Below are 105,988 nucleotides of genomic sequence, written 5' to 3'. Positions count from 1 at the left end.
ACGTCGCAAAGAGGGCGCCCACAGTGACATTGCCAATCTCCCCCCTTGTGGGGGAGATGTCCGGCAGGACAGAGGGGGGCGCCTCCCTCCGCCATCAACGGTTCTGCACCGTCGTGACGCTCTGAGGTAACGGCATGGATCCTAGGGTCTGCGCCGCGTCGCTTCGCTCCTTGCTTCGCCCTAGCTAGGACGACGAAGGCGCGCCGATCGACGGCGCAGCCTGGATATTGAAGACTCAGGTGAGGCTTCTGGACCAGTCGTCTACCTGGCGCTCTGCCTCTTCCTTGGCGATTCCATACCGCTCCTGAATGCGTCCTGCGAGTTGGTCACGATTGCCCTCGATGCGATCAAGGTCATCGTCGGTAAGGTCGCCCCATTGCTCCTTGGCCTGGCCTTTGAACTGCATCCATTTTCCCTTGATTTGATCCCAGTTCATGAATTCCTCCTTTGTTGTCTAGAGGAAATGCAACTGGACACCACATGTTCCCAAACAGCGGATCGCCATGACGATTATTGCCGATGACGATTGTCATTGGCGACGCGGCAAACACGCCGCCGGCCGGAGCCAGCGGGGCGAATTGGAGCAGGACGGGAACGATCCGCGTCTTGAAAATCACACTCGCCGGAAAGGTCCCTCAGCCGGATCAGCTGGCGCGCGCCAAGGCTATGACGTTGTCTGCATCCGCCCCCGGCAGATCGAACAGCATCGGAAGTTGGCGGGTCATGGCCATTTCAACGATCAACTCTTCGATGGAAGCTGTCGGCAGATCGGTCTCGAGACTATTCGAGATCATCGAGGCAAGCTTGTGGACTGGCACTGGTGCCGACTTCGCACGGTCGTCGAGCAACCTGCTGATTTCGATGACAACGTCTGCGTCAATGCTCTTTGGCAATTCGCGCATGGCTTTTCCTCCCTGCCCCTATCATGCGCGTGCCTGAGGGCTGAGTCTCGACAAATCAACGTATGGACTTAACCAGATACGTGCTTCGACCCGATTGCTTTGGCCGGGCGCTCGGGCCTGCGGCGAAAAAGCGAACTGCATTGGTGTCGCATGCGGCAACGAATTCGCCCGTTTTGCGTTGGCCAATCGTACATCGTGAGCAAACGTGACCAAAGGAGAGTAAGCATGACAGCCGACGCGGCGAAGCTCTATCCCCGCCACCGGGATCGGATCTCCGGCAGCGAAGCTTATATGGTAAGGCATTTTGCCCGACAGAACGGCATCACCCCAGAGCAAGTCCATCAGTTGATCAAGAGATATGGAAGCAACCGCGCCAGGCTGGTGGCTGCGGCGAAGGAGCTTCGCGCGTCGCTCCGACCGGATGTCCCCAAGGCCATGCTCGCCTCGGGGCGCCGCGCCGGGCGTCTCAGCGCCAGTGTTGATGCTGGAAATGGCTTAGGGACGCAGTGAGCGGACTGCGGAAAACAATCTAGCCGACGACTTCGTTTTAGACTTTTCGATCCTGGCCGCCGTCGCCGGCTTCTGTTTGCGATTTACTTGCTTCAATGGTCGCCTCCAGGTCGGACCGGCTGCCATATCGAACCGAGTAGGCTCGTGTAAATTCGGCGCCCAACAGAAAGATCTCGGACGAATAGAAGACCCACAGCAGCACGACGAGCAGTGCACCGGCTGCCCCGTATGACGAAGCGATGGCGCTGGTCCCGATATACCAGCCGATCAGTGACTTGCCGATCGTGAAGAGAAACGCCGTCGCTACGGCGCCGACGCCTACGTCGCGCCATTGCAGCGCGCGGTCGGGCAGTATCTTGTAGATTGCCGCAAACAACAGGGCGATCATGGCAAACGACACGATCCCGTTGATTGCGCTCAGGATGAGGGTGCCAAAGGGCAGATATGCGTTGATGATATCGCCAAGCGCCGAAATTGCAGCGCTCACGACGAGGGATACCAGCAGCAGAAAGCCAAGCGCCGCGACGAGACCCAGGCTGGCAGCGCGCGCCCGGACGAGCCGTGAAATCGATGTGCCAACCGGTTTGACTTTCCAGATCTCGTTCAGGGCAACCTGCATTTCGCCGAAGACGCCGGATGCGGCAACCAACAGCGTGACGAGCCCCAAAATGCTGGCAAGAGTTCCCGCCTCTTTTTGTGACGCGTTCTCGATTGTCGCTTGCAAAAGCTCGGCGCTCTGCGGACCCATCAGGCCCGCCAGCTGGGCCGAAAGCGCCAGTTGTGCGGCATCGTTTCCGAAGGCCATGCCTGCGATGGCGACAACGATGAGCAGGATCGGCGCAAGCGAGGTCGTGGCATAAAACGCCATCGCTGCGCCGTGGCTCAAGGCATTGTCATTGATGAAGCCGACAATGCTCTCCTTAAGGAGCGTCCAGCCCTCTTTCGCCACATCCCACATGTTTGCCTCGCCTGCTTCTCAAGCAAATAGAGGCAGTGCCGCGGCGGACCAGACCGTGGCAGGTCGCAAACCTCTATAGGATTGGGAGCTGGAGGTCGCTCGGCAGCGACCGCTCACAGTCCCTTTCAGGCTCAGTCGAAGAACCAAATCCTCTGTGCAGAGCAATCAGGTGACGGATCCCGGCTTGTTTGGCGCGACCTGCCCCGCGGCTCTTCTTGTGAGACCATCCTGCGTCGGGAAGGCCGCGAATGCCGCGATGGCCAGATAGACCGGAATCCCCAATTCGAGGATTTCCTCGAACACTGTCGAGGTATCGTTCCGGGCAAGATGGATGCCGAGAAATGTGAGATTTGACGGCGCCCCGTCGATGACCTTCGAAAGGATGGCGCAACCGATAGCGGCGGCAATGGCAACGGCAGTCGCTTCGCCGTGGCGGAGCCCGTGCACAAAGCTACGGAGGCCGTCTTTGAGGAGAAAATAGAAGGCAACGGCGAGGGCGATAACGACCGTCGCGCCGATCAGCTTTTCCAACAGCGGAACGTCAGGCGAAATGTAGAGGGTGGTCTTGGTGATGTTGTGGGTGGTAAAATGCGCATGGAAATCCAGCTCGCGCAGGCACATCGCGATCGAGATGGCAACGAGATACCAGCGCTTGAGCAGCTCCCGATAGGACATTTCCCGCACAAGCGTCGCCACGACGATCAGGTAACCGGCGGCCGAGAAGACTTCGATGGGACCGCCCTCGCTGAGGTAGAACTTCCTGATATCTTCGGGAAGAAAGGCGAGCGGCAGGGCGATCAGAAAGACGAGCACCAGCAGCGCAAGGCCCATTTGAATGAAATAGTGGCCCTTGCCGTAACCGATCTTTCTTTCATCCCATGCCATATGTGTCTCGCCCATCTGTCTTGTGCCGGTTCTCTATTAATCGTGATTTCACTCAATTTGAAAGACTGGACCGTTGTCGAGTTGCCGCTTCGTAATGCCCGGCCACCTGCCGGTGCCCTGACGGCGTAAGCGCGGCGAACCTGACGGGGCAAAGTCCGGCGTTGGCTGTACTGTCCAGACGTGTCTTTGCAGCCATCAGCGAGACGACCCGTTCGCTCACGCCACTGACCAGCCGCCATCCCGCGGCCGCGGTGTTAACGAATCAATCGGCGCCCCACCGCCTGTTGCGTAAAGGCGCTGTTGGACGCTCTCACGATCCGACCAACGGAACTGTGACAGTTGTCGCATAATTGATCGGATATTGGTCGAAGTACGGGAACTCGATCACGAAAGCATATCTGGCCGTGAGATGCGCCATGCGGAAGCCGCCGCTGGGAGGGTCGATTGCTATCGTCACATCGACATCTTTCAATCCCAAACCCAGCAATTTTTCTGTGGCTATGGCCTCTATTTCGGCCTCGGTCAGCGAGTTCTTCATCTGCAGCGCCCGCGAGGACGTTTCCAGCGTATAGCGAACGCTGGACATGGCATTCAGAGCCCAGCCGAATGCGAAGATACCGAACAAAAGTATTATTAGAAAAGGTGCGATCAGCGCGAATTCCAACGCAGCTCCGCCTGATCCATTACGCGAGAATGCTCTCCATTTAGCGGACACGAATCACCTGTTGATGACTGAGTTCGCGCGAGAAGGAAAACACGCCAAAACTGAAGGGCGGGAACCAGGTGGCCGTCGCTTGTATTTCAACGAAGACGGAGGGAACTTTCAAATCGTCGCACAGCATCGATGGATCGGCCACGGTGCTCCCACACATGTATTTGCGCGCCAATATAACCTGCGCGTCCTCGGGGCGGTTTTCCCAGCTCGAAAGGCCAACGGCTTGGGTGGCCGCGTCGTTGGCTGCTCCTTGCATCACAAGATTTGCTGCCGTTTTGACGCCTGCACGCATCGACAACGAGCTTGATACGAAAGACCAGCCGTTGATGACGCCAAGAAGTACCAGGCAAAGGATCGGCACAACCAGTGCAAACTCCACCGCAGCAACACCCGAATCGCTCCGGAAAATTCGGACTGGTCGCCGTTTCACGAAGATTACTCGACAAGCCGAACGGACTGCGTCGCCGGAATCTCTCGCATCCCGAGGCTCGTGCAATCCTGGTTGATGCTTGTGTTCCCAGACCACTGCACGGTCCTGGCGACGACCTGTGTGCAACCACTTTTGCCCGAGAAATTGCCGAGGTAATCGACCTCCTGTGTTGGAAAATACAGGGCGCCTGTCAAAAGCGAATCCGCCGTGCCATTAAACGTGTTCGATCCCGCCAGGTTTGCTCTGTCGCCGTAAAACAGCACACCCGAATAGGTGCCTGACGTCGGTGCGCTAAGCTTGACAGTGGCCGTGCCGTTCATGCTGACGCCGGAGGTGCCGGCCAGATAGATGATAACTCCTTCGCCGGAAATATTTGCATTCGAGCTCGCTTTGAAATCGCCTCCCTGAATGACGTATACCCCGGGCGAGAGCGTTACATTGCCGCTCAAGGTCAGTCCCTTGCAGTATGTTCCAGGTTGCAAGGTCGACTGATTGCTGTTTTGACAGGGGTTCGTGGCCGGTGGCGCCGGCAGGTCGGCAAAAGGATCGGCAGCGGGCAACGCCTGGGTTATCGGGCTGGCGCAAACGGTCGTCACCACGTTGCTCAACGAAACACCGCCTGCCGATATTAGGCAATCGGTATCAAGGCTGGCCGATCCCTGAAGTTTGATGGCATCCGAAGCCATCGAATTCGACATTACGGAGCAGCCAATCAGTTTTGTGGTCGAACTGCCGGAAAAGAGTGCCGCTTTCGAAGCGGAAGGACTGAGCGCCAAAATGCAGGCTTTTGAAGCATCCGTGATAAGAGCCACCGCCCTTGACTGCGCGACAACCGCATTTTGCGTGAATATCGATGTAAAAAATCGATCGAGGTTCTGATGAACGATGACCTCGACCGCTTTTTTTGCGACATTCGGTCCGGACGATGGAGGCGTGAAGACCTCGATTGTGCCGGTCGATGGTCCCCAGCCGTTCGTGGTCGCTGACAGCGACGCGGCCGAGACAATCGTTGGCTTGTCGGATCCCCGAACTTTCTCCAAAGCGCCGGCATAGGCTGCCGCATCCGCCACCGCCTGTAGCTTCAGGCTGCTATAATACCAATAGGAAGTTTCGACACCGAGGCCCGCTCCGCCGACAACAATCGGCAAAGATAGGGCAAAAATAGTAGCAACGTTGCCGCTCTCGCCGATTCGTCGCAGACAGCTGAAAGAACGCCTGAAGGTACCGCCACTCAATCCCATTTTCTTATTCAAGCAAAGATGCATAAAGGAATGACTAAGAATTTCACTCGATTTGTTAGCTGCGCTCCTCGCCATCCGCCGACACTGAGCCAGCTTCTTCCTTTTCCCGGGGTCATGCGCAACAAATTGCCGACGGCTGCCGGTTTCGTTGGCAAAAGGTTACCGTTCCCTGCTATTCCCCCTCAAATCAAAAGCAGTGGACTTGCGCATGACCAATGTCGCCCTGACCGGGCTTGCCAGCGATCTCGCCAAGCGCGCCGCGGAAGGCCGTCCGGTGCGCATCGGCGTCATCGGCTCCGGCGAGATGGGCACCGACCTGGTGACGCAAGGCATGCTGATGCAGGGCATTTCGGTGTGCGCCGTCTCGACCCGCCGCCCGCACACGGCGCGTGATGCCGTCCGCATCGCCTATGGCGACGAGGCGAGGGCACGGGAGGCCGATACGCCGTCGAAAGTCAGCGAGGCGATCGAGAGCGGAAAAATCGCCATCACCTCGAACGAGATGCTGGTCACCAATCCGCTCATCGACGTCGTTATCGACGCCACCGGCAAACCCGGCGTCGCCGCCGATTTCGACCTGATGGCGATGGAGCACGGCAAGCATCTGGTGATGATGAACGTCGAGGCCGACGTCACCATCGGCTGCTATCTGAAGCAGCAGGCCGACCGGCTCGGCGTCGTCTATTCGGTCGGCGCCGGCGACGAGCCGTCAAGCTGCATGGAACTGATCGAGTTCGCCGCAGCACTCGGCTACACCATCGTCTCGGCCGGTAAGGGCAAGAACAACCCGCTCAACCACGACGCGGTGCCCGACGACTATCGCGCGGAAGCGCTGCGCCGCAACATGAACCCGCGCATGCTGGTCGAGTTCGTCGACGGCTCGAAGACCATGGTCGAGATGTGCGCCATCGCCAACGCCACCGGGCTGGTGCCCGACATTGCCGGCATGCACGGTCCCAAGGCCGACCGCGATGAATTGGCCAAGGTGCTCATCCCGCGCGCCGACGGCGGCATCCTGTCGAGGAAGGGCGTCGTCGACTACACCATCGGCAAAGGCGTGGCGCCCGGCGTGTTCGTCATCGTCGAGGCGACGCATCCGCGCATCATCGAGCGCATGGACGATCTGCATATCGGCCATGGACCCTATTACAGCTTCTTCCGGCCCTATCATCTGACCTCGCTGGAAGTGCCGCTCACCGCCGCGCGCATCGCGCTCTATGGCAAGCCGGACATGGTGCCGCTGCCGAGGCCAGTTGCCGAGGTCTGCGCCGTGGCCAAGCGCGATCTGGCGGCGGGAGAGAAATTCGACGCCATCGGCGAGACCTGCTACCGCTCCTGGACGATGACTGTCGAGGAGGCCCGCGCCAACCGCGCCGTGCCGGTCGGCCTGCTCGAAGGCGGCAGGGCGCTGAGGCCGGTCAGCAAGGGCGAGCTGCTGACATCAGCCAATGCCGCGCCCGACCCGACCACCAGGCTGTTCGCCTTGCGCCGGCTGCAGGACGAGATGCTGTACGGGGCGGGGTAATGCGCAGAATTTTGATGCCGGCGGGACAGCGCGCCCCTCTGTCCTGCCCTCTTTGCCAAAACTTGGGATCTCCCCCACTTGGGGGGAGATTGGCAGCTTCTGGCGGCCACTCACCACTGCGATGTTGGAGATAGGCGAAAGCCGGCGTGACGTCCGATCTCCCCCCAAGTGGGGGAGATGTCCGGCAGGACAGAGGGGGGCGCGAAGGATCGTTACGGAACGTTTGTTATTGCAACTGATCGTCGACCTTCGCCGCCGGCGACTCGCAAAGCCGCCGCTACTTCCCCAACTCGATCGACCGCAGCCGCGCCGCCTCCACCGCTTCGGTGAGCAGTTTTGTCAGCCGGTCCTCGCCCATCAGCACGGCAAGCGCGGCCGCCGTTGTGCCGTTGGGGCTGGTCACCTGCTGGCGCAACACGCCCGGATCTTCGCCGCTTTCGGCGGCGAGCGAGGCGGCGCCATAGACCGTCTGCACGGCCAGCAGCCTGGCGGTTTTGGCTCGCAACCCGGCCGTCTCGGCAGCCACCGCCAGTGCTTCGATGAAATGGAAGACATAGGCCGGGCCAGACCCTGACACCGCCGTCACCGCGTCCATCAGGCCCTCGTCGTCGACATCGGTCACTTCACCGCTCGCCGAAAGCAGATCAGCAACGAAACGTTTCGTATCGATGGAGACCAGCCGGTTGGAAAACACCACCATCATGCCCTTGCCGATCGCCGCCGCCGTGTTGGGCATGCAGCGCACGACCGGCGCGCGATCGCCCAGAATAGCCTCGAAAGTGGCGACCGGCGTTCCGGCGGCGATGCTGAGGAAGGTGGTGCGGCCATCATTGAAGCGCTTGTAGGCGGCGGTCACGTCGCGGATCACTTGCGGCTTCACCGCAATGACGGCGAGGGCCGGCACCGCTTCTGCCGGAATGCCGCCGGCATCCGCGGCAGCACTGCAGCCCAGCGCTTCGGCGCGCTTGCGCAAATCGGCATTGGGCTCGACCACGAAAACCGCCGCCGCGGCGAGCTTGCCCGATTTCAGCCAGCCGGAAAGCATGGCGTAGCCCATATTGCCGCAACCGGCGAGGACAAGCTTGATCGTCATTGGAGCCTCCGCAGAGCATCGGACCCAAAAGTGGGTACCGGTTTTGGCAAAATCCGATGCTCAAACCAAAAGATGGCTTCCCATAGACGTTCGTGGCGGGGCGGGGAAGCCCTGTTGGGACGGAGGATCAGGACGGACCACGAACCGCCATCGGCCGCAGCGACACTTGCCTCAGTCCGAACATGCCGAACACGAAGAACAGCCAGACCGGGTCGGCGCGATGGAAGAAGAAGCTTTCAAGGAAGGCGTTCAGCGCTGCGAACAGTACCACCATCATGAAGAAGTCCCCCAGATAGATGTTCTCCTTGCGCAAGGGAATGCGCATGTAATCGCGCAGCGGCGCGACAAGGAACGAGTAGACCGCCACGCACAAAGCCGGGATGCCCATCAGCACCGCGATGTCGAGATAGCCGTTATGGCCGTGCACGATGGTTCTGATGTCCCAGGCGCGGTCGAAAGGCTGGTCCTGGTTCAACAGCAGCGGCGTGCCCCAGAAGCTCTCGAAGCCATAGCCGGTCCACGGCCGCTTCGCCAGCATCTCGCCGGCGAACTCCCAAAGAGTCGTGCGCCCGGTGTAGGTCAGGTCGGGGAAATAGAGTGCAGCCAGATGCTTCACCGGCGGCAGGAAGACGATGCCCAGCGTGCCGATCGCCGCGGCGATGATGGCCAGCGCGAACAGGATCGGCGTGCCAAGCCGCATGCCGATCAGGCTTGGCAGCACAACGATCAGGATCGAAAACGGCACCAGTCCGGCCGTCGTCTTGGAACCGGTGTGCAGCATGAAGATCATCGCTGCGCAAAAGATCGATGCGCCCCAGAGCCGCTGTCCGCGCCGGTAGAGGTACAGCCCGGCGAAGCTGAAGCAGGCCGTGACGGGCCCGGCGATGTTCTTGTGGGTGAACACGCCGCGCCACAGGCCGGCATGTTCCGGCTCCAGCGACGCGGCGGTGTGCAGCGCCTCGTTTGGAAAGACGATGAGCCCGATATAGGACAGGCCCATGATGACGACGATGGTGAAGATGATGACTTTCGAGAAAGCTTCGGCGTCGCGCGGCAGCGCCAGGATCGTCACCATTGTCAAAATGCCGATCAGCGTGAAGAAGGCGGCGCGCATGGCCGACGGCGGATCGGTTGCCATCACCACAGAGAACATCAGGAAAGCCAGCATCAGCAGCCAGGACGGGCTGAGCAGCGAACGCACCACGCGCGGGTCGGCGAAAGCTACGAGCGAGAAGACCGAGATGGCGCCAAGCGAGCCGAAGCCGAGCTGGTTGACGATGTCGCCGCCATCGCCGGTCGTTGCGGCGCCGGCCGGCTGGAACGGACGGAACGACACCAGGATGACGGTGAACAGCAGCGCGGCGACCGCGGTCGCGACACCGTCGCGTGTGAAGGCCGCGCTAAGCGGCGCGCGTTCAGTTCTTCTCAGGCTGCCGGTATTGCTCATTGGCGTATCCGAATTCGGCAAGCACGCGCCCGACAGCGACATGGATTGGGTATAAGGCCGTCGCCAACGACCCCGTCCGCGCCAGCCTGGCCGCGCCGCGAAACGGCGAGACGGCAAGCAGCGCCAGGCTCTTCAAGAAAACCCTGGTGCCGGCGAACGGCGTGCCGGCCCGCTTCTTCTTCTCGACCAGTGTCGAGATGACGCCGTTGCGCAGGCTGCGGGCACGGATCCAGTCGGCCTCGATGCGCCGGGCCGGAACTGTTTCATGCACTTGCGCTTCGGCGCACCAGCCAAGCACAAAACCTGTTTGTGCCGCCCGGCTCAGGAAATCGGAATCGCCGCCGCCCATGAAGTTGAATTTCAGGTCGAGGAAGGGCGGCCCCATGGCGGTGAGCACGTTGCGGCCGACCAGCAAATTGCCGGAGGAATACAGCGCGGGTACCCGCCCGGTCTGCCGATAAGGTGGCGCAAAGACCGGGTGCTCGGCCCATTTGGCATGGGCCGCGTTGGGAAACACAGGCATTTGCGGACCACCGACAATGTCGGCACCGATCGTCTCGGCCGCCTGGCACATGCGCTCGAGCCACTGGGGATCGGCGATCTCGTCGTCGTCGATGACCAGCAGGTGGCTGAAGTCAGGAAAGTGAAGGATCGCCGTCTGCCAGCCGGCATTGTAGGCGCTGCAATTGCCGCGCTCATGCGCGACGATCACCATGCCCGGAATGGCGCCGCGCTCGAACAGCGGCAGCGCCGCCTTGGCGCCGGCGCGCGCCTCGGCTTCGTTCTCGATGACGATGATTGCGAAGCGTCTGTCGGTTTCCTGGGCCTGGAGCGAAGCAAGCGTCGCCAGCAGTTGCTCGGGCCGTTTGAAGGTCGGCAGCGTAACGACCGCCTCGACGGCAGCGGCGACAAGTCCCGGCGACCGCCCTGCGATCGATACCGATCCGTCCGATGGCAAAGGGATCATCCGTGTCCAGCCCGGGATGGTGAGTTTGGCTCTCGATAGCATCGCGGTGATAACGTTTCGTTAATCACCTTCGCGGACAAGCCGGCAAATCGGCAACGCCGGGCCACCAGATAGCTTCACTTAATCAAGGCTTCACCGCGCCTTGCTAACCAATCAGCGCTGGAAGGTGAGATGCATCTGCTGTTCGCCACATCGATCGTGCCCGACGGGGCCCTTGCCTCGGGCTACGAGATCGCCAATGCCGCGATCATCGCCGCGTTGCGGCGCGCCGGCGCGCGGGTCACGGTGATCGGCTTCACCTGGCCGGGCAAGCCTGCGAGCGATCCGCAAAACACCATCGTACTCGGCGCCGTCGATGTGCGCACGGAAACCGCCTCATCGCTGCAAAAGCTCGCCTGGGTTGCAAGGGCGATGCTCTCCGGCCTCACTTTCGCGTCGGTCAAGCTGCGCGTGGTCAACGACAGCGAGGTCCGCGCCGCCGTCAAACGCGCCGGCCCTTTCGACGGCTACGTCTTGAATTCCGTGCAGTTCGCCGGCGCCTTCGAAAGGCTTTTCGGCGACCGGCGGTCGATCTTCGTCGCCCACAATGTCGAGCATCGTTCGGCGCGTGAGAACGCCGCTGCCGCCGGCGGCCTTTTCCAGCGCCTGCTGTTTCGCCGTGAGGCAAGGCTGCTCAAGACTGTGGAAGAACGGCTCTGCCGCCGGGCACGCTTCGTCTTCACGCTGGCCGAGGAAGATCGCTCAGCGCTCGGCGTCGCCTCCGACGACCGTTCGGCGGTGCTGCCGCTGGTGACCTGCGCCGAGCCGCCGGTGCAAAAAACCCCGCGCCGCATCGACTGCGACGCGGCGCTGATCGGCACCTGGACCTGGCAGCCGAACCGCATCGGCCTCGACTGGTTCCTGGAAAAGGTAGTGCCGCATCTCAGGCCCGATTTCCGGGTCAGGATTGCCGGCGGCATGCCGTCCGGCCTCGCGTCCGCGCATCCCGGCGTCGAATTCGTCGGCCGCGTGCCGGACGCGCAGGCTTTCGTGCGCAGCGCCGCCGTCATCCCGCTGATCAGCACCTCCGGCAGCGGCGTGCAGCTCAAGACCATCGAAACCTTCGAGCTCGGCCTGCCTTCCGTCGCCACCAGCCATTCGCTGCGCGGCATCGACCATCGCCCGGTCAATTGCGTGGTGACCGATGATCCGGTCGCCTTCGCCGGCGCCCTTGAAGCAGCAGTGGCCGATGTCGGGGACGTCGACGGCAGCGCTTTCCACCGCCGGCAGCTGAAGGCGCTCGATGCCGCAATCAGGCTCGGCCTGGAAAAGCTCGGGCCTGTCGGCCAGGAGATGTTTGCATGAATGTGCACAACGCCCGCGCCGTTTTCGGGGCCGACAGCTTGAAATCGATCCTGGGCATCCCGGTCCTTGCCATCCGCTGGGACGATGCGGTCGCGCACCTGACCCGGTTGATTGCAGAGCGGCGCTTCACCAAGGTCACCTTTCTCAACGCGCACAACGCCAATGTCGCCTATACGGACCCGGTCGTTGCCGAGGCGCTCGACGATTTTCTCATCCTGCCGGACGGCGTCGGCGTCGATCTGGCGGCGAAACTGCTTTACGGAGCATCGTTTCCGGACAATCTCAACGGCACCGATTTCATCCCTGCCTTCCTGCAGGCGTCCGCCAGGCCGCTGACCGTGGGGCTGCTCGGCGCGACCCGTGTCAACGCCGAGGCGGCGTCGAAGAAGCTGGCAGCGCTCGCGTTGCAGCACCGGTTCGTCGTCATCCATGACGGTTATTTCTCTCCCGCCGAGGAGCCGGCAATCGTCGATCGCATCGCCAGATTGCGGCCGGACGTGCTGCTTGTCGCCATGGGCGTGCCGCGCCAGGAATTATGGATCGCGCGCCACATCGACGCGCGCCACTGCACGCTGCCGATCGCCGTCGGCGCGCTGCTCGATTTCCTGAGCGGCACGGTGCCGCGGGCGCCGCTGTGGATGCGTCGGCTCAGGCTCGAATGGCTGTTTCGGTTGTGCATCGAACCGGGCCGTCTCTGGCGCCGCTATGTGGTCGGCAATCCCCTGTTCCTGTCGCGCGTCATCGGCCAGAAATTCTTGCGCAGGCCCGCTGCTGCCAAAACTCGCCCCAGAGCAAGCCCCGGAGCAGATCATTGAACAACCGGTTCGTGCCGCGCCCTGACACCGAGGCCGATTTCCTCCGCCGGACGCCGACGGCGGCGGTCGTGACGGCAAGCTATGCGCCGGATTTGGAGCGCTGCCGCCTGCTGTGCGACACAATCGACCGCTACGTTTCCGGCGTGGCGCACCACTATATTCTTGTCGAGCATCGTGACGTGGCGCTGTTTCGTCAGTTGGAGAACAATCGCCGCACCATCGTCGACGAGCGGGACCTGTTGCCGCGCTGGCTGCATGCCTTCGACGATCCGCTCAGCCTGTTCCGCCGGCGCATCTGGCTCAGCCTGAAGACCAAACCGCTGCGCGGCTGGCATGTGCAGCAGCTTCGCCGCATCGCGATATCGGCGCATACCGGCGAAGACGTGCTGGTCTTCTGCGATTCCGACGTGGCGTTCCTAAAACCTTTCGACTGCAGCGGCTTCTGGCGCGATGGCAAGGTGCGGCTGTTCCGCCGCGACGGCGTGCTGTCCGGTGACGGTCATGAGGAGCATCGCATCTGGTCGCGCAATGCCGGTTCGGCGCTTGGCATCGAGCCATCGGAGGTTTCGACCCACGACTACATTTCGACGCTGATTGCCTGGCGCCGCGAAACCGTGACGGCGCTGTGCGCGCGGATCGAGAAGATCCATGGCCGCAACTGGGTCGAAGTCATCGGTGCGGCGCGCAAATTCTCCGAATGCATGATCTACGGCCGCTATGTCGACGACGTGCTCGATGGCGCCGGCCATTTCCATGACTCGGAGGCGTTCTGCCGCGTCCACTGGACGGGCGAGGCGCTGTCGGATGACGAGTTCCGCCGTTTCGTCGCCGCCATGGCGCCGCAACAGGTGGCCATCGGCATGCAGTCCTTCATCGGCACCGATGTCGGCCGCATCCGCCGCCTGATCGGGCTCGATTAGTGCTGGGTAAAAGCGCGATTACCTCGACCCGGTTCTGCATGACAATGCCGGGACCGAACCCCAAAGTATTTAAGCATCACGGCTGCTCATGGCTCTTCGAGAACCTTGACCGAGACTAGCAATTGCCGCCGCCCTTACACATCCGCTTAAAGTCCAGAGTCTACGCTGATCGTTCCATTCCTTGTGTTTCATTGTCAGGGCGATCGGGCGTGAAAGACTTACGGGCGATTTCGGGACAGGCGGCCAAGGCTTTGGATTCTGCGCTCATGACTCCTCACAGTAGAGGACTAAGCTCAAAGCCCGTTTGATCTGAGTATTGCCGGGGGGACGCGCTGCGCGGGTCCTGCAGAGAGGAAGGCCGAGATGCCCAACGCGAATGCGGTTCCAAAAACCGCAATGCAAAGATTTCTCGACGCAGTCGAAAGAGTGGGGAACATGGTTCCTCATCCGGTCGTCATTTTCCTGATCCTGATTGCAATCGTCATCGTCTTGTCGGCGCTCCTGAGCGCCTTCGGCGCCGCGGTGACGTTCGAACGCATCAATGCGGATACGCATGAGATTGAAACGGCGACCACCGAGATCCGTAGCCTGCTGAGCATTGAAGGCATACGCTTTCTGTATGCCTCGCTCATTCCCAACTTCATGAGCTTCACTGCGGTCGGGCTGATGATCGCAGCAATGGTCGGCGCCGGCGTGGCGGAGGAATCCGGCCTCGTTACCGCGCTGATCCGAAAGCTCGTGGTCGTGTCACCGGCCTGGGCCCTGACCTATATCCTCGCCTTCGTCGGCATCATCGCCAGCGTTGCCGCCGACGCGGGTTATCTGGTCCTGATTCCACTGGCCGGTATCGCTTATCTCGCAGTCGGGCGTCACCCGCTTGCCGGTCTCGCTTTGGGTTTCGCCGCGGTGGCAGGTGCCTTTACAGTCAATATGCTTATCAAGCCGCTTGATGCAGTGCTGGTCGAATTCACGAACGATGCGGCGCATCTCGTCGACCCCAACAGATCGATCGGCTTGGCCTCGAATGTCTGGTTCTCCATAGCATCCGTGCTATTTCTGACGGTGATCATCGCATTCATCTCCGACCGCATGATCGAACCGCGGCTCGGGGTTTATAAGCCCGAGAAGTCCGGGGATGGAACGGTTCCCGATCAGAGTGCAGGACTGTCCGAAAGAGAATCCCGCGGATTGCGCTATGCCTTATACGGGCTGATCGGCCTGATCCTCGTCTTTTGTTTCTTGACACTGCCGTCTTGGGCGCCGCTACGAAACCCCGAAACCGGCGAGCTGATCGGCAACTCGCCCTTCATGAACGGCCTGATCGCGCTGATCATGCTGATCTTCCTGGTGACTGGCTGGTCGTATGGCATCGGCGCCGGCACGCTGCGCACCCTGACCGAGGTCATCGGCGCGATTGAAAAGTCGATCAAGAACCTAGGCGGGACGATCTTTCTGTTCTTCGTGCTCAGCCAGTTCGTCGCTTACTTTACCTACACCAACATGGGAACGGTGATGGCGTTGAGCCTGTCGGGTGCGCTGCAAGCTGCAAACATAGGCGCATTGCCCCTTCTGCTCGGCTTCATCCTCGTGGTCGCGATCATCGATCTGCTGTTGACTGGAGCAATCGCGAAATGGGCGATCTTCGCTCCGGTCTTCGTACCTTTGCTGATGAAACTGGGCGTCGAGCCGGAAGCTGTTTTGGCGGCTTATCGTGTCGGTGACTCACCGATGAACGCGATTACCCCGCTCAATGCCTATTTTGCTCTCGTAGTTGGATTTGCCCAAAAATACGACAAATCCGCAGGCGTTGGCACGATCGTATCGCTGATGCTTCCCTACGTCCTGTGGATGTACGTCCTGTGGACGGCACTCTTCGCGGGCTGGCAGGCGTTTGGCCTCCCATGGGGCCTGTAATGGCTGATCCAGCACGATGCGAAACAGCACTCAAACCGTGGAGGAGGTAAGATGAGCGAAGTTCCGATTCCCCTCGATGTCGCTGCCGCCGAAGAGCACCTGATGCGGTTCCTTTCGATCGAAGGTGTGACCGGATACGAGGCCAATATCGCGGCGGCTGTCAGTGACGCACTGAAGGCCGTTGGCGTGTCAGCTTCGGCAATCCGCTTCGATGACGCCAATACCCGCATTGCGTTGCCAACCGAAACTGGCAATCTGATCGTAGATCTGCCTGGAACGCGCAGCGCACCAAGGCTGCTTTTCTCCACCCATCTTGACACAGTTCCGCTGTGCGCCGGGGCGAAGCCCCGAAGGGAAGGCGATCGCATCGTCTCCGACGGCACAACAGCACTCGGAGGCGACGCTCGTACCGGTGTGGCGCTTCTGGTTGTGCTTGCCGAAACGCTCATCAGGCACAAGCTGCCGCATCCGCCGATCACGCTGCTTTTCACGGTACGGGAAGAGAGCGGGCTTCACGGGGCGCGCGAGTTGAACCCCGCCGATCTCGGTGGCCCGGTCATGTGCATCAATGTCGATGGGCAGCTCGCCTCCGATCTGATCATCGGCGCGGTCGGACAGGAAAACTGGGAAGTCGAGATCAAGGGCCGCGCGTCCCACGCTGGCGTGGCGCCCGAAAAGGGCATATCGGCGACGCTGGTAGGAGCGATCGCCTTGACTGAGGCGCGGCAGGCAGGCTGGTTCGGCAAGGTTGTGAAACCCGACGGCCGGGGAACCAGCAATGTCGGCATTTTCGGCGGGAGGGATGGAAAGCCTGCGGGCGATGCAACCAATGTCGTCACCGACTACGCATCCATCAAGGGAGAGGCTCGCAGCCCCGAGGCAGCTTTCGCAACGAAGATCGCCAAGGGTTACGCAGATGCCTTCGGCAAGGCGAAGGGGCAGGTCAGAGATCATGAGGGCCAGACGGCAGAAGTAACGTTCAGCCACCAGACCTCCTACCCTCCTTTCAAACTCGCAGAGAACAGCCCGGTCGTGACGCGCGCCATCAAGGCGTTGAAGATGCTGGGTATCGAGGCCAGCTGTCTCTTCTCCAATGGCGGGCTGGATGCAAATTGGCTCGACAAACATGGCATCCCTACCATCACCATCGGTGCGGGCCAGGCCGAGATCCATACCATCAAGGAATACGTGAACCTTGCCGAATACGAGAAGGGCTGCCGCCTGGGCGTACTTATGGCGACACTGGAAGAGTAGCAGTCATGCCGCGGGTCGGCCGTAGGGCCGGCGAGGAACCAAGCGATTGAGCCCCATAGCGTACACTGCCACCATCATCGCAGCCGTCGTCGTCCTGTTCGTCTGGAACCGGCTGCCAGTCGTCGTTGTCGCGATGGCGACGGCCACCGCGTTGTGGGCAACCGGCGTCCTGACGATTGATCAGGCGCTCGGCGGCTTCGGTGATCCCGCGGTGATCTTCATAGCCTCCCTCTTCATCGTCAGCGCCGGCCTCGACGTGACGGGCGTCACCGCATGGGCCGGGCAACTTCTGATCCGTGGCGCAGGCGAAGAGAGCCGCGCCCGCCTGCTGCTGCTGACGATGAGTATGGTCGCGCTCCTTACGGCGCTGATCAGTGTCAATGGCGCCGTGGCTGCACTCCTGCCAGTGGTGGTCGTCATCGCCGTCCGCCTGAAGCGAAGTTCGGCCCAGCTGCTCCTGCCTCTCGTTTTTTCCGCGCATGCCGGCTCAAAGTTGGCTCTGACGGGATCGCCAGTGAACGTGTTGGTGTCGAACGCGGGCAGCGACGCCGGCGTGGGCAGCTTCGGTTTCTTCGAATTCGCGCTTGTAGGCTTGCCGCTGCTGGCAGGAACGATGGCCATCATCATAGTGTTCGGAAAACGGCTGTTGCCCGAACGCAACGGCGCGACCATGCCTGCCGACTTCAGCCGCCATGCGAAGACGCTCGTCGAGCAATACGGCCTTGCCAGCGGCGTCTACCAAATGCGCGTGCGCGCAAGTTCGCCGTTTATCGGCATGCCCGCGTCTGCGATCGAGTTGGGCACCTATCCCGACCTGCAAGTCGTCGCCGTTCAGGAGGGTGAAACGGCCAGCCCGCTTCGCAGACCTGTTATCGCCGAGGGGGATCACCTGCTGCTGCGGGGCGACGCCGAGTCGGCCGCTGCGTTCGCTGCCGACAAACACCTCGCATTTAGCGAGTCGGCGGCGCCAGGGCAGGGAGAGGAGACGCTGTTCAACCGCAGCTCGGGCCTCGCCGAGGTGGTTATCCCGCCACGCTCCGGCCTTATTGGCCAGAACGTTTTCCCGGGCATGGTCACCGAGAGCGGCGACCTGATCGTCCTTGCCGTGCAGCGCGCCGGCGCAGAGGTGGTCGCAACCAACGCAACACGAGATGCAGGAGGTATCGTGCTGCAGGCCGGGGACACGATGCTCCTGCAGGGAACGTGGAAAGCTCTCGATCACCGCCTCAAGGATCCGGATGTCCTGGTCGTCAATTCGCCCGAACTGGTGCGTCGTCAGGCGGTGCCGATGGGGCCGGGTGCCCGCCAGGCCGTTGCCATTCTGATCGCGATGGTCGTGCTCCTCGCCACGGGCATCACCCCGCCAGCGGTAGCCGGCCTGCTCGCCGCCGGAGCGATCGTCCTGTCGGGGATCATGAGTGTCGATCAGTCCTACCGAGCCATCGATTGGACGACCGTGATCCTTGTCGGCGCGATGATGCCGCTGTCCACCGCCATGGTCGAGACAGGCGCCGCGAAACTGATGGCAGAGCATCTGGTGTCGCTGGTCGGCGACGCCGGTCCCATTGCCCTGCTCGCCGGCCTGTTCGTGCTGACTGCCATAATGGGGCAGCTCATCAGCAACACCGCGACTGCTCTCATCGTCATCCCGATCGGGGTCGCAGCCGCGCTAACCATGGGTATTTCGCCCCGTCCCGTGCTCATGAGCACCGCCGTGGCGGCGGCCGCAGCATTCCTGACGCCGATCGCAACCCCCACGAACCTGATGGTCATGGGTCCCGGCGGTTACGCTTTCGGTGACTACTGGAAGCTTGGTCTACCGCTCATGCTCTGGTTCTTTGTCGTGGCCGTGCTCATAGTGCCGATGATCTGGAGCTTCTGAATTGCCATGAATGCCCGCTGGGTTCCGGTTCTGCTGGGCATCATCTGCGCAATTCTCTTGCTGGCCGCGCTCTATTTCGCCGACGCGATCATTGCGCCGGTCGCCTGCGCCCTCTTTATCATCGCGATCGTCTGGCCGGTTCAGAAACGGCTGCAGGCACGCCTGCCGCAGCTTCTGGCGCTCGCCATTGTTGTAACGCTCGTCATGCTGGTCTTCATCGTGTTCGCGTCCGTCGTGGCCTGGGGTTTCGGTCGGATCGGCAGATCCGTCATCGCCGAGACGCCGCGGCTTCAAGCGCTCTACGAACAGGCGACAGCCTGGCTGGAGACGCACGGGATCGCCGTTGCCGGCCTATGGGCGGAGCATTTCAATGTGCGCTGGGCTGTGGCGGCGATGCAGGGCCTGTCAGCACGGCTGAACACGACGATCTCGTTCTGGATCGTGGTACTGATCTACGTGCTGCTCGGCCTGCTCGAGGTCGGCCCGCTGGCGCGTAAAATCCCCAGCATCTTCAGCGGCGAGGCTGCGCGCATCCTGATCGTCGGCGGCGAACGCACAGCAGCCAAGCTGCGCCGGTACCTGGTGATCCGAACGATCATGAGCATTGCAACGGGTGGCATGATCTACGTGTTTACCCTGGCGCTTGGCCTGCAGCTTGCCACGGAGTGGGGCGTCATCGCCTTCACTTTGAATTTCATCCCCTTCGTCGGCCCGTTCGTCGCAACGCTGCTGCCGACCTTCTACGCGCTGGCCCAGTTCGAATCCCTGTATTCCGCACTTTTCGTCTTTGCCTGCCTCAATCTCATCCAGTTTGCGATCGGCAGTTATGTAGAGCCGCGTTTGGCCGGCAAGGCGTTGGCGCTGTCGCCCTTTCTCGTGCTGTTTTCTGTCTTCCTTTGGATGTTCCTCTGGGGCCTGTTCGGCGCCTTCATCGGGGTCCCGATAGCAATTGCAGTGCTGACCTTCTGCGCCCAGTCTCCGTCGGCTAGGTGGCTCGCCCAGTTGTTAGGCGCCCCTGACGATGAGGTGGGAAGCGCCCAAGGTAGATAGGGACGATAAGAGCAGCCAGCCCCGGAAATTAACGTTTCACGCGGGCTCGGATTAGACCGAGAACAGTCATCAGAACGACGCCACCGAGCAGGCCCGATACGCCGACCCCGATCAGGACGGCAGGGGTAAGCCCGCCCAGCCCGCGCATGACGGAATCGGCGGCGTTTTCAGCGTGCCCAACCAAGTGGCCAATGCCGGGAGTCTGCGCAGCTACGAAAGTCAACGCAAAACCTCCGGCCATGCCGGCCAGAACGGCTGCGATCTTGGTAAGTTCAACGCTGGGCCACCACCACCGCACAGCGAGTGCCCCCGCCGCGCCGCAGAGCATCTCGATGGCGATGGCTATGACAGTTTCGGTCGGGGACAACAGTCACTTTCTCCAGCACGAACGGGAGCGGCGATGCCGCCTACGCCGACGGCGCCGAACCGGCTTCTGCGGAATGGCGCTTGAGGGCGTCGCGCAGAACCTGCTCCTTGGTCTCGTCGAGCGAGGTCTTGAGGACGATTCCACCGAAGCCCTGGATCTGCTTCAGAACCTTGTCTTCGGTCATCTCCTGAATCAGCAGGAAGAGCGCGGCATTGCCTGGCACGATGCTTGCCGACAGATCTTTCATGAAGGCATCATTGATGCCGACATCGGTCAACGCGCCCCCAAGCGCACCCGAAGCCGTGCCAACCGCCACGCCTATAAGCGGATTGAGGAATAAAATCCCGATGAGCAATCCCCAGAAGCTGCCGGAAACGGCGCCGGTAGCCGTGGTGTTCATAAGCTGGTTCAGCTTGACCTTTCCCGCCTCGGTCTTGGTGGCGATGACAGCGTCGCCAAGCTTGATCACATATTCCTTCTGTAGACCGAGCAGGGTTTGGCGGACTTCTTCAGCCTTCGCCTCGGTGGGATAAACAATGACGATGAGGGTTGACATGGAGGCTCCTGTCGACGGCAGCCATTAGGGCTGCGTAGGGGGTGCCGTATTTTAGGGCGTCCAGCACCTGAAGAAATCGGCATGGAGTCCTGCTTATGTGCCCCATGTCTCTTTTTCGCAGCGCCGGGGAATCGATTGACTGATGTCAAATCCGTTTCCAGTCTTGCCACAGCCTGAGGCAACTAACTTGGCCTCACGCTTCATCATGCCGGCGTCGCTGGCGAAATCGGGCGATAGGCCGAGGGAACAGGAGCGCTTTGGAGAATATCGTCCGATGTAGGACGAGAGGCACAGTTTTGGAATTCTGGGCCAATGGCAAGGCGGCCAGAAGACGCTATCGTCAACAACGGAAGCGGAAGCATCCTAAGCTGTGGTCACGGTCCATCTGATGATCTCCGAGCGTTCCTTTCTCCATCAATGACCGCTCAAGCCGAAGCGACCTTGATACACAAAAGGACTTGATCATGTCGGACCTATCCAAAAAAGGCCTCGACCGTCGCGATCTGATAATAGCATCCATCGCGACGGTTGGCGCGGCGGCCGCCTTCGCGGCCAACGCTGGTTCTGCAACCGCCCAGGACGTAGCGGCTCCCTCTGCCGACGCCGCATCCGGTGGGTCTCAGGGTACGGTCTATACCGGCGAAGTGATCCAAGGGAAGAAGGTCGTCAGTGCGCTCGACGTCAGCGACCTGGAAGCCGGGCAGAAGCACCTCTTGTACTTTCAGGGCGTGCAGATGCCCACCGGACAGTATTGGTATGTGTCCGTGGCGGTCGCCAAGGGGGCAAAGCCGGGCAAGCGCGTCGTTCTGACCAGCGGTGTGCACGGCGACGAGATGAGTTCCGTGCATACGGTCCTGACCGTGATGAACCAGCTCGATCCAGCGGAAATGTCGGGCACGGTGATGGCGGTCACGGAACATCGCCCGATGGAGGGCATGCAGCGCAGATGGCCCAATTCGGGCAGGGGCGCCGGCCTGATCGACATGAACCGGGAATGGCCCGGGAACGAGAACGGCTTCACCGCGCCCAGCCGGCACGCCGGGCTGCTGTTCAACCGGCTGCTGCGGCCGAACGCCGACGCGGCGATCGACTTCCATACTGGGACAAGCGGATTCGAAGTCACCGCATTCAATATTGCAAGCATGGATGTGCCCGAGATACGGTCGATGGTGGAACTCTACCCGGTCGGCCAGATCTTCGACAATCATACATATCCCGGTGTCCTGCATAACGCGTTTGTCGACGCGGGTATCCCGTCTTTTTGCCCGGAGGTCGGCGCTGCGCGCGTCCTCGATCTCGAGATGATCCCCCTGTTCGTGGAGGGCACGATGAATGTCCTCAAGCATCACGGCATCCTGGCCGGCCCAATGGGACGGACAGGCAAGGACGTGGGTGTTTTCTTAGGCAACAGCGCGGTTCCGGTCGTGGCAACCCAGGGCGGGTTTATCGAGCATCTGGTCAAGCTCAACGACAAGGTCGAAGCCGGACAAAAGGTGGCCATCCAGCGCAACAGCTTCGGCGAAGTGGTCGCGGAATATACAAGCAGCGTTAATGGAGAGATTGCGGGCCAGCGCAGCGAAGTACCGTCCGAGCCTGGCGACCCCTTGGCATTCATCCTTTTCAACAAGGCGGGGCCGGATGGCGGTGAACTTACCCAGAGTGAGTACGCCGCGACAGCGCCGAGAAAGGCGCCAGCTCCGACTCCGGCTCCTGCGTCCGGTTCCTGCCCCCTTTTCGGTGGCGCCAAGGACGGCAACACGCGGACAGGAGGCAAGTTTTGTTTTCTACTCATCTCGATCTTAGCTTCGATGGAGAGAGGTCATGAGCACAGAGTCCTGAGTTTTGTCTGGTTGTCCCTAAATTATGGACCGGCACCGTCTTTGCCTTGACAAGGCAGCCGACGACGAATTGTTCTCGAAGAGCCCGTCGATATGGAGGAAGTCTTATGCGTCGTCTTTTGTTCGCTTGCTTTGGTGTAGCTCTCAGCTTCGTTCTCCCTGTAGTTTCGTCAACGCCCGCCCATGCAGTCACGATAAACATGAATATCGGCACCAGCCTCAATAATGGCCGTGCCATCACTTGTCGTGACGGCGAGCGAATCTTGCGCAATCGCGGCTTCAGAGACATTCGACGTGTCGATTGCCGCGGGCGGTTCTTCGTCTATCGCGGCAGGCGCGGCGCAGGCCGTTTCGAAATTGCGGTGAGCGCGAACAATGGCCGCGTCGTCGATCTGCGTCGCCTTAGAAGATAATGGTTTGGGCTAACTTTCCAGGGTCTGGATTCCGTTAGACTCAGCCTGAGGACTCGATCGTTGCGCCGTCCCTACGAGTTTGTTGTCCGTTAAACGCTGAGGACCAATGGGTTGCGCGTCCTGACCAAGCTCGTACATTCATTCCCCGCGACAGGGATACTGGTAGCGACCCTTGCGTTCGCGGTCTCGCTTACGCCCAGCCTTATACCACGATCCTATCTGGTCCAGGGTGTGCTTTCGGGACTTTCAGCTGCACTCGGATACGGCATCGGCTTCGTCGCTTATTCGCTGTGGACCTATCTCGAATTGCCGCAGCTACGGGACCGAACCCTGAAGGCGATGAGAATTGCAGTCGCCGGCACGTGCGTTGTGATTGCCGCTGTCTTCCTTTGGAGAACTCTGGAATGGCAGAATTCGATCCGCGTTTTGATGGATCTCGCTCCGCTGGACACCGCGAGTCCGCTCAAGACAGGGATTGTCGCTGTCGTCGTATTTGCGACACTCATGTTGTTGGCACACCTTTTCAGGCACACCTTCCTGGTGTTCTCCGGCTGGCTTGGGCGCTTCGTCCCGAGGCGGGTCTCCCATCTTGTCGGCGGCCTGCTGGCGGTCGCGCTGTTCTGGTCGGTCGTCGAGGGACTGGTCTTCAGCCTGACGCTTCGAATCCTGGATTCTTCGTTCCAGGAGATGGATGCTCTCATTGAAGATGACCTCAGCAGGCCCGCGCAATCGATCAAGACGGGAAGCGCGGCTTCTTTGCTGTCATGGGAAGAACTCGGCAGGCAGGGCCGCAGGTTTGTCAGTTCCGGTCCAACAGCGGCAGAGATAACCACTTTCTTCGGGGAAGGGGCTGTGGACCCTATTCGGGTGTATGTCGGAATGAGTTCGGCCGACACTGCGGATGAACGCGCGAAGCTGGCCTTGCAGGAATTGAAACGTACCGGCGCGTTCGAGAGATCCATACTGATCATCATCGTGCCGACTGGTACCGGCATGATTGATCCGGCTGCGCTGGACCCGGTTGAATATCTTCACAGGGGCAATGTCGCGAGCGTCGCAATGCAATACTCTTACCTCGCCAGCTGGTTATCCCTCCTGGTCGAGCCGGACTACGGTGCGGAGGCCGGCGACGCGCTGTTCCAAGAGGTCTACACCTACTGGTCTTCGCTTCCACGCGACGCCCGCCCGAAACTCTACTTGCACGGCCTAAGCCTCGGGGCGATGAACTCTGAACAGTCGGCGAACCTTTACGATGTCGTCGCAGATCCGTTTCAAGGCGCCTTGTGGAGCGGGCCACCTTTCGCAAGCCGCACCTGGCGATCCGTTACCGACGCCCGCAATTCCGGATCGCCCGAATGGCTCCCCCGCTTTCGCAACAGCTCGATCTTCCGGTTCACCAATCAGAACGATGCCTTGGACATTCCAGACGCGGAGTGGGGACCGATCCGGATAGTCTACCTTCAATACGCCAGCGATCCGATAACCTTCTTCGACGTCGCCACGCTTTATCGAGAACCCGATTGGATGAAAGAGCCGCGCGGACCCGACGTATCGGAAGAGGTTCGCTGGTATCCGCTTATCACGATGCTGCAACTGACGGTCGATATGGCAATAGCGACGACGTCTCCAATGGGCTACGGCCATGTCTTTGCACCGCAGCACTATATCGATGCGTGGCTGGCCGTAACCGATCCGCCGAGCATTACACCTGAAGACGTTGCTCGGCTGAAGGTCCTTTTCATCACGCGCGGGACGACGCCTGTCAGCGGATAAATCAGTTTTGTCATTGTTACAAAAGTAGGAGAAACGCCGTGAAGCTGCTGTCAGCCCTTGTTGCCGCAGCCATATGCTGCCTAGCGTCGCACGGCGCGTATGCTACGGATGTGAAACTGTCCGGCAGCGCCTTCTACCGGGAGCGGATTGCGCTACCCTCAGATGCCACTCTCCTTGTGGAATTCATAGATCTGGCCAAGCCAAAAACCGCCCTGGCCGCAACTGCGGTGGCGCCGGCCGGACAAGTTCCCATTGCCTTTGGCCTGGTTGTCGATTCAAGCAAACTCTCGAACGGAGAGGCCTATGCGATACAGGCCCGCATTGAGGTCGGCGGCTCCGCCTGGTTCGCCAGTGCCGAGCCGACCCCGGTCGATCTGGCGAGAGCGGGAGAATTGTTTTCAATCCTCCTCGTTCAGGCAGGCAGTAAGGACGCAGAGGAGGCTTCCGGCGTCTCGCTGGCAGGTACCGAATGGAGGGTTTTAGAGCTGGACGGCAAGAGCGCCGATACGAACGTGACGTCGACGCTTATTTTTGATGCTGATGGCGCGGTGAGCGGCAATGGTGGCTGCAACGCTTTTCGCGGCGACGTCGACATGGAAGGTACGACAATGAAATTTGGCCAGCTGGCATCGACAATGATGGCCTGCGAAGATGCCAAGTCCGTTCAAGAGGCGGTCTTCCACGCAGCGCTTTCGCAAACTGCGGCGTATTTTGTACAGGATGGAAATCTGATGCTCGTCGATGCTGCTGGTAAGACCATCGCTCGCCTGGGAGCGCCGTGAGGCGGCTAAGCTGACGTTAGCGCGGACTCGTGCTCAGTCCGGTCAGGTTCCATCTACAGTGCGGAGTAGCTGGTAAAGCGTTTGCGGCCCTTCGTGTCGTGCCTGGCATTGCTGCGCCACGACTAAGCCATCGCTCGCCCAACCTATATCCCGTGCTTCCTTCGGTGAAATGCCGAATTCGTGCCTGAACGTTCGACTGTAGCTGGAAGCATCGACGAAGCCCCATTGCTCGGCGATCCGGGATATGGACCGCGTATCGCCAATGTCGGAGAGCGCGTCCCGCGTTCGCAGTAGCCGCTGCCTCCGAATGTAAGAAGCTACTCCCCCGAGCGGCTCGAAAATTCTGTATAGCCGGGAGCGGGACACGCCAAGTTCCGCGCACAGCGTTTGGGATGTCAGTTGGTGATCCACAAGTCTGCCGTCAATCATCCGTCGCGCTCGGCCTAGAAATGTCGCGTCGATTGGGGTTTGTGCTTCTCTCAAGCGATCCTGGGAGGGCGCGAGACATACGGCCACAAGGCTTCGTGTTGCCTCGACGACGTATGGTATCTCCGGCGACTGCAAATCCGCCAGCGACCGGTTGAGAAGAAGCAGGTAGTCTGCCAGCAGCTTACCGAGCCCTCCTTCGAACTTGGCATCCAACATTCGATGGAGCCCGGCAGTCGAGGTAAACAGATCGTTTGGGATGAAGAGCGTAAGGACCCCGTCGTGATTGATTTGTCTATCGAACGGGCTGGCCAGGCAGTGCAGTTCAGGCACAGCTTTCTCGCCTTTATGCCACTCACCCGGCAAGCAAAACGGCAGGGTGACATACCAATGGTCAAGAACGGCATTTTTCAGATGCTTCTGGCGATGAGCATGATTTTCGCCTGGAAGCTCAGTTCGCATAAAAGCGAGTCTATCCAGGTTCCACACCGTTTGGCGGGCCGGAAAGGATTGAGGACAATCCCGCACGGCTGACAAGTCCATCACGCCTCGATTGGCGAAACGGAAAGCCGGAAATTGCTCGTGAGGTTGAAAGCTAAAGGTTGAAAAATCAAGAGAATGCGTAAATTTCGCATTCTTACTTTTGTGCTCTTCGAGCGATTGGAGCGCGGAGTCTTGATACATTAGATGACTCTAAATTACCGTTGCTCCGCGTAATTCCCAAACAAACATCGCCTTTTTGTACCATATCGTACCACGCACAAGCCTCAAAGACAAAATTGACAGAGCGTGTCAGCAATTGTCCTTGAATTGGGCCTGATGGCTCGATGCTTGCGAAACGGCCAATCTTCTGAAAAGAACCAATCTAGCAGTATCGGCGTTGGAAAATGCTTCTTCATCCGTGAATGATAAAGTAATGGAGAATGCGGCGGGTTGGAATTGGCCCATCCCGTATCTCGATCATTGACAGCCAGTCCCGATGTTTGCCCTAGACCGGCTTCGCCGGCCTGAGCATCGCCGAGTAGGTGAGCAGCGCCGAGGCGAGATAGAGCAGCAGGAAGACGACGTTGAGCGACAGCACCAGATCGGGCGTGTCCAGGATATGGGTCAGCACATAGGTCAGCAGCACCGCCTTCATCCCGGCAAGCAGCGCCAGGTTGATCGCCCGCACCAGCGTCTGGCCGCGCGCGAACAGAAGCTCGGCCTGGTATTCGACGAGATTGCGCAGGCCCGGCACGCAGATCGCCAGCGCCACCAAAGGGGCGGCCTCCGCAACATTCCTGCCGAGCGCGTTGGGGAAGAAATGCAGCACGATGGCGAGTGTCGCCAGCGCCAGCGTCGAGACCGCGAACACGCCGCCTTCGATGCCACTCCTGACCGAAAGGCGAGACAAAAGTTCCGGCGCCCGCATCATGCGCTGAACCAGCATCATCGAGAAGGTGCGGATCGGGATCGCCGTCAGGTCGACCAGCCGCATGATGATGGCATAGATGCCGGCGAGGTGCGGACCGCCGATCGCCAGCACCAGCAGCTTGTCGAATTCCATCTGCAGGTAGAACAGCACCTCTGCGCCGGCAACGTAGATGGAATCGGCGAGCCGCCGCAGATAGAGCGCCAGCCGCAGCCGCAGCCGCTGTCGCGGATAGAAAAATCCGAAGGCGATGAGCAGCGAGGCGGCGTTGGCGCCGATGTAATACCAGGACCAGGCTCCTATGGTCGGCTGCGCCGCGAACATGAACAGCACGGCGCCGAGCGCCCGCAAGGCCGTCGCCAGGATCGTCAGCAGGGCGGCGCGGCCGAATTTGCCGAGGCCGTTGTTGACGATCAGCGCCACCTCGACCGGCCGCCACAGCAACGCCTCGGCAAACACGATCGCCGCAAAGACCGACAGCGGCACGGTGCCGGCAAAGAAGACCAGGTAGACGCCGTAGGAGGCGGCAGCCAGCAACGGCAGCGATATCGCGCCAAGCAGCAGGAAGCCGGCCGTGAAGGTGCCGATCAGATTGGGGCGGATGGTGGCGGTTCGGTAAAGCGCCGAGATGAAGCCGAAGGCCAGGATGCGCGACAGCATCACGCCGGCCGCTGAAGCGGTGGCGAACATGCCGAATTCGGCGATCGACAGCGTGTTGGCCAGCGCGATGAAATAGGCGAGCGAAAACACCAGCCGCCCGCCCGCGCCGCTGATCGCCGAAAGATAGTCGCGTACCAGCCGCCGTCGCTCGGCGACGAAAACGCGGATCCGGGCGAGAAGCCGTTTTTGCGGGATGTTGCCAGCCTGAGTCATGTGTCGAGACAGCATAGGCCGGAAAGTTTAACGCGCGGTTCTGGGCGCTTTCGATGCTTTCAGGAAGGGCAGAACCCTAGAGGGAAACCGTGTCTTCAAGGCTGGGAAATTAACCTTTTGTTTCCTATACTTGTTTAGCGTGGTTTAACGAATGGCTGACCGCGCGTCCAAGCCGCAAAGGGCAAGCTCCACGACAATGGTCGACAGGCAAAACCGTGAAGATTGGAAGCGCGAGCGCTCGTTGCTGGCGCTCGGCCAGGCGTTGCGCGGCGAAGAAGAACCATCGCTGGTTGCGATCGGGGACCGGGCAGACCCGTCATGGCGCGACGATGCCGCAACGCGCCATCGTCTCGCGCGCTTACGCCGCGAGGGGCGAGCGCATCCGGACCTCTCGGCAACCCCGGAGCCCACGGCGACCCCGGAACGCTGGGTGACTCCGGAGTTACCGGCAAACGATGAAACAAGCCGGTTTCAAGCCGAGGATGCATCGGCTTCGGCCGCGCAGATGCCACCTGAGAGTGACGAGCCCGTTGAAGCGGACCATGCGGAAGCCGCGTTCGAACCTCGATACGCCATGCCGCGGGAGGAGCCGGTTGCTGCCGCTGTTTCCGAGGACCGCCGCTCCGATGCCGACCCCCGATACGCCGCGTTCGAACCTCGATACGCCGCGTTCGAGCCTCGACACGCCGCACCCGAACCTCGATATGCCGCATCCGAACCCGGATATGCAGATGACGGGCGGCGGTCTTCCCATCAGGATGACGACAGACAAGAATGGAAGCCGTTGATCGATCCGATGCAGGTCGTCCGCGGCATTGCCCGCTCGAAGCTGCTGATCGTCGCCATGACGATACTGGGCGCCACGCTTGGCGTCGCCATCGCGCTGTCGACGCCGAAGAAATACGAAGCCACCGCAGAGCTGATCGTCGACCCGCGCGACCTGAAGCTCACCGACCGCGACCTCACGCAATCCGTGGTTGCGTCCGACGCGACGCTGGCCATCGTCGAGAACCAGGTTCGCGTGCTCACCTCCGGCACCGTTCTCAACAAGGTCGTGGACAAGCTCAATCTCGTCAATGATCCGGAGTTCAACGGGCAAGGTTCCGATGGGCTGGGGATGATGACGGTCATCCGGTCGGTCCTGTCGCGCAATGACGGGCCGGCTGCCGGTGAAGGTCGCCGCCGTGCGCTGGCCGTCGCCAATCTGGCCGAGAGCCTTTCGGTCGAGCGCGGCGGCAAGACCTTTGTCATCTCCGTCAGCGCCACCACGCAAAATGGCGAGAAGTCGGCGCTCATCGCCAACACGATGACGGATGTTTTTCTGCAGACCTTCGGTCAGATCCAGTCCGACACCGCTGGCCGCGCGACCAACGAACTGACCGGCAGGCTCGACGAGCTGCGCAAGGGCGTCGAATTGGCCGAGCGCAAGGTCGAGGATTTCAGGGCCGCGCACGACCTCGTCGACGCGCAAGGCCATTTGATCAGCGACGACGAGATGCTCAAGCTCAACCAGCAGCTGGCCATCGCCCGCGCGCGCACGCTGGAACTTAACGCCCGCGCGGCGTCGGCGCGCTCGATCGACGTGAATTCGGTTCTGAGCGGCACCTTGCCGGAGGAGATCAACTCCAACACCATGAGCGAGCTGCGCTCGCAATATGCGACACTCAAGCAGGAGGCCGACCGCGCAGCGATCCGGCTCGGGCCGCGCCATCCCGAGCTCCAGGCGCTCAATGCCCAGCTTGCCGGATCGCGCGAGCGTATCGCCGGGGAACTGCGCCGCATCGCCTCGTCGCTGCAGGTCGACTTGAGGCGCGCCGTGCAGCTCGAACAGGATCTGGCCTCCCGGCTGGCACAGTTGAAGGTCCGCAGCGGCGACGTCAACAGCGACCTGGTCACGCTGCGCGAACTGGAGCGCGAGGCCGCTGCCAAACGCTCCGTCTATGAACAATATCTTCTCCGCGCCAGGGAGACCGGCGAGCAGAAGGACATCAATACCGCCAACATCAACGTGATCTCCAAGGCCTTCGCCCCGCTCGAGCCGAACGGACCGTCGCGCGCCATGACGGTGCTTGCCGGCCTGCTGGCAGGGCTTGCTTCCGGTGTCGGCCTCGGCGCCATGCGCGGCGCCTATGCGAGCCTGCGCGAAACCGCCGATTCGCGGCCGCGCCGCAGGGCAGAGGAGCGCCGGACACCCATTGAAGACAAAGCATACCAGCCGCCCGTTCCGCCCCAGGCCGGACCAGTGCCTCGTGCGCAGCAGCAGTATCCCCGAGCCTCGGACGAGGCAGATCAGGCTTTGAAAGCCGCTGAACAGCAAGCCTCCATCGAGGAAATCCGAGCCAGCTTGCGCGAATTCCGCGAAGCGGTTCGAGAACTCACCGAAAGCCGATCGCGGCGCTATTTCTGAGCGCCGAATAGAATAAAAGCCATCGGTTTCGAGTTAGCGGCATAAGACGGCGCTTTGACGGGATTGCCCGGTCGGATTTTCGTGAGAATGCCGCCCGAAGCAGAACGATGTTGAGGGTGGTTGATGGCCGAGTTGATTGACGGAAAAAGCGTTGCCGAAGGCGTGGTGCGGCGCGTCAAGGCTCTGACGATCGAACTGATGGAAAAGGGGGCGCACAAGCCCGGTCTCGCCGTGGTCATCGTCGGTGAGGATCCGGCGAGCCAGGTTTACGTCGCCTCCAAATCCCGCACCGCCAAGGAATGCGGCTTTCATTCGGTCCAGCACACGCTGCCGGCCGAGATGTCCGAACAGGAACTGCTTGCCATCATCGGCGAACTCAACGCCGATCCCGGCATCAACGGCATCCTGGTGCAGCTGCCGCTGCCTGGCCATATCGATGCGGGCAAGGTCATCCAGGCAATAGCGCCGCAAAAGGATGTCGACGGCTTCCACTTCATCAATGTCGGCAAGCTCGGCACCGGCGAACTGGAGACGGCGTTCGTGCCTTGCACGCCGGCCGGCTCGATGCTGCTCATCGAGCGTGTGCGCGGCAAGGATCTTTCCGGGCTCAATGCGGTGGTCGTCGGCCGCTCCAACATCGTCGGCAAGCCGATGGCCAATCTTCTGCTTGCCGCCAACTGCACCGTCACCGTCGCGCACAGCCGCACGAGGGACCTGGCCGCGCTGGCGCGCACCGCCGACATTCTCGTTGCTGCTGTCGGCAGAGCTGAAATGGTCAGGGGTGACTGGGTCAAGCCGGGCGCCACCGTCATCGACGTCGGCATCAACCGCATCGCGGCGCCAGAAAAGGGCGAAGGCAAGACCCGTCTCGTCGGTGACGTCGCCTTTGCGGAAGCGGCCAGGACGGCCGGCGCCATCACGCCGGTGCCCGGCGGCGTCGGCCCGATGACCATTGCCATGCTGATGGCCAACACGCTAGCTTCCGCCTATCTCGCGGCCGGATTGAAACGGCCGTCTTTCTGAACCTGGAAAGCCCAAAGCTTTGCCGAACCTCACTGTTCCCTCAGAGCGGCCGGTCGCCAATGATCCCATTCACGGCGGCCGGCAGTTCGGGTTCCTGCTGGTCGACAAGTTTTCCATGTTCTCGCTGGCCGCCGCAATCGACACGTTCCGGTCGGCCAATCGGCTGCTCGGCCACGACTTCTATGGCTGGACGACGGTGTCGGCCGACGGCGATGCCGTCCTGGCCTCCAACGGCCTGCCGCTCAAGATCGACTACGCTGTCGCCGATCTGCCGCCGGTCGATATTCTTTTCGTCTCGGTCGGGCTGACGACCGAGTTTCCCGGCAAGAGCAAGGTGCTGGCGGCGCTGCGCAGCTGGGGCCGGCGCGGCAACGCGCTCGGCGCACTGTCGGTCGGCTCCTATCTGCTCGCCGAGGCAGGCCAGCTCGAAGGCTATCGCTGCACCATCCACTGGGAAAACCGCGCCGGCTTCGTCGAACGGTTTCCCGACATCAACTGCACCGGCAACGTCTTCGAGATCGATCGTAAGCGTTATACCTGCGCCGGCGGCACCACCTCGATCGACCTGATGCTGGAGATCGTGCGCGGCGATTTCGGCTCGAGCCTCGCCAACGGCGTCGCCAACCAGTTCCAGCACGAGCGCATCCGCTCCGCCGGCGACCGCCAGCGCGTCGGCCCTGAGCGCGACCTGACCGGAAAATCGGAGAAGCTGCGCCGCATCGTCGAGCTGATGGCCGACCATCTCGACGAGCCGCTGTCGGCGGTGCAGCTCGCCAAGTCGGCGGGCCTGTCGGTGCGCCAGGTCGAGCGGCTGTTCCTGCGCCACCTCAGTGTGACGCCCGGCCGCTATTACATGCGGCTCAGGCTTGAGCGGGCGCGCGAATTGCTGCGCCAGACCAACATGCCGATCCTCGACGTGGCGATCGCCACCGGCTTCACCTCGCACTCCTATTTTGCCCAGAGCTATCGGCTGCAGTTTGGCCGGCCGCCTTCCGAAGAGCGGCGCACGACATATTGAACGGTTTGGCGCAGTCCGCGCCGCCACGTGCCCCGGCGCCCGGGCTTGTATCCTGACGCGGCGTCAAATAGCTTCCCCCGGCGGCACGGACTGGCGGGCATGGACTGGCTGGCAGAAGCTGACTGGCTGCGACGAACTGGCGACCACTGACTGGTCACTGACCGGGGGGAGATTTCATGGCGGGACTTGCACGGAGCATCGTTGCGGCGGCGCTCCTGTTGTGGATGACAACGCTCGGCCTTGGCGCCGACCGTGTCGTCATCGTTCTCGACGCCTCCGGTTCGATGTGGGCGCAGATCGACGGCAAGCCGAAGCTCGAAATCGCCCGCGAATCGCTGCGAACGGTGCTGCAAACGGTCCCCGCCGACAAGGAAATCGGCTTCATGGCCTATGGCCATCGCGAGAAGGGCAGTTGCGAGGACATCGAGCTCATCGTGCCGCCGCAGGCCGGCTCGGCAGGTGCTGTTTCCACTGCCGCCGACAGCCTGAAATTCATCGGCAAGACGCCGCTGACATCAGCCGTCAGGCAGGCGGCCGAGGCGCTGAAATACACCGAGGACAAGGCCACCGTCATCCTGATCACCGACGGGCTCGAGACCTGCAAAGGCGACCCCTGCGCGCTCGGCAAGGAACTGAGGGCTGCCGGTGTCGACTTCACCGTAAACGTCGTCGGCTTCGGCCTGACCGCGGACGAGGGCAGGCAGGTTGCTTGCCTCGCCGACAACACCGGCGGCAAATACATCCAGGCGTCGGATGAGAAGGCGCTGCAGGACGCGCTGGTCGAGACCATCGCCGCCGCACCTGCACCGGCGCCCGAACCAGCGCCGGCGCCGCAGCCGGTCGCCGCGCCGGAAAAACCGGAGTTCAACTTCATCCCCGCCGTGGTGCTCGCCGAGGGCGGCGATCCCGTCACCGACGGCAATTCCTGGGAGATATTCAAGGCGAAGTCCGACGGCACGCGCGGCGAATACGTCGCCACCGAATACGGAGCTTATAAAGGCAATCTGGAGCCGGATGATTACACAGTCGTGGCGCGCCATGGCGAGGCCAGGACCGAACAGAAGATCACGGTCGAGGCGGGCCAGGTCTACAAGCCCCTCTTCGTGCTTGATGCCGGCACGCTCATCATTCATCCGCGGCCAAGCGAGGGAGCGGATGTGGCCGATGGTGCGGCTGTCGTGATCGCCTTTCCGGGCGTTGAAATGCCTGCGACCTATTATGGCGACACCAAGGTGGTGTTGCCGGCCGGCGATCAGAAAGTCACGGTCAGGATCGGGCAGGGCGAGGTTACCGAAACCATCCCGCTCACTGCCGGCAAGGTCGTCAATAAGGATATCGTCGTTGGCGTCGGCCGTGTCGTTGCCAACGCCTACTACATTGCCGGCGGCGACAAGGCCGACGGCTCGGGCATTGGCTTCAAGGTGTTCAAGGCAAAAAAGAAGATCGACGGAACGAGGCAAGAGGTGGCTTATGCCTATGGCCCCGACAGCAAGTTCGATCTGCCGCCCGACGACTATGTGCTGACGGCGACGGTCGACCTTGCCGTCGTCGAGCAGCCGTTCAGCGTCAAGGCCGGTGAGCACCAGGATCTGAAGATCGCCATCAATGCCGGCGTGCTGGCGATCACCGCGCCAGGAGCTTCGAAAATCGAGATTTTCGATGCGAAGAAGGACATCAACGGCAACCGCAAATCGCTCGGTTACGCCTATGACGAGAAATATCAGGCGGCGCTGCCGGCCGGCGACTATGCCGTCGTCTCTGAGAAGTCGGACAATAGCTCAAAGGAAGGCACAGTGACCATCAAGGCCGGCGAGCGTTCCGAACTGACGGTGCAGTAGGGACATTCGACGTCTAAAAAGGGGGGGTCGCGAGCCCAGCCCCTGACCCAAATGTGGACCCCAAGTATCTTGCAGCGCAATATTCGCCTGCGGCGCGGACGTTTCGCGCGGTTTAGCTTGCGGTAAAATTTTCGCAAAAGCGTTCTGTTCGCAGGATCGTCGCAGAACATCCGGTTTGCGACGTCGCAAATATCAGTCGCGAAACCGATTCAAGACTCGGGAATTTTGCGACAAGAACCGGGTAACGACCCCCGCAAGAAAAAATTTTCGAGCATGTGTCGGGGCGCTTGGCTGTCGGTCGTCTTGTATACCTGACGGGGAGATTTTGCAGCATGGCGAAGATCGTATTCGGAATGAACCAGTCCCTCGACGGCTATGTCGACCACGAGGAATTACCTGCGCCAAGTCCCGCGCTCTTTCGTCACTGGATAGAGCACGTGCGCGACCTGACCGGCAGTGTGTACGGTCGCCGCATGTACGAGGCCATGCGCTATTGGGACGAAGACCGTCCTGAGTGGGGTACGGAGCAACACGAGTTCGCGGCGGCGTGGCGGCGCCAGCCGAAATGGATTGTATCGCGCTCGTTGAAGTCGGTCGGTCCCAATGCCACGCTTATCGCGGATGACGTCGAGGTAGTGATACGCAGGCTAAAGGCCAAGCTAACAGGAGAGATTTCCGCTTCCGGACCAAAGTTGGCGCAAAGCCTGACCGAAATGGGTCTGATCGACGAATACCGCCTCTACCTTCACCCCGTGGTGCTTGGTCGCGGCAAGCCCTTCTTCGCCGGCTCTCGGCCACCACTCCGCCTTGTGGCCAGCGAGCGAATCGGCGGGGAAGTCATCAGGTTGACCTACGTTCCTGCCTGATTACAGACCACGCCGACCAGGCCCGCTTTGAGGTTGAAAAGACACGCCAACGTCGCCGCTGAATGCCACGCCATTTTTGCAGACTTGACGCACACAACTTCGCCATTCGGCGGGGATCGGCCGAACGGCTCGGTTGCGCCATTTGCCGACCTTCATTGCGTTTCTCCAAACCTGCCGTTCGCGCTACAGCCTGATACGACCCTAAGCGGAAGCTCGTTCGCCCCCGGCCGAATTCACGCCCATGACCCGAAGCTGCCTTCCATCAATGCGGATTTTTTCAGAATCTCCCGTTCGGGTTGGCCGCGGCCTCAGGCAGGATTCGAAGTGTCGCGGCCAAACGGGCGCCATTCAGACATTCCGGTACCATCATTGTTCACGGGGCTTGGTATCCTGCAGCGTCTGCGAACTCTGCCACAGCCAGATTGCGAGAGAGCCTGAACGCCCGCGGACCTGTGCTTCCACAGGTCCTCTTAGAGCACCAGATTTGAACAACTCGCAGTCGCGGCCGGCGACTTGCAGCATTTCGTCGCTCACTGCGACTTCGGCATTTTGGCCGGCCGCGATCTCCATCAAGCGACTGGCGACGTTAACCGTATCACCCGTCGTCGCGATGTGCTGACGGCCTTTGCCACCGAGTCGCGACGCAACGATTGTTCCGTAATGCGCTCCGATCTTGAAGCCGAGCCTAGATGCAGTTGATGCGGGCAACGAGACGAGCCAGTTGCTGGTACGGCTGGAGAGCGCTGCGCAGCAGCGGGCAGCATTGAAGGCATCATCTGTCGCTGCTTCCGGTAGGCCGAACAGGATCATGGCTCCGTCACCCATGAAATTCGTGACGACGCCACCGCAGCTTGTCACCTCTTCGTCCACCAACGCATGGAACGTGTTCAAAAGTTCGCGTGTGGCGTTCGGCCCCAATGTTTCGCTCAGTCCGGTGAAACCGGACAGGTCAATGAATATGATGGCGGCGTCCCTCCGGACAGGTTCCAGGAGAAAGTCGCCATGCTTAGCGAGCCACCCCGCAAAGCCCGGGGCCTCAACTCGTTGAAGCAATTCGCTCTGCGTGGCGAAATACTGGGCCTGGTTCCTGCCCAACCAAAGCTGCGCGGCCCCGAACAAAATAGCCGGCGGAACGGCGGCGGCCATCGGCAACGCCGCGCTCAGCCAGATATGGTGTGAGAATGCGGTCATATTGACCACGAACCAGATCACAACCACGCCGATGATCGCTGCAAGGCCGATGGCATTGCGACGCCATGCCAACAGCCCCACAAGAACCACCGGCAGCACCACCGCAAAGCCGGCATCTGCAAGGCGAACGTACTGATCTCGCACTATGCCGTCGCCGGTCATCAGATGGGCAATGGCCGTCGACATGACCTCGACGCCTGGGAGCACGGGATCAAACGGTGTCGGGAAAACATCGCCGGCGCCGGTTGCAGTTGCTCCGATCACAACAATTCGATCCCGAATAATGCCGCCATCGACTTGGCCCCCCAGCACCGTCGTGGCGCTGATCGTGCGGATCGTGCCGCGGGGGCCATAGAATGTCAGAGGGAGTATGTGACCAATGTCCGTCCGAATCCGCTGTCGGCCCAGAGATAGATAGTCGGGCGCTATTCCCGGATCCTCTCCCACCGCCATGGCGGCAACGCGCAGGGAGAAAGACGCTTCCGTCCGATCTCCGGCCCGAAACAGCAACGGGACGAACCGAGGCGTTCCCGTCCAGTCGGTAACCACATTCACGACGCCGACCGCGGCGATATCCGAGAACGCTTTCAGGGGCCACAAAAACCGGTTGGCATTCGGCACTCGGGCGAGAGGGCCATCGCCCTCGACTGCAATCGATTGTTTACCTCCCGAGTAGACCGCTGCAGCAGCGATTACGCTTGAAGTTCCACGCAGCGAACGCGCGAGCGCCTCATCATCATCTTTTGTCCCGGGATCAACCAGCAGCAGGTCGACCGCAATGGCTTTCGGCCCAAAGCGAGCTATCGTGTCGACAATCCGGGCAAGCGTGGCGCGGCTGAGGGGATAGCGGCCCTCGTTTCGGACCGCTTCGTCGTCTATCGCGACAATGGTAATCAGCTCCGGCGGCGTTGTGGTTCCCCGAACAAGCGTTCGAAGATCCGTCATCGTTGCTTCGACGCGATCGAGGCCCCACATGTTGCCGCGCCAGTGCGCAAAGCCAAGCCCGGCCCCCCAAAGACCCGCCAGGACGAGCGCGATCAGCGTCTGAAGCGCTCGCCCGCTCATTTAGCTTACTGACCGAAACGCGCCATCAATGCCGAAACACGTGCGGCGGGCCAGCGCTTGACCGTCAGTGTGCCTGTTCCGGCTTCCACATCGACGCCTTCACCCGGCCCGAGGACTACGCCAGCATTGGACGCCGGCCTTTGCACGGCGACGCGACCTTTGACGACGAAGACAGAAGTCTTGCCTCGGGCAACGTCAACTGCCCATTTTGTACCTCGCACCGCCGCGATCGCCTGCGGGGTGACGACAGCGAAGCCACCCCGGACCCTGCCGGCTGGAGCATCGAGGAACAGCGCCTTGCGCCGTAATCTGACCGCATCGGCACTACCATTTCGATCACGGTCCACCAGTGCAAAACGAGCGCCATCTTCCGCAATGATGGTAAGGCCTTGCCGGCATCTCAGAATTTGTCGGGACGTCCCTGCTACCAGTCTGAACGTACAGCCGGCGTTATTCGACTGCGCTGAAACGGTATCCACCCAGAAGACACAGGCAAGCATGCAGGCCATCAGGCTCCGGAGATATCGGCCACTTGCGCTCATGAACGTCCCCTTGCTTTTGCGAGAATCTGCGGCAAGAAAATCTATGCATTGTCTTCTGCGGTCAGCTTGGCAGCATACTCATGCGTACGAACCGGCACTTGCAGCCGCGTTGCCTTGGAGGTAGCACGGTGCCGACCAGCGATCTTAGCACGATAGCTTGCTCCAACACCAAATAAGGCGACATCAAGCCGTTGAAGCGGCCGCGATGCGAATGTCGCGAACGTCACGCGGCGACGCTGCTGTTCGGCTCATCTGCCAGAACGAGCAGGTCGCGCCATTTCGCGACATTCTGACCGCTTCTCCAAAGCTGATCTTCGAGCAGCGGCAGCAGTCGACCTTCGCGATCGTCAGTCAAACTTCCGGGCTCCGCATTAACTGAAGAGTGCCACGATTCCATAACAGCAAGCAGCAATCAGCGCCGTAGAGGGCATGGTGATGACCCAGGCGATCACGATCGAGCCGGCTATGTCCGAGCGGAGGCAGAGGTGCGCCGTGCCGCTCCGACGCCGACGATCACGCCGGTGATGGTGTGCGTGGTGGAGACCGGGATGCCGAGCCAGCGTCGCGCCGAACAGCGTGATCGCGTCGCCGGTCTCGGCGCAGAAACCCTGCATCGGATTGAGCCGGGTGATCTTCGAGCCCATCGTGTGGACGATGCGCCAGCCGCCAAAACAGCGTGCCTAGCGCCAGCATTGCCTCCAGGTGATCACCACCCAGAAGGGCACGTAGAACTCGCCCCCGAGCATGCCCTGCGAGTAGAGCAGCACCGCGATGATGCCCATCGTCTTTTGCGCATCATTGCCGCCATGGCCGAGCGAATAGAGCGAGGCTGAGACGAATTGCAGGGTGCGGAAGGTATTGTCGACGGCGAAGGGCGTCTGGCGGACGAAATCCAGGAGACGGTGAGTATCAGCACCAGAGCCAGCACGAAGCCGGTGAGCGGCGACAGCACGATGGCCGCGACCGTCTTCAAGAGCCCCTCCAGACGATGGCGACGCTTCCCGCCTTGGAGACATCCCCGCCGCCCTTTTCACTGCAGCGCGAATTCCGCCACGTTCTTTCCGAATGCGCTGGCGCCGTGGTCGGCACGGCCGACCATTTGCCGCAACCCGGCGAAAAGCTCGCGGCCAAAACCGAATTCATTGCCGACAAGATCGCTGTCCGCTGCCCGGCGCAGCGCGAAATCGCCTGCCGGCACCAAGACTTCCAGCGTACCGGCGTCGGCGTCGAGCCTGATGATGTCGCCGTCATGGATCCTGGCGATCGGCCCGTCCTCGACCGCCTCCGGCGTCACATGGATCGCCGCCGGCACCTTGCCGCTCGCGCCCGACATGCGCCCGTCGGTGACCAGCGCCACATGCTGGCCGCGATCCTGCAGGACGCCGAGCACGGTAGTCAGCTTGTGCAACTCCGGCATGCCGTTGGCTTTCGGCCCCTGGAAGCGGATGACGGCGATGAAATCGCCGGTCAACGTGCCGGCCTTGAACGCCTCGTTGAGCCCTTGCTGGCTGTCGAAAACCTTGGCAGGCGCCTCGATGATGCGCCGTTCCGGTTTCACGGCGGAAGTCTTGATGACGGCGTGGCCGAGATTGCCTGACAGCATTTTCAGCCCGCCCGTCGGCTGGAACGCCTTCTTGAACGGCGCCAGCACCTTCTCGTCGCCGCTTTCGCGGGGCGAGGCCTCGCGCACCACGCCGCCATCGGCGCCGAGCTTGGCCTCGACCGCATATGGCCGCAGCCCTTCGCCCCAAACCGTCTGGACGTCCTCGTGCAATATTCCCTCGTCGAGCAGTTCGCGGATCAGGAAGCCGAGCCCGCCGGCTGCGTGGAAATGGTTCACGTCGGCAAGGCCGTTCGGATAGACCCGCGCCAGCAGCGGCACGGCTTCCGAAAGGTCCGAAATATCCTGCCAGGTAATGGCGATGCCGGCCGCGGCGGCCATGGCGATCAGGTGGATGGTGTGATTGGTCGATCCGCCGGTGGCGTGCAGGCCGACGATGCCGTTGACGAACGAGCGCTCGTCGATCATCCGGCCGACCGGCGTGTAAGCGTTGCCGAGCGCGGTGATCGCCAGCGCCCGCTTCGTCGCCTCCCGGGTCAGCGCGTCGCGCAACGGCGTGCCGGGGTTGACGAAGGAGGCGCCCGGCGTGTGCAGGCCCATGATCTCCATCAGCATCTGGTTGGAGTTCGCCGTGCCGTAGAAGGTGCAGGTTCCCGGCCCGTGATAGGATTTGGACTCGGCCTCGAGCAGTTCGGCCCGTCCTGCCTTGCCTTCGGCATAGAGCTGGCGGACCTTGGCCTTCTCGTCATTGGGCAGGCCCGTCGTCATCGGTCCGGCCGGGATGAACACCGCCGGCAGATGGCCGAAGGTCAGCGCCGCGATCACCAGCCCCGGCACGATCTTGTCGCAGACGCCGAGATGGACGGCGGCGTCGAACATGTTGTGCGACAGGCCGATCGCCGCCGCCATGGCGATCACGTCGCGCGAGAACAGCGACAGCTCCATGCCGGGCTGGCCCTGGGTGACGCCGTCGCACATTGCCGGCACGCCGCCGGCGACCTGGGCAATGCCGCCGGCCTCGCGCGCCGCGTCCTTGATCAGCGCCGGAAATGTCTCGAAAGGCTGATGCGCCGACAGCATGTCGTTATAGGAGGTGATGATGCCGAGGTTCGGCACGCGGTCGCCGCCCAATGCCAGCTTTTCCGAAGGGCTGCACACGGCAAAGCCGTGGGCGAGGTTGCCGCAGGACAGCACGGCCCGGTTGGCGGTGCGGCTCGATGCCTCGGCGATGCGGCCGAGATAGGCCTCGCGCCCCGGTCTGGAGCGTTGGCGGATGCGCTCGGTGATGGCTTCGATGTCGCGTCTCGCGGTCATGGCGTCGGTCCTTTCAGGCGAGGTCCCGCAAACACGGTCCGTGCGGGACCCCTTGGCAAGTTGAAATCAGGGTGCCCAGAAAACCTGTACGGGTCTCTCGGCTGCGTCGAGCACGGCGCGAATGGGCTTTCGCGTTTCCGATGCCATCGCGCTTTCGAATGCCGTGCGCTTGTCCTCGCCCTCGATGTGCAGCGCGATGAAGCCGGCACTGACGATCCGCGCCAGCGACAGCGTCAGGCGCGGCTCGCCGGCGCTTGTCGCGTGAACCGGGAGCACGACCCTTTCCGACGACGGGTCGAGCAGTGTTTCCAGATTGTCGGCATCAGGAAAAAACGACGCGGTATGGCCATCGGTTCCCATGCCAAGCACGACCACATCGAGCGGCCAGGGCAGCGACCGCAACATCCTACTATCGGCCTCCGATGTGTTGCCGACGCTTTCTGCCTCTTGGTAGAGCGGCACGAAACGTGCGGCTGCGGCGGCGTGTTGCAAAAGATTGGCGGCGACCAGCCCGGCGTTGGAGCGCGGCGAGGAGACCGGCACGCAACGCTCGTCGACCAGCGTCACCGTGACCTTGTTCCAGGCGATCGGGATGCTCGAAAGCGATGCGAAAAATTTCGCCGGCGTCGTGCCGCCGGAAACGGCGAGCAATGCCGTGCCGCGCTCAGCGATCGCATTGGTTAGGCGGCCTGCGACGTGGCCGGCAAGTGCAGCCGCCAGGTCTTGGCGTTCGGCAAATGCGTGCCAGTTGTAGGCGGCGCCGTTCAATTGCTCTCGTGCCATGTCCGCCCGTCGCGTTCGATCAGCGCAATCGAGGCGGAGGGGCCCCATGTGCCGGCGGTATAGCCCTGCGCCTCCTGCCTGGCGCCTTCCCATGCGTCCTGGATCGGGTCGATCCATTTCCACGCCGCCTCGACCTCGTCGCGGCGCATGAACAGCGTCTGGTTGCCACGGATGACGTCCATGATCAGTCGCTCATAGGCGTCGGGGGCGCGGCCGTCGAAGGATTGCGCGAAGCTCATATCGAGCGGGATCTGGCGCAGCCGCATGCCGCCAGGCCCCGGATCCTTGATCATGATGAACTGCTTGACCCCTTCGTCGGGCTGCAGCCGGATGACCAGCTGGTTGGCCGAGATCGGCCCGGCGCTGTCGCCGAAGATCGAGTGCGGGATCGGCTTGAATTCGATGACGATCTCCGAGACGCGTGTCGCCAGCCGCTTGCCCGTCCTGAGGTAGAACGGCACGCCGGCCCAGCGCCAGTTGCCGATTTCGGCCTTGAGCGCAACGAAGGTCTCGGTGTTGCTGTTCTTGCCGAGCTCCTCGACATAGCCTTTCACCGGCCCGCCGGCCGAGGCCCCGGCACGGTACTGGCCGCGTACCGTGTGCTTGGGCGCTTCATTGCCGTTGATGCGTTTCAGCGCGCGCAGAACCTTCAGCTTTTCGTCGCGCACGGCGTCGGCGTCCATCGACGACGGCGCCTCCATGGCGACGAGGCAGAGAAGCTGCAGCATGTGGTTCTGCACCATGTCGCGCAGCGCGCCCGCCTTGTCGTAATAGGTGACGCGGTCTTCGAGGCCGACGGTCTCGGCCACGGTGATCTGCACATGATCGACATTGGCGGAATTCCACAGCGGCTCGTAGAGCGCATTGGCAAAGCGCAGCGCCATCAGATTCTGCACCGTTTCCTTGCCGAGATAGTGATCGATGCGGAAAATCTGGCTTTCATGGAAATCGTCGCCGACCAAATCGTTGAGCTGGCGCGCCGAGGCGAGATCGCGCCCGATCGGCTTCTCCAGCACGATGCGCGAGTTCGGCGTGATCAGCCCGTTCTCTTTCAGCTTGTGCGAGATGTCGCCGAACAGCGCCGGCGCAACCGCCAGGTAGAAGGCGCGGATGCATTCGCTGTCGCCGATCGCCGTCTTCAATTTGTCGAAGCCCGCGCCGGTCGTCGCGTCAGCCGAGACGTAGGAAAGCCGGGCAAGGAACGTCTCCAATTCCGCGGCGTCGATATCGGCCGGTTTCACATGGTCGGAAATCGCCTGCCTGGCGAAAGCCTGGAATTCCTCGTCGGTCATTTTCGAGCGCGACGTGCCGATGATGCGCGTCGGTTCGGAAAACTGATGGCCGCGCTGGCGATGATAGAGTGACGGCAAAAGCTTGCGTTCCGACAGATCGCCGGTGCCGCCGAAGATGATGAAGTCGAAAGGGTCGACGGGAATGATCTGGCTGGTCATGGTCTGTCCGCTCTGACGCCGCTCGCTGGTGTACGCGTGGATATAATCTAATCGATTTAGATTTTCCAGTGACACGGCGTCACATCCCCGGGGCCAATCGGACGTGTGCCGATTGTTCTGAGGTGTGCCCTTGACACTGGCGCAACCCGGACGCTTGTCGGCGAGGTGGTTCCGGGAGGCCTTCGCAGATGCAGCATAGAGCGGGATCGAGGCGAAAGCCAAAGGAGAAATCGAGAGTCTCTTTCGGCGACCATTGCCGGAGGCTGCCGGAGCGGGGAGTCTTCAATCATGAGTGAGAAAGCCATGCGCCTGGAAAACAAAGTTGCCATCATCACCGGTGCCGCGTCAGGCTTCGGCGAGGGCATGGCCAAGCGTTTTGCCGAGGAGGGCGCCAAAATCGTTGTCGCCGACCTCAACGCCAAGGGCGCCGAACGCGTCGCCAACGAGATCGGCCGGGCGGCGATCTGGACCCAGACGGACGTCTCGACCCGTTCCGAGTTCGACGAGATGGTCTATGCCGCAAAGAGTGCCTTTGGCCGCATCGACATCATGGTCAACAATGCCGGCTACACCCATCGCAACGGCGATATGCTCGAGGTCGACGATGCGACCTTCGATCTGATCACGGCCGTCAACATGAAGGCGATCTACCACGCCGCCCTGGCGGTCGTGCCGGTGATGGCTAGGCAAGGCGGCGGCGTCATCCTGACCACGGCCTCGACCGCCGGCATCAGGCCACGGCCCGGCCTCACCTGGTACAATGCGTCGAAGGGCTGGGCGATCACCGCGACCAAATCCATGGCGGTGGAACTCGCGCCGAAGAACATCCGCGTCAACTGCCTGTGCCCGGTCGCCGGCGAGACCGGCATGCTGGAAAAATTCATGGGCGCCGACACGCCCGAAATCCGCGAGAAATTCCGCGCGTCGATCCCACTTGGCCGGCTTTCGACGCCGCTCGACATAGCCAACGCGGCGCTATGGCTGGCGTCGGACGAGGCGGCCTTCATCACTGGCGTGGCGCTGGAGATCGACGGCGGACGGTGCATCTGAGCCGTCCGGCCCTGTCGGTTTCAAGTTTGACCTGACCGTCCCTCGCACGCGGGCGGCTGATTGCGGCAGCCAAATGTGCCGTGGGCAACGTCAAAGAACGGCCTGACCGATGCTACGCGCCGGTCTTGACGAAGCTCTTGTAGATCCAGCCGCGTTTGCCGTTGAAGACGATCTGGCACCATTTCTTGCAGCCCATCACCTGAACCGAGGTCTTGGCCGGAATGGTGACGATGGCGGCCGCACTGTTCTTCGGACCGGTGCGCATGGTGACGCCCCTGAGGATACGTCCTGCCGCGCTTGCTTGCTTGGCCTCGACTTTGGCCTGGGCGCCATCCTTCTGTGTCGCGGCCGGCAGCGGCTTCGGGGTCGAGATGGCGGCGGTTGGCGCACCGTCCGTCGCCGCCTTGGCGGGAGCAGCGACTTTGGCAATCAATGCTGCCACTTTGGTTTTCGCTGCCGGATCGGCGAATGCCGCCGCGGTGGACGGCTTGTCTGCTTTTTCAGCCTGGCCCGCCGTCTGGCCGCCCGCCGTCTGGCCGCCCCCCGTTTGGCCGGATGTGGTCTTCGGTCCCGATCCTGTCCAGCGGGGATCATTGGGCGCCAGCGCCGCTATCTCGGCCTTCGCTGCAACTACCGCCGACGAAATCGCATCGGTCTTGCTCGCAGCCTGCTGCGCCGCGGCCGGCACGATCCGTGTCGTTTTCACCGGAATGCTGGAAACGATCTGCTCGGGACTCGCGACCGCTTGTCTCTCAGTGGCCGGCAATGCCAGCCATAGCGCCATCGCTGCCACGCCAAGCAGCGCTGCTGTACCAAACGCGGCGATGACCAGATGCAGGTTCGACCGGATTTGCCTCCAGAACCTGGGCTGCATGTCGTAGCCAAACTGCATCGCAAAGCGCCGTCGTTCCGGCGCGCCGAAACTGAAGGGCTCTCTCACTCTTACAACCTCCATTTGCGGGCCAACGTTCTTACGACCTGTGCCGGGAACCGGCATCTGGTCGGCATCGGTCCCAATCCAACGCGGGCAGGCCCGCAAAATCCCCCTTCGACTGCCCAGAACCGGCATCCTTTGCCGGCGATTGTGGCATCACTGCGCCCTTGCGGGGCGGATTCTGCACCTTTACGATCGATTCTTCAACTTGCAAGGGATTTTGCAACCTGTGGTTATATGCGGTCCCTCAAAGCATACCAGTTGAGCGCAAGAAACATCAGAGGCGCGCGCAAGCGCCGGCCACCGGGAAAGGCCGGGATGTTCAGGTCCTCGATCAGCCTCAGCCGGTCCCGGTTGCCGGCGACGGTTTCGGCATAGAGCTTGCCGAAAAAGTTCGACAGCATGACGCCGTGGCCGGAATAGCCGCCGACCGAGATCACATTGGGCATCACCTCCCGCACGAACGGTTTTCTCGGCATCGTGATGCCGACATAGCCGCCCCAGCCATGAGTGATCTCGACATCGCTGAGGTCAGGGTAAAGCTCGGCGATCTGCCGGCGGATGTGGACATGGATGTCTTTCGGATCGTTGACCGCGTAGATCTCGCGCCCGCCGAAAAGCAGACGCCCATCCGTCGATTTGCGGAAGTAGCGCACGACGAAGCGGGAATCGTCGACCGCCTCACCGCCCGGCAACACGTTTGAATCCGCAAGCGGCACCGTCGCGCCGATGAAGGAGCCGATCGGCATGATATGCGCGGCACTGATCGGCTCGAGCGTGCCGCCATGGGCGTTGACGCCGATCAGACATTTCTCGGCTGATATCGTGCCTTTCGGCGTCGTGACCCTGACCTTGCCGCCAACGGACGCGATGGCGGTCGCCGGCGTCTGCTCGAACAGCAGCGCGCCCGCCTGCGCCGCCACGTTTGCCGTGCCGATCACCAGCTTCAGCGGATGGATGTGCCCGGTGCCGGTGTCGCGGGTGCCGCCGAAATAGCGCGCCGAGCCCAACCGCTCCGCCGTCTCCCTGGCGTCCATGAAGCTGATGTGTGGATAGCCGAAGCGGTTCGCCATGATCTCGGCATGCGCCTTGTAGTCATCGACATAGCGCTGCTTGTGCGCCACCGACATCTGGCCTTGCATGTAGTCGATCTCGATCTTGTTGACGGCGGCGAATTCGAGGAGATGCGCCTTGGCCTCTTCGGCGAGGTCGAACAGCGCCTTGGCCCGGGAAAAGCCGTATTCCGCTTCGAGCTCCTCGGCCCAGGCGCGCTGACCGGTGCCGAGCTGGCCGCCATTGCGGCCCGATGCGCCGTCGCCGAAACGATGCGCTTCGACCAGCACGACATTGCTGCCGGCCCTGGCGAGGTGCACCGCCGCCGACAGGCCGGTAAAACCGCCGCCAACGACGACGACGTCGCACCTCAGGTCACCGTCAAGCGCCTTGTATTCGGGCCGCGGCCCGGCCGTGTCCTCATACCAGGAGCGGCCGGGGGAGATTGGGGATTGGTAGGGCATGATGCTCGGAGTAGGGGAGTAGGGGAGTAGGGCAGTAGGGCAGTAGGGCAGTAGGGCAGTAGGGCAGTAGGGCAGTAGGGCAGTAGGGCAGTAGGAGCTATTCAGGTGACAATTTGCGGATCAGAAGGCGCAGTAGCGTCCCTACGCTCTCGCTGCGATTCATCAAAGATTCGACCGCCTCGTGCGAGGCGATTCCGACACGGTGCGCAATCATAAGATGCGTCTCCAATTCTTTGAGTGATCCTTGGGCGATCCTGAGAAATTGCTGATAGGAAGCTCGACTCTCTCGGCCGTAACCCTCAGCGATGTTGGCAGGCACTGAGGTAGCTGCCCGACGCACCTGACCTGTCATTCCATAGGTCTCGTCTTTCGGCCAAGCTCGTGTCACTTCATAGATGGATACTGCCAGGTCCATTGCCTGCTGCCAGACGATCAGATCCCTGTAGGACTCGATTTTCGCCATTACGTGCCGCCCCCTACTGCCCTACTGCCGTACTGCCCTACTCCCCTAAACATTCAACAACAGATACTCCCGCTCCCACGGGCTGATCACTTCCATGAAGGTCTCGAATTCCGCCCGCTTGATCGCCGCATAGGTGGCGGCGAACGACTTGCCGAGCAGCGCGCAGAGTTCCTCGTCGGCTTCGAACAGGTCGACGGCCTCGAGCAGGCTGCGCGGCAGGTCGATCTCGGCCGCGTTGGCGGTGGTGAGAACCGGCGGTTCGGCCTTGATCTTGTTGGTCATGCCGATCAGCCCGCAGGCGAGCGATGCGGCCATCGCCAGATAGGGATTGGCGTCGGAGGAGGGGATGCGGTTCTCGACGCGCCTGGCTGCCGGGTCGGAGCGCGGGACGCGGAAGGCGGTGGTGCGGTTGTCGTAGCCCCATTTGTTGTTGACCGGCGCCGAAGCCGACTGCGTCAGCCGGCGATAGGAATTGACGTAGGGCGCAAACATCACCAGCGCGTTCGGCACATGTTTCTGCATGCCGCCGAGGAAATGGAAGAAGGCTTCGGTTTCCGAGCCGTCCTCGGCAGAAAAGACGTTTCTGCCGGTCTTCTTGTCGATGATCGATTGGTGGATATGCATGGCCGAGCCGGGCTGCCCCTGGATCGGCTTGGCCATGAAGGTGGCATAGATCTCATGCTTCAGCGCCGCCTCGCGGATGGTGCGCTTGAACATGAACACCTGATCGGCCAGTTCGATCGGATCGCCGTGGCGCAGATTGATCTCGAGCTGGCCGGCGCCTTCCTCGTGGATCAGCGTGTCGATCTCCAGGCCCTGGCTTTCGGAGAAATGGTAGATGTCGTCGATCAGTTCGTCGAACTCGTTGACGCCGGCGATCGAATAGCCGGCGCCACCGCCGATCGCCCGTCCCGAACGCCCGACCGGCGGGGTCAGCGGGTAGTCCGGATCGGGATTCTTGCGCACCAGGTAGAACTCGATCTCGGGCGCCACCACCGGCTTCAGCCCGCGCTTGTCGTAAGCGGCAAGCACACGCTTCAGCACGTTGCGCGGCGTGAACTCGACCGAGCGGCCGTCCTGGTGGACGAGGTCGCAGATGACCGCCGCCGTCGGGTCCTCTTCCCACGGCACCACGGTCAGCGTCGAAAGGTCCGGCATCAGCTTGAGGTCGCCGTCGTCTTCCGGATAGTTGAAGCCGTTGCCGTTCTCGGGGTAGCCGCCGGAGATCGTCGTCATGAACACCGCCGAAGGCAGCGCCAGCGAGGTGTTGGAGGTGAATTTCTTCGACGGCATCATCTTGCCGCGCGCAACACCGGCCTGGTCGGGGGTGATGCATTCGATATCCTCGATGCCGCGCCACGCCAGCCAGGCGCCGACTTCCTTCCAGTTTTTCACACCACGTTGATTTTTCACGAAGGCAGGCGTGCGGATACGTCCTCCGCGGCTCGACGGACGGACTTCCTTTTTTGCAGGCGGCATCATTCACCAGATTGGGTTGCGGATTTGGGAGTATAGCCGGGGCCGGTGATGGAAGGGAAGGGGAGCCGGCCCTGCCTTTGCCCGCCAGTTGAAAATTGCTCCAGGCAGCTTAGGTTCGACGCAAGTCCAATGACCTCGGCTGAAGACGTCGAATGCGGAACCATGAATTGACCACGATCGGCTTCGATGCCGACGACACGCTCTGGCAGAACGAGCAGTTCTTCCGCATCACCGAAAAGCGCTTTGCCGCGCTGCTCGCCGATCATGCCGAGGAGGAGCACATCTCGGCAAGATTGCTGGAGGCCGAGAAGCGCAACCTCGCCGTCTATGGCTTCGGCATCAAGGGGTTTACCCTGTCGATGATCGAAACGGCGATCGAGATTACCGACGGCCGCGCGCCGGCCTCGGTCATCGCCGAAATTCTCGCCGCGGGCCGCGAGATGCTTGGCCATCCGATCGAGGCGCTGCCTCATGCGCGCGAAACCGTCGAAAAACTGGCGGATGCGTATCGCCTGGTGCTGATCACCAAGGGCGACCTTTTCGATCAGGAACGCAAGCTGGCGCAATCGGGCCTCGGTGACCTGTTCGATGCCGTCGAGATCGTCAGCGACAAGAGCCCCGCTACTTATACCAGCATCTTCAGCCGCCACGGTGATGGCGCCGAAAAAAGCATGATGGTCGGCAATTCGCTCAAGTCGGACGTGGTGCCGGCCATCGAGGCCGGCAGTTGGGGCATCCACGTGCCGCATGAGCTGACCTGGGCGCTGGAACATGTCGAGCCGCCGGTCACCGCGCCTCGCTTCCGCCAGATAGCCGATCTCTCGGAACTGCCCCGGCTGGTCGAAAGCATCGGGAAAGCCGGCTGATCGCGTGTCTCGGCGTCGGACCGGACGTGCGCGGCAGGCGTATCGATGCCGGACATTGCGCGTCGCAATCCTTGTTGTCGGCTCCGCCAAAGAGCCGCGTGTCGCTGACCCTACATCGCGCGGCCCCTCCATCGCGCGGCCCCCTCCAACGCGCGGCTCTCGTACAATCGATGCTGCAAAATCGTTTTCTACTTGCAAATCAGTCGCAATTGCAGAATATGCGACAAGCGCGGCGTCACAGCGCCCGCGGGCATGCGAGTAATCGCGACAGGAGATTTTGATGATCGAGAGATACGGGCGATGGGTTGCCGTCGGGTTGATGGCTGCGGTTTTCGCTGCGGCAGTGGCTTCAAGCCCAGCGAAAGCGCAGGAAAAATTCAAGGCGGTGACGACCTTCACCGTCATCGCCGACATGGCGAAGAACGTGGCGGGCGACGCAGCAATCGTGGAATCGATCACCAAACCTGGGGCGGAGATCCACAATTACGCGCCGACGCCGGGCGACATTCAGCGGGCGCAGGGCGCAAAGCTCATTCTGTGGAACGGGCTCAACCTCGAACTCTGGTTCGAAAAATTCTTCCAGAACCTCAGCGACGTGCCCGGCGCCATCGTCTCCGAGGGCGTCCAACCTATGAGCATCGCCGAGGGACCCTATACCGGCAAACCGAATCCGCATGCCTGGATGTCGCCGACAAACGCGCTGATCTACGTCGACAACATCCGCGACGCCTTCGTCGAGCACGATCCGGCGCATGCCGAGACCTACAAGGCCAATGCAGAAGCCTATAAGGCAAAGATAGAGGCGGCCGTCGCGCCGATCCGCGATAAGCTTGCCTCGATCCCGCAGGACAGGCGCTGGCTGGTGTCGAGCGAAGGCGCTTTCTCGTACCTCGCACGCGATTTCGCGCTGAAGGAGCTTTATTTGTGGCCGATCAACGCTGACCAGCAAGGCACCCCGCAGCAGGTTCGCAAGGTGATCGACGCCGTCAGGGACAACAAGATCGTCGCCGTCTTCAGCGAAAGCACGGTGTCGGACAAGCCGGCCCGGCAGGTCGCGCGCGAGACGGGGGTCCATTACGGCGGCGTGCTCTACGTCGATTCCCTCAGCGAGGCGGACGGCCCGGTGCCGACCTATATCGACCTGCTGCGTGTGACATCGGATACAATTCAGAAAGGCCTCGCCGCAGGGCTGTCGCAATGAACGAAGCCGTTCCGCCTCTTGCCGCCGCGTCCGAGGATGCGGGAGGCGGTCTCGCCGTGCGCGGCGCGACCGTCACCTACCGCAACGGCCTCACGGCGCTGCGCGATGCGAGCTTTGAAATTCCGACAGGCACGATCACGGCACTTGTCGGTGTCAACGGCTCGGGCAAGTCGACGCTGTTCAAAGCCATCATGGGCTTCGTGCGGCTGGCAAAGGGAGAGATTCTTGTTCTCGGACGGCCGGCCGCGGCCGCGCTGAGGAAGAACGTCGTCGCCTATGTGCCGCAGGCCGAGGAGGTCGACTGGGACTTTCCAGTACTGGTCGAGGACGTCGTCATGATGGGGCGTTACGGCCATATGGGCATGATGCGCATTCCGAAGGCTGCTGATCGCGAGGCGGTTACATCAGCGCTTGCGCGTGTCGGCATGAGCGATTTCCGCAAGCGCCAGATCGGCGAGCTTTCGGGCGGGCAGAAGAAGCGCGTCTTTCTCGCTCGGGCGCTGGCGCAGGACGGGCGCGTCATCCTGCTCGACGAGCCCTTCACCGGCGTCGACGTCAGGACCGAGGACGCTATCATCGAACTGCTGCGCGCGCTCCGGGACGAAGGCCGGGTGATGCTGGTCTCGACGCATAATCTGGGTAGCGTGCCGGAGTTCTGCGACCGTGCCGTGCTGCTCCGGAACACGGTCCTTGCCTACGGGCCGACAGGCCAGACCTTCACGCAGGCGAACCTGGAAAAGGCTTTCGGCGGCGTCTTGCGTCATTTCGTGCTGGGCGGCGCCGGGCTGCATGAGGATGACGACAGGCGCCGCCTTGCCGTCATCACTGACGACGAGAGGCCACTGGTCTTCTACGGAGAGAACGGAGCCATGCAGCACAAGATGCGGGAACCGGACGAATGAGTGTCCTGCTCGAGCCGTTCGGCTACGAATATATGCTCAATGCCATGTGGGTGTCCGCCCTGGTCGGCGGTGTCTGCGCCTTCCTGTCCTGCTATCTGATGCTGAAAGGCTGGTCGCTGATCGGTGACGCGCTCTCGCATTCGATCGTGCCGGGCGTCGCCGGCGCCTATATGCTGGGCCTTCCCTTCTCGATCGGCGCCTTCTTCTCCGGCGGGCTCGCCGCCGCGGCGATGCTCTTCCTCAACCAGCGCACCAAGCTGAAGGAAGACGCCATCATCGGCCTGATCTTCTCCTCCTTCTTCGGCCTCGGCTTGTTCATGGTGTCGCTGTCGCCGACCTCGGTGAATATCCAGACGATCGTGCTCGGCAACATTCTGGCCGTCACTCCGGAAGACACGCTTCAGCTCGCCATCATAGGCTTCGTCTCGCTCGCCGTCCTGCTGGTGAAATGGAAGGATCTGATGGTGGTCTTCTTCGACGAGAGCCATGCCCGCTCGATCGGCCTCAACCCGAGCGCGCTCAAGATCATGTTCTTCATGCTGCTATCGGCGTCCACGGTCGCCGCGCTTCAGACCGTCGGCGCCTTCCTGGTCATCTGCATGGTGGTGACGCCCGGCGCGACCGCCTATCTTCTGACGGACCGCTTTCCGCGCCTGCTCGTCATCGCGGTCGTCATCGGCGCGGCGACGAGTTTCACCGGCGCCTATGTCAGCTATTTCCTCGACGGCGCCACCGGCGGCATCATCGTCGTGTTGCAGACGCTGATCTTTCTCGCCGCCTTCTTCTTCGCTCCCAAGCATGGAATGCTGGCAGCCCGCCGCCGCTCGGCGAGAGCCTTGGAGGCCAGCCTGTGAGCATCCTCGATACACTGCTTGCCCCCTTCCAGTTCGGCTTCATGGTCAATGCGCTGATTGCTTCGGTGCTGGTCGCCGTGCCGACGGCGCTGCTTTCCTGCTTTCTCGTTCTCAAGGGCTGGTCGCTGATGGGCGACGCCATCAGCCACGCCGTCTTTCCCGGCGTGGTCATCGCTTACATCCTCGGATTCCCCTATTCGATCGGCGCCTTCGCCGCCGGGATGATCTGCGCTCTCGCCACCGGCTTCCTCAAGGACAACAGCCGCATCAAGCAGGACACGGTCATGGGCATCGTCTTCTCCGGCATGTTCGGCCTCGGCCTGGTGCTCTACGTAAAAATCCAGTCCGACGTGCATCTCGACCACATATTGTTCGGCGACGTTCTGGGCATCGGCCTGCGCGACATCGTCGAAACGGGGCTCATTGCTGCGATCACGGCCGGCATCATCGGCATCAAATGGCGCGACTTCCTGCTGCACGCCTTCGACCCGGCTCAGGCGCGCGCGGTCGGTCTTCGGGTCAACCTGCTCCATTACGGCCTGCTTTGCCTGATCTCGCTCACCATCGTCGGCGCGCTGAAGGCGGTCGGCATCATCATGGCCATCGCCATGCTGATCGCGCCGGGCGCCATCGCCTTCCTGCTGACAAGGCAGTTCAGCGCCATGCTGATCCTGTCGGTGGCGATCGCGGTCGCCGCATCGTTTCTCGGCGTCTATCTGTCCTTCTTCATCGACAGCGCACCGGCGCCGACCATCGTTCTCATGCTGTCTGCCGCCTTCATTGCTGCTTTCGTCGTCACCACACTCAAGGCGGGCCGAATGGAGCTCGGCGAGGAGGGCTAGAAACTGGCGGTCATTCTCTGGTTTGACGAGAGCGACGCTGTTTCTGGATCGGCTTCACGTAGATCTCCAGTCTGTGGCTGATGATCGTGAATCCGTGCTGTCGAGCGATTTCCTCCTGGAGCCGCTCGATCTCCGCCGACTGGAACTCGATGACATCTCCCGTCTCGATGTTGATGAGATGATCGTGATGCTCGCGGGGGACGGTTTCGTATCTGGCGCGCCGATCGCCGAAGGTGTGCCGCTCCAGAATGCCCTTTTCGCGCAGAAGGCTGACGGTGCGATAGACAGTGGCGAGCGCGATCGTCGGCTCGATGGCGACAACACGGCGATGGAGTTCCACCACATCCGGATGGTCGCTGGATTCGGATAGAACGCGCATGATGACGCGGCGCGGACCGGTGATGCGCAGTCCGAGTTCCCTGCAAAGCGCGGCGATGGTCTGTTCTGAGGACATGTCATGATCCGCCAATATCGACAGCCATGTCGCGAAGTCGGAACATGCCTGCGGATTTGTTCGAAGGTGCTATCCCAGATGCGTCGCAATTGCAAAAGGACATCGGACTGGGTTCGCTGTCAGGCGGTCACACACTGACACAAGATATCCAGATCCGATCGCAAGAAGCGAGGAAGGGAGCCGGATAGCACGCCGGCTAGCTGCGTCCGAGCCCGATCAAATGGTCGATCACCGGCTGCAGCCGTTCGGTCGTGATCGGCTTGACGACCACCGCATCGACGACGCTCGACAGGCCGAGGCTCTCCGGTGTGCCGCTTTTGGTCGAGAGCAGGATCACCGGGGGACGCGATCTGCCCGAGATGCGTCGAAGCGCGTCGATACGCGACATCAGTGCGTCGCAATCCTTGTTGTCGGCTCCGCCATCGAGAACGACAGCTCCGGGAATGAGCGAGCGCAGCGTCGTTGCTGCCGTTTCGGGCGATTCCGAGATCGGTTTGAGCCCGGACCGTTCGACGATTTTGGACACCACCACCCGGTTGACCGGCGATTTTCCGACGACGAGCACGCGGGTGAAGTCGGTGAGCATTTCGGGGTCCACATTCCGGCTCATCAAACTCAGCTGGTCCAGAGTGCGAATCAAGGGGTGCATGAGCAGGGCGGGCACTCGTTGGTTTCAATGCAGGGTTGTACCTTGGGAACAATTGCCGTGAGATCGCTGCCTATGTCAAGCTGAAATGACCGGCGTCGAGAACATCGCAAGAAAACTTAAAATTTAAAGCAAGTTCTTTTCTTGCCGTGCATGCAAACTGGTTGTGCAAGTGCAAATCACCTGCGCAGAGAACTGCGCAGGTGATGCCGGATCCGCCAGCAGGATTTCGTCGGATTTCGATCAGCCGACGCTCCGCTGCGTGACGATGACCGGGATCAGCAGGTCGCCCCAGTTGCCGTCGCCGCCATGGTGCCGTGCCGAGCGCACCAGTTCCACCGACACACCGGCCTCGACCGCCTTCATCACCGACTGGTTGAGCCTGTGCAGGTCGTTGGCCAGCATGCGGATGGTCGCCTGCTGGTCGACGGTCATCGTGGTGGCCTGTTCTTCGGCCCGTTCCTTGACGCGGCTTATCGATGCCATTGGTCTTCTCCTTGCGTATTTTTTACCCCTTTTGGGGCGTTGCCTCTATTTGGTTGCGTTCGTGCTATTCCGCCGCCGGTTTGAACTGGGCGTGCTCGGTCGATTCATGCATGGCCGTGGTCGAAGACCGGCCACCGGTGATCGCCATCGAAACGGCGTCGAAATAGCCGGTGCCGACTTCGCGCTGGTGCTTGGTCGCGGTGTAGCCGTGGGCTTCCGCCGCGAATTCAGCCTCCTGCAGTTCGGAATAAGCCGCCATCTGCCGCGCCTTGTAGCCGCGGGCGAGTTCGAACATGCCGAAATTGAGCTGGTGAAAACCGGCCAGCGTGATGAACTGGAACTTGTAGCCCATGGCGCCGAGTTCCTTCTGGAACTTGGCGATGGTGGCATCGTCGAGGTTCTTCTTCCAGTTGAACGACGGCGAGCAATTATAGGCGAGAAGCTTGCCGGGATGGTGCCTGTGCACGCCCTCGGCGAACTTTTTGGCCTGCGCCAGATCGGGCTTGGAGGTTTCGCACCAGATCAGGTCGGCGTGGGGCGCGTAGGCGACGGCCCGTGCGATGCAGGGCTCGATGCCGTTCCTGACTTGATAGAAGCCCTCCACCGTACGGCCGGCGCCATAGTCGACGAAGGGCTGGTCGCGCTCGTCGATGTCGGAGGTGAGCAGCTTTGCCGCTTCCGCGTCGGTGCGCGCGACGACCAGCGTCGGCGTGCCCATGACGTCGGCGGCAAGCCGCGCGGCGTTGAGGTTGCGGATGTGTGCGGCGGTCGGGATCAGCACCTTGCCGCCGAGATGGCCGCACTTCTTCTCCGACGCCAGTTGGTCCTCGTAGTGGACGCCGGCGGCACCCGCCTCGATGAAGGCCTTCATGATCTCGAAGGCATTGAGCGGTCCGCCGAAGCCGGCTTCCGCATCGGCGACAACAGGCGCGAACCAGGTGTCAACCGAAAGCCCCTTGCCTTCAGAGGTCTCGATCTGGTCGGCGCGCTGCAGGGTGCGGTTGATGCGCTTGACCAGTTCGGGCGCCGCATTGGCGGGATAAAGCGACTGGTCCGGATACATGGCGGATGCGGTGTTGGCGTCGGCCGCGACCTGCCATCCGGACAGGTAGATCGCCTTCAGCCCGGCCCGGACCTGCTGCATCGCCTGGTTGCCCGACATGGCGCCGAGCGCGTTGACGAAATCCTCTTCGTGGATGAGCTTCCAGAGCCGGTTGGCGCCCATTTCGGCGAGGCTCTGCCGGATCTGGACCGAACCGCGCAGCCGCTTCACGTCGTCCGGCGAGTAGGGCCGCTCGATGCCGTCGAAACGGCCTTCCGGCGCCGAGGGGACGAGGTTGTAAAAATCAGTCATTGTTCGCTCCGACAGATCGTTGTTGGGATAGAAACGCCGCCTCATGAAAATTTCTGCGCCGTTTTGGTATGACAGCATTTACATTTTGGCGCGGGCCAGGCGAGGAAAACCAGAGGATTGGCTGAAAAATAAGGGAAAACCTGTGTTGCGTTTGACATTCAGGCGCTGTAAATCTGTCATGATTGTAAAAGGCCGGCATGGCAGCGCCGCGCGGGAGTCATGTAAATTCTGTCAAGGACAGCCGAGTGGCCGATCAAAAAATCTTCGCCGGGCCGCGCATCCGCCGCATCCGCAGCGCCAAGGGCCTGACCCAGACGGCGATGGCCGAAGGGCTCGGCATCTCGCCGTCCTACCTCAATCTCATCGAGCGCAACCAGCGGCCGCTGACGGTTCAGCTGATCCTCAAGCTGGCATCTGTCTACAAGGTCGACCCGCATGAATTGCAGGGCGAGGCGAGGGGGTCGGTCACCGCCTTGAAGGAAGTGTTTTCAGATCCGCTGCTGGTCGGCGAATTGCCTGGCGACCAGGAGCTGATCGAGCTTGCCGAGGCGGCGCCCAACGCTTCCGCCGCGGTGATAAAACTGTTTCGCGCTTACCGCGAGCAGGCCGAGCGCCTTTCCGACCTCAACGAACTCCTGGCGCGTGAGGGCAAAGCGACGGCGCTGTCCGGCGCCCGCTTGCCGATCGACGAGGTGCACGAGATTTTCGAGCGCCGTCCGAACCATTTTGCCGCGCTCGAAGAGGAGGCCGAGGCATTCATTTCGGTGCTCGATCCCGGCGACGATCTGCTCGGTGCGCTGAAGGCCTGGCTGAAGCGCGAATACGGCATCGTCGTCAAGGTGCTGCCGGTCGCCACCATGCCGAACTGGCGCCGCCGCTACGACCGCCATTCGCAGCGTCTGTTCCTGTCCGAGCGCCTGTCGCCGTTCGACCAGTTGCGCGAGGTGGCGATGGAGGCCTGCCTGATCCGCATGACGGTCGCCGTGGCAAGCGAGATCCAGGCGCTGAAGCTGACCACGGATGAGGCCCGCCGGCTCGCCCGCTTCGAGCTTGGCCGCTACGCTGCCCACGCGCTGATGATGCCCTATCAATCCTTTCACGCAGCCGCCACACGCGCGCGTTACGACATCGACGTGCTGCGCTCGCGCTTCGGCGTCTCCTTCGAGCAGGCGGCGAACCGGTTGACCACGCTGCAGCGGCCGGGCACGCCGGGCGTGCCCTTCTTCATGCTCGAGGTCGACAACGCCGGCAACCGCTTCCGCAAGGCTGGCAGCCAGGGTTTTCCGCAGAGCCGCTTCGGCGGCGGCTGTCCAAAGCTTCCCGTGCATGCCGCCTTTACCCAGCCCGGCCAGATCTTCGTCGAGGCGGTGGAAATGCCCGACGGCGCCGAATTCCTCTGCGTCGCCCGCACGCTTGAGGGGCCGCAAGGCTCGTTTGCGGAGCGCCCGCGCCGTACCGCACTTCTGCTCGGCTGCGACATCGGCTTTCGTGACGAGATCGTCTACGGCGCGGCACTGCCGTGGCCGGCTGCCGCTGCGGCCGGAAAAGCCGGACAGGGCACAAGTCCGGCCACGCCGGTTGGCCCGGCTTGCCGGCTGTGCGAACGCATCGGCTGCCTCGCGCGCGCCGAGCCGCCGGTGACGCGCCCGCTCGGCCTGGACGAGATGGTGACCGGACTAAGCGCCTTCGATTTCCAGTGAGGTCCCGGCAGGCGACTGCCGTCTTTGCCACAACCATCGCTGCCCGGTGGACCACGCTCCGCCGCTGCCTTTGCGCTAGGCGAATGTGGCACGTTTCTGTCGTCCGCTGTGCATCGTGTTGCCTCGAAATCGCCGACAGTCGCAATCATGAGCGATATATCATCATCACCGTTAGCCGTTTCGCCTGTCGTCTCGCCGCGTGACGAGCGTGCCGGCTTCCTGCTGATTTTCCTGTCGGCGCTGATGTGGAGTTTCGGTGGCGCCATCGCCCGTTTCATCGACGCCGGAGACAGCTGGACGGTGGTGTTCTGGCGCTCGGTCTGGGCCGCCGCCTTCCTGATCTGCTTCATGGTCTGGCGCGACGGCTGGCACTGCACGGTGAGGTTGTTCCGCGGCATGGGCCTGCCCGGCCTTGCCGTGGCGTTCTGCTTCGCCACCGCATCGACCTCATTCGTCGTGGCGCTTGCCTACACCACTGTCGCCAACATCCTTTTGATGCAGGCCGGCGTGCCGCTCCTGGCGGCGCTGTTTGCCTGGGTGCTGTTTCGCGAACGGGTGGCGTTGGCGACCTGGGTGGCGATTGCCGCCGTCATTGCCGGCGTTGCCATCATGGTATCGGAATCGCTCGATGGCGCGGTGTCGCCCATCGGTGACGGCCTGGCGCTGCTTATCGCCGTGATGTTTTCGATCGCCACGGTCATCACGCGACGCTTTGCCCATGTGCGCATGACGCCGGCGACCTGCCTCGGCACGATGATTGCCGCCGCATTCGCGGCGTCGCAGGCATCGCAATTCGGCGTTTCCAGCAGCGACATGGGTTTCCTGTTTGCATTCGGCGTGGTCAATCTCGGTCTCGGCCTTGCCTTTTTCGCCACCGGCGCCCGGCTCGTTCCGGCTGCTGTCGCAGCACTGCTCGGCACTTTTGAGCCGATCCTCGGCCCGATCTGGGTCTGGCTCATCCATTCCGAGGTGCCGTCGGGACGCACCATCCTTGGCGGCACGGTCGTGGTCACGGCGCTGCTGGTCCATATCGGGCTCGAATTCAAGCGTCAGGCGCGACCCGTGCGGCCGGGTGTCACCGGCATGCCGTCGCCTAATTGATGCAGCGCACGCGCCAAAGCGAGATGAGCCATTGACAATGGCGCGGCCGCGCGGGCAGGCTGCAAATACGGCAACAACAAGACAGGCTCATCTTGCCAAGTCTCCCCTCCGGCCCGACCGAGACCGGACAACATCGTCGTATCCCTGCCAGCGCCGTGGCGAGAGCCTTTGACGGCGCCGGCATGCCACCTGGATCACGACAAAGGAACCGGGGGCTCGGCCGTTGCGCATTGAACTGCTGTCGTGTTGGCGGTTCGCGCTTGTCGCTTGTCGGAAAGCTCAATAATCTGAAGCAAACGCCCAGCCGCGCAGCCCCGCGACGTGCTGGCGATGGAACACTCATCAAAGGAGAGACGCATGATCCGCAAAGCATTCTGGCTTTCGGCGACCTCGGCATTTCTGGCGCTTTTCACCCTCGGCGCTCATGCCCAGGACCGCGTCGTCAACGTCTATAACTGGTCGGATTACATCGACAGCTCGATCATCGAAGACTTCACCAAGGAAACGGGCATCAAGGTCACCTACGACACCTTCGATTCCAACGAGCTGCTTGAGACGAAACTGCTTGCCGGCGGCAGCGGCTACGACGTTGTCGTGCCGACCGCCAATTTCCTCGCACGCCAGATCCAGGCAGGGGTGTTCCAGAAGCTCGACAAGTCGAAGCTGCCCAACATTTCCAACATGTGGGACGTCGTTTCGGAGCGCACGACCAAGTACGATCCCGGCAACGAATATTCGATCAACTACATGTGGGGCACGGTCGGCCTCGGCTATAACGTCAAGAAAGCGCAGGAAGCGCTCGGCACCGACAAGATCGACAGCTGGGACGTGTTCTTCAACCCGGAAAAGCTGGCGAAGCTGAAAGATTGCGGCGTCTATGTCCTCGATTCTCCGAGCGACATCCTGCCGAACGCGTTCAAATATCTGGGCATCGATCCTGAGACCACGTCGTTGGACGATTTCGCCAAGGCCGAAGAAGTGATGCTGAAGATCAGGCCTTACATCCGCAAGTTCCACTCGTCGGAATATATCAACGCGCTGGCCAATGGCGACATCTGCCTGGCCGTCGGCTGGTCGGGCGACGTGTTCCAGGCGCGCGACCGTGCGACGGAAGCAAACCAGGGCGTTGAGATCGCCTATTCCGTGCCGAAGGAAGGCGCCGAAATGTGGTTCGACCAGATGGCGATCCCGGCCGACGCGCCGCATGTCGCCGAAGCTCATGAATTCCTGAACTACATAATGAAGCCGGAAGTCATCGCCAAGGCGAGCAACTACGTCTTCTACGCCAACGGCAACAAGGCGTCGCAGCAGTTCATCAACAAGGAGATACTTGAGGATCCGGCGATCTACCCGGACGAGGCGACGCTGGCGAAGTTGTTCACCATCGCTCCCTACGATTCCAAGACCCAGCGCGTCGTCACCCGCACCTGGACCAGGATCGTCACCGGGCAGTAAGCGACATCAACGACCCCGGCAGGTGCTGCCGGGGTCAAGTCCTTTTGGGGATAGAACGCAGGACGGAGTAGACATGAAATCGCTTGGCAGCATCCGCAGGGATTTCGCGCCGTGGAACGATCCGAACGCCAAGCCATATATCCAGTTCGACAAAGTGACCAAGAAGTTTGGTGACTTCACCGCCGTCAACAATTTGTCGCTGACGATCTTCGAGCGCGAGTTCTTTGCCCTGCTCGGAGCGTCGGGCTGTGGAAAATCGACGCTTTTGCGGATGCTCGCCGGCTTCGAGGAGCCGACCGCCGGCCGCATCCTGCTTGACGGCCAGGATCTGCACGGCATCCCGCCGTACCGGCGGCCGGTCAACATGATGTTCCAGTCCTATGCGCTGTTCCCGCATATGACGGTCGAAAACAACATCGCCTTCGGCCTCAAGCAGGACGGCATGCCGAAGCCCGGGATCGCGGCGCGCGTTGGAGAGATGCTGAAGCTGGTCAAGCTCGAGCAGTTCGCCAAGCGCAAGCCGCACCAATTGTCCGGCGGCCAGCGCCAGCGCGTCGCGCTTGCCCGTTCGGTCGCCAAGCGGCCGAAAGTGCTGCTGCTCGACGAGCCGCTGGGCGCGCTGGACAAGAAGCTGCGCGAGGAAACACAGTTCGAGCTGATGGATCTGCAGCAGTCACTCGGCCTCACCTTCGTTGTCGTCACCCACGACCAGGAAGAGGCGATGACCATGGCCGACCGCATCGCCATCATCGACAAGGGCGAGGTGATGCAGGTGGCAACGCCGGCCGAAGTTTACGAGGCGCCGGGTTCCCGTTTCGTCGCCGGCTTTGTCGGCAACGTCAACATGTTCGAAGGCAAGATTGCGCATGGCGAGGCGGGTGCTGCAAGCATCGATGCCGGCAACGGCATCACCATCCGGACCGAGAATGCCGGCGATGCCGCAACTGGCGCGGCCGTCGCCTTCGCCATCAGGCCGGAGAAGATAAAGATATCGTCGACGAGACCGGCCGGCGCTGTCAACGCCATCGAAGGTGAGGTCTACGATATCGCCTATCTCGGCGACATGACCGTCTATCACGTCAGGCTGGACGATGGCCAGGTGGTGCGAGCGAGCACGATGAACGCGGCCCGCATCACCGAGGATCCGCTGAGTTGGAACGACCGTGCCTGGGTGTCGTTCCGGCCGGATGCCGGCGTCGTGCTGACGCGATAGGGGGCGGCCATGTCGAATGCCGCTGTCACCGCCGCAACAAGCTCTCGAGCCACCGCTGCCGGAAAATCCGCCCTGGCCAGAACGGGAGAGGCCTTCGTTGGCCGGCTTGTCATCCTCATTCCGTATCTCTGGCTGGTCTTCTTCTTCCTCATTCCGTTCGTCATCGTCTTCAAGATCTCGCTGTCGCAGACCGCGATCGCCATACCGCCCTACACGCCGGTGCTCGGCTTCGGCGACGGCCTTGCCGTTTTCTTCGCCCAGCTGAATGAGCTCAGCATCGACAACTACACGTGGCTGACCCAGGACGCGCTCTACGTCAACGCCTATGTGACCAGCGTCATCGTCGCCGCCATCTCGACGGTGCTGACATTGCTTGTCGGCTACCCGATCGCCTACGGCATGGCGCGCGCCCCGGCGATGCTGCGCCCGACTTTGCTGATGCTGGTGATCCTGCCGTTCTGGACCTCGTTCCTGATCCGGGTCTACGCCTGGATCGGCATCCTCAAGCCTGAGGGGCTGCTCAACCAGCTGCTGCTCGCCACCGGCGTTATCAGCCAGCCGCTGATCATCCTCAACACCTATACGGCGATCTTCATCGGCATCGTCTATTCCTACCTGCCGTTCATGGTGCTGCCGCTCTATTCGTCGCTGGAAAAGATGGATTATTCGCTGATCGAGGCAGCCAAGGATCTCGGCTGCCCACCGACCAGCGCCTTCTGGAAGATCACCTTTCCGCTGTCGCTACCCGGCGTCATCGCCGGCTGCCTGCTGGTGTTCATCCCCGCCGTCGGCGAATTCGTCATTCCCGACCTGCTCGGCGGCTCACAGACGCTGATGATCGGCAAGACGCTGTGGAACGAGTTCTTCGCCAATCGTGACTGGCCGGTGTCTTCGGCCGTCGCCGTCATCCTGCTGTTGCTGCTGATCGTGCCGATCATGCTCTTCCAGCGGGCCCAGGCCCGCGCCCAGGAGCAGGACAGATGAATCCGACCTGGAGCCGTTTCAACATCACTTCGATCGTGCTCGGCTTTGCCTTTCTTTACCTGCCGATCGTCCTGCTCGTCGTCTTCTCTTTCAACGAATCGAAACTGGTCACTGTCTGGGGCGGCTTCTCGACAAAATGGTACGTCTCGCTGTTCCACAACCAGGGCCTCATGGACGCCACCTGGGTAACGGCCCGCGTCGCCGTCATCTCGGCCACCGTGGCGACCGTGCTCGGCACGCTGGCGGCTCTCACCTTGACGCGCTACACACGCTTCAAGGGCCGGACACTGTTTTCCGGCATGGTCTTTGCGCCGCTGGTCATGCCGGAAGTCATTACCGGCCTGTCGCTGCTGCTGCTCTTTGTCGCCGTCGGTCTCGACCGCGGTTTTGTCACCGTCACGCTTGCCCACATCACCCTGACCATGTGCTTCGTCGCCGTCGTCGTGCAGTCGCGCCTGATCACGTTCGACCGCTCGCTGGAAGAAGCCGCGATGGATCTTGGCGCGCCGCCGGTGAAGACCTTTTTCCAGATCACGCTGCCGGTCATCATGCCGGCGATCGTGTCCGGCTGGATGCTGGCGTTCACACTGTCGCTCGACGATCTGGTCATTGCCAGCTTCACTTCAGGGCCTGGCGCCACCACGCTGCCGATGAAGATCTACAGCCAGGTTCGTCTCGGTGTGACGCCGGAGATCAACGCCGCCTGCACCATCCTGATCGCGGTTGTGGCGGTTGGCGTCATCATCGCTTCGCTCGCCAACAAGCGGCGCGCGGTCCAGCGCCAACGCGATGAGCAGGCCGCTCAGCGGGGGTGACGAAAGGGGCGGCGCCAGCAAAGCCGGCAGGAAGTACTTCTGACGACGACCGCAGCAGCTTCGTTGCTTACTCGCCGGATACCCCGCGGCTTATCGGCGAAATGAACGGCGTGCTCCACGTTCCGCCGATGAAGAACGAAGACTGGTTGGGACCTTGGCTATTTGTCTGCGTGGTTGGCTGGTCCGCCTGAATGATGCCGCCGGACAGCGCCAGTCCGCGCCCGGCATAGGAGGCGATGCCGGAAAGCCAGATCTTGTACTTCGCCGAATTCGCTTCGGCCTTGTCGATCTTCGCCACACCGTTTGAAATGCTCGCCTTGAGTTCGGCCCCGTCGATCGGCAGTGTTCCGTCAGAGACATCGTCGAGCGCGAAGAACCCGCCCTGTTCATTGTGTTTGAGAAACGCCGGCAGGTTGAACCGGCTCAACGCGCCTTGGCCGAATTTCGCCGAAACCGAGCCGTCGGCATTTTCGAAAATGGAATCCCAGGTTCTGCCCGGCCCCTTGAGGATGACCGAAACGGTTCCGGTGCCGATCGGCACCAGTCGCGTCATTCCGGCTGCGGTGCCAAAAGCCCCGCCGTCGATGTCGGAGGCGAGCAGCCTTATCTCGACCTGCGTGCCTTCCGGCTTGCGGTCAAAACGAAGGCTGCTCTGGATGTTGCCGCCAAAGGCCGATGCATCGGAAATATCGAAGACGGCAAGACCGTTCTTGACCTGGGCAGCGGCGGCGACGTCGGCAAGCTGGATGGCGCCTGCGGTGGCCTGCGCTGCCGACAGTCTGAGATCGAGATCGATGCGGTCGGCGACGCTTATGTCGATTTCGCCGGGGCCAGCGCCGTTCGCGGGCGCCAGGGGTGCGAAGGCGGAGAGAAACGACCGCAGGTCGAGCGTCTCGAAGGCGAGCGTACCGGCGATCACCGGGCGCGCCTCGCCAAAGGAGAAATCCAGCGCACCCATTCCCGGATTGTCGTCCAGGGCGATCTCGGTGTTTTCGAATTTAATGCGGCCGGAGGTCGCCGTGAGCTTGCTGGAAACGGAAACCGAGCCAATTGCTGCGCCCGGCGCGATGCCGGCCCGCGACCATTCGAGCGCGCGCCTGAGCGAGGGTGCGGCAAATTTTGCCTGGCCGTCGAAATAGGCGTTCTCGGACATGCTGGCCACGCCGTCGAACGAAAAACTGGCAGGGGCCGCCTTGAAGGAAAGCGTCATCGGCGCCGCACCTCCGCCAAACAGCACCAGCGGGTTTGACGATGCGGCATCCACGGCGACGCTTTCGCCGCGCCAGATCCCGGTCGCCGACAGCGTCGCATTGCTGTTCATTGCGGCCCAGTTCGCCTGGCCGCTCAGGCTGCTCAGTATCTCAGCGTCCTTGCCATCGACGGAAGTCACCACGCGGCCGTTCCTGAACTCCACGGTGCCGAACGGATCAGCCGGCAGCTTGCTGAGGTCCGGCTTGGCTGGATTGGCGCTGACAACGGCGCGAGCGACGTCGATGGAACGGGTGATGCGCCCGCCCGAAGGCAGGGCGGGCAGGAAAAGTCCATGTGCTGCGCGTTGAACCCTGATCGTCGGCCGGATCAGCCGCGCCGTCGAGAACACCACATTGCCACGCAACGCCGCCATGGCGGAGAGATTGACCTCGACCCGTTCAGCCTCGATCACCGGCGGCGCGTCGGTCTCTGTCCATTGCGAAAGCGTCACGTCGGCCAGGATGGCACGGAAATTCGGCCAGACTTCGATCCGTGGCGCGCCGTCGATGGTGACCCTGAAACCGCTCCACGCACTCATTTCCCAGGCGATGCGGTCGCGCACGATACGGGTCGAGGCGACGAGCGGCAGGGCGGCAACGGCCAGCGCGATGACGAGCACGGCAGCGCCGATCGCCCATATTCCGCGCCGGATCAAAGGTGATGGCATGTCGCCCCGTATGCTTCCGTTCCGACAAAAAATCGCCCGACGGGTGTAACCCCAGTCGTTTACCTACGACTTAGGGCTGGCGCATTTCAAGTCTTTATGGCCCAGCGATGGCATTTGCGCACATCCGCGCCGCCCGGCCGAACAAAATCTTGCTCTGCTGCGCTGCGATATGCATAAGCGATGCCAATGCATGTCGCCAAAATGCGCAACGTTTTTGGATAACGACATGATAATAACAAAAGTCTAAAGCGCGTCGCGTGAATCTCTTCAAGCGTAACGTGCTTTAAGGAGGAACGATCATGGCTGGCGACGCACCGCTCTGGATACCGACCAAAGACCAGATCGACGCGGCGCCGATGACCGCCTTCATGCAGGCCGCGGCGGCCGCAACCGGCGGGTTTTTTCCCTCCTACGGCGATCTTCATCGTTGGTCGATCGACGATCGCGAGGCGTTCTGGAGCCTGGTCTGGGACTTTTGCGGCATCGTTGGCGACAAGGGCGCCAGCGGGGGAATCAGTGGCGGCGAGCACGTGCTCGTCGATGGCGAGAAGATGCCCGGCGCCGCCTTCTTTCCCGACGCCAAGCTTAACTTCGCCGAGAACCTGTTGAAAAAAACCGGGCTCGGTGACGCCATCGTCTTTCGCGGCGAGGACAAGGTCGAGCGCCGGCTCTCCTGGAACGAGTTGCATGCGCTGACCTCGCGGCTGCAGCAGCTTTTCCTGTCGCTCGGGGTGAAAAAGGGCGACCGCATCGCTGCCATGATGCCCAATATGCCGGAGACGGTCGCGGCAATGCTGGCGGCAGCCTCGATCGGGGCCGTGTGGTCGTCCTGCTCTCCCGATTTCGGCGAGCAGGGCGTTCTGGACCGGTTCGGGCAGATCGAGCCTGTCGTCTTCATCGCGCCTGACGGTTACTGGTACAATGGCAAGGCGATCGAGGTTGCCGACAAGATCGCCGCCGTTGCGGCAAAGCTCGTCACCGTCCGCAAGATCCTGATCGTCGACTATCTCGGCACGTCGATCGATGTGGCGGCGATCATCGAGAAGGCGACTGCGCTGGACGAGGCGTTCTCATCCTTCGCTGCCAAGTCGGTCACCTTCGAACGGTTGCCGTTCGCGCATCCGCTCTACATCCTGTTTTCTTCCGGAACGACCGGCATTCCCAAATGCATTGTCCATTCGGCCGGCGGAACGCTGATCCAGCATGTCAAGGAAGAACGGCTCCACGCCGGCCTGCTCGACGGCGACCGCTTCTTTTATTTCACCACCTGCGGCTGGATGATGTGGAACTGGCTGGTCTCCGGCCTGGCGTCGGGCGCAACCCTTCTGCTTTATGACGGGTCGCCCTTTTACCCTGACGGCAACGTGCTGTTCGACTTCGCCGACGCAGAGAAGATGACCTATTTCGGCACCTCGGCCAAATTCATCGATTCCGCGCGCAAGGCCGGCCTCAGGCCGATCAACACGCACGATCTTTCCAGCGTGCGCACGATCTCCTCCACCGGCTCGCCACTGTCGCCGGAAGATTTCCGCTTCGTCTATGACGGCATCAAGAAAGACGTGCATCTCGCCTCCATCTCTGGCGGAACCGACATCGTCTCCTGCTTCGTGCTCGGCGTGCCGACCCAACCGGTATGGATCGGAGAGATCCAGGGACCCGGCCTCGGCCTCGCCGTCGATGTCTGGGACGACGACGGCCAGCCGCTCAGGCAGGAAAAGGGTGAGCTCGTCTGCACCAAGGCGTTCCCGGCGATGCCGATCGGCTTCTGGAACGATCCCGAAGGCAAGAAATACCACGCCGCCTATTTCGAGCGCTTCGACAATGTCTGGTGCCACGGCGACTTCGCCGAATGGACCGCCCATGGCGGCCTGATCATCCACGGCCGTTCCGACGCGACGCTCAACCCGGGCGGTGTGCGGATCGGCACGGCGGAAATCTACAATCAGGTCGAGCAAATGCCGGAAATCCTGGAAGCGCTGTGCATCGGCCAGGATTTCGACAATGATGTGCGGGTCGTGCTGTTCGTGCGGCTGGCGGCCGGCGTTGAACTCGACGCCGAGCTGGAAAAACGCATCCGCGCGAAAATCCGCAGCGGCGCGAGCCCGCGCCACGTGCCGGCTAAAATCGTCGCCGTCGCCGACATTCCACGCACCAAATCGGGCAAGATCACCGAGCTTGCGGTGCGCGACGTGGTGCATGGCCGCGCCGTCAAGAACAAGGAGGCGCTGGCCAATCCCGAAGCGCTCGAGCTGTTCCGCGACCTGCCGCAGCTGGCCGATTAGTTTCTCGAGGTCCAGGACATGCGATCCGTCACGCGTTCAAACGGAGCCGAGCATGGTTAACGAAATATCTCGCTCGAATTTACCTAGATTTCATGAGTGGTACACATCGGTAAATTTTTCTCGGTGCCGGTAAGGTTTTGTTAAGGGCCGACATCGATAGTCGTGCGTAACTTGAGGGAGAAATCCCGTTCCTCTAAATCCCAAGAGGATCTGAATTCGCTCAAGCCCCCGATGTACAGCAATCGATCATTCAAGGCGTCCTGTTGGACGCCTTTCTTTTGTGTGCCGAGCATGAGCCAAAGTGGACACCGGTTTGGGAAAATCCAATGCTCAAACAAAGAGATAGCGCGGCGACACGGACGACTGAAGATCCGCTGCCCTAATCCGCCAGCACGCGGGTCGACGGGAAGGCGACTTCGACCAGGGTGCCCTCGCCGGGTGTCGAGTTGATGGTGAACCGGGCCCGGTTCGCCTCGACCATGGCCTTGGTCAGCGGCAGCCCGAGACCGGTGCCGTCGCCGCGCCCGCGCTTAAGCGCGTTGAGCTGCTTGAACGGCTTGAGCGCCTGCTCGATCTCGGACTGGCTCATGCCGATGCCGGTGTCGCGCACGCGCATCACGACGTCGCCGGAGTTCTCGTAGGCTGTCGATACGATCACCTGGCCGCCGGCCTGCGTGTAGCGGATGGCATTCGACAGGATGTTCAGCGCGATCTGGCGCACGCTGCGCAGATCGGCCACCACTTCCGGCAGCCGGGAGGCGAAGCTGGAGCGGATGATGACGCGTTCGCGGTTGGCTTGCGGCTGCATCATCGCCACCGTCTCGGCCAGCGTGTCGTTGAGCGACACTGCCTCATAGGCCATCTCCTGCTGGCCGGCCTCGATTTTCGAAATATCGAGCAGATCGTTGACCAGGTCGAGCACATGGTTGCCCGACCGGTTGATGTCGCGCAGATAGTCGCGGTAGCGGTCATTGGCGACCGGTCCGAATTTCTCGTCGACCATCAGCTCGGAGAAGCCGATGATGGCGTTGAGCGGCGTGCGGATTTCGTGGCTGATGCGGGCGAGGAAGTCGGTCTTCTGCGAGGAAGCGCGCTCGGCCACGGCGCGCGCCTGGGTCAGATCCTCTTCGGCCCGCTTCCACTGGGTGATGTCGCGCACCACCGCGCAGAAGCCGCTGTCGTTGGGCAGCCTGCCGATGGTCATGAACAGCGGAATGAAGCGCCCCTGCGCCTCGCGTCCGATCACCTCGCGGCCGTCGTTGAGCACGCTCGCCACGCCGGGCTCGGACAATCCGTCGATATAGTCTCGCGCGGCGCGCTGGCTTTCGATCGCGAACAGCGAGACGAAGGGTTTTCCGGTCACCTCGTCGCTGTCGAAACCGAACAGCGCCTCCGCCGGTCGGCTGATCGAGCGGATCGTTCCGTCTCGGCCGATCAGCACGACGCCGTCGGTCGCGGTGTCGATGATGGTGCGCATCTCGGCAATGCGCGCCTTGAGCTCCGAAGTGTCCGGCTGCGTCTGGTCGTCGGCGGCACCTGCTGCCTCGTCGTCGCCGGAACGGCGCACGACCAGCATCAGCGCCTTGCCGCCACGCCATGGCACCGAGCGCAGAATGGCCTCGATCGGGAACTCCTGACCGTCACGCGTCTTCAACCGCAGCGCGTGGTCGGTTCCATCGGAGGCGCTGCCGTCGTAAGGATCGGCAAACAGCGCGTCGAGGCCACCGGCATCCTCCAGCTGGTCGAGCGTGTCATAGCCGGTCAGGCTGAGGAATTCCTCGTTCGCATAGTGAAGATCGTCGCCGGAATGGATCAGCAGCGGCACCGGCAGCTTGCCGAGGATCGAAATGTCCGGAGCCTTGTTGTCATCCGCGGTCGAAAAAGCCGACGGCACGAACGCTTCGAGCTTGAGCGGCGGCACCGGCAGGCGCGGCCGCTCGACCGTCGCCGGCTCGACGTCGCCGGCATCGCCGATGCCATCGGTTGGCGAACCGGTTTCGTCGTCATCGGGTCGCGCCGAGTCCTCGCTGTCTTCTGCATCGCGGAAATCGGCGGCCGTCATGCTGTCGGCGTCTTCGGCGATCGATCGACTGGCGGCGTCGGTGGGCTCAGCGATCTCCTGCGCCGGTTTGTCCGGCTCGGAGACCGGCGCACCGTCGCCATCGTCGGCTACGTAGTCCCGGTCGGCATAGTCGAGCAGCGAGCCTGAGAGGTCGGACACGGTTGCTTGCGGCTGCTCACCGTCGAGCCTTGCGACATCCTTCTCGTCTTCGACATCGGTTTCGGTCGGTTCCGCCGCAGCCGGCTCTGCCGCAATTGCGGCAGCGGGCTGTTCTGTCGGGGGATTGTCCTTCTTGAGCCGCTCGCCGATCTCACGGAATGCACTGCGTTCCAGCGTCGACAGGCCTTTGTCGTTGGCCGGCTGCCTGTGCTCCGCCAACCGGATCACCTTGTCGGCTAAGCGCCGCTCCGGCTTCGGCACGATGGTCAGCGCCGGCACCTCGCCCTGGAACGGGTCGGTTTCGTCAGGCGTTTTGGCGACTTCCGGCTCGCCGGCCACGGGGACGTCGGCATTGGCGACAAGCGCCATGCCGATCGCTTCCGGATCGACCACCGCATCGCCGGTGCGAGCAACGCCGAAACCGCGAAAGCCTTCGAAGGCACGGCTGCGGCCGTAGACGGGCAGCGCCGCCAAGTCGACGGGTATCTTGAAATCGGTGCCGGCGACCGGCCACAGCACCGAGCGGCCGGACCAGGTATCGCGTCGGTCGAGCAGACCGGCGATGTCGCCGGTCGCATCGAGGTCGAAGGTGGCCGCGACGTCCCTGAAGCGCCGGCCGATCACATCGGCGGCAGGCTTGCCGACGAGTTCCGCGAATTCCGTCGACAGCGCATTGAATCTGCCCTCGGCGTCGGTGCGCCAGACGAAACGCAGGGGCGCCGCCGCGCGGTCGATCGAGGGGATGGCATTTTTGACCGGGGAGGCGGCCCTGACGGCATTTTGTGCGAAGCTTTCCGCCGAAGCATCCGCCTCGACAGGATCGGATGCATCCGGTCCCGGCTTTTGCGCCTCCTCCTCGCTGGCGCTGAAATACCAATGGTCATGCTGTGGAGGTATCCCGCCGGCCGCTTCCGGACCCTGCTCGGTTGAATCAGGCGCAGTTGAATGAGATCCGGTCGAATCGAGCCCAGTGGAATCGGGCCCACTGGAATCGGGAACATCATGCTCCGCCGACAGCGAAGTGTCTTCGTCGGCTGCCGCAACTGTCTGCTCTGCCGCAGCCGTTTTCGCGACTGTTGCCGGCGGGTTGTCCTGTTGTGCTTTTGGCGGGACTGCGGCATCGGCCGCCGCCCCTGCGCTGAGCACGCCAGCAGGGGCTGCTTCGGAGTCCAGCTGGTTCTCGTCGATCACCACCAGCAGGTGCCGCTCGTCAGTCAGCCGGGCGAGGCCGGCCGGGTAGGAAGCGGTGCCGCCAGGAACGAGGCGTTTGACGACGCGACCGCTCTCGTTCGCAACATCGGCGACAAGCGCTGTCAGCGTTTCGGGCAGGATGCCGAGTGCCGAAAAACCATCGGAAGCGGCCTCTATGTTGCCGTTGGCATCGACGAAGGCGATGAAATGACCGTCTTCGGTAAAGCCGCTGATGGCCCGAGCGGCAAGCTCGGCGGCGCTGCGCGAGCCGGTCTGCGTCGCCGGCACCGCCAGCATGATGGCGTTTTCGCCGTCAGGCATTGTCACCGCGCTGGCCAGAAAGCCAACCGCGCGGCTGGTCAGCCCGGTTGCCAGCCGCACCGTGATGGCGCGGTCGCGGCCGATCTGTGGAAAACCGCTTGTCGCCATGATCTGGCGCCTGGCGATCGGCGGCAAGCCGGCCGAGGCGCCGATGATCGCCTCGATGTCGGGGTAGCCGAACACCGCTGCCCCTGGTCCGTTGGCCCAGATCACCTGTTCGAGGTCTGCCGACAAAAGAGCGATCGCGTCGCCGGCGGCAAAGCGCTGGCGGACCGCGTCGAGCACGGCGACGTCGAGGAAGGAGTAGTTTTCAGACGGCATGCGCTTTGGGAACCCTTACGAAGCGGGCAGTTTGCAGTTAACGCTTTGTTAATAAAAGCCGACGGTGCGAAGGTCCACAAGCCATAGCGTGCAACCGCCGGAATCTCTGGGCGCGTGGTTAACGCTGGGAGAGAAAATTTATGGTGCGCTGCAACAAAGATATTGCAATGCACAAGATTTGCCTTTATATTGCCATCATACATGAACGAGACGGCTTTCCTATCGAAGCCGCTACCACTGCAAAGGATGGAAAATTGTCCAGGACCAAGACCGCTGATACTATCGAAAACGTTGAATTCCCGAGCTTCGACGCTTCCAAGGCCACCGACCAGATCCGTGCTTTCGCCGAAAAGGGCGTCGAGCAGTCGAAAGAGGCCTATGCCAAGCTGAAGACCGGCGCCGAAGAGACCCAGAAGGCCCTTGAGTCCACCTTTGAGACCGCCAAGACCGTTTCCAACGACCTGTCGCTCAAGACCATTGCCGCTCTGCGCGCCAATACTGAAGCCGGCTTGTCGCATTTCGAAGCTCTGATCGGCGCCAAGTCGCTGTCGGAAGTCGTCGAACTGCAGACCGCATTCCTGCGCAAGCAGGTCGAGATGACTGTCGAGCAGGCAAAGGATTTCCAGACCGTCGCCTCCAAGGCGGCCGAGGACGTCTCCAAGCCGATCAAGACCGCCTTCGAGAAGGCGATGAAGGAAGTTAAGATCGCATAATATTTGCGCATAGTTCGAAGATGCAACAAAAGGTCGCATTTCTTCGAACAGGATTATGTGAGATATAGTGGTCCAAGCGAATACCCGGCGGGTGGAACCTCCTCCCTCTGCTCTCCGGGATGACCAGCCAGCACCTCCTCCCGCTGGCTTGGAACAGGAAAAGGCCGGCACCTCCTCCCGCCGGCCTTTTTCTTTGCCCGGCGAATATGATGTCGGTGCCGGAGCACCCTTTGCCTACAGCGCCGGGCGCCTTCCTGGACGCGCAAAGCACGCTGCGGAACCCTGGGATGTTGCGCATGATCCCCAGCGAAATCGATTCTGATTTTCCGGGCCGTGCGCGGCCAAAAGCCTTGAATTAAACTCCGATAGCCCGTATGGACGCATCGCCGAACGACAGAGCGGGTCTCGGAGGATGAACGTTCCATCCCGCTCAGGCGAACGTGCCGTTGTAGCTCAGATGGTTAGAGCGCCGGATTGTGGATCCGGAGGTCGCTGGTTCGATCCCAGCCAACGGTACCATTGGTGCACGGTCGCCTTCTTCGGTTTCGGCCGCTTCTCTTGGCTACAGATGTCCGTTCTTACGGAGGGACCGGTCGGTGCCCCGCTTGGTTCGGATTCCTGATGCATGTTGCGCAAAAGCATGCCCTCGGGCCTGACCCGAGGGTGCGCAGCGTAAAGCGCTTCGCATGAATTCCTTCAAACGCGACGCGCTTTAGCCTTTGTCGAGCTTCCGAGTAACGGCGATGTGATGCAAGATTTAGTTACCCACCATCTCAGGCAACACGTGCGGCGAAGATGTCCTTCTTCACCACCGCATGCACCCCCCAGTTTCCATCGACGACTTGGGTGATGCCGAAGTCTACTCCGATCGACATCAGGGAAATCGCCTCGTCCTCTGACAGTCCTTTGGTTGTCATGAGGAAGTGGCGCATCTTCCGGAACGCATCGCGCAGCGCTCTGTCGACAGACGACTTCGAATAGATGTCGCTCTGAGCGCTCGGTCCCAGTTCCTCAAGATAGTTGGCGTAGGAAAACCCATGCACCAGCCAGTCCGTTTGCGTCTCGAGCATGGGGTAATTGAGCTCCTCGAGCGGTGTGCCGGCTAGGTCCGCTTTCTTGTGCAAGATGAGCTGGAACGTGCCGGTGAGCGAGCATTCGATCGCCGTCCCGCATAATTCGCTGTCGCCTTGGCTGGCATGGGGATCACCGACCGAGAGCAGCGCGCCGTCGACGGAGACCGGATAATACATCGTGGCGCCCTTGCCGATGCGCCAGTTATCGATGTTGCCGCCGGTGTAGCTCGGCGGGATGGTGTCTACGACGTCCGCTTCTTTCGGTGCCAGTCCGATCGTGCCAAAATGCGGGCGAATGGGCAGTCTCACGCCCTTCAGCACATCGTAGTTTCGTTTGGTCAGGCTGTGGTCGACCGGAACCCCGGGATAGTCGATCGTGTCATGCCTGACGCCAAACGGGTCAGTCTGCGGCACCCATTGGAAATTGTAGACCGCTTCGGCCCAGCTTTTGCCGCCGGCAACGTCGACCTCGTAGATGGTGACGACCTCGCGCTTGGTGCCGTCAAGCAGGTCATTGTAGTGGAAGCCCCAATTGGCCGCCGCGTTGGAGCCATATGATTTGCCGCTGAACTTGGGATTGCCAGAGGGACGCGGCCCGCAATCGAGAATCCGCACCTCTAATATGTCGCCCGGCTCCGCGTTGCGGACATAGACCGGGCCGGTCATGATGTGCACGCCCTGCCCCTCACCAGAACCTTTCTTGTACTTGGCCGGGTCGGTAGGGCCGGCACCGCGGCGGTCGACGCCCTTCTTCTCTTTCGTCCAGAGATAGACGCTCTCTGCACCCTCGTCGCCGTCAACCATGCGCTCCAGGTCATCGCCCGCATGGTGGGTGAGCGACTCGATCGTGACGATGTCGCCGGAATTGACCTCGATGCGCGGCTTCAGTGATTTGCTGAAGTAGCCCCAATGCACGGTCTCGGCGTTGGCCGGCAAATAATGATAGGCGCGTTGTGCAGGCAGCTTCGATGACGTGGCCTGCGCCAGTGCGGGTGTGACCAGCGAGATGCCACCGGCGCCCAGCGTGGCCAGACCGCTGGCCGCGAACAGGCCCCCCTTCAGAAAGCCGCGTCGCTCGGCATTTAGATCTTGCTTCAACTTGTTATAGTGAAGCTCGAAATGCGGACAGCTGATATCATCGCCTTTGCACATGAACAGTCCCCTTGTTTTTGTTGGAAGGAATGTGCGCGATTTTATGCATCACGCGCGCCATCGGCAATCCAGCCAGCCGGCCGCGAAATCAATGCATCGCGCTGTTGCCTAAATAAATACGGGTCAATTCAATGGCTTACGCTCACGCCGGCAAGACCGGCGAGCTTGAGCTCCGCCTGGTGACAGGGTAAAGTCAAGAGATTGTTCGCATGCGCACAAATACTGTCGCCGGCGTCGCGCTAAAGTGAATCTCGGCGGGCGGGTCGCCTGATGGACGTAACGCGCCCCGGAAAGGCCGCTGCAGTATGCAACAAGGACCCTCTTCTCTTATGGTTGCGGCTCTGCGATCGATCGACCATCTGCCCCTCGAACACCGCGACAAGGCGTGGCTCGACTGGTTTGAGGAGCTTTCGCTTTCCGCGTCTGTCGACGACCAGCCGATCCCGAGAGGCACCATGCACCTGCGGGCAGCGAACGCCACCACGCGCCTCGCCGACGTCTCTGGTACACCCCAGCGCATCGTGCCGATGCGCCGGGACCACGGGATTCTATTCGCTCTCATCGTTGCTGGGCGCGGGCGTCTTGTCGCCCCGCACCAGGCGTTCGATCTCGCTGACGGCGACATGATGGTGCTCGGCACGGCCGACGACTGGTCTATGACCTTTCGCAGTGACTTCCGCGCGTTCATACTTCAGGCGGCCGCCGGTCCGCTGGGAGCACGGCTGGGCCGCAGCGGCATCCGCTTGCCGAAGGTGCTAGGCAGCACCGTCGTCGCTGCGGTTGCGAAATCCGCATTGCGAACGCTGGGCTCCAATCTCGAGACTTCCGGTGCGGCCGATCTGACAGCCGCCGAAGTGGCTTTGACGGAACTCGTGGCAAGCGCCCTGCTTGGCGAGGTACGCGAGCCCGCTGGCAGCCTGACCGGGGTGCAAACGGCGCATTTCAGGCGCGTCGCGGCGACGATTGACGCCCGGCTGTCGGACCCGGATCTGGCCTTGGCCCTGATCGCGAGACTGGAAGGGCTTTCCATACGCTACGCGCAAAAACTGTTCGAGGGGCGCGGCGAAAGCTTCTCCGAATATGTGCGCCAGCAGCGCCTCGAACATTGCCGCATCGACCTGGCGGATCCCAACCATGCACATGAAAGCGTGGCCGCGATCGGACAGCGCTGGGGCTTTCGCGATCAATCGCATTTCAGCCGCACTTTCGGCGCGACGTTTGGAATGAGTCCCAGGCAGGTGAGGCGCGCTAGGTCGCAGACGGAGGAAGCTTATCCGCTGCGCGGCAAACCGGACGGCCGCAAGTCGGCGGCGGCGCGGCCGGCCCCGATGCTGCGGGCCGCTGTGGATCGCCCACCAACGGCAAGAGCCCGCGAACGCACGGACCATTGGCATTTGCCAGCAACAGCGGAGACCGTGCATTGGGGCTTTTTCAGCCGCTCGCTGCCGCCGGTGTTGCGCGTCGATCCGGGCGATTCAGTCACCGTTGAGACACTCACTCAGCACGCGGGCGACGACTGGCAGCGGATGGTGGCGGGTGACAGCGGGGCTGAAAGCGTGTTCGATTGGTCACCCGAACACAAGCGCGTCGACCGTCGCGGGGCCGGTCCGGCAAACGCTTCCATCTTCGGGCGCGGCGCTGGCGAGGGGTTCGGCGTTCACATCATGACTGGCCCGATCTATGTGCGCGGCGCCGAGCCCGGCGACGTGCTCGAGATCGAGTTCGTCGAAATTCGGCCACGGCCGAGCGCTGCCTTTCCCGGCAAGGCCTTCGCATCGAACGTATCGGCGTGGTGGGGGTATCAGTATCACGACCTTCTGGACCGGGATGCCAAACGCGAAACGGTGACTATCTTCGAGATCGACATGCGGTGCCCGGCCGCAGCGCGGCCGCTGTACAGCTACGAATGGCAGCCGCAGACCGACCCCTTCGGCGTTGTCCACGCGACGATCGACTATCCTGGCATACCCGTCGACCACAGCAAGGTTTCGCATCGCGACTTGAGTGGTAGCGGCGTGCGCATACCGGCGCGCCTGCATTTCGGGTGCATCGCGGTGGCTCCGCGCGAGGCCGACCTGGTCGATTCCATCCCGCCGGGCTATTTCGGCGGCAATATCGACAATTGGAGGATCGGAGCCGGCGCGAAGCTTTATTTGCCCGTTGCGGTTCAGGGCGCACTGCTCTCGCTCGGCGATGGGCATTTCGCGCAGGCGGACGGCGAGATCAACGGCACGGGTCTTGAGTGTTCGCTGACCGGCGACATCATCATCAAGCTGCACAAGGCGGGCGAAGTGTGCCCGGCTTTCCTGCGCGGTCTCAACTCGCCGCTCATCGAAACCGAGCACAGCTGGGTGATACAGAGTTTTAGCCATCCCAACTACCTCAGGGACCTCGGCAGCAACGCGCAGTCGGACGTCTACAAGACATCCACCATCGAGTTGGCGCTGCGCAACGCCTTCCGCCAGACGCGCCGATTCATCATGCAGACATACGATCTCACGGAGGACGAGGTGTTGAGCATCATGTCGCTTGCCGCCGACTTCGGCATTACGCAAGTCGCCGACGGAAATTTCGGCGTGCACGCCACGATCACCAAGGCCGTGTTCGGCGAGCGACAGCACAGCCAGCGTACCGCTCGCCCCTGACCACCCATGATCAGAGATCACGCAGCGGTTTCATTGGTGGCGTGTGCCCTCACAACTCCGTGGCGTGCTCTTTTAGTGTCACCTCAAGCGCCTGGCTTAGCGGCACCGCCTTGGAGAATAGGAAGCCCTGAGCAGTTCTGCAGCCGAGCTTGTACAGAATTTGCCGGTCCGCCTCTGTTTCGACGCCCTCGGCCATGACATCGATCCCGAGCGCCCGACCAAGATCGATCACCGTTTTGACAAGCAGCCGGTCCTCCCGAGACTTGGCCAAGCCGCGGATGAAGCCTTGGTCTATTTTCACCCTGCGTATCCGACTGTCCTTGAGCGACGCCAACGTGGAAAAGCCGGTGCCGAAGTCATCGAGCGCGATGGAAATTCCGGCATGTGAAAGCCGTCCGAGCTTTTCATCCAGTCTTTCCGGGTCCACTGGAGATTCTTCGGTAATCTCGATTTCGAACATCGTTGCCGGAAGGTCTTTTGCCGCCAGACCATTCAGAACCATGTCGTCGATATCGCCGGCTTCCAATTCGCGCGGTGAAACATTCATTGCCACACGAACATCTCGACGGTCAGCTTTCACCAAGCCGTCGATAAGAGCACAACAGTCGGAGAATACCGTTTGCGTTAACAGTTGAAGCATTCCGGTTTCGCGTGCGGCTGTCATGATTTCGGGTGGAGAGATGGAACCATGGATCGGATGGGACCACCTCAGCAAGGCTTCAAAACCGATCACTGCCTCGGTATCGAGTCTCACGATGGGCTGGAACCAAGGTGCCACCCTTCTCGCCTCTATCGCTGAATGAAGGTCGCGTTCGATGGACTGGCGACGTTGCAATTCCCTGTCGAGTTCGGCATCGAACAGGCGAAATTCGTTCCTGCCACGACGCTTGGCCGTGTAGAGGGCGACATCCGCCCGCAGCAACATTTCCGTCAGCCCCGGCCTTTCAGCCAGGTATATTCCGATCGATGCACCGATCCGGACGGACGCGACCTCACGATAGGGGCTGGCGACTTTGGCTATGATATTGGATGCGAGGGTACTGGGAGAAAGCGAACTCCTGAATGAGGGAAAAAACAGCACGAACTCATCGCCGCCGATACGGGCGAGCGTTGAGCCTGCCGGCGCTGCCTGCTCGATGCGGCGGGCGATCATGATGAGCAGTTCATCACCGGTCCTGTGACCGTAGGTATCGTTGACAGATTTGAAGCCGTCCAGATCAATCAGCATTGCAACGAACGGGCCGTCCGTATTCTCGAGCTGATTGATCGCGTGTTCGAGGCCCCGTCTGTTGAGAAGGGCCGTTAGGTGGTCCTCCCTGGAATTGCGCTCCATTTCCGCCGCAAGCCGCTCGGCCTCATGTCTCAGGCGGCTTGCTTCGCGGAAGCGGGCTTGCCCTACAAACGAGCCTCGAACCAAGCCGCCCACGAAGAGCAGAACGGCAAAGGCCAGAATGTAATCTTCAAAGTTGCCTTTCGCCAACAGGCAACCCATCGCGATCACAAGCGGCGGCGTAATGAAGTTGATCGCGGCCGCGGCATATGAACTGCCGTATGTAACCGCACCAGCTGAGATGCCCGCCAGAATAATCAGATGCAGCGGCGCTTGCGGCGTTGTGTAGCCAACGGTAAGGACGGCAAGAAAGGACCAGGCAAACCCTGACAGAAGAGCAAGGATGCCAAACCAGCGAAGCCGCTGCGAAATCCCTGTTAAATCGCCCTGATCCCCCGTCTCGTTTAGCTGATAACGGGCGAGTCCGAGGCGGGCGGCATTTATCGCATTGATAACCAGGAACCAGATTGCGGCGGCAAAGCCTCCGCCAGAAAAGGCCTGCACCGTCAAAATCAGGCCTGATAGCATAGTGCTTATCGGCATCGATACGAAGAGACCAGCCTTCAGATCAGCAAGCTGATCCTGAAGGATTCTGGCCTCCAGCGCGTTTTCTTTCTTTAGGGCCATAGACCAGTCGGTTCGCTTCCCATGCCGATTCGCAACGTAAGCTTATGCAAGCCCACTGAAGGACGGGTTAACTACTCAGCTTGTATCAGCCTTCTGCGAGGCCTTTGTATGAATCCTCCTCATTTGTGCGGTGATAGAGAACATGGATCGGCAGCATCCTGACGCTCGGGAATAACTTAAGGCGCGTCGCATGCATCCGTTCAAACGCGACGTGCTTAGGGGCCGCGCTGCCTACCTGTCAGCCGCAATCGTCGCCTGCAGCCATTGCGTGATGGCGTCGAAAGCGATCGGTCTGGTCGTGTCGACGTCAAGCAGCGGTCCGCGCCGCAGCGGCTCGGCGCGCTTGGCCAGTTCGATCAGTTCGGGGATGTAGGCCGCGCCGGGATGGCCGGCGGGACGCTGGTCGAGCCGTGCGCGATAGCGCTCGGCCAGAACCTCGCCGGGCGCATGGCACCAGATCTCGGCGGTCTGCTCGACGCCGGCGCTGCGCAGGTGATCCTCGAGCACCTGGCGCGGTTGGAAGCCGAACCAGGCGTCGATGACAAATATGGCGCCCGCCGGGGCCTCGCCGACGACCGACCAGATGGCCTGGTAACTGGCGCGGCCGAGTATACGGTTGAATTCGCGATCGCCGCCGCCGAGCACTTCCAGGAACGGGTTCTTGATCGTATCGAGTGCCAGCAATGGCCAGCCCATGTGCGCGGCGATGCCGCGCGAGACCGTGCTTTTGCCGCTGGCGGGGATGCCGTTGACGAGCACGGCGCGCCGGCCGGACACGGCGCGCCTGGTGCGATCGAGCCGGGCGGTCGGCAAGGATACTGGCGAGGCTTCTCCAACTTCTGATTGTGCAACTGCCGGTTGCTCGGCGAGCGCTTGCAGACCGGCGCCGATGACCCCGGCGTCGTCACCCAGTTGCGCCGCTTCCACCGGGCATTGGTACCAGGGCGCCAGGGCAGGAGCCCTGGCAAGCGCCCGATGGGCCGCCAGGCCAAGTCCGCCGCCGAGCAGCACCAGGTCGGGGTCGAACATGGCCACGGTCGTATCGATTGCCGCACGCAGCGGCCCGGCCCAGGCTTCCAGTATACCGCGCGCCAAGGGATCGCCGCCCGCATCCCGGGCAAAAAGCTGATCGACCGAAACGTCCGGACCGAGGCCTGCCCGCGCGATGTGACGGCCAAGCGCCGTGCCTGAGCTGGTGGTTTCAACGCAGCCGCGCCGGCCGCAGATGCACGCTTCGCCTGATAGGTCGACGGTGATATGGCCGAGCTGCCCCGCCGTCCCTTTGCCGCGGACGATCCGCCGGTCCTGGACCACGGCACCGCCAATGCCGGTCCCGATCGTGAACATGACGATGCTTTCATGGCCTCTGGCAGCGCCGAGGGCCATTTCCGCGACCAGTGCCATGTTGCAGTCATTGTCGATCACCACGGGCTTGCCCGCCAGGCTTTCCAGTCGTTGCGCAGGGGAGACCGAGGCGAGGTTGACATAGCCCCCTGACAAGACCGCGCCAAGCCGCGCATCGACGCGGCCGGGGACGCCGATGCCGATGGCCGCAACTTCGGGACAATCGAGCCGGCGCACCATTTCGGCGATCCGGGAGAGCACGAGCTCGGGGTCCGGCGCGCTTTTCTCGGAAATGCGCTCGAGGATTTCGCCCGTGCCGGAAACACGGGCGGCGCGCAGATTGGTGCCGCCGATATCGATTCCTATGGCCATCGAACCAGAGCCTGTTCCATTTCGACTAAATCGAAATGGGGCTCTATCTTGCTGTTTGACCATGATCTTCTCCGAAAACCGGTCCCCACTTTTCGGGATCATGGTCAGAGGCATGACGTCCCGTGCGTGCCTGGTGTGAACGTCGGATAGCTACAGCGCCGCGCATCCTGGTGCGCACAGGACGCTATAGTACTTTGATTTGCGCATGATCCTTTTCGAAGATCGACTTCGATTTTGCATCCGCGGACCTTCGGTTCGGGGTCATCTGCTAAGCGGCTTGCTGCCGGTAGTTTCCGATCACCGCCTGAAGCTCGCGCAATCTCGACACCGCGATAGTCCTGAGCCTTTCACGCTGAATGTCACGGTCGAGCGAGATGCAGTCCTTCCACAGCGACCGGCCGGCGATGACGCCTGACGCGCCGTTCCGCATCGCGATCTCGACCTGGCCCAGGAAGGTTGCGTGGTTGACGCCGGCGGAGAGGACCGCCCAAGGCACCTCGCCGGCCATGCTGCTGATCCTGGCGCAGGCTTCCGGCGTTCCGGGATAAGGAAGCTTGAGCACCTTTGCCCCGCATTCCAGCGAAATACGGGTGCCCTCTTCGACGAGCCAGGGGATCTTGGCCGTATACTCTTCAAGGCTTTCCGCTTCGAGCTGATAGGTCAGGAACTCGACGACGAGCAGGAGGTCCTCTTGCGCGAAATCGGCGATGCATTGGCGCAGAATGGCGACATTATGCTCGTTCGCCTCAGGCCTGTCGGGCCTGAGATAGACCATGATCTTGCCGCCGGTGCCGCCGAGCTCGCGCACGCGGCGCGCGCCGATGCCGGGAACGAGACGCGACAGGCGGTAGCCGGCAGGCGAGACGTCGAAGCCCGAAGCGTCGAGGCCGATGAGCAGAGCCGTATCGCGGCTCAGCACCCCGTCATCGACAACCCGCGGCACCGCGCAGAGCGGGTCGAGCAGCACGCAGGATGCCTGGCTGGCGAGGTATCGCGTGATGTCCGACTTGGTGTCGCCCAGCATGTCGTCGGTGATCTTGGCCTGTTCTTCAGGGTCCGCCGCAAGCAAGCTTCGCATGCCGCCGCGCTGGTCACAGGCGATGGCCATCATCGCCCCGTCCTTGCCGCATATCTGCTGGTAGCCGCGCAACTCTGCGGTCGTCATCTTTGTCATGGGTCTTCTGTCCGATGTTGGCGCCCATTCACCGGGGCGCAGATCAGTGGAAACAAGAAAGGTTCAGTTTTACCTGCCTCCCGACAGGAGGTTTTGCCGCTTTGCTGCGCTATCGGACCGAGAAATTCGGCCTTGGCCGCAATCTGCCGTGGAAACCAGCCCACGTTGCGAGTCAGCCGGATTTGCGCGATAACTCCCATCGGTCGATGGGTCTGTAACACATTGCTGAAAGGAATTGCAAGCTGTCTGCACCTCCCGCACAAGATGCAGCCGCATCGCGGACGATGCTGCATACGGTCGCCAAACTGCACTATGAGGCGGACATGTCGCAGGTCGATATCGCGCGGCGGCTTGGCGTCTCCACCGCGACAATATCGCGCCTCCTGCAGCGGGCGAGAGCGGAGGGCATCGTGCGGATCGAAGTTCTCGATCTTGCAACCCCCGAAGGCATCACCACGCAACTGGTTGAGGCACTCGGGCTGCGTGACGCGGCGGTCATCGAAACGCCGTCAGCCGGTGCGCTGGCGGCGCTCGCTGCGCCGCTCGGCGCCTTGCTCAAGCAAGCGGGACTGACGGCCGGCAAGGTCGTCGCCATCGGCTGGGGGCGAGCCATTCGCGAGGTGATCCAGGCAGGCCTGCCGCGCATTCCCGGCGTTCTTACCGTCGCTGCCACCGGCGGCATGCAGCAGCAGGCGGCGCATTTTCAGATCAACGAGTTTGTGCGGCTGGCCGCAGAAGAGCTGGGCGGGACGCCGCATTTCATCCATGCGCCCTATCTGCCGTCGTCCGAATTGCGTGAGGTCTTCCTCGGCGATGCGGCCATCCGCGACAGCGTCGCGCTTTGGGACCGGACCGACGTTGCGATCGTCGGCATCGGCCTGCCCCATGCCATCAATCCGCCCGAAGCGAGCGCGGCCACGCTGAGCGAACAGGCCTTGTTTCATGCGGCGGGAGACGTCATCCGCCACTACTTCGACGCCGAAGGCAAGCTCATCCCGTGGGAGGGGGAGGGCCGGATGATCGCAATGTCGCCGGCTCAGCTTCGAGCCGTCCCGCTGGTGATCGGCGTTGCCGCCTCGCCGGAGAAGGCGAAGGCGATCATAGGTGCCGTCCGCGCCAGGCTCATCAATGCTCTGGTGACGGACACGAAGACGGCCCAGGCCATTCTCGAGGCTCTCTTGCCCCGATAATGCTGGGCACGCCGATACGTGACATCGGCACGGCTGATCGATTCCAGACCGATCGACACCCAACCCGCAGCCGCGAAATCATCGCCGCGAAATCATCAGTTGTGTCGTCAAGGCGTTGGGGCAATAGTCTGCGGGAGGGGCTCTGCGGAGCAGACAGATGGTGTCCGGTTTGAAAGCGTTTCGACCCGGAAATGTGCGGTTGCAATTTCTTTCAGCAAAGTGTTACAACATAGCAGCTAGGCAAGCATGCGCGCCGAGCGGCGCAGTTTCCTGCACCTTGCGGAGGCTCGTAACGGGACTGCGCAGCAGGGTGGTCGGTTTCGACGGTCGATTTAATGACTGGGGCGCTTGGGAGGAGGCTGCCCCATAACAGCAAGCAGGCGAAACCCGCTTCTCGCCGCCAGCACTTCACAGAGCCGGGACGACTCGCAACGGCAAAATCTGCCAACATTAGGAGGAGGATGTTATGAAGAAGATTGTTGCCGCTCTGGCGGCTCTCGCCATCTGCGCAGCGGCGCTGGTCACGCCCGCATTGGCGCAGGACAAAAAATACACCATTGCGCTCATTCCGGGTCTTACCACCGACGGCTTTTACATCACCATGCGCAAGGGAGCCCAGGCGGCAGCCGATGCCCTTGGTGTGACCCTGGTTTTCCAGGGCGCCCCGGATTTCAATCCGGTAACGCAAGTCCCCGTGCTTGACGCGGTCATCGCCAAGAAGCCGGATGCCATCCTGATCGCGCCGACCGACAAGGTTCAATTGGTCGAACCCCTGCGCAAGGCCCATGACGCCGGCATTCCGGTGATCACCGTCGACACCTTCATCGGCAGCGGCGTCTACCAGACCGGCGCCGGCGAGGCGGATTTCCCACTGTCCTATATTGCCTCCGACAACATTCTGGGCGGCGAGATCGCCGCGCGGGCATTGGCCAAGGCCATAGGCGACAAGGGCAAGGTCTACGTTTCGAACGTCAAGCCCGGCATTTCGACCACCGACCAGCGTGAAGAGGGCTTCAAGAAGGAGATGGCGGCCAACCATCCCGGCATCACCGTTCTCGAAACCCAGTTCAACGACAATGACGCCAACAAGGCCGCCTCGCAGCTGCAGGCTGTGTTCGCGCGCAATCCCGATCTCGTCGGGGTGTTCGGCGCAAACCTGTTCTCGGCGCTTGGCGCGGCGAATGGCGTCCAGCAGGCCGGGCAGACCGGCACCGTCAAGGTCGTGGCGTTCGACGCGCCGACCAGCATTGCCGACAACATCAACTCTGGCCTTGTCGACGTCGCGATTGCCCAGCATCCCGCGGAAATCGGCTATTTCGGCGTCGTGTCGGCCTATGCCCATCTGACCGGCCAGTCGATCCCGGTTGCGATCGGCACCGGCTTTACGATCATGGACAAGGCCAACATCGCCGACCCGAACATCTCGAAATACCTCTATTCCGAATAAGTCCAGCCAGTCTCCTTCCGGCCTGCCGGAAGGAGACCTGCGCCGGGTCGCTTTGACCCTGTTTGTCGGAGGCCGCTCTGCGGATCGGAACCATCCATGACTTCAACATCACCAACCGAAACGCATGTCGCTCCTCAGGCGGATCACGGTGATCCGGCCAGGAGCTGGCTCGCACGCATCGCCGAAGGGCGCGCCTGGCTGTTCCTTGCGGGCCTGATCATCTGTTTCGAGGTCTGGTCGAGGCTCTCCTTCGGCGCGACCTTCGTGCTCAACCCGTTCAACGTGCAGTCCATTGCGATATTCGCCGTGGCGCCGTTGCTGCTGGCGACCGGGCAGACCTTCGTCATCATTTCGGGAGGCATCGACCTCTCGCTGGGTTTCATCATGGGTCTCGCGGCCGTCGTCGCCGCCCACGCTACGAATATGGCTGGCGTCGCCATGCCGGTGCCTCTGGCCATGATGTTGGGCATTCTGGCGGCCGTGATCGTCGCCGGCGTGCCTGGCGTCATCAATGGCTTGCTGATCTCGCGCCTCAGAATTCCCCCTTTTATCGGGACGCTTGGCATGTTTGGCGTGGCGCGCGGCGCTGCGTTCCTGCTGGCCGGCGGCACGACGGTGCCGGTCCAGAATTCCTGGTTCGCGCTGCTTGGCAACGGCAGGTTCTACGGGGTGCCTTATCTCGTCATCATTGCCGCCGTCTTTGTCGTGGTGATGCACTACATCCTGAGCCAGACCCGGTTCGGCCAGCATAACTACGCCATCGGCGCCAATGTGCAGGCGGCGCGCCGCGCCGGCATCGACATCAGGGGCCACATCCTGCGCCTCTACGTGCTTTCGGCGATGTGCGCCGGCCTCGGGGGCGCGCTCTATGCAGCGCGCTTCACCGCGGGCGCCGCCCAGGCCGGCGAGCCCTTGCTGCTGGACAGCGTGGCAGCCGTGGTAATCGGCGGCGCCAGCCTGTTCGGTGGCTCAGGCACCATCTTCGGGACGGTCGCCGGCGCCTTGGTCATCGCGGTCATTCAATACGGGCTGGTTTTCGTCAATGTCGAGCCGTTCTGGCAGTTCATCGCCGTCGGCCTCGTCATCATTATCTCCGTCCTTATCGACCAGGCGCAGCGCCGGTTCAGTGGAGCTCGCCAGGATGAATAGTTCCGAACCAACCACCCCCCTTCTCGAAGTCCGACACCTTTCCAAGCATTTCGGTGCGGTGCAGGCGCTGAACGATTTCTCCATGGCCGTGCGGCCGGGCGAAGTGGTGGCGCTGGCCGGCGACAACGGCGCCGGCAAGACGACGCTGATCAAGGCGATATCGGGCGTCTTTCAGCCGACCGGCGGTGAAATTCTGCTGAGGGGGCAGCCGGTCACCTTCGCGACGCCGCAGGAGGCGCGCGAAAAAGGCATCGAGACCATTTACCAGGATCTCGCTCTCGCCGACAATTTATCCATCGGCGCCAATATCTTCCTCGGCCGTGAACCCATGCGCAAGGCTTTCGGTTTCTTGCCGGTGCTCGACCGCAAGGCGATGGCCGTCGCCGCCAAGCAGACGATGGGGCGGCTGGACTTCCATGTCAGCCGGCTCGACGCCCCGGTCAGCAATTTCTCCGGCGGTCAACGGCAGGCCGTTGCCATCGGCCGGGCCGTCTACTGGGATGCGCAGATCCTGATCATGGACGAACCGACCGCGGCCCTCGGGGTGCCGGAGCAGCGCAAGGTCATCTCGCTCATCCACCAGCTCAAGGCGCAAGGCCGGGGAGTGATCTTCATCTCGCACAATCTGCAGGACATTTTCGCCGTTTCCGACCGTATCGTCGTGCTGCGCCGCGGCATCCAGGCCGGCGAGCGCAAGATTTCGGAGACTAATCATGACGAAGTCGTCAAGCTCATGGTTGGCGGATAGGCCGAGCGCCCGCCCGATTTCCGGCGAAACATGCTCGCCCCGACGGTGACAAAATGCCATCCAGATACGCTCGGCGCGGCGGAAGGAAGCAGGACGGCGAGCAGAGTCGACATTGCCCGAGGATGTCACTATATAGCGGCGGCTTTGGCCGCGTACCCTAGGGTTGCGCAGCGAATGGCGCCGCAAACGTGCCGCGTAATGCGATACCTATTGTCATACAAATTGACTGGATTGCCGGAAAATAACAAGTAGAAACAATGGCGCGATCCGGGACCTGATCCCAGTCAACGGTGCCAGTCTGCTCAGGAAAATAGAATCTCCTTCAGAATAAGAATGTGCTCCTTGAACCTTCGATTTCCGTCAGCCCTGTGGAGCTTGGGCAAGATCGGCTTGCCGGGTGACGGCGACTCGGTTGGAATAGGAGCGTGCATCTTTTCGGGGATGCCGGCGTTTATGATTACCAACCGGCGCAGCCGCCAGGGAACAGCAGCATGAGCGAACACGCGATCGAGTTCTTGCAGGAGTGGATCGGCGAAAAGGTCCACTGCCAGTCCTCGCTGGACAGGATCGAGGAGCAGGCCGAGACCCTCGCCAAGGAATGCGCGGCGAAGGCTGCTGAGGCCGGCATACCGCTGGAGGATATCCAGGAAGAGGTCGGCGACATTCAGGAACTTATCGCGTCGAGGCTGGAAGAGGCGGCTGAGGCCGACCAGGACGAAAAGAATTCGGACTAATGCATGTCGCCCAAAAGTGCGCAGCGGTTTTGGGATAACGACATGCATAAAACAAAGAACTAAAGCGCGTCGCATGAATCCCTTCAAACGCGACGCGCTTTAGCGAGTGACATGCCGACCCGGCAAAAGGCGTCTATTCACCTGTGCGACGCGTGACACGCCACACAGTTCTACTTTCTCTGCCTAGCCCCGAATTTGCTCTTGAGCCATGCCTTTGGCAGCGCCGGCACGAAATTGCCGTCGCGCCCGGTCATGTCGTCATTGGCGACCAGCGCATTGAGGATCGCTTCCTCCACACTCCCGATCACGGCGTCGAAGAACGGGTCGATGTCGGTATCCGGGATAAAGTCGGCGCTGGCGATGCGGCCTGACGGCGCCATCGCCGCCTCGCGGTTGGCGGTCGAAAAGGCCAGGAAAATATCGCCCGAGCTGTGATAGCCGAAGCCGCCGGTCATGGCGACGCCGAGCGGCACCCGGCGTGCCAAGCGCTTCATCTGATGCGGCAGCAACGGCGCATCGGTGGCGATGATCCCGATGATCGAGCCCTTCTCGGCGCGCGGCGTGCTTTCGTGGATCGCCGGTGCCACGAGATCGGGCCCGGCGCGCAGGCCGCGAATGGTAAAATTGCTCCGCGTGCCGAAATTCGCCTGCACGAACGCGCCGACCGTGTAGCGCCGGCCGTACCATTCGACGAGGCGCGATGCCGTGCCGGAGCCTGCCTTGAAACCGAAGGCGATCATGCCGGTGCCGCCGCCGACGCTGCCTTCCTCGATCGATCCGCTGGTCGCGCCATCGAGGGCCGCGGCGACATGCTCAAACCCGAGATGGTGGCCATTGATGTCGTTCAGGAAGCCGTCATAGGTCTCCGCCGCCACCGGCAGGCCCCAGCCGCTGTCGAGCGCGGCCGGCAGCACGCGCTGCATCCAGCGCAGCGTTCCGTCGCGTGAAACGCCGCAGGAATGCGTGTTGGTGATGGTGATCGGAAAATTGAAGGCACCGGTTTCCTCGATGATGTGCGAGCCGGTCAATTCGCCATTGCCGTTCTGGCCGAAAATGCCGGCAAACACCGGCGTGGCCAGTTCGGCGCGCGGTCTGGGCAGGATGGCGGTCACGCCGGTGCGCACCGGCCCCTCGCCGACCACCAGCGCACCTTCGCCCGAAATCAGCGTCGAATAACCGACCGCAACGCCAGCCACATCGGTGATGGCGTTGAACGGTCCGGGCGTTCCGTCAAAACGAATGCCGAAGGCTCGCGCACGCGGCCTGCCGGAAGGCGTCGTCTGGTGATGTGGATTGCCGGAAATCATCGGCGCTCAAAACAGCGAGCCTTGGCTGCCAGGCTCCTTGGCTTTGGCGGCCGGCTTTGCAACAGTTTTCGGCCGTGCCGCGCCGCTGGTCGCAACCGCATCGGCGGTTCCGTCGGCGAACTCCAGCGAAAGTGCCATCCCCGGCGCCACTTCCGCCGCTTGATTGATCACTGCGCCGTCGGCATCTTTCACCAGGGCGAAGCCGCGCGCCAGCACCGCCTTGTGCGACAGCGTCGCCAGCAGCCGGTCGGCCTGGGTCAGTTTCCCGCGCAAACGCTCGAGCCGCACCGAAATCACCCGGTCCTGCCGCCGCGACAGCGCCGTCAGGGCATCTGCCTGCAATTTCTGCCGCCTTGCGAGCGGCGCCGGCGACAGCCGCGCCGCGGTGCGCGAAAACCGCGTTCGCCGCTCGCGCACGATGGCGAAGAACGCCGCTTGCGCGCGGCCAAGGTCGCGGCCGGCCAGTGTGCGGGCCTCGTTCATGCGTCGCGACAGGGTGGCCGGCGTCAGCCGCTGCGCCTGAAGCCTGGCTCGCTTGCGCTGGACGCTGACGGACAGCGCTCGGCCAAGCCGGCTCGTCGCCTCGTCGAAACGCCGGCGCGGCAATGCCAGCAACTGGTCGGGCGAGGGCAGCGCCCGGGTGGCGGCACGCACCGCCTGGCGCTTGCGCTCGAAATTGCGCGACACCGCGGCCTTGAGCCGCGCACCAAGGCCGGCAAGCGTCACTTCGAGGTCGGCGCGTACGGGCACGGCGATTTCGGCGGCACCCGTCGGTGTCGGCGCCCGCACATCCGCCGCCAGGTCGATCAGCGTCCAGTCCGTTTCATGGCCGACGGCGGAAATCACCGGAATGCGCGAGGCGGCGACGGCGCGGGCCAGCGCCTCGTCATTGAACCCCCAAAGATCCTCGAGGCTGCCGCCGCCGCGCGCCACGATCAGCAGGTCGGGCTGCGGGATGACGCCATCCTGCGCCAGTCCGTTGAAGCCGTTGACGGCGGCGGTCACTTCGGCGCCGGCCGTTTCGCCCTGCACTCGCACCGGCCAGACCAGCACATGCAGCGGAAACCGGTCCTTGATCCGGTGGATGATGTCGCGGATGACAGAGCCTGTCGGCGAGGTGACGACGCCGATGACGCGCGGCATGAACGGCAGCAAGCGCTTGCGGCCGGCATCGAACAGGCCTTCGGACTGCAGCCGGCGCTTGCGCTCTTCCAGCAGTGCCATCAGCGCCCCGGCGCCGGCGGGCTCCAGATTGTCGATGACGATCTGGTAGGTGGACTTTCCGGGATAGGTGGTGAGCCGGCCGGTGGCGATCACCTCCAGGCCTTCTTCAGGGCGGAATTTCAGCCGGCCCATTGTGGTCTTCCAGACCACGGCGTCGAGCCGTGCGCGGTCGTCCTTGAGGCAGAAATAGGCATGGCCGGAGGAGTGCGGCCCGCGATAGCCTGATATTTCGCCGCGCACCCGGACATTGCCGAAGACGTCCTCGACCGTGCGCTTCAGCGCGCCGGAAATCTCGCTGACCGTGTATTCGGTGGCGTTGGTCCGTGATTCGGATGCAGCGTCGCTCATTAGCCGATTGGGGGGCGGTTGTTGGCCGGCGTCAAGGCCGTCGCTCGTAGCCGATGTCATAACTCGATCTTAACCCGATCTGATGACTGTGCGGAAAAGAGAGTGGCCACGACGCATGAGCCGTCGTCTTCAACGCAGCCCATTAACGTTCCAGGTCACGCTGACGGTGATGGCGCTTGCCATTTTCGCGCTTGCCATGGTCGTCGGCTTTGGCTTTTACGCCACTGTGCAGGCGGATAGCGTCTCCCTCGAGCGGCAGAAAATCCTTTTCGCCAACGGCATGCGGGACCGGATGGCGGCGGTGGATCGCGAGCAGGAAAGCATCGCAGTCTGGGACGATTCCGTCATCAATGCCAAGGCCGGCAACGTGGACTGGATGATCGATAACATCAGCGTCTGGATGTATTCCTACTATGGGCATGATCGGGTCTATGTACTGGATGCCGCCGATCGTCCGGTCCATGCGATGCGTGAAGGAAACGTGCTGGCGCCGGCGCGTTACAGCGAGGATGAACCGGTTCTGTTGCCCACGGTCGAAAGGGTGCGCCGGTTGATCCGCGAGCCGGCGAAAGAAGACCTGGCCGGCGGTCCGGTCAAATTGGCCGCAGGGGATCTGGTGGAGCTTGACGGAAAACCTGCCATCCTCAGCATCATGCCGCTGGTGCCGAGTTCCGACCGCGTCATCCAGACGCCTGGCAGCGAATACCTTCATATCTCGGTGGACTTCATCACCGACGCGCTGCTGGCCAAGATCGCCGGGCAATATCTGTTGGCGGGCGCCCGCCTGCTGCCGTTGTCGCAGCCGGTCGGCGGGGCTGCCATTCCGCTGGTCGACTCACACGGCGTCATCCTGGCTTATGCCGGCTGGGATCAGGAGCGGCCCGGCAGCGCGCTTGTGCGCGAGGCAGGGCCGGCCCTGATCGGTGGCGCGCTGCTCGCGGCAGGTGTCCTGGCATTCCTGCTGCGCCGCCTCCGCCGTGCATCGTCGGCGCTGCAGACTAGTCAGGCCGAGGCGCAGTATCTCGCCTTCCACGACACGCTCACCGGCCTTCCCAACCGGGCGCTGTTCGAGGACCGGCTCCGGCGCGCTTTGCTCACGGCCAGTCACGAAACGGCCAAAGTGGCGCTTCTTTATCTCGACCTCGACCGTTTCAAGCATGTCAACGACACGCTTGGCCATCCTGCCGGCGACGAGCTTGTCCGCCAGACCGCCGCGAGGCTCCAGCAGGCAATCCGGGAGGTCGACACGGTGGCACGGCTCGGCGGTGATGAGTTCGCCATGATCCTGATTGATGTTGACGACATCCGAGGCGCCGAGGATGTTTCGGAGGGTCTGCTTCAAAAGCTGCAGGAGCCGTTCAAGCTGGCCGACGACCAGGTTTTTGTCAGCGCCAGCATCGGCATAGCATTGTCGACCGGTCCGGATGCCGATGCGGACGACTTGCTGCGCAAGGCCGATATCGCGCTTTATGAAGCCAAGAAGAACGGCCGCGGCCGCTACCAGGTCTTTGCCGGCGACATGGACGACCTGCTGTTGCGCAAGCGCCAGGTTGAGAGCGAGCTTCGCCATGCCCTGAATGGCGGAACCGGGATCAAGCTGGCGTATCAGCCGATCTTTGCGGCGGACGGCAGCACGATCCTCGGTGCCGAGGCGCTGATCCGCTGGGGACATGAGGTCCACGGTGGCTTGCCGCCGGCACAATTCATCGCCATCGCCGAGGAACGTGGCATGATCGCCCAGCTTGGCAAATGGGTGCTGCAAGAGGCTTGCCGCTTCGCTGTCGGCACCGAATTGCCTTGGGTGGCCGTCAACGTGTCGCCGCTGCAACTGCGCGACGCCGGTTTCGCCGAGCAGCTTGCGGCGGTTCTCGCCGAGACCGGATTGGCGCCAGGGCGCCTGCAGCTCGAGATCACCGAGGGCGTGCTGTTGGACAACAACGATACGACCAGGACGGCTCTGGCTGCCTTGCGCCGGTCGGGGATCGCCATAGTGCTCGACGATTTCGGCACCGGCTATTCGTCGCTGAACTATTTGCGCCGCCACGCTATCGACAAGCTCAAGATCGACCGCTCCTTCGTAGACCTCCTCGGCCGCGACGAGAGTTCAGCGGCGATCGTCAGGGCGCTTGTCGATCTTGCCGACGCTCTTAACGTCGGCGTCACCGCGGAAGGCGTGGAGACCGAGGAGCAAAAGGCGCTGCTCGTCGCCATGGGCTGCCGAGAGTTTCAGGGCCATCTGCTGTCGCTGCCGCTGGAGCCGGCGCAATTGCTGCGGCTGGCCGGCCTTTTGCCTGGCAAGGACAGCACGCCGGCAGCAGTTTCCGCCTGATCCTTACCAGCCCGGCACGATCTGGTTCGGCTTGCCCCGCTTCATCTTCGAAAAGGCTGCGAAGTCGAAGCTTCCCGTCTCTTCGCCGAGCGGCACGGAAATATTGTCGAGGCTTTCCGAAATGTGACGGGCCAGCGCGTCGACGATCTCCGGCCGCGACGTCTGGCCGCGCATGATGCCGATGCGGCAATCGGGCAGGGCGCCGAATCCGTCGGCGTCGCCCAGCACCCGCATGCCGGGGCGCAGCGCGCATTCCGGCAGCACCGAGATCGCCAGGCCGGAAAGCACCGCGGCGGTGATGACGGTCGCCGAGAAGCTGGTGAACAGGATGCGGTAGTCGCGGTTCTGCCGGTCGAGCACATCGACCGCGGCCCGCCGCCAGATGCAGTTCGGCCGGCCGAAGGCCATCGGCAGAACGTCCTGTTCATGCGTCGCATGGTTGGCCGAAGTCACCCACAGCAGCGGTTCGCGCCGCACCACTTCCGACTGGCCGTGCGCGTCACTATGCGTCACCAGTGCCAGATCGAGATTGCCACGCTTGATATGCTCGACCAGCCCCGGCGTCGGCTCGCAGATCACGGTCAGTTCGACACGTGGGTTGGAACGGGCGAAGCGGGCCATGATCTCGGGCAGGAAGCGATCGGCATAGTCGTCCGGCGTGCCGATTCGGATCGTGCCTTCGAGCCGCCGGTCGTCGAAGGCGGCCAGCGTTTCCCGATTGAGGAACAGCAACCGTCTTGCGTAGGAGAGCAGCCTGTCGCCTTCCTCGGTCAGCCTGTTGGTTCGCCCGTCCTTTTCGAACAGCGGCTTGCCGATCCGCTCCTCCAGCCGGCGCATCTGCATGGACACCGCCGACTGGGTCCGATGCACCGCTTCCGCCGCGCGGGTGAAGCTGCCGGTGTCGACGATTGAGACGAAGGTCTGCAATTGATCGAGATCGAGTGGCGCTTTCATCGGTCCAATCCATCACTAGTGTTGATGTTAAAGATTAGAAACATTCGTTGGATTAATCAATCGAACGATGGCAAATTTACGACTGTCCACATGACAGCATGTGAATCGGGACCGGAACGGCCGCTGTTGCCAGCGCCGATCGCGCGTCTTCGTCCGTTCGAATGAAGGAGACTGACATGGCTACGTTTGATTTCGCCACCGAGACTTCGCGCATCACGTCGCGTCCGGCTATTGCGACGCGCGTGGTCAACACCATCTCCAGCGTCTATCGCGCCTGGAAAAACCGCCGCGCCTTCTATCGCCTTGGCGAGATGTCGGACGCCGAACTTGCCGACATCGGCTTGACGCGAGCCGATCTCCACGTCGCCATCGACGTGCCGTTTGGCCGCGATCCAACCGAGAGGCTTCGCATTATCGCAGCCGATCGCACAGACACGATCGAGGATATTGCCCGCAAAGTGACCTGATCGATGGTTGCGTGCCCTTAGGGCGCGCGGTGCTTGGATTTCGCAGGCTCCCACTCCCTGCCGGTTTCCCCGCCGGCCCGCCTGCGCACTGCCCGGTCCTCCCAAGGATCGGGCATTTTTCTTTTTGAAATCAGCCGAAGGCCAGCTTCACGCTACCGCCGGTCCATGCCTCGCTTGAACTGATCGAAGATCGACTCCATGCCCTTCTGGTAATCGTCGCGTTGCTGCGCGCCCGCTTCGAACATCTTGCCGAACAAATCGTCGAACGGATTGCGTGGCCTGCCGCTCGGATTGGCCTGTGGCTGCGGCGTTTCGCGCTGCTGCGGCGCCTGACGCGGCTGCGGCTGCTGCGCGCCGCCGCCGAACATGTCCTGCAGCACCTTGCCGAGCGGATTGTCGCCGTAGGGATTGGGCGCCTGCCGCGGCTGACCCTGCGGCTGCTGCGCACCACCGAACATGTCCTGCAGCACCTTGCCGAACGGATTGTCCATCGGGCCGGGCTGCGGCGCCTGGCGCTGTTGCGGTGCCGGTGCGCCGCCACCGGCCTGCCGCATCATCTGCTCGATGATCTCGCCGAGCGGATTGCTGCCGCCGCCGAATCCGCCTGCCGCCTGCATCTGATTTGTGGTCTGCTTGAACAGGCCGCCCATCATCATCGAAGCCACGACCGGCAACATCTGCTGCAAGATCTGCTGGCTGACGCCGCTCGCCTGCGCTGCCTGGCTGGCAACGGCGCGGGACAGGTCTTTTGAGCCGAACAGATGGCCAAGAATGCCGTTGCCTTCATCGACGCCCTGCGGCGAAAAGGCCCGGCCTGCGTCCTCGAAATATTTGGCGTGCTGGCCGCTGGCCATTGCCGTCATGAACGCGCCGAGCCCGTAGGGGTCGGAGGTGCTGCGCTTCAGCCCCTGTGAAAAGGCCGGCAGTAGCGCCTCGACCGCCGATTGCGCTTGCTGCTGCGAAAGGCCGAACTGTTGGGCCAGGGCCTGCATGCCGTTACCGTTCTGCGCCTGCGCCAGAATGTCGAACAAGGAAGCCATTGGTTTTCTCCTCGGGAAAATCCTCGTAGGAGAGCCTACCGTATCGGCCCGAAAATCGGAATCGATTTCGGAAAGCGCGTTTCCCGGGCTGTCAGCCAAGCCGATAGCAAACGGCTAATACGCATACTCCATGAACACCGGCTCGATCGAGCCGCCCCAGCGCGTATGATAGGCGGAGAGCAGCTCCTCGGCGCTGGTGGTGCCGCGCGCTACGACTTCGTCCAGCGTGCTGAGGAACGACGTTTCGTCATAGCCGTCGCGGTTCTTGCGGCCACGGTTCTTCAGCCCCATGCGCGAGATGACGAGCACGTCGCGGGCGATCTCGCGCAGTGTCGTGTTGCGGAACGGCGCCGAAATGCCCTGTTCCGGCACGGCGTTGCGCATCGCCAGCACCTCTTCATAGCTCCAGCTCGAGGTCAGCGCCTCGGCCGCGTCGAGCGCCGCCGCGTCGTAGAGCAGCCCGACCCAAAAAGCCGGCAGCGCGCAGATGCGCCGCCACGGTCCGCCATCGGCGCCGCGCATTTCAAGGAAACGCTTCAATCGCACGTCGGGAAACAGCGTCGACAAATGGTTCGCCCAATCGCCCATCGTCGGCAGCCCGTCAGAAATCTCGTTGCGGGCCGCACCTGCCATGAACTGGCGGAAGGTGACGTGCGTCATGTCGTGGTAGTGGCCGTCGCGGATGACGAAGTACATCGGCACGTCGAGCGCCCATTCGACATAGTCGGCGAAGCCGAAATCGGGCGAGAAGCAGAAGTCGAGCAGTCCCGAGCGCTGATTGTCGGTGTCGCGCCAGATGTCGCCGCGCCAGCTCTGAAATCCGTTGGGCCGGCCCTCAGTGAACGGCGAGTTGGCGAACAGCGCCGTCGACAGCGGCTGCAGCTTCAGCGACACCTGCATCTTGCGGCGCATGTCGGCCTCGCTCTCGAAGTCGAGATTCACCTGGATGGTGCAGGTGCGGTACATCATGTCGAGGCCCTTGCTGCCGACCTTGGGCATGTAGCGGGTCATGATCTCGTAGCGCGACTTTGGCATTTTCGGTGTCTCGGCCAGCGACCATTTCGGGCTGCCGCCGAGGCCGAGGAAGCGGATGCCCATCGGCTCGGCGATCTCGCGCACCTGCGCCAGATGCGCATTGCCCTCACGGCAGGTCTGGTGGATCGTCTCCAGCGGCGCGCCGGACAGTTCGAACTGGCCGCCGGGTTCCAGCGAGATCGCGCCCCGGCCGGTCGGCTCGACCAGGCCGATGATGCGGCCGGCATCCATGATCGGATCCCAGCCGAGTTTTTCCTGCATGCCTTCGAGAATGGCGCGGATGCCGTGCTCGCCGCCATAGGGCACCGGCGCATTGCCGTCGACATAGAACGGGAATTTCTCGTGTTCGGTGCCGATGCGCCATTTGTCGCGCGGCTTGTTGCCTTCAGCCAGGTGCTCGACAAGCTCGTCGACGCCTTCGATCGGCCGGAAATCGGTTGTGTCGCGCGCCATTACAAGTCCTCTAGCACATGACCCCGAAAATCGGCTTCGATTTTCGGAAAGGATCATGTGCCCAATCAAGTGCTACAGCGTCCTTTGCGCGTCCGAAAGGACGCGCGGCGCTGTAGGTGGTCGGACGACCGCCGGCGCTAGATGGACGAAATGTCAGTAGGCGATCAAGCGAAAAATCCTGAGCCACAGGGTAACTGGAATTGATTGACGCTGCATCTTCCTTCTCCCACAGCAAGGGGAGGACCCTTCACCAGTCTCCGACCGTCGCCTGTATCACCGCCAGCGCCGCCACCGCAGCAGTGTCGGCGCGCAGGATGCGCGGCCCGAGCGGAATGGCGGTGACGAAAGGCAGCGCCCGCAGCATCCTTCGTTCCTCGTCGGAAAACCCGCCCTCGGGGCCGACCAGCAGCCCGAGCTTCTTCTCCCGCACCGCCTGCAGCGCCGGCAGCGGATTGTTCGTGGAAGCATCCTCGTCGCAGAAGATCAACCGCCGCTCCTTGTCCCAGCCGGCCAGCACGCGTTCGAATTTTTCCGCTTCGCGCACTTCCGGCACCGCAAGGATGCCGCATTGTTCGGCGGCCTCGGCGACATTGGCGCGCAGCCGTTCGATGCCGGGCTTTGCCACCTGCGTGTGCTGGGTAATGACCGGCTGCAGGACGCCGGCGCCCATCTCGACCGCCTTCTGCACCAGATAGTCGAGCCGACCCTGCTTAAGCGGCGCAAAGCAGTAGACGAGATCGGGCAGCGGCGGCTGCGGCCGCTGCAATGCCAGCACCTTCAGCCGCACCGTCTTTTTGGACCTGGCGGCGATAGAAGCCGACCATTCGCCGTCGCGGCCGTTGAACAACAGGATTTCGGCGCCCTCGCCGAGCCGCAGCACATGCATCAGGTAATGGCCCTGCTGCGGGCTCGCCTCGAACTCGATATCCGGTCCGAGGTCGTCCGGCACGAACAGCCGCTGCATCTTGTAATTGGCGCGCATCGCCGAGGAATGGGCGAGCCGGCTCTTGGCGTCAAGTCTCGGCCGACGGATGCCACACTGGCACATAGCCTTGCCTCAGCACGGCAACGGTGGTCGCCGGCGTGAGCAGGCGGATTGGACGGTCGGCAAAACCGCCGAACCCCACGGGATCGCCGTCCACCGGATCGCCCCCCACACGATCACCATAGCCTGCGAACGACCAGCGCAGCGCCTTGCCGCCGCGCATCGCATAGGCATTGCCGCCGTCCGCAACCATGGCGCCGTCCGGCAACCCGGCAAGCTCTTCTACGGATACGACCGGTGCCTGCCCACCCGACGCCAGCCGCTCCCTATGCAGCCGCTTGTCGACCTGCGGTGCGCGCGGCGCGGCAATGCCGAAGGCCATGCCGAAGCGCCGGACGAAGTCCCTGGCCCGCTCGCGCCGGCAGAAGAAGCAGGGCCGATGCCCGGCCGAGAGTGCGGTCACCTCGTCCAGGAAAAACAATTCGGTCCAGCCGGCCTTGCCCACCGATTGGTCGTCGCTTTGCCTGTTGCGGCCCATCGGCTCGCGCCGCACATCGCGGAATCCGCATACGCAGATGATCCAGGCCTGCAGCGCCCAGCGCTTTTTCAGCAGCGTCTTCGTTTCGGGGTCATGGATGATGCCGCGATTGCCCATGAACAGGCCGCGCTCCGGCACGGCGTGGATGACGCCGAACGGGTCGACCCGATTCTGCAGTGGCATAGCTTCTCCCCGAATACGCATCTTGGCCGGAATGACGGCGGCATGATATCGCTCGTCGCAACGTTTTCATGTCAGCAGGTTTTTCGATGCGGGTGCTGGTGGTCCAGAATTTCGACAGCGAGGGCCTTGGCCAGATCGGCGCAGCTCTTGTCGAGGCAGGCGCCGATATCGATCTGCGCCGGCCCTATTGTGGCGAGATGCTGCCGCAGGATAGCGCTGCGCACGACGCCATGGTCGTGCTCGGCGGCGCCCAGAATGCACTGGACGACGAGATCTGCCCGTATTTTCCTGAATTGCTCGACCTGACGCGCGATTTCGCCGGCAAGGATCGCGCTGTGCTCGGTATCTGCCTTGGCAGCCAACTGGTGGCGCGCGCCTTCGGCGGCGAGAACCGGATCGGCGGCGCCTCGGAATTCGGCTGGCACAAGGTCTCGCTCACGCCGGCGGCGACGGCCGATCCGGTGCTCGCAGCGCTGCCCGAAAACTTTCCGATCTTCGAGTGGCACGACGACACCTTTGTCTTGCCCGAAAATGCCGTGCGGCTCGCCGGCAACGAAGTCGCCGAGAACCAGGCGTTTCGCATCGGCCGTGCCGTCTACGGGTTTCAGTTCCATTTCGAGGCGGACCGGCCGATGGTCCGCGACTGGAGCGCATCCTTCGCGTCGCTCATTGCCGAACGGCACCCGGACTGGAGCGATCGGCTCGAGTACGAAATGGCCCGCCACGGAGCGGATGCCGATGCCGCCGGGCTGGCCATCGCCCGCGCCTGGGTGGCGACGATCTGATCAGTCAGTATCGACGTTGCATATTTGGCACGCCGGCAAAAATCCGCTGTGGACAGCATGTTTCGTGCTTGGCTTGTGGCCGCCCGCCACCCTAGAAGGCACCCGCTCTGCATCTTCCGTGCAACGCGATGAACCTTTTGGGTCACTCGCGCGACACATCGCCGATACAGAACATGCCTAAAAGCGCGAAATCGTCGAAACTTTGAGACGCATTTTCCGTTTCAACCCATTCGTAACCCGCCCCGTGCACAGATGCAGGAAGCTCAACAAGAGATGACGTCCGTGAAAGCAGCGCTTCTGTCCTTTGTCATGTTGTCGGCCATCTTCTTGTGCGGCCTCGGCACCTATGCCGGCGACGCAGCCAACAACCACAACGCCGTCGACGGCTACGGCGTCACCGCCGCGCTTCGCTAAGCGCTTTTACCCCTCTCGCCTGACACCACCAGGATACGCTTGTCGGCTCCGTCGACGACGAGCGCGCTGAGGTTTCCCGTCTGGTAGGCGAGCGTGTCGATATTGACGCGGTTGACCATCACCTCGGCCTCCGGCACCGGCGTGTGGCCATGCACCACGATTTTTGGATGCAGGCCGGAATGAGTGTGGAAGACATCGCGAATCCAGATCAGGTCCTGCGCACTCTGACATTCCAGCGCAATGCCCGGCCGGATGCCGGCATGGCAGAAGAAGAAGTCGCCGAAGGTCAGTGAAAACGGCAGCGACTGCAGGAACTCGACATGGCTTTTCGGCACGGCCTCGACAAGTGCCGCATGGCCTTGCCGCAATGCCGCCTCGGACCTGCCGAACCACGCGCCGCCACCTTCATTGAGCGCTACGCCATAGGATTGCGCGGTCTGGATGCCGCCATAGCGCATGAAAAGCCCGTCCGCATCGGGAGTGTCGAGGAAGTCTAGGAAGCCGATGTCGTGGTTGCCGGCGAGCATCAGGTGGCGCGGGTCGCGTTTTCGCACTTCGATCAGGAAATCGATGACGCCCTTGGAGTCCGGGCCGCGGTCGACATAGTCGCCGAGATGGACGACACGCCAGTCGACCGGCCGCGCCTGGCTGATCTCGGCCGCAATCCGGCGGTACATGGCGGCGAGCAGGTCGAGCCGGCCATGCACGTCGCCGACCGCATAGATGCGCATGCCTTCCGGTCCGCACGCGTCGAGAAAGTGGATGCCGGGGGCAGTCAATGCTTCCATCTCCGTGATCATGCCGCCACGGGAGTCTAACGCCGAAGCTGATCCTTGCCCATGTCGGTCACCAGACGCTTTCCGCACAGTGCCAGCGTTATGTCCATCTCCTTGCGGATGATTTCCAAGGCTTTGGTGACTCCATCCTTGCCGAGCGCGCCGAGGCCGTAGAGGAAAGGCCGGCCGATATAGGTGCCCTTAGCCCCGAGACACAGCGCCTTCAGCACGTCCTGGCCAGAGCGGATGCCGCCATCCATATGCACTTCGATCGTGTCGCCGACCGCGTCGGCGATTTCTTCCAGCACCGAAATCGACGACGGCGCGCCGTCGAGCTGGCGTCCGCCATGATTGGAGACGATGATCGCGTCCGCGCCGGTCTTGGCCGCCATCAGCGCGTCCTCCTTGTCGAGGATGCCCTTCAGGATCAGCTTGCCGCCCCAGCGCTCCTTGATCCAGGCGACGTCCTTCCACGACAGATGCGGATCGAATTGCTCCGTCGTCCACGACGACAGCGAGGTGAGGTCGCCGACGCCCTTGGCGTGGCCGACGATGTTGCGAAAAGTCCGGCGCTTGGTGCCGGCCATGCCAAGGCACCAGCCCGGCCTGGTCGCCACCTGCCAGACATGCTTCGGCGTGAAGCGCGGCGGCGCCGACAGCCCGTTGCGGATGTCCTTGTGGCGCTGGCCGAGGATCTGCAGGTCGAGCGTCAGCACCAGCGCCGAGCACTTCGCCGCCTTCGCCCTGTCGATGAGACTGAGGACGAAATCCTTGTCGCGCAGCACATAGAGCTGGAACCAGAACGGCTTCCTGGTCACCGATGCGACATCCTCGATCGAGCAGATGCTCATCGTCGACAGCGTGAACGGCACGCCGAATTCCTCCGCCGCCTGCGCCGCCAGCATCTCGCCGTCGGGGTGCTGCATGCCGGTCATGCCGGTCGGCGCCAGCGCCACCGGCATCGCCACCTTATCGCCGATCATGGTCGATTCCAGCGAGCGGTTGCTCATGTCGACCAGCACGCGCTGGCGGAACTTGATCTTTTGGAAATCCTCCTCATTGGCCCGGTAGGTGCTTTCGGTCCATCCACCGGAATCGGCATAGTCGAAGAACATCTTCGGCACGCGGCGGCGCGCCAGGTCCTTGAGATCGGCGATGGTGAGGATCATGCTCATGGGCTTCCCGCTGATGGTTCGCTAATTCGTCGCAATTCTTGGCCGGCGCTCACGAGCGTTTCCGTGCCGGCTCGCTGTCGCCGGCTTCGGAGCGCTGCATCAGCCTCAGCCGCGACACGCGTTGCCAGTCGCCGCTGCGCTCGGCCTCGGCCATGGTGCGTTCGACATGGGTGATGTGGTCCATCGCCGCCTGCCGTGCGGCCGCCGGATCGCCGGCCTTGACCGCTGCGTAGATCGCCCGGTGCTGCGAAAGCAGCGCCTCGCGCGCGCCCGGCACGTTGAACACCAGGAGCCGGTTCTGGAACACGCCCTCCGACAGCAGCCGGTAGCACGAGCGCAGCGTGTGCAACAGGATGATGTTGTGCGCGCATTCGCAGATCGCGTGGTGGAACTCGACGTCGATTTCCGCCTCGTCGTCGAAATTTCCGGTCCGGTGCGCCTCGTCCATGCGCGCCATGATGCGGTCGAGCAACGCCAGATCGTCTGATGTGGCGCGCCGCGCCGCATACTCGGCCGCCACCGCCTCGATCTCGCGGCGGTATTCCAGATAGTCGGTCGCCGCCTTGCGGTGCATGGAGATCAGGTCCGTCACCGGCTTGGTGAACAGCTGTCCGATGACGTCGGCGACATGGGTGCCGCCGCCGGGCCGGGTCGTCAAAAGCCCGCGCCCCTCCAGCGCCTTCAGCGCATCGCGCAGGATCGGCCGCGACACCTCGAACCGGCGCGCCAGCTCGCGCTCGCCCGGCAGCCTGTCGCCGGTGCGCAGAACGCCTTCTAGGATTAGGCTTTCGATCTGCTGCACCACCTCGTCCGCGGTGCGGGAATGCTCGATCCTGGAGAAAATGTCGCTCAACGGGGATGGCCTGGGGATTGAACCGGTGTCGCGCAGGATAAAGCCAGTGTCGGCAACTGGTCAAATTATTTATCCAGTTTGCCCGCTTGGCCGGGCCGACGTCGTCCCGGCATATCGCTTTCGGCTAATTTGTCGTTTGCGTGCCGCGGCGATTGGCTCTAGAGGGACGCGAGTGCACTAGGCCCGGGGGACCAGCCGTGGCAGATGACCCGTCCAATCTCGAATTCCAGCCGCGCGTCGAGGGCAGCGTCATGGGCTTTCCCGCGCATGAGGGACGGCCTGGCGCGCTCGGCGAGGTTCACGCCCGTCCGCATCCGCTGGTCGAGAAGCCGCGCGTGCTGGTGCAGCTTTCGTTCATGACCGAAGCCGGCTCCGGCGTCGACCAGGCAGTGCTTTCCGAACTGTCGCGGCGCCTCGGCATCGCGGCGCCTGACCCTCATGCCCGCCACCACGCGATGAAGTGGGGCAAGGGCTCGCTGCGCTGGGAACGGCATACGGAATTCTCCACCTATCTATGGGAAGGACCGCTCTCCGAGAGCGGCCAGCGCCAGGAAGGTTCGCCTTTCGGCAACGGCTTTTCGCCGCCGGGAACGGTGATTTCCGGCATCAGGCTCGAAATCCGTAAATGGACGCAGGCGAGCGAAAGGCTGATCGCCGGCTTCGACCCGACCAGCCTGTGCTATTCGCTGGTCGAGCGCGGCAACGCCGCCATCGTCACCGATTTCCGCCAGGACGGTGACGGCATGACCCGCATGCTGGTGCTCGACCGCGGCCTGACGCCGGCACGCACCGGCGCGCTGGCGCAGCGGCTGATCGATATCGAGACCTACCGCACGCTGGCCATGCTTGGCCTGCCGCTGGCGCTGATGCTGTCCGGTCGCGCCCGCCGCATCGAAGACCGGCTGGCGCAGACCACATTGGAAATGAAGGTCGCCAAAACCCGCGACAACCAGACGCTGCTTGCCGACCTGACCGAGCTTGCCGCCGAACTGGAGGCCGATGCAGCCTCCAGCCTCTATCGCTTCGGCGCCAGCCGCGCCTATGACGGCATCGTCCGCGAACGGCTGGAGGCGCTGGAGGAAGAGGCGGTGCCCGGCTACGACACCTGGGGCGGCTTCCTGCAGCGCCGCGTCGCCCCCGCCATGCGCACCTGCCGTTCGGTCGAGGAGCGTCAGGCCAATCTGTCGACCAAGCTCACTCGTGCCACCACGCTGCTGCGCACCTGGGTCGACGTCGAGGTCGAGAAGCAGAACCGCGACCTGCTGGCGTCGATGAACAACCGCGCCCGCCTGCAATTGCGGCTGCAGCAGACGGTGGAGGGTCTCTCGGTCGCCGCCGTCTCCTACTACGTCGTCGGGCTCATCGGCTATCTCGCCAAGGGCGCCTCGATCTTCGGCAATGCCGTCGCGCCCGAGGTCGTCACCGCCGCCTCGGTGCCGCTCGCCATCCTGCTGGTCTGGTGGGGCGTGCGCCGAGTGCGCCGCCTGCACTCCGAACCCGCCAAGCCGGCAGGCGAGCAGGCAGGCAATCTCCCACCTTGAGGGGGAGATGTCGCCGAAGCGGCCAGAGGGGGGTCGTATCGCATAGAGCGCCAACCTCGTTTCGCGGCGGGACACGACGTTGGCGATTTGCGTTAGACGACCCCCTCTGGCCGCTTCGCGGCCATCTCCCGTCGAGGTGGGAGAAAGTCAGCGCTTCCCTCTCGCCGACCCGCGCAAGATCGTCCCGGTATCGGCTTCCGATTTCGGCCAAAGCAGGATTTGCAACAACCGCCTGCCGCTGGTAAAAGATTTTTACCAGTCGATCGAAGGAACTGTCGATGTCCGGCCTGCTGATGCCGAAGCCAGACGACGCCACGATGCGCCGGCGCGACGAGATCGTCGCCGATATGCGCATCATCGTGCCCGGCGAGGGCGTCGTCGACGCGGCCAATTCGATGCGCGCCTTCGAGAGCGACGGCCTCACCGCCTATCGGCAGCTGCCGCTGGTCGTGGTGCTGCCCGAAACGGTGGCGCAGGTCTCGCGCGTGCTGAAATATTGCAACGACCGCAACATCCGCGTCGTGCCGCGCGGTTCCGGCACCTCGTTGTCAGGCGGTGCGCTGCCGCTGGAAGACGCCGTGCTGTTGGTGATGAGCAGGTTCAACCGCATTCTCGAGATCGATTTTCCCAACCGCATCGTCGTCGCCCAGCCGGGCGTCACCAATCTCGGCATCACCACCGCCGTCGAGCAGGAGGGCTTTTATTACGCCCCCGATCCATCCTCCCAGATCGCCTGCTCGATTGGCGGCAATGTCGCGGAGAATTCCGGTGGCGTGCATTGCCTCAAATACGGCCTCACCGCCAACAATGTGCTCGGGATCGAGATGGTGCTGATGAACGGCGAGGTGGTGCGGCTCGGTGGCAAGCATCTCGACGCGGAAGGCTACGACCTGCTCGGGGTGATGACCGGTTCCGAAGGGCTGCTCGGCGTCGTCACCGAGGTCACCGTGCGCATTCTGAAGAAGCCGGAGACGGCTCGCGCGCTGCTGATCGGCTTCCCGACCAGCGAGCAGGGCGGCCAATGCGTCGCCGACATCATCGGCGCCGGCATCATCCCGGGCGGCATGGAGATGATGGACCGCCCGGCGATCCATGCTGCCGAGGATTTCGTCCATGCCGGCTATCCCCTGGATGTCGAGGCGCTGCTGATCGTCGAACTGGACGGGCCGGGCGTCGAGGTCGATCATTTGCTCGGCCTGGTTGAGGCAATCGCCTATAGGAACGGCTCGACCACATGCCGCATCTCGCAATCGGAGCAGGAGCGGCTGAGTTTCTGGGCCGGCCGCAAGGCGGCCTTTCCGGCGGTTGGCCGCATCTCGCCGGACTATTACTGCATGGACGGCACCATCCCGCGCAAGGAACTGCCGCGCGTCCTGCACGGCATGCGGGAACTCTCCAAAAAATACGGGCTCGGGGTCGCCAATGTATTCCATGCCGGCGACGGCAATCTGCATCCGCTGATCCTCTATGACGCCAACGTGCCGGGCGAGCTCGACAAGGCGGAAAGTTTCGGCGCCGACATCCTGCGGCTTTGCGTCAAGGTCGGCGGCGTGCTGACCGGCGAGCACGGCGTCGGCGTCGAGAAGCGCGACCTGATGCCGGAAATGTTCAACCAGATCGACCTCGACCAGCAGATGCGGGTCAAATGCGCATTCGACCCCAACCATCTGCTCAACCCGGGCAAGGTGTTTCCGCAGCTTCGCCGCTGCGCCGAGCTCGGACGCATGCACGTGCATCGCGGCCAGACGGCGTTTCCGGATATTCCGAGGTTTTGATGGTAGCGTCGCGGAATGGCGGTTCCTCGCCCCCGCAAAGCGGGGCAGAGGCGGGGGGGGGGGGGGGGGCGCCGGGGCGGGGGGGGGGGGGGGGGGGGGGGGGGGGGCGGCCCCCCCCCCCCCCCCCCCCCCACCCCCCCCCCCCCCCCCCCCCCCCGCCCCCCCCCCCCCCCCCCCCCCCCCCCCCC

At 62.4% G+C, this 105,988-nt stretch carries 87 protein-coding genes, 1 tRNA gene and 2 pseudogenes; 45 read left to right on the top strand and 45 right to left on the bottom strand.

The features are described 5' to 3' along the window. Nucleotides 1–235: 235 nt before the first annotated feature. Nucleotides 236–436 (bottom strand): CsbD family protein, encoded by a 201-nt coding sequence (locus AC0L2Z_RS19680; RefSeq protein ID WP_023800267.1) that lies wholly within the window; start codon nt 434–436, stop codon nt 236–238. A 208-nt stretch (nt 437–644) separates the two neighbouring features. After that, nucleotides 645–902 (bottom strand): hypothetical protein, encoded by a 258-nt coding sequence (locus tag AC0L2Z_RS19675; RefSeq protein WP_473629060.1) that lies wholly within the window; start codon nt 900–902, stop codon nt 645–647. A gap of 225 nt (nt 903–1,127) precedes the next feature. On the opposite strand from AC0L2Z_RS19675, the gene AC0L2Z_RS19670 reads away from it, so the two are divergent. Continuing rightward, nucleotides 1,128–1,412, top strand: coding sequence for a DUF3606 domain-containing protein (locus tag AC0L2Z_RS19670; protein WP_473629059.1), 285 nt, complete (start codon nt 1,128–1,130; stop codon nt 1,410–1,412). Between the two features lie 37 nt (nt 1,413–1,449). On the opposite strand, the gene AC0L2Z_RS19665 is transcribed toward AC0L2Z_RS19670, so the two are convergent. The 5 genes from AC0L2Z_RS19665 to AC0L2Z_RS19645 form a co-directional block, all read right to left on the bottom strand. Then, a complete protein-coding gene (locus AC0L2Z_RS19665; protein ID WP_023800270.1) occupies nt 1,450–2,370 on the bottom strand; it encodes a YihY/virulence factor BrkB family protein in 921 nt (306 codons plus the stop codon). 165 nt (nt 2,371–2,535) lie between these two features. Continuing rightward, a complete protein-coding gene (locus AC0L2Z_RS19660) occupies nt 2,536–3,255 on the bottom strand; it encodes a hypothetical protein (RefSeq protein WP_473629058.1) in 720 nt (239 codons plus the stop codon). Nucleotides 3,256–3,565: 310 nt separating this feature from the next. After that, nucleotides 3,566–3,919 (bottom strand): TadE/TadG family type IV pilus assembly protein, encoded by a 354-nt coding sequence (locus AC0L2Z_RS19655; RefSeq protein ID WP_287067486.1) that lies wholly within the window; start codon nt 3,917–3,919, stop codon nt 3,566–3,568. A gap of 40 nt (nt 3,920–3,959) precedes the next feature. Continuing rightward, entirely contained in the window at nt 3,960–4,349 is a 390-nt protein-coding gene (locus tag AC0L2Z_RS19650; RefSeq protein ID WP_287067487.1) for a TadE/TadG family type IV pilus assembly protein, read from the bottom strand. A gap of 56 nt (nt 4,350–4,405) precedes the next feature. After that, on the bottom strand, nt 4,406–5,653 hold the full coding sequence (locus AC0L2Z_RS19645; RefSeq protein WP_287067489.1) for a pilus assembly protein TadG-related protein: 1,248 nt from the start codon (nt 5,651–5,653) through the stop codon (nt 4,406–4,408). A 196-nt stretch (nt 5,654–5,849) separates the two neighbouring features. Between AC0L2Z_RS19645 and AC0L2Z_RS19640 the strand changes: the two genes are divergently transcribed. Beyond that, nucleotides 5,850–7,166: an NAD(P)H-dependent oxidoreductase gene (locus AC0L2Z_RS19640; protein ID WP_473629057.1), complete on the top strand. Its 1,317-nt coding sequence runs from the start codon at nt 5,850–5,852 to the stop codon at nt 7,164–7,166. 277 nt (nt 7,167–7,443) lie between these two features. On the opposite strand, the gene proC is transcribed toward AC0L2Z_RS19640, so the two are convergent. From proC to AC0L2Z_RS19625, 3 genes are all read right to left on the bottom strand, one after another. Further along, nucleotides 7,444–8,259 (bottom strand): pyrroline-5-carboxylate reductase, encoded by an 816-nt coding sequence (proC, locus tag AC0L2Z_RS19635; protein WP_473629056.1) that lies wholly within the window; start codon nt 8,257–8,259, stop codon nt 7,444–7,446. A gap of 127 nt (nt 8,260–8,386) precedes the next feature. Then, nucleotides 8,387–9,706, bottom strand: a complete 1,320-nt coding sequence (locus AC0L2Z_RS19630; RefSeq protein WP_473629055.1) for an O-antigen ligase family protein — start codon at nt 9,704–9,706, stop codon at nt 8,387–8,389. Continuing rightward, nucleotides 9,675–10,673, bottom strand: coding sequence for a glycosyltransferase family 2 protein (locus AC0L2Z_RS19625; protein WP_473629054.1), 999 nt, complete (start codon nt 10,671–10,673; stop codon nt 9,675–9,677). Before AC0L2Z_RS19625 ends, AC0L2Z_RS19630 begins: the two co-directional genes overlap by 32 nt. Before the next feature lie 171 nt (nt 10,674–10,844). On the opposite strand from AC0L2Z_RS19625, the gene AC0L2Z_RS19620 reads away from it, so the two are divergent. From AC0L2Z_RS19620 to AC0L2Z_RS19590, 7 genes are all read left to right on the top strand, one after another. Next, complete coding sequence (locus tag AC0L2Z_RS19620; protein WP_473629053.1) at nt 10,845–12,017, top strand: glycosyltransferase; 1,173 nt, start codon at nt 10,845–10,847, stop codon at nt 12,015–12,017. Continuing rightward, on the top strand, nt 12,014–12,832 hold the full coding sequence (locus AC0L2Z_RS19615; RefSeq protein ID WP_473629052.1) for a WecB/TagA/CpsF family glycosyltransferase: 819 nt from the start codon (nt 12,014–12,016) through the stop codon (nt 12,830–12,832). The genes AC0L2Z_RS19620 and AC0L2Z_RS19615 overlap by 4 nt, the downstream gene beginning before the upstream one ends. After that, the gene (locus AC0L2Z_RS19610) at nt 12,829–13,752 is read left to right on the top strand and encodes a DUF6492 family protein (RefSeq protein WP_473629051.1); all 924 of its coding nucleotides are present in this window, start codon (nt 12,829–12,831) and stop codon (nt 13,750–13,752) included. The genes AC0L2Z_RS19615 and AC0L2Z_RS19610 overlap by 4 nt, the downstream gene beginning before the upstream one ends. Before the next feature lie 363 nt (nt 13,753–14,115). Next, nucleotides 14,116–15,666, top strand: a complete 1,551-nt coding sequence (locus tag AC0L2Z_RS19605) for an AbgT family transporter (RefSeq protein ID WP_473629050.1) — start codon at nt 14,116–14,118, stop codon at nt 15,664–15,666. A gap of 51 nt (nt 15,667–15,717) precedes the next feature. Beyond that, the gene (locus AC0L2Z_RS19600) at nt 15,718–16,920 is read left to right on the top strand and encodes a M20/M25/M40 family metallo-hydrolase (RefSeq protein ID WP_473629049.1); all 1,203 of its coding nucleotides are present in this window, start codon (nt 15,718–15,720) and stop codon (nt 16,918–16,920) included. 46 nt (nt 16,921–16,966) lie between these two features. Further along, nucleotides 16,967–18,802 carry an SLC13 family permease gene (locus AC0L2Z_RS19595; RefSeq protein ID WP_473629048.1) on the top strand — a complete coding sequence of 612 codons (1,836 nt, stop codon included), beginning with the start codon at nt 16,967–16,969 and terminating at the stop codon, nt 18,800–18,802. 6 nt (nt 18,803–18,808) lie between these two features. Continuing rightward, nucleotides 18,809–19,852, top strand: coding sequence for an AI-2E family transporter (locus tag AC0L2Z_RS19590; protein WP_473511377.1), 1,044 nt, complete (start codon nt 18,809–18,811; stop codon nt 19,850–19,852). A gap of 28 nt (nt 19,853–19,880) precedes the next feature. On the opposite strand, the gene AC0L2Z_RS19585 is transcribed toward AC0L2Z_RS19590, so the two are convergent. Continuing rightward, complete coding sequence (locus AC0L2Z_RS19585) at nt 19,881–20,219, bottom strand: hypothetical protein (protein WP_473629047.1); 339 nt, start codon at nt 20,217–20,219, stop codon at nt 19,881–19,883. Between the two features lie 40 nt (nt 20,220–20,259). Further along, nucleotides 20,260–20,775, bottom strand: coding sequence for a DUF1269 domain-containing protein (locus AC0L2Z_RS19580; protein WP_091595172.1), 516 nt, complete (start codon nt 20,773–20,775; stop codon nt 20,260–20,262). Nucleotides 20,776–21,239: 464 nt separating this feature from the next. Between AC0L2Z_RS19580 and AC0L2Z_RS19575 the strand changes: the two are divergent. The 4 genes and pseudogenes from AC0L2Z_RS19575 to AC0L2Z_RS19560 all read left to right on the top strand — a co-directional run bounded on the left by AC0L2Z_RS19575 (nt 21,240) and on the right by AC0L2Z_RS19560 (nt 25,581). Next, nucleotides 21,240–22,438 (top strand): annotated as a pseudogene (locus AC0L2Z_RS19575) (M14 family metallopeptidase). Nucleotides 22,439–22,813: 375 nt separating this feature from the next. Then, the gene (locus AC0L2Z_RS19570; protein WP_473629046.1) at nt 22,814–23,026 is read left to right on the top strand and encodes a hypothetical protein; all 213 of its coding nucleotides are present in this window, start codon (nt 22,814–22,816) and stop codon (nt 23,024–23,026) included. 96 nt (nt 23,027–23,122) lie between these two features. Beyond that, entirely contained in the window at nt 23,123–24,799 is a 1,677-nt protein-coding gene (locus AC0L2Z_RS19565) for an alpha/beta hydrolase (RefSeq protein ID WP_473629068.1), read from the top strand. A gap of 38 nt (nt 24,800–24,837) precedes the next feature. Then, complete coding sequence (locus AC0L2Z_RS19560) at nt 24,838–25,581, top strand: META domain-containing protein (RefSeq protein ID WP_473629045.1); 744 nt, start codon at nt 24,838–24,840, stop codon at nt 25,579–25,581. Between the two features lie 42 nt (nt 25,582–25,623). Here AC0L2Z_RS19560 and AC0L2Z_RS19555 read toward each other — a convergent pair whose 3' ends face one another. Continuing rightward, nucleotides 25,624–26,691, bottom strand: coding sequence for a helix-turn-helix domain-containing protein (locus AC0L2Z_RS19555; protein WP_473629044.1), 1,068 nt, complete (start codon nt 26,689–26,691; stop codon nt 25,624–25,626). Nucleotides 26,692–26,995: 304 nt separating this feature from the next. Next, nucleotides 26,996–28,291, bottom strand: a complete 1,296-nt coding sequence (locus AC0L2Z_RS19550) for a lipopolysaccharide biosynthesis protein (RefSeq protein ID WP_473629043.1) — start codon at nt 28,289–28,291, stop codon at nt 26,996–26,998. A gap of 196 nt (nt 28,292–28,487) precedes the next feature. Between AC0L2Z_RS19550 and AC0L2Z_RS19545 the strand changes: the two genes are divergently transcribed. From AC0L2Z_RS19545 to AC0L2Z_RS19525, 5 genes are all read left to right on the top strand, one after another. Further along, nucleotides 28,488–30,698 carry a GumC family protein gene (locus tag AC0L2Z_RS19545; protein WP_473629067.1) on the top strand — a complete coding sequence of 737 codons (2,211 nt, stop codon included), beginning with the start codon at nt 28,488–28,490 and terminating at the stop codon, nt 30,696–30,698. A 123-nt stretch (nt 30,699–30,821) separates the two neighbouring features. Continuing rightward, entirely contained in the window at nt 30,822–31,721 is a 900-nt protein-coding gene (gene folD, locus AC0L2Z_RS19540) for a bifunctional methylenetetrahydrofolate dehydrogenase/methenyltetrahydrofolate cyclohydrolase FolD (RefSeq protein ID WP_473629042.1), read from the top strand. A gap of 19 nt (nt 31,722–31,740) precedes the next feature. Then, entirely contained in the window at nt 31,741–32,739 is a 999-nt protein-coding gene (locus AC0L2Z_RS19535; RefSeq protein WP_473608775.1) for a GlxA family transcriptional regulator, read from the top strand. A 176-nt stretch (nt 32,740–32,915) separates the two neighbouring features. Continuing rightward, nucleotides 32,916–34,577, top strand: a complete 1,662-nt coding sequence (locus tag AC0L2Z_RS19530; protein WP_473629041.1) for a vWA domain-containing protein — start codon at nt 32,916–32,918, stop codon at nt 34,575–34,577. 332 nt (nt 34,578–34,909) lie between these two features. After that, nucleotides 34,910–35,443 carry a dihydrofolate reductase family protein gene (locus AC0L2Z_RS19525; RefSeq protein WP_473629040.1) on the top strand — a complete coding sequence of 178 codons (534 nt, stop codon included), beginning with the start codon at nt 34,910–34,912 and terminating at the stop codon, nt 35,441–35,443. Between the two features lie 366 nt (nt 35,444–35,809). Here AC0L2Z_RS19525 and AC0L2Z_RS19520 read toward each other — a convergent pair whose 3' ends face one another. From AC0L2Z_RS19520 to zwf, 7 genes and pseudogenes are all read right to left on the bottom strand, one after another. Beyond that, a complete protein-coding gene (locus AC0L2Z_RS19520) occupies nt 35,810–37,699 on the bottom strand; it encodes a CHASE2 domain-containing protein (protein ID WP_473629039.1) in 1,890 nt (629 codons plus the stop codon). A 5-nt stretch (nt 37,700–37,704) separates the two neighbouring features. Beyond that, on the bottom strand, nt 37,705–38,241 hold the full coding sequence (locus AC0L2Z_RS19515; protein WP_473629038.1) for a FecR domain-containing protein: 537 nt from the start codon (nt 38,239–38,241) through the stop codon (nt 37,705–37,707). A 223-nt stretch (nt 38,242–38,464) separates the two neighbouring features. Continuing rightward, a complete protein-coding gene (locus AC0L2Z_RS19510; RefSeq protein ID WP_287173647.1) occupies nt 38,465–38,596 on the bottom strand; it encodes a hypothetical protein in 132 nt (43 codons plus the stop codon). Nucleotides 38,597–38,612: 16 nt separating this feature from the next. Then, nucleotides 38,613–39,257: pseudogene (locus AC0L2Z_RS19505) on the bottom strand (anion permease). Between the two features lie 14 nt (nt 39,258–39,271). After that, on the bottom strand, nt 39,272–41,116 hold the full coding sequence (gene edd / locus AC0L2Z_RS19500; RefSeq protein WP_287286052.1) for a phosphogluconate dehydratase: 1,845 nt from the start codon (nt 41,114–41,116) through the stop codon (nt 39,272–39,274). Nucleotides 41,117–41,182: 66 nt separating this feature from the next. Next, entirely contained in the window at nt 41,183–41,899 is a 717-nt protein-coding gene (pgl, locus tag AC0L2Z_RS19495) for a 6-phosphogluconolactonase (protein ID WP_473629037.1), read from the bottom strand. Then, on the bottom strand, nt 41,881–43,350 hold the full coding sequence (gene zwf, locus AC0L2Z_RS19490; protein WP_236375126.1) for a glucose-6-phosphate dehydrogenase: 1,470 nt from the start codon (nt 43,348–43,350) through the stop codon (nt 41,881–41,883). Before zwf ends, pgl begins: the two co-directional genes overlap by 19 nt. A gap of 303 nt (nt 43,351–43,653) precedes the next feature. Between zwf and AC0L2Z_RS19485 the strand changes: the two genes are divergently transcribed. Next, the gene (locus tag AC0L2Z_RS19485) at nt 43,654–44,400 is read left to right on the top strand and encodes an SDR family oxidoreductase (RefSeq protein WP_473629066.1); all 747 of its coding nucleotides are present in this window, start codon (nt 43,654–43,656) and stop codon (nt 44,398–44,400) included. A 112-nt stretch (nt 44,401–44,512) separates the two neighbouring features. Here AC0L2Z_RS19485 and AC0L2Z_RS19480 read toward each other — a convergent pair whose 3' ends face one another. The 4 genes from AC0L2Z_RS19480 to AC0L2Z_RS19465 form a co-directional block, all read right to left on the bottom strand. Beyond that, nucleotides 44,513–45,340, bottom strand: a complete 828-nt coding sequence (locus AC0L2Z_RS19480) for an SH3 domain-containing protein (protein ID WP_473629036.1) — start codon at nt 45,338–45,340, stop codon at nt 44,513–44,515. Between the two features lie 227 nt (nt 45,341–45,567). Then, nucleotides 45,568–46,851, bottom strand: a complete 1,284-nt coding sequence (locus tag AC0L2Z_RS19475; RefSeq protein ID WP_473629035.1) for an NAD(P)/FAD-dependent oxidoreductase — start codon at nt 46,849–46,851, stop codon at nt 45,568–45,570. A gap of 97 nt (nt 46,852–46,948) precedes the next feature. Beyond that, complete coding sequence (locus tag AC0L2Z_RS19470; RefSeq protein WP_287307795.1) at nt 46,949–47,314, bottom strand: four helix bundle protein; 366 nt, start codon at nt 47,312–47,314, stop codon at nt 46,949–46,951. A 45-nt stretch (nt 47,315–47,359) separates the two neighbouring features. Next, entirely contained in the window at nt 47,360–48,796 is a 1,437-nt protein-coding gene (locus AC0L2Z_RS19465) for a glutamine synthetase family protein (protein ID WP_027156302.1), read from the bottom strand. Between the two features lie 149 nt (nt 48,797–48,945). Between AC0L2Z_RS19465 and AC0L2Z_RS19460 the strand changes: the two genes are divergently transcribed. The 5 genes from AC0L2Z_RS19460 (at nt 48,946) to AC0L2Z_RS19440 (ending at nt 53,458) form a co-directional block, all read left to right on the top strand. Continuing rightward, nucleotides 48,946–49,659, top strand: a complete 714-nt coding sequence (locus AC0L2Z_RS19460) for an HAD family hydrolase (RefSeq protein WP_287307794.1) — start codon at nt 48,946–48,948, stop codon at nt 49,657–49,659. A 319-nt stretch (nt 49,660–49,978) separates the two neighbouring features. After that, the gene (locus tag AC0L2Z_RS19455) at nt 49,979–50,860 is read left to right on the top strand and encodes a metal ABC transporter substrate-binding protein (protein WP_287307797.1); all 882 of its coding nucleotides are present in this window, start codon (nt 49,979–49,981) and stop codon (nt 50,858–50,860) included. Next, nucleotides 50,857–51,762, top strand: a complete 906-nt coding sequence (locus tag AC0L2Z_RS19450) for a manganese/iron ABC transporter ATP-binding protein (RefSeq protein ID WP_027156305.1) — start codon at nt 50,857–50,859, stop codon at nt 51,760–51,762. Before AC0L2Z_RS19455 ends, AC0L2Z_RS19450 begins: the two co-directional genes overlap by 4 nt. After that, a complete protein-coding gene (gene sitC, locus AC0L2Z_RS19445; protein ID WP_473629034.1) occupies nt 51,759–52,616 on the top strand; it encodes an iron/manganese ABC transporter permease subunit SitC in 858 nt (285 codons plus the stop codon). Before AC0L2Z_RS19450 ends, sitC begins: the two co-directional genes overlap by 4 nt. Next, complete coding sequence (locus AC0L2Z_RS19440; protein ID WP_473629033.1) at nt 52,613–53,458, top strand: metal ABC transporter permease; 846 nt, start codon at nt 52,613–52,615, stop codon at nt 53,456–53,458. Before sitC ends, AC0L2Z_RS19440 begins: the two co-directional genes overlap by 4 nt. 10 nt (nt 53,459–53,468) lie before the next feature. On the opposite strand, the gene AC0L2Z_RS19435 is transcribed toward AC0L2Z_RS19440, so the two are convergent. The 4 genes from AC0L2Z_RS19435 to aceA form a co-directional block, all read right to left on the bottom strand. After that, on the bottom strand, nt 53,469–53,912 hold the full coding sequence (locus tag AC0L2Z_RS19435; protein WP_023800311.1) for a Fur family transcriptional regulator: 444 nt from the start codon (nt 53,910–53,912) through the stop codon (nt 53,469–53,471). 196 nt (nt 53,913–54,108) lie between these two features. Further along, a complete protein-coding gene (locus AC0L2Z_RS19430; RefSeq protein WP_473629065.1) occupies nt 54,109–54,498 on the bottom strand; it encodes a response regulator in 390 nt (129 codons plus the stop codon). A gap of 303 nt (nt 54,499–54,801) precedes the next feature. After that, nucleotides 54,802–55,044 (bottom strand): SMc00767 family acetate metabolism repressor, encoded by a 243-nt coding sequence (locus AC0L2Z_RS19425; protein ID WP_027156310.1) that lies wholly within the window; start codon nt 55,042–55,044, stop codon nt 54,802–54,804. A gap of 64 nt (nt 55,045–55,108) precedes the next feature. Beyond that, the gene (gene aceA / locus AC0L2Z_RS19420) at nt 55,109–56,398 is read right to left on the bottom strand and encodes an isocitrate lyase (RefSeq protein ID WP_128175834.1); all 1,290 of its coding nucleotides are present in this window, start codon (nt 56,396–56,398) and stop codon (nt 55,109–55,111) included. Nucleotides 56,399–56,643: 245 nt separating this feature from the next. On the opposite strand from aceA, the gene AC0L2Z_RS19415 reads away from it, so the two are divergent. The 6 genes from AC0L2Z_RS19415 (at nt 56,644) to AC0L2Z_RS19390 (ending at nt 63,666) form a co-directional block, all read left to right on the top strand. Next, nucleotides 56,644–58,098, top strand: coding sequence for a helix-turn-helix domain-containing protein (locus AC0L2Z_RS19415; RefSeq protein ID WP_473629032.1), 1,455 nt, complete (start codon nt 56,644–56,646; stop codon nt 58,096–58,098). Nucleotides 58,099–58,245: 147 nt separating this feature from the next. Next, nucleotides 58,246–59,199, top strand: a complete 954-nt coding sequence (locus AC0L2Z_RS19410) for a DMT family transporter (RefSeq protein ID WP_473629031.1) — start codon at nt 58,246–58,248, stop codon at nt 59,197–59,199. Nucleotides 59,200–59,556: 357 nt separating this feature from the next. After that, a complete protein-coding gene (locus AC0L2Z_RS19405; RefSeq protein WP_473524092.1) occupies nt 59,557–60,654 on the top strand; it encodes a polyamine ABC transporter substrate-binding protein in 1,098 nt (365 codons plus the stop codon). Nucleotides 60,655–60,727: 73 nt separating this feature from the next. After that, nucleotides 60,728–61,867 (top strand): ABC transporter ATP-binding protein, encoded by a 1,140-nt coding sequence (locus AC0L2Z_RS19400; protein ID WP_023800318.1) that lies wholly within the window; start codon nt 60,728–60,730, stop codon nt 61,865–61,867. Nucleotides 61,868–61,876: 9 nt separating this feature from the next. Beyond that, complete coding sequence (locus AC0L2Z_RS19395; RefSeq protein ID WP_023800319.1) at nt 61,877–62,851, top strand: ABC transporter permease subunit; 975 nt, start codon at nt 61,877–61,879, stop codon at nt 62,849–62,851. Then, on the top strand, nt 62,848–63,666 hold the full coding sequence (locus tag AC0L2Z_RS19390) for an ABC transporter permease (RefSeq protein WP_023800320.1): 819 nt from the start codon (nt 62,848–62,850) through the stop codon (nt 63,664–63,666). The genes AC0L2Z_RS19395 and AC0L2Z_RS19390 overlap by 4 nt, the downstream gene beginning before the upstream one ends. A gap of 67 nt (nt 63,667–63,733) precedes the next feature. On the opposite strand, the gene AC0L2Z_RS19385 is transcribed toward AC0L2Z_RS19390, so the two are convergent. After that, nucleotides 63,734–65,584 (bottom strand): AsmA family protein, encoded by a 1,851-nt coding sequence (locus AC0L2Z_RS19385; RefSeq protein ID WP_473629030.1) that lies wholly within the window; start codon nt 65,582–65,584, stop codon nt 63,734–63,736. Nucleotides 65,585–65,883: 299 nt separating this feature from the next. On the opposite strand from AC0L2Z_RS19385, the gene AC0L2Z_RS19380 reads away from it, so the two are divergent. Then, on the top strand, nt 65,884–67,866 hold the full coding sequence (locus AC0L2Z_RS19380; protein WP_023800322.1) for an acetoacetate--CoA ligase: 1,983 nt from the start codon (nt 65,884–65,886) through the stop codon (nt 67,864–67,866). A gap of 379 nt (nt 67,867–68,245) precedes the next feature. Here AC0L2Z_RS19380 and AC0L2Z_RS19375 read toward each other — a convergent pair whose 3' ends face one another. Further along, nucleotides 68,246–71,920 carry a PAS domain S-box protein gene (locus AC0L2Z_RS19375; protein ID WP_473629029.1) on the bottom strand — a complete coding sequence of 1,225 codons (3,675 nt, stop codon included), beginning with the start codon at nt 71,918–71,920 and terminating at the stop codon, nt 68,246–68,248. Nucleotides 71,921–72,174: 254 nt separating this feature from the next. Here AC0L2Z_RS19375 and AC0L2Z_RS19370 point away from each other — a divergent pair, with 254 nt between their 5' ends. Then, complete coding sequence (locus AC0L2Z_RS19370; RefSeq protein WP_128166139.1) at nt 72,175–72,633, top strand: phasin; 459 nt, start codon at nt 72,175–72,177, stop codon at nt 72,631–72,633. Nucleotides 72,634–73,075: 442 nt separating this feature from the next. Continuing rightward, nucleotides 73,076–73,152 (top strand) — tRNA-His (locus AC0L2Z_RS19365). Between the two features lie 254 nt (nt 73,153–73,406). On the opposite strand, the gene AC0L2Z_RS19360 is transcribed toward AC0L2Z_RS19365, so the two are convergent. Continuing rightward, nucleotides 73,407–74,858: an acetamidase/formamidase family protein gene (locus tag AC0L2Z_RS19360; RefSeq protein WP_473629028.1), complete on the bottom strand. Its 1,452-nt coding sequence runs from the start codon at nt 74,856–74,858 to the stop codon at nt 73,407–73,409. A gap of 329 nt (nt 74,859–75,187) precedes the next feature. Here AC0L2Z_RS19360 and AC0L2Z_RS19355 point away from each other — a divergent pair, with 329 nt between their 5' ends. Next, the gene (locus tag AC0L2Z_RS19355) at nt 75,188–77,503 is read left to right on the top strand and encodes an acetamidase/formamidase family protein (RefSeq protein WP_473481244.1); all 2,316 of its coding nucleotides are present in this window, start codon (nt 75,188–75,190) and stop codon (nt 77,501–77,503) included. Between the two features lie 49 nt (nt 77,504–77,552). Here AC0L2Z_RS19355 and AC0L2Z_RS19350 read toward each other — a convergent pair whose 3' ends face one another. From AC0L2Z_RS19350 to AC0L2Z_RS19340, 3 genes are all read right to left on the bottom strand, one after another. After that, nucleotides 77,553–79,460, bottom strand: coding sequence for a putative bifunctional diguanylate cyclase/phosphodiesterase (locus AC0L2Z_RS19350; protein WP_473629027.1), 1,908 nt, complete (start codon nt 79,458–79,460; stop codon nt 77,553–77,555). Nucleotides 79,461–79,691: 231 nt separating this feature from the next. Next, nucleotides 79,692–81,176, bottom strand: a complete 1,485-nt coding sequence (locus AC0L2Z_RS19345) for an ROK family protein (RefSeq protein ID WP_473533166.1) — start codon at nt 81,174–81,176, stop codon at nt 79,692–79,694. 268 nt (nt 81,177–81,444) lie between these two features. Continuing rightward, nucleotides 81,445–82,350, bottom strand: coding sequence for a tagatose-bisphosphate aldolase (locus AC0L2Z_RS19340; protein ID WP_473533167.1), 906 nt, complete (start codon nt 82,348–82,350; stop codon nt 81,445–81,447). A 284-nt stretch (nt 82,351–82,634) separates the two neighbouring features. Between AC0L2Z_RS19340 and AC0L2Z_RS19335 the strand changes: the two genes are divergently transcribed. The 5 genes from AC0L2Z_RS19335 (at nt 82,635) to AC0L2Z_RS19315 (ending at nt 87,618) form a co-directional block, all read left to right on the top strand. Next, entirely contained in the window at nt 82,635–83,540 is a 906-nt protein-coding gene (locus tag AC0L2Z_RS19335; RefSeq protein ID WP_023800329.1) for a sugar-binding transcriptional regulator, read from the top strand. A 466-nt stretch (nt 83,541–84,006) separates the two neighbouring features. Continuing rightward, the gene (locus AC0L2Z_RS19330) at nt 84,007–84,987 is read left to right on the top strand and encodes an ABC transporter substrate-binding protein (protein WP_023800330.1); all 981 of its coding nucleotides are present in this window, start codon (nt 84,007–84,009) and stop codon (nt 84,985–84,987) included. Nucleotides 84,988–85,083: 96 nt separating this feature from the next. Continuing rightward, nucleotides 85,084–86,136, top strand: a complete 1,053-nt coding sequence (locus tag AC0L2Z_RS19325) for an ABC transporter permease subunit (protein WP_027156329.1) — start codon at nt 85,084–85,086, stop codon at nt 86,134–86,136. After that, nucleotides 86,129–86,884, top strand: coding sequence for an ATP-binding cassette domain-containing protein (locus tag AC0L2Z_RS19320; RefSeq protein ID WP_023800331.1), 756 nt, complete (start codon nt 86,129–86,131; stop codon nt 86,882–86,884). The genes AC0L2Z_RS19325 and AC0L2Z_RS19320 overlap by 8 nt, the downstream gene beginning before the upstream one ends. Before the next feature lie 491 nt (nt 86,885–87,375). After that, a complete protein-coding gene (locus AC0L2Z_RS19315; protein WP_027156330.1) occupies nt 87,376–87,618 on the top strand; it encodes a DUF768 domain-containing protein in 243 nt (80 codons plus the stop codon). A 170-nt stretch (nt 87,619–87,788) separates the two neighbouring features. Here the strand turns inward: AC0L2Z_RS19315 and AC0L2Z_RS19310 are convergent, their stop codons facing one another. Together AC0L2Z_RS19310 and xseA are read right to left on the bottom strand one after the other, a co-directional pair. Next, nucleotides 87,789–88,922 (bottom strand): DmpA family aminopeptidase, encoded by a 1,134-nt coding sequence (locus AC0L2Z_RS19310; RefSeq protein WP_473629064.1) that lies wholly within the window; start codon nt 88,920–88,922, stop codon nt 87,789–87,791. Nucleotides 88,923–88,931: 9 nt separating this feature from the next. Continuing rightward, nucleotides 88,932–90,497: an exodeoxyribonuclease VII large subunit gene (gene xseA / locus AC0L2Z_RS19305; RefSeq protein ID WP_128247892.1), complete on the bottom strand. Its 1,566-nt coding sequence runs from the start codon at nt 90,495–90,497 to the stop codon at nt 88,932–88,934. A gap of 115 nt (nt 90,498–90,612) precedes the next feature. On the opposite strand from xseA, the gene AC0L2Z_RS19300 reads away from it, so the two are divergent. Further along, nucleotides 90,613–92,826, top strand: coding sequence for a putative bifunctional diguanylate cyclase/phosphodiesterase (locus AC0L2Z_RS19300; RefSeq protein ID WP_473629026.1), 2,214 nt, complete (start codon nt 90,613–90,615; stop codon nt 92,824–92,826). 3 nt (nt 92,827–92,829) lie between these two features. Here the strand turns inward: AC0L2Z_RS19300 and AC0L2Z_RS19295 are convergent, their stop codons facing one another. After that, nucleotides 92,830–93,780 (bottom strand): LysR substrate-binding domain-containing protein, encoded by a 951-nt coding sequence (locus AC0L2Z_RS19295; RefSeq protein WP_023800337.1) that lies wholly within the window; start codon nt 93,778–93,780, stop codon nt 92,830–92,832. Nucleotides 93,781–93,956: 176 nt separating this feature from the next. On the opposite strand from AC0L2Z_RS19295, the gene AC0L2Z_RS19290 reads away from it, so the two are divergent. Continuing rightward, nucleotides 93,957–94,247, top strand: a complete 291-nt coding sequence (locus AC0L2Z_RS19290; protein ID WP_023800338.1) for a DUF1127 domain-containing protein — start codon at nt 93,957–93,959, stop codon at nt 94,245–94,247. 152 nt (nt 94,248–94,399) lie between these two features. On the opposite strand, the gene AC0L2Z_RS19285 is transcribed toward AC0L2Z_RS19290, so the two are convergent. The 4 genes from AC0L2Z_RS19285 to AC0L2Z_RS19270 form a co-directional block, all read right to left on the bottom strand. Continuing rightward, nucleotides 94,400–95,287, bottom strand: a complete 888-nt coding sequence (locus tag AC0L2Z_RS19285) for a DUF937 domain-containing protein (protein WP_473629025.1) — start codon at nt 95,285–95,287, stop codon at nt 94,400–94,402. 114 nt (nt 95,288–95,401) lie between these two features. Further along, nucleotides 95,402–96,775, bottom strand: coding sequence for a glutamate--cysteine ligase (locus AC0L2Z_RS19280; RefSeq protein WP_091595268.1), 1,374 nt, complete (start codon nt 96,773–96,775; stop codon nt 95,402–95,404). A 247-nt stretch (nt 96,776–97,022) separates the two neighbouring features. Then, nucleotides 97,023–97,757, bottom strand: coding sequence for a 16S rRNA (uracil(1498)-N(3))-methyltransferase (locus tag AC0L2Z_RS19275; protein ID WP_473629063.1), 735 nt, complete (start codon nt 97,755–97,757; stop codon nt 97,023–97,025). A gap of 31 nt (nt 97,758–97,788) precedes the next feature. Continuing rightward, the gene (locus tag AC0L2Z_RS19270) at nt 97,789–98,481 is read right to left on the bottom strand and encodes a hypothetical protein (RefSeq protein WP_473629024.1); all 693 of its coding nucleotides are present in this window, start codon (nt 98,479–98,481) and stop codon (nt 97,789–97,791) included. Between the two features lie 86 nt (nt 98,482–98,567). Here AC0L2Z_RS19270 and AC0L2Z_RS19265 point away from each other — a divergent pair, with 86 nt between their 5' ends. Then, nucleotides 98,568–99,266 carry a type 1 glutamine amidotransferase gene (locus AC0L2Z_RS19265; RefSeq protein WP_473629062.1) on the top strand — a complete coding sequence of 233 codons (699 nt, stop codon included), beginning with the start codon at nt 98,568–98,570 and terminating at the stop codon, nt 99,264–99,266. Nucleotides 99,267–99,539: 273 nt separating this feature from the next. Continuing rightward, nucleotides 99,540–99,680: a hypothetical protein gene (locus AC0L2Z_RS19260; protein WP_023800344.1), complete on the top strand. Its 141-nt coding sequence runs from the start codon at nt 99,540–99,542 to the stop codon at nt 99,678–99,680. Here the strand turns inward: AC0L2Z_RS19260 and AC0L2Z_RS19255 are convergent. From AC0L2Z_RS19255 to AC0L2Z_RS19245, 3 genes are read right to left on the bottom strand one after another with little or no spacing between them, the layout of a single operon-like run. Further along, nucleotides 99,677–100,459: a metallophosphoesterase gene (locus AC0L2Z_RS19255; protein WP_473629061.1), complete on the bottom strand. Its 783-nt coding sequence runs from the start codon at nt 100,457–100,459 to the stop codon at nt 99,677–99,679. The two genes, AC0L2Z_RS19260 and AC0L2Z_RS19255, sit on opposite strands and share 4 nt — an antisense overlap. 35 nt (nt 100,460–100,494) lie before the next feature. Continuing rightward, nucleotides 100,495–101,631 (bottom strand): alpha-hydroxy acid oxidase, encoded by a 1,137-nt coding sequence (locus AC0L2Z_RS19250; protein ID WP_023800346.1) that lies wholly within the window; start codon nt 101,629–101,631, stop codon nt 100,495–100,497. Between the two features lie 49 nt (nt 101,632–101,680). Continuing rightward, nucleotides 101,681–102,484: a FadR/GntR family transcriptional regulator gene (locus AC0L2Z_RS19245; protein WP_127318954.1), complete on the bottom strand. Its 804-nt coding sequence runs from the start codon at nt 102,482–102,484 to the stop codon at nt 101,681–101,683. A 197-nt stretch (nt 102,485–102,681) separates the two neighbouring features. On the opposite strand from AC0L2Z_RS19245, the gene AC0L2Z_RS19240 reads away from it, so the two are divergent. Further along, a complete protein-coding gene (locus tag AC0L2Z_RS19240) occupies nt 102,682–104,025 on the top strand; it encodes a DUF3422 family protein (protein ID WP_473629023.1) in 1,344 nt (447 codons plus the stop codon). A gap of 278 nt (nt 104,026–104,303) precedes the next feature. Continuing rightward, nucleotides 104,304–105,800, top strand: a complete 1,497-nt coding sequence (locus tag AC0L2Z_RS19235) for an FAD-linked oxidase C-terminal domain-containing protein (protein WP_287173165.1) — start codon at nt 104,304–104,306, stop codon at nt 105,798–105,800. Nucleotides 105,801–105,988 lie beyond the last annotated feature (188 nt).

The organism is Mesorhizobium sp. WSM4850 (genome assembly GCF_055811735.1).
This window is presented reverse-complemented; position numbering and strand designations above follow the sequence as displayed.

What these genes read in the sequence shown, in the direction of transcription:
- AC0L2Z_RS19400 (WP_023800318.1), top strand. Translation starts at nt 60,728, where the DNA reads ATGAAATCGCTTGGCAGCATCCGCAGGGATTTCGCGCCGTGGAACGAT.
- AC0L2Z_RS19350 (WP_473629027.1), bottom strand. Translation starts at nt 79,460, where the DNA reads ATGGCCCTAAAGAAAGAAAACGCGCTGGAGGCCAGAATCCTTCAGGAT.
- AC0L2Z_RS19515 (WP_473629038.1), bottom strand. Translation starts at nt 38,241, where the DNA reads ATGAGCGCAAGTGGCCGATATCTCCGGAGCCTGATGGCCTGCATGCTT.
- AC0L2Z_RS19620 (WP_473629053.1), top strand. Translation starts at nt 10,845, where the DNA reads ATGCATCTGCTGTTCGCCACATCGATCGTGCCCGACGGGGCCCTTGCC.
- AC0L2Z_RS19250 (WP_023800346.1), bottom strand. Translation starts at nt 101,631, where the DNA reads ATGAGCATGATCCTCACCATCGCCGATCTCAAGGACCTGGCGCGCCGC.
- AC0L2Z_RS19660 (WP_473629058.1), bottom strand. Translation starts at nt 3,255, where the DNA reads ATGGCATGGGATGAAAGAAAGATCGGTTACGGCAAGGGCCACTATTTC.
- AC0L2Z_RS19385 (WP_473629030.1), bottom strand. Translation starts at nt 65,584, where the DNA reads ATGCCATCACCTTTGATCCGGCGCGGAATATGGGCGATCGGCGCTGCC.
- AC0L2Z_RS19275 (WP_473629063.1), bottom strand. Translation starts at nt 97,757, where the DNA reads ATGCGCGCCAATTACAAGATGCAGCGGCTGTTCGTGCCGGACGACCTC.
- AC0L2Z_RS19475 (WP_473629035.1), bottom strand. Translation starts at nt 46,851, where the DNA reads ATGCCCTACCAATCCCCAATCTCCCCCGGCCGCTCCTGGTATGAGGAC.
- AC0L2Z_RS19465 (WP_027156302.1), bottom strand. Translation starts at nt 48,796, where the DNA reads ATGATGCCGCCTGCAAAAAAGGAAGTCCGTCCGTCGAGCCGCGGAGGA.
- AC0L2Z_RS19355 (WP_473481244.1), top strand. Translation starts at nt 75,188, where the DNA reads ATGGTTGCGGCTCTGCGATCGATCGACCATCTGCCCCTCGAACACCGC.
- AC0L2Z_RS19270 (WP_473629024.1), bottom strand. Translation starts at nt 98,481, where the DNA reads ATGCCACTGCAGAATCGGGTCGACCCGTTCGGCGTCATCCACGCCGTG.
- AC0L2Z_RS19395 (WP_023800319.1), top strand. Translation starts at nt 61,877, where the DNA reads ATGTCGAATGCCGCTGTCACCGCCGCAACAAGCTCTCGAGCCACCGCT.
- AC0L2Z_RS19260 (WP_023800344.1), top strand. Translation starts at nt 99,540, where the DNA reads ATGACGTCCGTGAAAGCAGCGCTTCTGTCCTTTGTCATGTTGTCGGCC.
- AC0L2Z_RS19675 (WP_473629060.1), bottom strand. Translation starts at nt 902, where the DNA reads ATGCGCGAATTGCCAAAGAGCATTGACGCAGACGTTGTCATCGAAATC.
- folD (WP_473629042.1), top strand. Translation starts at nt 30,822, where the DNA reads ATGGCCGAGTTGATTGACGGAAAAAGCGTTGCCGAAGGCGTGGTGCGG.
- AC0L2Z_RS19625 (WP_473629054.1), bottom strand. Translation starts at nt 10,673, where the DNA reads ATGATCCCTTTGCCATCGGACGGATCGGTATCGATCGCAGGGCGGTCG.
- AC0L2Z_RS19375 (WP_473629029.1), bottom strand. Translation starts at nt 71,920, where the DNA reads ATGCCGTCTGAAAACTACTCCTTCCTCGACGTCGCCGTGCTCGACGCG.
- AC0L2Z_RS19455 (WP_287307797.1), top strand. Translation starts at nt 49,979, where the DNA reads ATGGCTGCGGTTTTCGCTGCGGCAGTGGCTTCAAGCCCAGCGAAAGCG.
- AC0L2Z_RS19235 (WP_287173165.1), top strand. Translation starts at nt 104,304, where the DNA reads ATGTCCGGCCTGCTGATGCCGAAGCCAGACGACGCCACGATGCGCCGG.
- AC0L2Z_RS19265 (WP_473629062.1), top strand. Translation starts at nt 98,568, where the DNA reads ATGCGGGTGCTGGTGGTCCAGAATTTCGACAGCGAGGGCCTTGGCCAG.
- AC0L2Z_RS19590 (WP_473511377.1), top strand. Translation starts at nt 18,809, where the DNA reads ATGAATGCCCGCTGGGTTCCGGTTCTGCTGGGCATCATCTGCGCAATT.
- AC0L2Z_RS19335 (WP_023800329.1), top strand. Translation starts at nt 82,635, where the DNA reads ATGCTGCATACGGTCGCCAAACTGCACTATGAGGCGGACATGTCGCAG.
- AC0L2Z_RS19315 (WP_027156330.1), top strand. Translation starts at nt 87,376, where the DNA reads ATGAGCGAACACGCGATCGAGTTCTTGCAGGAGTGGATCGGCGAAAAG.
- AC0L2Z_RS19405 (WP_473524092.1), top strand. Translation starts at nt 59,557, where the DNA reads ATGATCCGCAAAGCATTCTGGCTTTCGGCGACCTCGGCATTTCTGGCG.
- AC0L2Z_RS19345 (WP_473533166.1), bottom strand. Translation starts at nt 81,176, where the DNA reads ATGGCCATAGGAATCGATATCGGCGGCACCAATCTGCGCGCCGCCCGT.
- AC0L2Z_RS19630 (WP_473629055.1), bottom strand. Translation starts at nt 9,706, where the DNA reads ATGAGCAATACCGGCAGCCTGAGAAGAACTGAACGCGCGCCGCTTAGC.
- AC0L2Z_RS19550 (WP_473629043.1), bottom strand. Translation starts at nt 28,291, where the DNA reads ATGACTCAGGCTGGCAACATCCCGCAAAAACGGCTTCTCGCCCGGATC.
- AC0L2Z_RS19485 (WP_473629066.1), top strand. Translation starts at nt 43,654, where the DNA reads ATGCGCCTGGAAAACAAAGTTGCCATCATCACCGGTGCCGCGTCAGGC.
- AC0L2Z_RS19680 (WP_023800267.1), bottom strand. Translation starts at nt 436, where the DNA reads ATGAACTGGGATCAAATCAAGGGAAAATGGATGCAGTTCAAAGGCCAG.
- AC0L2Z_RS19285 (WP_473629025.1), bottom strand. Translation starts at nt 95,287, where the DNA reads ATGGCTTCCTTGTTCGACATTCTGGCGCAGGCGCAGAACGGTAACGGC.
- AC0L2Z_RS19545 (WP_473629067.1), top strand. Translation starts at nt 28,488, where the DNA reads ATGGTCGACAGGCAAAACCGTGAAGATTGGAAGCGCGAGCGCTCGTTG.
- AC0L2Z_RS19615 (WP_473629052.1), top strand. Translation starts at nt 12,014, where the DNA reads ATGAATGTGCACAACGCCCGCGCCGTTTTCGGGGCCGACAGCTTGAAA.
- zwf (WP_236375126.1), bottom strand. Translation starts at nt 43,350, where the DNA reads ATGACCAGCCAGATCATTCCCGTCGACCCTTTCGACTTCATCATCTTC.
- AC0L2Z_RS19555 (WP_473629044.1), bottom strand. Translation starts at nt 26,691, where the DNA reads ATGTATCAAGACTCCGCGCTCCAATCGCTCGAAGAGCACAAAAGTAAG.
- proC (WP_473629056.1), bottom strand. Translation starts at nt 8,259, where the DNA reads ATGACGATCAAGCTTGTCCTCGCCGGTTGCGGCAATATGGGCTACGCC.
- AC0L2Z_RS19300 (WP_473629026.1), top strand. Translation starts at nt 90,613, where the DNA reads ATGAGCCGTCGTCTTCAACGCAGCCCATTAACGTTCCAGGTCACGCTG.
- edd (WP_287286052.1), bottom strand. Translation starts at nt 41,116, where the DNA reads ATGACCGCGAGACGCGACATCGAAGCCATCACCGAGCGCATCCGCCAA.
- AC0L2Z_RS19380 (WP_023800322.1), top strand. Translation starts at nt 65,884, where the DNA reads ATGGCTGGCGACGCACCGCTCTGGATACCGACCAAAGACCAGATCGAC.
- AC0L2Z_RS19570 (WP_473629046.1), top strand. Translation starts at nt 22,814, where the DNA reads ATGAATATCGGCACCAGCCTCAATAATGGCCGTGCCATCACTTGTCGT.
- AC0L2Z_RS19470 (WP_287307795.1), bottom strand. Translation starts at nt 47,314, where the DNA reads ATGGCGAAAATCGAGTCCTACAGGGATCTGATCGTCTGGCAGCAGGCA.
- AC0L2Z_RS19580 (WP_091595172.1), bottom strand. Translation starts at nt 20,775, where the DNA reads ATGTCAACCCTCATCGTCATTGTTTATCCCACCGAGGCGAAGGCTGAA.
- AC0L2Z_RS19390 (WP_023800320.1), top strand. Translation starts at nt 62,848, where the DNA reads ATGAATCCGACCTGGAGCCGTTTCAACATCACTTCGATCGTGCTCGGC.
- AC0L2Z_RS19665 (WP_023800270.1), bottom strand. Translation starts at nt 2,370, where the DNA reads ATGTGGGATGTGGCGAAAGAGGGCTGGACGCTCCTTAAGGAGAGCATT.
- AC0L2Z_RS19330 (WP_023800330.1), top strand. Translation starts at nt 84,007, where the DNA reads ATGAAGAAGATTGTTGCCGCTCTGGCGGCTCTCGCCATCTGCGCAGCG.
- AC0L2Z_RS19430 (WP_473629065.1), bottom strand. Translation starts at nt 54,498, where the DNA reads ATGCTCACCGACTTCACCCGCGTGCTCGTCGTCGGAAAATCGCCGGTC.
- AC0L2Z_RS19410 (WP_473629031.1), top strand. Translation starts at nt 58,246, where the DNA reads ATGAGCGATATATCATCATCACCGTTAGCCGTTTCGCCTGTCGTCTCG.
- AC0L2Z_RS19280 (WP_091595268.1), bottom strand. Translation starts at nt 96,775, where the DNA reads ATGGCGCGCGACACAACCGATTTCCGGCCGATCGAAGGCGTCGACGAG.
- AC0L2Z_RS19640 (WP_473629057.1), top strand. Translation starts at nt 5,850, where the DNA reads ATGACCAATGTCGCCCTGACCGGGCTTGCCAGCGATCTCGCCAAGCGC.
- AC0L2Z_RS19435 (WP_023800311.1), bottom strand. Translation starts at nt 53,912, where the DNA reads ATGTCCTCAGAACAGACCATCGCCGCGCTTTGCAGGGAACTCGGACTG.
- AC0L2Z_RS19460 (WP_287307794.1), top strand. Translation starts at nt 48,946, where the DNA reads ATGCGGAACCATGAATTGACCACGATCGGCTTCGATGCCGACGACACG.
- AC0L2Z_RS19605 (WP_473629050.1), top strand. Translation starts at nt 14,116, where the DNA reads ATGCCCAACGCGAATGCGGTTCCAAAAACCGCAATGCAAAGATTTCTC.
- AC0L2Z_RS19520 (WP_473629039.1), bottom strand. Translation starts at nt 37,699, where the DNA reads ATGAGCGGGCGAGCGCTTCAGACGCTGATCGCGCTCGTCCTGGCGGGT.
- AC0L2Z_RS19425 (WP_027156310.1), bottom strand. Translation starts at nt 55,044, where the DNA reads ATGGCATCGATAAGCCGCGTCAAGGAACGGGCCGAAGAACAGGCCACC.
- aceA (WP_128175834.1), bottom strand. Translation starts at nt 56,398, where the DNA reads ATGACTGATTTTTACAACCTCGTCCCCTCGGCGCCGGAAGGCCGTTTC.
- AC0L2Z_RS19320 (WP_023800331.1), top strand. Translation starts at nt 86,129, where the DNA reads ATGAATAGTTCCGAACCAACCACCCCCCTTCTCGAAGTCCGACACCTT.
- AC0L2Z_RS19600 (WP_473629049.1), top strand. Translation starts at nt 15,718, where the DNA reads ATGAGCGAAGTTCCGATTCCCCTCGATGTCGCTGCCGCCGAAGAGCAC.
- AC0L2Z_RS19340 (WP_473533167.1), bottom strand. Translation starts at nt 82,350, where the DNA reads ATGACAAAGATGACGACCGCAGAGTTGCGCGGCTACCAGCAGATATGC.
- AC0L2Z_RS19525 (WP_473629040.1), top strand. Translation starts at nt 34,910, where the DNA reads ATGGCGAAGATCGTATTCGGAATGAACCAGTCCCTCGACGGCTATGTC.
- AC0L2Z_RS19325 (WP_027156329.1), top strand. Translation starts at nt 85,084, where the DNA reads ATGACTTCAACATCACCAACCGAAACGCATGTCGCTCCTCAGGCGGAT.
- AC0L2Z_RS19450 (WP_027156305.1), top strand. Translation starts at nt 50,857, where the DNA reads ATGAACGAAGCCGTTCCGCCTCTTGCCGCCGCGTCCGAGGATGCGGGA.
- AC0L2Z_RS19670 (WP_473629059.1), top strand. Translation starts at nt 1,128, where the DNA reads ATGACAGCCGACGCGGCGAAGCTCTATCCCCGCCACCGGGATCGGATC.
- AC0L2Z_RS19295 (WP_023800337.1), bottom strand. Translation starts at nt 93,780, where the DNA reads ATGAAAGCGCCACTCGATCTCGATCAATTGCAGACCTTCGTCTCAATC.
- AC0L2Z_RS19360 (WP_473629028.1), bottom strand. Translation starts at nt 74,858, where the DNA reads ATGTGCAAAGGCGATGATATCAGCTGTCCGCATTTCGAGCTTCACTAT.
- sitC (WP_473629034.1), top strand. Translation starts at nt 51,759, where the DNA reads ATGAGTGTCCTGCTCGAGCCGTTCGGCTACGAATATATGCTCAATGCC.
- pgl (WP_473629037.1), bottom strand. Translation starts at nt 41,899, where the DNA reads ATGGCACGAGAGCAATTGAACGGCGCCGCCTACAACTGGCACGCATTT.
- AC0L2Z_RS19530 (WP_473629041.1), top strand. Translation starts at nt 32,916, where the DNA reads ATGGCGGGACTTGCACGGAGCATCGTTGCGGCGGCGCTCCTGTTGTGG.
- xseA (WP_128247892.1), bottom strand. Translation starts at nt 90,497, where the DNA reads ATGAGCGACGCTGCATCCGAATCACGGACCAACGCCACCGAATACACG.
- AC0L2Z_RS19290 (WP_023800338.1), top strand. Translation starts at nt 93,957, where the DNA reads ATGGCTACGTTTGATTTCGCCACCGAGACTTCGCGCATCACGTCGCGT.